Below are 112,041 nucleotides of genomic sequence, written 5' to 3'. Positions count from 1 at the left end.
TGGATGAGTCGCCAAGTGTGGCTCCCAATGGCAGCATGATCATTTATGCCACCATCTATCAGGGTCGTAAGAGTCTCGCGTTGGTGTCGACTGATGGTCGCTTCAAGGCTGTGCTTCCGACCAGTAGCGGTGAAATTCGTGCACCAGCTTGGTCGCCCTTCTTGAATTGATAAAAATCCAATTGTTTTTTGTTTTGTTATAAAGGTTTAAGGAAATAGCATGCAACTCAATAAACTGCTCAAGGGTTTGGCCATCGCACTGCCACTGTTCACCCTGGCCGCTTGTAGCTCTTCTTCTGATTCTGACGCTGCTGGCGCTGAGTCAGGTATGACCGACGGCATGGGCGGTGTACAAACCGGCGGCGCCAACGGCATGTTGTCCCCGGAAGAGCAGATGCGTCAGAAGTTCGAAGCGCTGCAACGTGACAACGTGATCTACTTCCCGTTCGACGGTTACGATATCCAGGGTCAGTACGCTGATCTGCTGGATGCCCACGCCAGCTACCTGCGCGAGCGCCCGAGCGTGAAAGTCCTGATCGAAGGTCACGCCGACGAGCGCGGTACTCCGGAGTACAACATCGCCCTGGGCGAGCGTCGTGCCAAGGCCGTTGCCAAGTATCTGCAAACCCTGGGTGTGCAGGCCGAGCAGCTCTCCATCGTCAGCTATGGCGAAGAGAAGCCGCTGGACATGTCCCACACCGAGGATGCCTTTGCCAAAAACCGCCGTGCGGTTCTGGTTTACTAAGGTTTAAACCGAACAAAGTTCGTTTATATGCAAGCGGCCATTTCGATGGCCGTTTTATTTGCACTAAACGCCAAGGTTTGATCCGAATGAAATCTGTATAAGCGAGCGACGATGGCGCTGGCCGTTTTATTTGCCCTAAACGCTAAGGTTTGATCCGAATGAAATCTGTGTACAAGCAAGCTGTTGTTGCGCTGGCCGTATTGGTTGCTCTGAATGCGCAGGCGGCGGCTCCCGTCAGCGATCTGAGCGGTGACTCGGGTGGCGGTGTTGTCCTTAGCGGCAACAACGGCGCCATCGTGCCCACTGGCAGCCTGGAAGACAGGGTTGCCTTGCTGGAGCGCACCCTCAATGCCCGTCTGAGGCTGCAAGCCGAATTGCAGCAGCAGGTCGACTCCCTGCAGGGTGAGGTCTCCGAGCTGCGTGGTCAGCTGGAACAGCAGACCTACCAGATGGAACAGTCGCAAGAGCGTCAGCGTCAGCTCTATCAGGAGCTCGACAAGGTGGCCAACAGCCAGCCTGCCGCTACGCCAGCAGCCCCGGCAGCTGCCGCTGCGAGCGCGACACCGGCTGCTGCGGCCAACTACTCGACCAACCTGAATGAGAACCAGGCCTACGATGCGGCCGTGAACATGGTGCTCAAGGAGAAGAACTACGACAAGGCCATCCCCGCCTTCGAAGGGTTTATCAAACAGTATCCAAGCTCGAGCTATGTCCCCAATGCCCATTACTGGCTGGGTCAGCTGTTGTTCAACAAGGGTGATCGGACCGGCGCTGCTGCCCAGTTCACCACGGTGGCAACCAAGTTCAGCAAGTCGCCCAAGCGAGCCGATGCGCTGTTGAAGCTGGGCATGCTGGCACAGCTTGACGGCAAGAAGGCGGAAGCGAAGAACTTCTATGAGCAGGTGATCAAGGGTTACCCGAACACCTCGCCGGCCCAACTGGCCAAGCAGAGTTTGAGCAAGCTGTAACATTGCTGCATGTCACTGTTTTCGTAACAGTCTTGTAAATACAGCCCCGCTTTGTATGCGCAATGAACAAACAGATTGAATTTAAGATTTTTCTATTGCGCCAGGATGATAAATCCGTAATATAGGCCGCCGTCAGAGCCGGTGCAGTATTGCAGTCGGTCCTGGTCGTGGTGAGGGTCGTTAGCTCAGTCGGTAGAGCAGTTGACTTTTAATCAATTGGTCGCTGGTTCGAATCCAGCACGACCCACCATTCTCTCCACCAGGTGGAGACAGCATTCCCAGGTCGCTTAGCTCAGCTGGGAGAGCACCTCCCTTACAAGGAGGGGGTCACTGGTTCGATCCCAGTAGCGACCACCAGTTTTAAACTGTTTGCCAAGGCAAGCAGTGTGCCAGGCAAGTCGGTGTGGGTCGTTAGCTCAGTCGGTAGAGCAGTTGACTCTTAATCAATTGGTCGTAGGTTCGATCCCTACACGACCCACCAATCTGGCCACAAGAATTCCCAGGTCGTTTAGCTCAGCTGGGAGAGCACCTCCCTTACAAGGAGGGGTCACTGGTTCGAGCCCAGTAACGACCACCAAGTTTGTAAAAAAATGATTTAGATGGGTCGTTAGCTCAGTCGGTAGAGCAGTTGACTTTTAATCAATTGGTCGCTGGTTCGAATCCAGCACGACCCACCATCATTTCAGAATCCCAGGTCGTTTAGCTCAGCTGGGAGAGCACCTCCCTTACAAGGAGGGGGTCACTGGTTCGATCCCAGTAACGACCACCAAGTTTGTAAAAAATGATTTAGATGGGTCGTTAGCTCAGTCGGTAGAGCAGTTGACTTTTAATCAATTGGTCGCTGGTTCGAATCCAGCACGACCCACCATCATTTCAAGAATCCCAGGTCGTTTAGCTCAGCTGGGAGAGCACCTCCCTTACAAGGAGGGGGTCACTGGTTCGATCCCAGTAACGACCACCAAGTTTGTAAAAAATGATTTAGATGGGTCGTTAGCTCAGTCGGTAGAGCAGTTGACTTTTAATCAATTGGTCGCTGGTTCGAATCCAGCACGACCCACCATCATTTCAAGAATCCCAGGTCGTTTAGCTCAGCTGGGAGAGCACCTCCCTTACAAGGAGGGGGTCACTGGTTCGATCCCAGTAACGACCACCAAGTTTGTAAAAAATGATTTAGATGGGTCGTTAGCTCAGTCGGTAGAGCAGTTGACTTTTAATCAATTGGTCGCTGGTTCGAATCCAGCACGACCCACCATCATTTCAGAATCCCAGGTCGTTTAGCTCAGCTGGGAGAGCACCTCCCTTACAAGGAGGGGGTCACTGGTTCGATCCCAGTAACGACCACCAAGTTTGTAAAAATGATTTAGATGGGTCGTTAGCTCAGTCGGTAGAGCAGTTGACTTTTAATCAATTGGTCGCTGGTTCGAATCCAGCACGACCCACCATCATTTCAAGAATCCCAGGTCGTTTAGCTCAGCTGGGAGAGCACCTCCCTTACAAGGAGGGGGTCACTGGTTCGATCCCAGTAACGACCACCAGATTGAAAAAGCCCGCAGCAATGCGGGCTTTTTTTATGGCCGTTCGGCGTCAGGTTCTCAGTCGCTCGAGCTGGGTGGCCAGTGCCGTGGCAGCCTGCTCCAGCTGCTCGCTCAGATGATGGCTGGCGTTGGCCTCCTGCCCCAGGGTTGTGGCGGCGTCGCCGATCCGCATCAGATTCTGGTTGATGGTGTCGCTGACGGCGCTCTGCTGCTCGGCCGCCGTGGCCACCTGGCTGATGTGATCGTGGATCTGCTGGATCTGGGTGACCACCTGATTGAGGGCCTCAAAGGCCTGCTCCGTCCCTTCCACCGTGCTGGCCGAGCGAGTGATGCCGGTACTCATCAACTGCTGGCTGCTGTTGACCTCGGTCTGCAGGCTGCCGATGAGCTGACCTATCTCGTCGGTGGACTCCCGGGTCTTGTTGGCCAGCGCCCGTACTTCATCCGCCACCACGGCAAAGCCGCGCCCCATGTCGCCCGCCCGCGCCGCCTCGATGGCCGCATTGAGCGCCAGCAGGTTGGTCTGCTCGGCAATGGCTCTGATCACGTCGAGAATGCGGCTGATGTTGGTGCTGCGCTGGGCCACCTGGGCGACGGCCTTGTCGGCGAGGTGCATGTCTTCAACCAGGGTGTGGATCTCGGTGCGGGCCCGGCTCAGGGTCTGCTGGGCCGTGCTGATGTGATGGGTGGCCGTTTCCGACTCCTGGGCTGCCTGCTCGGCATAGCCCGCCACGCTGACCGCCGTGGTGCTCATCTGATGCATGGCACTGACCACGCTCTCCAGCTCCAGACTCTGCTCGTCCAGACTGCTGCGCATGGTGTCGGCCGTCTGCTTCATGCCCTGGGCCTGCTGGTGCACCTGCTGGCCGATCTGCTTGCTGCCCTGCACCATGCCGCGCAACTTGCCGAGGAAGGCGTTGAGGTGGCCGCCCAGCTCGATCAGCTCCTGGTGGGTGTCTATCCTCATCTGCTGGGTCAGGTCACCCTCGTTGCTGGAGAGATGGGATACATGGCGACTGATGAGGGAGAGGGGGGCCGTGATGGTCTGGATGAACCAGATGAGCAGCGCCAGCGCCAGCAGGGTAATGACGACAATGGCAATCAGCTGTTGCTGCTGGGTGGCCTGCAGCAAGTCGCCAAGCTGGTTGCTGATGGTGTTGGCCTGGCTGAGTGCCAGCGCCTTGGGCACCTTGAGCATCAGCCACCACTGGGTGTCGGCGGCGTCGATCCTGACCGGTTGTTGCAGTATGAAATCGGTCTCGGTGTCCTGCTCCTGACCGGTGGGGGCGGTGAGGCCGGCTTCCGTCAGCGGCCGCCCCAGCTTGTCGGCGTGACGGTTGCTGCCGACGATGAGGCCCATCTTGCTGATCAGGGTGACCTCGGCCTGGTTGTCATACAGGCTCTTGCCGAGGTTCTCGGCCAGTTGCTGGAAGATGGGCAGGTTCATGTCGACGCCGGTGATGCCGACAAACTTGCCGGCTTTCAGAACGGGCACCGTCAGGCTGGTCATCAGCATCTTGTTGCCGGGGCTTATCTCGTAGAGGTAGGGCTCCATCAGACAGGGGCGCAGGGTGTCGCGGCCACACAGGTACCATTCGCTGTTGCGGATGCCGAACTCGTTGACCGAGGTGTCGTATTTGGCGGCACTGGTGGCGGCATCCACCGGCTGCTGGCTGATCTGGCCACCCTGGTCGCGGGTGAAATAAATCTCCAGGCTGCCCTTGCCGACGACGGAGTGGGAGGCGCCGGCTTGCCAGCTGGCATCCTGGCCGTCGTACCCGTCGGGTTCAAACTGGGCATAGATGGAACTGATGCCGCCCGCTTGCTGCAGTCGGCTGTGAAGCAGCGTCTCGACCTGGGGGCGGCTCAGCAGCCTGTCCGGCTGTGCCATGCTGCCCTCCAGCTGGGCCGCCATGCCCAGCGGCACCTGATAGGACTGCTGCAACAAGTCGGCGATCTGCACCGCATAGCGTTCGGCCTGGAACTGCAGGGTACGGGAGACTTCCTGCTCCAGCGCCTTGCGGGTCTGGCTGACGATGTTGCTGCGCAGGGTGTTCAGCGAGGAGGACTGCATCAGGGTCATGGCGAGGCCGCTGGCGAGAAACAGCCCCATGGTGAGCAACAGCAGCTTGGTTTTGAGGGAACGTTGTTTCATTCGACAACTCCTTTGGCAAGAATGACAACGAATTACTTGAGTATATTCGGACACTTGCGCAGCACCGGATTTGTTGATGGGTTTGTGCGCGGCTTCTGGTTATAATTTTTGCCTTTCCAAGCGTTGATGGAACAGTCGCAATGAGCAATGCACTGAACAATGTCCCGCCGGTAGTCGAGATGGACTATCCGTTTCCGGCCAAGCCCCTTCCCCTGAGCGCCGAGCAGAAGACGACCCTGATCGCAGACATCAAGGCACTGCTCAAGGAGCGCAAGGCGGTGCTGGTCGCCCACTACTACACGGATCCCGAGATCCAGGCGCTGGCGGAGGAGACCGGTGGTTTCGTCGGCGACTCCCTCGAGATGGCCCGCTTTGGCCGTGATCACGCCGCACAGACCCTGATCGTCGCCGGGGTGCGCTTCATGGGAGAGACCTCCAAGATCCTGAGCCCCCACAAGCGAGTCCTGATGCCGACGCTGGAGGCCGAGTGCTCGCTTGATCTGGGCTGCCCCATCGAGCAGTTCTCCGCCTTCTGTAACGCCCATCCCGACCATATCGTGGTGGTCTACGCCAACACCTCGGCGGCGGTCAAGGCACGGGCGGACTGGGTGGTCACCTCCAGCATCGCACTGGAGATCGTCGAACATCTGGACAGCCAGGGTCACAAGATCATCTGGGGCCCGGACCGTCACCTCGGTGCCTACATCGAAAAGAAGACTGGCGCCGAGATGTTGCGCTGGCAGGGCCACTGCATCGTCCACGACGAGTTCAAGGCCCGCGCCCTGCGTGAGCTGAAGGAGCAGAATCCGGATGCCGCCGTGCTGGTCCACCCGGAGTCCCCAGCCTCGGTGATCGAGCTGGCCGATGCGGTGGGCTCTACCAGCCAGCTGATCAAGGCGGCCAAGGAGCTGCCCCAGCAGAAGCTGATCGTGGCGACCGATCGCGGCATCTTCTACAAGATGCAGCAGGCCTGCCCGGAGAAAGATATGGTGGAGGCGCCGACCGGTGGCGATGGCGCGACCTGCCGCAGTTGTGCCCACTGCCCCTGGATGGCGATGAACGGCCTGGTGGCCATCAAGGAGGCCCTCACCGATGGCGCCGAGCGTCACGAGATCCTGGTGGACGAGGATCTGCGGGTGAAGGCCCTGATCCCGCTCGACCGCATGCTCAACTTCGCCGCCGAGCTCAGGCTCAAGACCCAGGGCAATGCCTGATCACCAAGACAAAGAGATGCAAAGAGGGCTCCCGCGGGAGCCCTCTTTATTTATCTGAACCTCATCCAGCTCAGATGATCACGGTGGAGAAGCTGTGCTCCTCATCCGGTGCAACGGTCACGCCTGCCTCGCTGGCGATGGCGGCTTCGACGCAGAGCATGGTGCGATAACCATCATCGCTCATGTCGGCCATGGCTGTAGCTCCTTCGATCCAGGGGGTCCAGACCACCACGCTGTCGTGGTTGCCGCTGACCACCCGGGTCTCGCGTTCGCCATCCTGGATGCTGACGTGGGCCGCAGGCTGCCAATAGACCCGATCCAGCGGTCCGTTCAGGGTCAGAGGGCCCTGCTGCTGGCCATTCTGGCCGGTCAGTTTGTCGGCATAGGGCTCGCCAAGGCCGCTGACGCTCACTGACTCCGGTGAACTTATCTGCAGGTAGGTGTGCAGGGCGCCGCTGTAGACGAGCGGCGCTTTGCCGGTGTTGCGGGTGGTCAGTACCAGGGCCAGCTCCTTGCCGACCAGCACGTCCAGCTCCAGCTCGAAGGCATGAGGCCAGAGCTGGCGGGTTGCCTCGTTGTCACGCAGAGAGAGGTGGACGAGTGTACCGTCACCGAGATCGGAGACACCGTCCAGCGTCCACAGGCTGGTGCGGGCAAAGCCGTGGGAGGGCTTGCCGCTGCCGACGCGGGCAGGAGCCGGGCCGAACCAGGGCCAGCAGAGGGGAATGCCGCCTCGGATGGGTTTGCTGCCATCCAGTACCGCCTTGTCGCTGAGCCAGATGGAGGCGGGTTCATCGTGACGCTGGTAGCTGAGCACGTGGGCGCCAAACAGACTGATTTCTGCCTTGGCGTAGCCGTTGTCGACGGTCAGCAGGGGTTGGCCAGCCGGGTGGTGGCTGAGGGTACAGTGGGCAGTCAGAGAGCGTGTCGGTTGCATGAGGACTCCTGTGCTCGCGCACATTCAGAAGAGAGGGTTGGAAAAATCCCGGTCCAGAATACAAAAAGGCGGCCCATGGCCGCCTTTTTCAAGCTACTTGATTGCGTATCCCAAATTACTTGGAGATGTGAGCGATCAGGTCCAGAACTTTGCTGGAGTAGCCCATTTCGTTGTCGTACCAGGATACAACTTTAACGAATTTGTCGTTCAGCTGGATACCAGCTTTGGCGTCGAATACGGAGGTCTGACGCTCACCCAGGAAGTCGGTAGAAACCACTTCGTCTTCGGTGTAGCCCAGAACGCCCTTCATGGCGCCTTCGGAAGCAGCTTTCATCGCTTCGCAGATTTCTGCGTAGGTGGCAGCTTTCTTCAGGTTGACGGTCAGGTCAACAACAGACACGTCCGGAGTCGGAACGCGGAAAGCCATACCGGTCAGCAGGCCTTTCAGTTCCGGGATAACCACGCCAACAGCCTTGGCAGCACCGGTAGAGGACGGGATGATGTTCTGAGCCGCACCGCGGCCACCGCGCCAGTCTTTGGCAGACGGACCATCAACGGTCTTCTGGGTAGCAGTGGTAGCGTGAACGGTGGTCATCAGGCCGGACTCGATACCGAAGGTATCGTTCAGAACCTTGGCGATCGGAGCCAGGCAGTTGGTGGTGCAGGAAGCGTTGGAAACGATGTCCTGGCCAGCATAGGTAGCGTCGTTAACGCCCATTACGAACATCGGGGTAGCGTCTTTGGACGGACCGGTCAGAACGACTTTCTTGGCGCCGGCAGCGATGTGCTTGCGAGCAGTCTCGTCGGTCAGGAACAGACCGGTAGCTTCGGCAACAACGTCAACACCGATTTCGCCCCATTTCAGGTTGGCCGGGTCACGCTCAGCGGTAACACGTACGGTTTTGCCGTTGACAACCAGGTTGCCGTCTTTGACTTCAACGGTGCCCTTGAAGCGGCCGTGAGTGGAGTCGTACTTCAGCATGTAGGCCATGTAGTCAACGTCGATCAGATCGTTGATACCAACCACTTCGATGTCAGAACGCTCAGCGGCCAGACGGAAGACGAAACGGCCGATGCGGCCAAAACCGTTAATACCTACTTTGATAGTCATAATTGGTTACCTAACTGTTCAGTAGTCAAAGAAAATTCCGTTTGTAAATTTACTAGAACTCCCCCGTGAGTCAACCAACAATCTGTCTGAAATTGCGCTATATCATGAAAAACTGTGAAATTTATTTTCTGTTTATGTAACTGACTACCAGCTTTTGTCGAAATAACTATCTATCTCCTGGCGGTGCGGTTATCAACAATAGTGCCTGCTCGGTCACACAACCAGCCAGGCAGATGTGTAAAAATGTGCGCGGTTTAGCATGGCCCATAGAGCCACTGTTCAAGTACCACCCATAAAAATTAATCAAAATAGTATAGATAGAATCCACAGCGGGAATTCTCAAACTATGACCACCCTGATTGAACAGCTGGCTGCCGCCAAAGGTATCGCCAGCGAGTATGTTGATGCCTGGGGCCACCCGGCTCAGGTATCCGAAGATAGCAAGGCCGCCATGCTGGGCGCCATGGGTTACCGCGTCGATGACGAGGCCGCCCTGACCGAGCAGCTTGAGCAGGAGCACCGCCAGCACTGGCTGCGTGCGCTGGATCCCGTGATGGTGGTCCGCAGCGGCGAACCCATTACCCTCGAAGTCCGTCTGCCCATCGAATTCGTCAACGACGCCCTCAGCTGGCAGCTCAAGCTGGAGCAGGGCGGCCTGTTGTCCGGTCAGCTCACCCCCATCGACGGCGAGCTGGTCGGCGTGGCCGAATTCGAAGAGATGGAATGCCAGGCCTATCGCGTGGCTCTGGCTGTGCAGCCCGAGCTGGGTTATCACGATCTGATCCTGCTGGAGGAGGGCAATGACGAGCCGCTCGCCAGCATGCGCCTCATCGTCGCGCCCAAGGCGTGCTACAAGCAGCCTCCCATCGCCAATGGCCGCAAGGTGTGGGGCCCGAGTGTGCAGCTCTACTGCCTGCGCAGCCGCCACAACTGGGGCATCGGCGATTTCAGCGATCTGGGTCAACTGGTCGAGAAGATGGCCGCCTGGGGCGCTCACTTCGTCGGTCTCAACCCGATTCATGCCCTCTATCCGGCCAACCCGGAGAGCGCCAGCCCCTACAGCCCCTCGTCCCGGCGCTGGCTCAACGTGGCCTACATCGATGTGGAAGCCGTGCCCGAATTTCTGGCCAATGCCCGGCTCAAGGCCGAGGTGGCGAACCCCGCTTTCCAGCAGCACCTGAGCGAGCTGCGTGCCAAGGGCAACGTGGATTACACCGGCGTCGTCGAGACCAAACTCGGCATGCTGCGTCAGGTGTTTGACCAGGCCAGCCTGAGCGCCGAGCGCCAGGCCGCCTTCGATGCATTCGTTGCCGCCGGCGGCGACAGCCTGCAGCAACAGGCCGCCTTCGATGCCCTGCAGGCCCACTTCTACGCCAAAGGCGAGAATGCCTGGGGCTGGCCGGTGTGGCCGGAGCCGTTCCGTGACTACCACAATCCCGAAGTGGCGGCCTGGATGGCCGAGCACCGCCAGGATGTGAATTTCTACCTCTATCTGCAGTTCCTGGCCGACGAGCAGCTGGCCCGGGCCGACGCCCGTGCCAAGGCGGCAGGCATGGTGATGGGGATCTACCGCGATCTGGCGGTGGGCGTCTCCGAAGGTTCCACCGAGATCTGGGCCAACCGGGATCTCTACTGCCCGAAAGCCTCGGTCGGTGCGCCGCCCGATATTCTGGGCCCGCTCGGCCAGAACTGGGGCCTGCCCCCCATGAACCCGAACCAGCTGTTCGAGGCGGCCTACCAGCCGATGGTGGACTTGTTCCGCGCCAACATGCGCTCCTGCGGCGCGCTGCGCATCGACCACGTGATGGCCTTGCTGCGCCTGTGGTGGGTGCCGCCCGGAGAGTCGGCCGCCAAAGGCGCCTACATCTATTACCCGGTCAACGACCTGCTCGGCATCCTGGCCCTCGAGTCCCACCGCAACCAGTGTCTGCTGATCGGCGAGGATCTGGGTACCGTGCCGGAGGGGATCGACGTGACCCTGAAAGAGAACGGCGTCCACTCCTACAAGGTGTTCTTCTTCGAGCGCTCCAAGGCCGATGGCGGCTTCATCTCTCCGGCTCACTACGCCGAGCAGGCGATGTCAGCGCTGACCACCCATGACATGCCGACCCTCAAGGGCTTCTGGCATTGTGACGATCTGGCGCTGGGGCGCGAGCTGGGCTTGTATCCGGATGAAGACGTACTCAAGACCCTGTATGCTGATCGCCACCAGGCCAAGCAGCGGATCCTCGACAGCCTGCACGGCCACGGGGTGATCTCCGGCAACATCAGCCACGACGTGAACTGGGTCGGCATGAACACCGAGCTCAACCACGGTCTGCAACTGCACATGTCTCGCGGCAGCTGCGCCCTGTTCAGCACCCAGCTGGAGGATTGGCTGGAGATGGACAAGCCGGTCAACGTGCCGGGCACCAGTTACGAGTACCCGAACTGGCGCCGCAAGCTGTCTACCGATCTGGAGGATATTTTTGCCAATGAGGCGCTCAAGGCGCTGGCAGGCAAGATGAGCCAGGCCCGTGACGAGGCCAGTCGTTGAGCCACTGCCGACAAAACGTGACTCACTTACATCCGCTTCGGCCCAGGCCGGAGCGGATGCTCAGCTATGAAAGGAAATCTCGATGCTCGTTGAACGTTTGGTTGCAGCCCGCTGTTCCGATCCCTTCTCCCACTTAGGCCTGCAGGCCAATCCGGATGGGCCCGGCCTCAAGCTGACCGTCTGGTTACCCGATGCCCAGGCCGTACGGGTCAGGGATCTCAAGTCGGGCAAGATTGTTGCCACCCTGGCGCCCACCGATGATTCGGGCCTCTTTGAAACTGTTTTCACCCGCCGTAAAAATCCCTTCCCCTACCAGTTGCTTGCCGACTACCCAGATGTCACCGTCGAGGTCATCGATCCCTACCAGTTCCAGGATGCGGGTTGGGCCGGGTTGGCGGAACTCACCTACCAGCCGGAAAACCTCTACCACACGCTCGGTGCTCAGCTGCGCACCGTGGCGCATCTGGACCAGCAAGTGGAGGGGGTGCGCTTTGCGGTCTATGCGCCGAGCGCCACCGCGGTGAGCCTCATCGGCGATTTCAACTTCTGGGATGGCCGTCGCCACCCGATGCAGCGCAGCCAGTGCGGTCACTGGGTGCTGTTCGTGCCGGGCCTCAAGGCCGGGGATCGCTACAAGTTCGAACTCAAAGACCCGGCGGGCAACCGGCTGCCGCACAAGAGCGACCCGGTAGGCTTCTACTGCGAGCAGTACCCCTCGTTCGCCTCCGTGGTCTATGACCACGACCAGTACCAGTGGCAGGATGCCGCCTGGCGCGAGAGCCAGCTCAACGACAAACGCGAGCAGCCGCTCTCCATCTACGAGCTGCACGTCGGCTCCTGGAAACGCCATCCCAACGGCGACAGCCTGAGCTGGCGCGAACTGGCGGTGGAACTGGTGGATTACGTCAAGCGGATGGAGTACACCCACATCGAGCTGCTGCCGGTCTCCGAGCACCCATTCAGCGGCTCCTGGGGCTACCAGCCGGTGGGCATGTTCTCGCCCACCAGCCGCTACGGCACGGCTGATGATTTCAAATACTTCGTCGATCAGTGCCACCAGGCCGGCATTGGCGTCATCCTCGACTGGGTGCCTGCCCATTTCCCGTCCGATGCCCACGGGCTGGCCCGCTTCGACGGCACCCCGCTCTACGAGTACGAGGATCCGCGCCGCGGCTGGCACCCGGACTGGAACTCCTACATCTATGACTTCGGCCGCAATACGGTGCGCCAGTTCCTGGTGGCCAGCGTCTTGTTCTGGCTCGACAAGTTTCACGTCGACGGTCTGCGGGTGGATGCGGTCGCCTCCATGCTCTATCTGGACTATTCGCGCAACGCCGGCGAGTGGGTGCCCAACGTCGATGGCGGCAACCACAACTACGAGGCGATCAGCCTGCTCAAGTGGACCAACGAGGAGGTGTACGGCAAGTACCCCCACGCCATGACCATCGCCGAGGAGTCCACCGCCTTCGCCGGGGTCTCCCGTCCCACCTTCCTGGGTGGCCTGGGCTTTGGCTTCAAGTGGAATATGGGCTGGATGCACGACACCCTCACCTACATGCAGAAAGAGCCCATTCACCGTCGCTACCACCACAACGACATGACCTTCTCCATGGTGTACCACTATGACGAGAACTTCATTCTGTCGCTCTCCCACGACGAGGTGGTGCACGGCAAGCACTCCATGCTCTACAAGATGCCGGGGGACGAGTGGCAGCAGGCGGCCAACCTGCGCGCCTACATGGGCTTCATGTATGCCCATCCCGGCAAGAAGCTCAACTTCATGGGCACCGAGATCGCCCAGAGCAACGAGTGGAATCACGATGCCCAGCTGCCCTGGCACCTGCTGCAGTATCCCAAGCACGGCGGCCAGCAGCGGCTGATCCACGATCTCAACCACCTCTACCGTCATGAAGCTGCCTTGTATCAGGCGGATTATGAGCAGAATGGCTTCCGCTGGCTGGATCACAACGACGCCGACAACAGCATCTTTGCCTGGCTGCGGGCCGACAAGCAGGGGGCCAACCCGCTGGTGGTGGCCTGCAACTTCACGCCGGTGCCGCGGCTTGCCTATCGGCTCGGGGTGCCGGCGGCCGGTCACTACCGGGTGGTGCTCAACACCGACAGCGAGCATTACTGGGGCAGCAACTATGATGTGGGTCTGGTCTTTGTCGCCGAGTCGACCCCCTGGCAGGGGATGGCGCACAGCATAGTGCTGGATCTGCCGCCGCTCGCGACCTTGTTCATCAAACAGGAGTCTTGATGTTCGCAATGGAAAAGGGGCAGGACCATCCGCTGGGGGCCCTGCTCGACGAGACAGGTTGTCACTTCTGCGTCTGGGCGCCGCAATCGGACAAGGTGGAGCTCTGCCTGTTTGACGAGCAGGAGCGGGAGCTGGCCCGCCTCGAGCTGCCCGGCCGGCGCGGCCAGTACCGCTTCGGCCATGTGCGCGGGGTCAAGGCCGGTCAGCGCTACGGCTACCGGGTGCACGGCACGTTGCAGGAGGGGATGCTGTTCGACCCTGACAAGCTGCTGATCGATCCCTACGCCAAGGCGCTCAGTCGCCCGACCCACTGGGATGATGCCCTCTATCAGGGGGACAGTGCGGCCATGGTGGCCAAATCCGTGGTGGTGGACGATGCCTTCGACTGGCAGGGAGTGGGCAAGCCCGCCATCGAGCCGGCCCGCACCGTTATCTATGAAACCCACGTCAAGGGCTTTACCCGCCAGCATCAGGGGGTGCCGAGCGAGCTGCGCGGCACCTATCTGGGCATCTGCCACCCGCTCATCATCGAACACTTGAAGTCCCTCGGCATCACCTCGGTGCAGTTGATGCCGGTGGCGGCCTTCATGTCCGAGCCCAGGCTCGAGCAGCTGGGGCTGACCAACTACTGGGGCTACAACCCCATCGCCTTCTTCGCCCCCGAACCGCGCTATGCGGCGCAGGAGGCGGTGACCGAGTTCAAGACCATGGTGCGCGAGCTGCACAGGGCCGGGCTCGAGGTGATCCTGGATGTGGTCTACAACCACACCGCGGAGTCGGGCTTCGACGGCCCCATGCTCTCCTTCAAGGGCTTTGACAACGCCGGTTACTACGCCTTCGAGGCGGGCGCCCACGGCCCCGATTACACTCGCCACGCCAACGTCACCGGCTGCGGCAACAGCGTCAATCTGGATCACCCCAACAGCCTGCGGCTGGTGCTCGACGCCCTGCGCTACTGGGTCACCGAGATGCAGGTGGACGGCTTTCGCTTCGATCTGGCGGTCACCCTGGCACGGGAGGCGGGCGAGTTCGACCCCATGGGGGCCTTCTTCAAGGCCATGATGGCGGATCCCGTGCTGGCACGGGTCAAGCTCATCGCCGAGCCCTGGGATATCGGCCCGTTCGGCTACCGGCTCGGCCAGTTCCCGAGCCAGTGGCTGGAGATCAACGACCGCTACCGCGACACGGTGCGCGCCTTCTGGCGCGGCGATGCGGGCAAGATGGGGGACTTTGCCACCCGGCTGGTCGGCTCACGGGATCTGTTCCCGAAGAACTGGCGCTCCCCCCATACCAGCGTCAACTACCTCTGCTATCACGACGGTTTCACCCTGGAGGATCTGGTCTCCTACAACCAGCGTCACAACCAGGCCAACGGCGAGGACAACCGGGATGGCCACGGCAACAACCTCTCCAACAACCATGGGGTGGAGGGGCCGACGCTCGATCCCAGAGTGAACAACCTGCGCCAGCAGCAGAAGCGCAACCTGATCGCCACCCTGCTGCTGTCGCAAGGCACCCCGCACTTCCTCGCCGGCGACGAGATGGGCCGCAGCCAGCTCGGCAACAACAACGCCTACTGCCAGGACAACCAGATCAGCTGGGTCAACTGGCAGTGGCGGCCGGAGGATGAGCGGCTGCTCGCCTTCACCCAGCAGATGCTGGCGCTGCGGGCGGAGTCCACCGTCTTCTCCAACCTGCAGCTGAGCGACGACAGCTGGAACGGCGCCCCCAGCAGCTGCCACCAGGTCAACTGGTATCACCCGGACGGCCATCAGCTCACCGATCAGGACTGGCACGCCCCCATGGGGCAGGCATTTGCCATGGACATCGGCATGATCGGCTGCGGCGGGGAGCGCTGGTACGTGCTGTTCAACGCCAGCGACTACGACATCCAGTTCCGTCTGCCGCCGCCGGGGGAGGGGCTGGAGTGGATCCAGACCATCGACACCGCCACCAACGACGGGCTGCCGTTCCTGCCCGACGACATCAAGCGGCAGGTGGCGGTGGGCCGGGCCCACTCCCTCAAACTGCTGGAGCGGGTCGCCCTGAGTGCGGTGGCGCTGGCCGAGGAGGGGGTGGTCGCCACCCCGGATGTTGCCGTCGTGTTGCCAAGCGGATCACAGTTCCCGCTGGCGGGGTAGAGCGCGGCGCCCTGACTGGGTATGCTGGGCACCGATATTCACGGCAAGGAGTCAGTATGAGCGGCAACACCCCCAACCCCGAGCAGTGGCGCCGGCAGTTGAGCGCCGAGCAGTATCACGTCTGCTGGGAGAAGGGCACGGAGCGTCCCTACAGCGGCGCCCTGCTCCACAACCGCAAGAGCGGCGACTACCTGTGCGTCTGCTGCAAGCAGGTGCTGTTCCACTCGGATGCCAAGTTTGACTCGGGCTGCGGCTGGCCCTCGTTCGATCGGGCCATCGAGGGGACCGTGACCTACACCGAGGATGGCAGCCACGGCATGAAGCGGGTGGAGATCACCTGCAGCCAGTGCGGCTCCCACCTCGGCCACGTCTTCCCGGACGGACCGACCGAAACCGGTCAGCGCTACTGCGTCAACAGCCTGAGTCTGGATTTCGATCCCGAGCCCTGAGTCTGCGCCCGGCATGCATGCAAAAACGGCCCCCTGCCTTGGCAGGGGGCCGTTTCTTTGTGGCCGCAGCCTGGGCCTATCAGGCCAGCAGCAGGGTGGCGACCACCAGCAGGGTGGCCAGCGCCAGAATGGGCAGCTTGAGTCCCCGCAGCAGGTAGAAGCCGACGGCGGCCAGTGCCTGGTCGGTGGGGGCCAGCACGGCGCTCTGCCAGACCGGCTGATAGAGCGCCGCCAGCAGCAGACCCACCACGGCGGCGTTGATGCCGGCCACGGCGCCGGCGAGGCGAGGGCGGGCCAGCCAGCTCTGCCAGCAGGGGCCCATGGCCCACAGCAGCAGAAAGCCGGGCAAGAACAGCGCCAGGGTCGCCAGCAGGGCGCCGCCCACCGGGGTGGCCGGCAGCAACTGGGCACCGAGATAGGTCGCCAGGGTAAACATGGGGCCGGGCACCAGCTGGGCCAGGCTGTAGCCGGTCAGAAACTGCTGCTGGTTGAGGCTGTGGCCCACGCTCTCCGCCAGCAGGGGCAGCACCACGTGGCCGCCGCCAAACACCAGGCTGCCGGCCCGATAGAAGTCGGCGACCAGCTGGCCGACGGGGCCTCCCAGCAGTGGCAGGCCGACAAACAGCAGGGCAAACAGCAGCAGGGTGGGCCAGTGGGGTTGGTGCACAGGGATGGACTGAGCGGGTGAGGGCTGTGGGCCTGGTGTTTGCGGCTCCCCGACGCGGGCACAGAGCAGGGCGGCGCCCGCCAGCATGACGAGCTGGGTGAGCAAGCCAGGTTGCCACCAGAGGGCAGCCGCGGTGGCGACCATGATCCCCTGATTGCGCGTGGTCTTGCAGAACTGGCGGCTCATGGTGAGTACCGCATCGGCGACCACCACCAGCGCCAGCAGCTTGAGGCCGTGCAGGGTGGCATCGAGCCAGACGTTGTTGCCGAGCTGGCCCAGACCGATCGCGGCGGCCAGCAACAGCAGGAAGGAGGGGAGGGTGAAACCGGCAAAGGCGGCCAGTGCCCCACCAAGCCCGGCCCGCTGGCGGCCGATGGCAAAGCCGAGCTGGCTGGAGGCGGGGCCCGGCAGCAGCTGGCAGAGGGCCAGCAACTGGGCGAATTCGGCCTGGGTCAGCCAGCCCAGCCGCTCGACGAAGGTGCGCTGGAAGTAGCCGATATGGGCGGCGGGTCCGCCGAAGCTGACACAGCCCAACCATAAAAACTGAATAAACACCTGCCCCACGTCCTCACTCCCTCGTTGTCATCATCGACCCCGATGATATGACAAAGCGGTGACTTTTTTATGACAAATCAGGGGCTGCTGGCAGGTAGTCGGGCCTTGTCAGCCGCAGGTCAATCCATCGGCTGGCAGATAGCAATGGCCAGCAAGCCAGCAGGCGATGGCTTATGGTGCCGGCTGGCTCGAGGTTGGTAGGTAGCAACGATTCGCCAGCCAGCAGGTGATGGTCTATGAGGTGGGCTGGTGTGGCGTCGGCAGATAGCAACGACCGGCGAGCCAGCAGGCTATCGATTGGCGGCTGGCATCGAAGTGGGGCTCCGGCAGATTGCGCGGATCGCACCAGACCCAGCCTTCGCACTTCTCCGGCTCCAGCAGCTGGGGCTCTCCCTCTACCTCGGCCAGCAGGGTGACCGAGACATAGTGCAGGCCGCTCTCACGCCAGGTCTCCAGGTTGTTGGTGACGGCGATGACGCTGGGGTTGCTGATCTGAAAGCCGGTCTCTTCGGCCACCTCCCGGATCGCTGCCGATTCGAACGTCTCTCCCAGCTCCAGATGGCCGCCGGCGATGGACCAGTAGGGGGCGTGGCTGCCCTTGCGTTTGCCAAGCAGCACCTGGCCCTGGCGGTTGGTGAGGATTACGCCGACACCGACGCGGGGATAGGGAGTAGACATAAGAAGAGCTCCTTGCTGAGGGGGTAATGGGTTGGTCAGGATCACTCTGTCATCGACCGCCGACGTGGGGATAGGGAGTAGACATATGAGCTCCTTGCAAAGACGAGACAGACCATAAAAAACGGGCCCACCTTAGGGCGGATGGGCCCGTCATGCAAGCAGTCTGCGGCGTCAGGCGCCAGTGCTGCGGATCACGCCAGCTTGACCAGCATCTTGCCGGTGTTGCGCCCTTCGAACAGCCCGATGAAGGCCTGCGGCATGCTGGCGAGCCCCTGATAGACGGTCTCTTCGGCCTGCAGGGTGCCGGCGTCGAAGGCCGGGGTCACCTCGGCCAGAAACTCCCCGTAGTGCTGCCAGTGATCGAACACGATCAGCCCCTGCATGGTGAGGCGCTTGCGGATCACCTGGGAGAGGTTGCGCGGGCCGCTCGCCTCGCTCTGGCCGTTGTACTGCTCGATGAGGCCGCACATCACGATGCGACCGTGCACCACCATGTGGTTGAGGGCGGCGTCCAGCATGGCGCCCCCCACGTTCTCGAAGTAGACGTGGATCCCGTCCGGTGCCAGCCGGGCCAGCTCGGCATCGAGATCCGGGGTCTCACGGTAGTTGATCACCTCGTCGGCCCCCAGGCTCTTGAGGTAGGCCACCTTGTCGGGCGACCCGGTGGAGCCAATGACGCGGGCCCCCGCCCGTTTGGCAAGCTGCACCACCATGGAGCCGACGGCGCCGGAGGCGGCCGACACCAGCACGGTTTCCCCGGCCTGCAGTTTGGCGATGCGGTTGAGCCCGGTCCAGGCGGTCATGCCCGGCATGCCGAGGGCGCCGAGAAAGAGCTGGGGCGGCAAGCGAGTGTCGGGCAGGCGGGTCAGCTGGGCGCCATTGGCGACGAAGCGATCGCGCCAGCCCAGCATGCTGCTCACCCGGTCGCCCACCGCGAAGTCCGGGTGACGGGAGGCTTCCACCACGCCGATGGCGCCGCCATCGAGGGGGCCGTTGAGGGGGAAGGGGGGCACATAGCTCTTGGCTTCGCTCATGCGACCGCGCATGTAGGGATCCACCGACAGCCACTGGTTGGCGACCCGCACCTCTCCTTCTTGCAGCTCGGGCAGAGCCACCTCGGTCAGGGTGAAATCGGCCAGGCTGGGCAGGCCGACCGGGCGACGCAGCAGCTGGATCTGATGGCTGGACTGATTCATGGTTTTTTCTCCAGGGTGAGGGGGGTTGGCAACCTGCGAGTCGCCAGCATGGCTATTTCCAAGGGGTTGAGGCTGAACGGGTTCACGCCGTCTCATCCAGCGGGGCGCCGTTGAGCAGCAGCCGGGTGACCACATTGCCCCGCATGGCGTTGGAGAAGGGGCAGGTCTGGTGGGCCAGCCGCACTATCTGCTCGGCCTGCGCCGCCTGTTCAGGTTGGGTCGCGGCGAGCGCGACGTCCAGCGTGATGGCGAAGTTGAAGCGGCCACCGTCCAGCGCCAGCAACTCGACTCCGGCGGTGACGGGAGCACTGGAGAGGGGCGCTCCCAGTTTGTGGGCCACGTGGATTAGCGCATTGGAGAAGCAGGCGGCATAACCGGCGGCCAGCAGCTGCTCCGGGTTGTTGCCCTTGCCGTTGCCACCGAGGGCGGTCGGCAGGGCCAGTGCCAGCTGCAGGCTGTTGTCCAGGGTGTGAACCTCACCGTTGCGGCCGGCCTGGGCGATGGCTTGAGTGCGATAGAGCGTCTTCATGTCAGGGTCTCTGATTTTATTTGTGTGCAAAGTAAATCCAGACTAATCCCGAAAATACGGGCTGACAACTATTTTGTGTGCAAATTATTCGACCCCCGATTTTCCTGGGGTATACTGGCCCCAGTCGTCAGCGAGGTGCCCCATGAGTGAATTGAAAAAGCAGGTCTGTTTTGCCCTCTACAGCGCCTCCAACGCGGTGATGCGGGCCTATCGGCCGCTGCTGGACAAGCTGGATCTCACCTACACCCAGTATCTGGTAATGCTGTCGCTGTGGGCGCGGGACGAGGTCAGCCTCAAGGAGATAGGTCAGGAAACCGGGCTGGATGCGGGCACCCTGACTCCCATCGTCAAGCGGCTGGAGAGCAAGGGCTGGTTGACCCGCACCGTCTCCCGCGAGGATGAGCGGCAAAAATGCATCGGCCTGACCGAGGCGGGGCGTCAGCTGCAGCAGGAGGTGAGGGAGTGCTGTCTGGCGGACAACTTGCGCAATCAGGTGGATCTGGCCGATGCTGAACTGGCCCAGCTCAAGCAGCTCTGCGATCGCATCTCGGCGCAACTGGGGCGCTGAGTGCGGCCCATCCATCCGCCTGAGGATCCACCCATGAAACTCCTGTTGCCCCTGTTTGCCCTGTTGCTGACCGCCTGCAGTTCTGGCTCCCATGCCCCTTCGATGGCCATCGACGATGCCGATGCCTGGCAGGCTATCTGCAAGGACGGAACCCGGGTGCGGGCCGTGGTGGAGGAGGGGATCTGCGCGGATCATCGCGGTGTTGCCATGTGGACGAATAAGCCAAGAGCCGCACGGATGGCAGAGGAAGCCGCCAAATAGTGTGATCCAGGCGCCATAAAATGACACAACCGGCCGACTGGCCGGTTTTTTTCGCGATCCCGTCGGCACTTTGCCATCTTGTTCATGGTGCGCTCAGTTTTCTCTTCCCATACTGGCCCTACAGTTCCAAAAGAGGAGAGACGAGATGCAATCATCGTTGGTTGGGCTCTCCATTCTGTGGGGGCTGGCCAGTTTTGGTGTTCAGGGGGATTTCATCGAGAGCCGTGATTCCGTTGCGCCATCCTGGCAAGCCGAGTCCAGAGTGGAGATGGAAGGTTATCTGATCGAGTCGCTGGGTGAAGATCGCTGGCTGTTCGACAACGGCAGCGAGAGCCTGCTGGTCTCCCTGCCCCAGGGGCAGTGGGTGCCGACCGGCGAGCGGCTGCGGGTCAGCGGCGAGCCCCAGCAGGAGCAGGCCGGCTGGCTGTTGCAGGTGCAGGATGTCAGCCAGGTAGCGGTCTGAGTGCAGGCTGCTGACTGAAGATAAAGAAGAGGAGGCCAGTGGCCTCCTCTTCTTTTATCCAGTCTGGCCCGCCGAGCAGGGCTGGCGGTCAGCCCAGATGGTTGAGTGGCAGCGCCGTCTTGTGCTTGATCCGGCGCAGCACGAAGCTGGAGCGCACCCCGGTCACCCCCGGAATGTGGGTCAGCTTGTCCAGCAGGAAGTGCTGGTAGTGCTCCATGTCCCGCACCACCACCTTGAGCTGGTAGTCGGCATCGTTGCCGGTGATGAGGTCACACTCGAGCACTTCGGGCAGCTCACTGATGGCGCGGTCAAAATTTTCGAACCGCTCCGGGGTGTGCCGGTCCATGGAGATGTGAATGTAGGCGGTGAGGGTCAGCCCCAGCTGGCGGGCGTTGAGCAGGGTGACGTGGGTGTCGATGAGACCGGCATCCTCCAGCGCCTTGACCCGGCGGGAGCAGGGGGAGGGGGAGAGCCCGACCAGCTCGGCCAGCTCCAGGTTGCTGATGCGGCCATTCTCCTGCATCAACTCCAGAATATGCCTGTCTATGCGATCAAGTTTCAGCATTCTCCGTTCCTCGTTGCAATTACTAATTCACTTTTCCTAGATTAAGGGTGAACTATTGCAAAAACAACTGAAAATACATGCTACTTCGCAACCACTCACCGGGCCGGCAGGGATACCATGGTTACATCTTCCGGTGGCAAGACAGAAACCCAACCCGGTCTCTGTGGTGAAGGACCTTACCGGGTCAACAACCCCATCAGCCGTCTCACCTTATCGGGCAACGACGGGCTGGAACGAGAGCATCCCCTCCCCGAAGGCAACAAAGCAGGCATCCCGGCGCCTGCTTTGTTGTTTCTGGCGTTTGCGGATCAGGGCTGCGGCCTGATGCGATAGAGGCAGCGGTGATCCCCCTCCAGCAGATACTGCTCCCGCTCCACCCCGGCCGGCGCCAGCAAGCGGCGAAACATCTCCAGTTCGCTGCGACAAAAACCCCGGCAGGCCCGCGCCGCCGCGCAGATGGGGCAGTGACTTTCCCACAGCAGCCAGCTGCCATCCTCCTCCTGGCGAAAATCCGCCATATAGCCCTCTCGCGTGCGCTGCGCCGTCAGTGCCGCCAGCCTGTCGGCCAGCGCCGGCTGGGTCAGCTCGGCCTGATAGCGGGCCAGCTGCTGCTGCTCCCGCTGGGCGATCAGCCGCTCCATGCCCACTTCGCCAAACAGCTGCTGGATGTTGTCGATAAGCTGCAGCGTCAGTTCGCTGTGGCTGTCGGGGAAGCGTTGCCAGGCCTGCTCGGTCAGGTGCCACAACCGTACCGGTCGACCGCGCCCGCGTGCCTCGTCGTTGAAACTCACCCAGCCGTCGGCCTCCAGCGTCATCAGGTGCTGGCGAGCCCCCATGGAGGTCATCTGCAACTGCTCTCCCAGCTCGGCGGCGCTCTGTGGCCCGTGGCTCTTGAGCAGAAACAGTATCTTGTCGGTGCTGGCATTCATGGCAAGGCTCTCATCGTCGGCAGGTGCGGTCGCTTGCGCGGCCGCGGTTCTGGCATGGATAAGAGCATTATGGGGAGGGGGATTTTTTAAATCAACAATTCGCTTTACTTAATCTGGTTTGATTGCCAACATAAATAAACCAATAACTTTATTTAATGGGGCGGACATGGAAGGGATCAAGGGGCAGGCCAGCCTGTGGGTATTGGTGATGACGGTGACGCTGGCGGTGGCAGGCTTCAGTCTGCCGTCTCCGGTGCTGGCGCCGCTGTTGCTGGATCCGGCCCAGGGCATGCTGACGCCGGCAGCGTCGGACTGGAGCCGCAAGGTATGGCTGGGGGTCATCATGGGGCTCTATCCACTGTTTCAACTGGTAGGGGCTCCCTGGCTCGGCAAGCTCTCCGATCGCCATGGCCGCAAGCCGGTGCTGACCCTGTGTCTGGTGGGCGTGCTGGTGGGCTACGCCCTGATGGCGCTGGGGATCGCCTGGCGATCCTTGCCGCTGCTGTTGCTGAGCCGGGTGGTAGAGGGCTTCTTCAACGGTGACATCGCCATCGTGCAGGCGATGGCGGCCGACATGAGCACCGCCAAAACCAAGGCGCGCAGCTTCGCCTGGATCAACATCGGCATGAACCTGGGCTGGGTGGTGGGCCCCATGATCGGTGGCTATGCCGCCGTGGTGTCCGGCGATTACAGCCTGGCGGCCTGGCTGGCGGTGGCCATGACCCTGGTCAACCTGCTGCTGGTGCTCTGGCTGCTGCCCAATCGGCCGGCAGCGACCCGCAGTGAGCAGCCGGCACCGGCCCTCTCTTCCCGCCAGCTGCTGCTGCAACCGGCGCTGCTGCCCTACTTCGTGCTGACCCTGCTCAGCTACGGTGCGGTGCAGCTCTACTTCACCTATTTCAACGTCTGGCTGGTGGAGCGGCTGGCCTGGGATCCGGTGCAGCTGGCGCAGGCCGCCGTGCTGGTGAGCGTGCCCATGATCCTGGGATCCTGGCTGGGCTCACGCCTGGCTCGTCATTGGCGTGGCAGCAGTCTGGGGGTGGTCGGCCATCTGGTGATGGCGGCGGGCATGCTGATGTTCGTGCTGCCCGGCCACTGGTGGGGGCTGGCTCTCACCTTCATTCCCACCGGCATCGGCATGAGCCTGGGAGAGCTGGCGACCTCGGTGGCGGTCTCCAACCGCAGCCATGCCGAGCAGCAGGGGCAGGCGATGGGGCTCTATCGCGGGCTGGCGGTGGGCAGCGAGATCCTGGCGGTGGTGGTCGGCAGTCTGGTGCTGCTGGCGGGCACCGAGTGGCCCTTCTATCTGGCGGCGCTGTGCAGCCTGCTCTGTGCCGTTGGCTTCTATGGCCTGCGCCGGGCGGCGGATCGGCGACAGCGGCTCGACGTCCAGGTCGAAGCCGGCTGACGGGATCACAGAACGACGCGAAGGGGGCAACCGGCGCTTGCATCGTGGCGCCGACTCTGGGACGGTATGGCTCTTTGCCTTGCTTGCCCGATCGCCCGGTGCTCCCCGCTATGCTCAGCCTTTGGCGGTGGCATGAATCGTTATTTGAACGCGGGTTGGTATGGCGCCGCATTCGTTTCGACATGTTGGTGGTGACATGAGTCGTTATCAGGCATGGCGTTGAAAGCGGGTTGGTAAGGTGCCGCATTCGTTTCGACATTTTGGAGGTGATATGAGTCGTTTTCAGGCCATTGCGTTGGATATGGACGGTACCTTGCTGACCCGGGATCACAAGATCTCGTCCGCCACCCGGGCCGCACTGGCCCAGGCCCGCGCCCACGGTATCAAGGTGCTGTTGGTGACGGGGCGCCACTTCATGACGGCCCGTCCTTTTCATCACGAGCTGGCCCTCGACACCCCCATCATCTGCAGCAATGGCGCCTACCTCTATGATCCGGTGCAGGAGCAGATCCTGACCGGGGATCCGCTGGCGGTGGCTCCCCTCAGCCGGCTGCTGGCGGAGGTGCAGGCGCACCAGATGGGGGCGCTGTTCCACCTCGACGAGGGGATCGGCTACCTCGGCTGCGAGGAGCATGTGACCCGGATGCGCCATTGGTCGGCGACCCAGCCGGATCATCTCAAGATCTCCCTGCTGCCGGCGGAGGATCTGGCGAGCTGGCTCAGCCGGCCGGTCTGGAAGCTGGAGCTGTTCAACCAGGATCCCGCCCTGCTCCATCACTTCATGGCAGAGGTGGTTGAACAGTTGCCCTTTACCCGTGACTGGGCGGCACCCTATGCGGTGGAGCTGGTGCAACCCGGCTGCAGCAAGGGCAACCGGCTGGCCCAGTGGGCAGCGAGCGAGGGGATCGCGATGGAGAACGTGGTGGCGTTTGGCGACAACAACAACGACATCAGCATGTTCGAGCAGGTGGGGCTGGCGGTGGCCATGGGCAACGCGGCGTCACAGATCCAGGCGCTGGCGGATCGGGTCACCGCCGATCACAACGAAGATGGCATCGCGCTGGCGCTGCAGCGCTGGGTTCTGCCCGCCTGAGGGACAGAAACAGCAACAGAAAGGGGCCATGTCGGCCCCTTTTTTGTTTGTCAGTTCCCGAAGGAGAACTGGATCACCCGATCCGGGAAGCGGATCCGGTTGTAGTCACGGCGCAGCCCCTCGTAGTGACGGATGGCGCGCTCGCGCTGGGCGCGGTAGTAGTCGCGCTGCTTGCTGTCGTTCTCGTTGCGGATCTGGCGCTCCAGTGTCTCGATGTCGCGCTCGGTTCGCTCCATGTCACTCTTGAGGTCGCTGAGCTGTTTCTCCACCAGGTACTCCTGGCGGCCGCGATCGTACTGGGTCAGGAAGCTGGCATCGTTGGGGCAGACCCCCTGATACTCGGCGCCGGACTTGCCCTTGCTGTAGGCGAGCTCCGGAATGCAGTAGAGCTCCAGCCCCTTGGCATAACCCCGTTTCCACTCTGCTTCGTCCACCTTGAGGCCGTATTCGCCGCAGGTCGAGACGTAGTCGCGGGTGGCGGCTCGGGTCTTGCCCTGCTCGCCGTCCTGATAACCCAGGTTGTACCAGCTCATGGTGCGGCACTCTTCTTCCGACAGCGAGCTGCAACCGGCGAGCAGGAAAGGCAGGGTCAGCAACAGGATCTTGGGGGACATGGACGACGGGCTCCGAGAGGGATGATGGGGGCATTCTAGAGAGGATGCCGGGGCAGGACAAGGGATGAAAAACGGTGCTGGCCGGCGCCGTTTTTTGAGCGGTTTGTCACTATTTGCGCGGGCTGGCGGCGTGGCGGCCCGCGCCCTTTCCTTGTGGCCGGCCACGGGGTAAACTGCGCCATCTTTTAACTGGCGCGTAACAAAAATAATGAAAGTCCTGACCGTCGATTACCGCTCGCCCGATGCGGCGCAGCGCTTCACCGAATCCCTGCGGACCACCGGCTTCGGGGTGCTGACCAATCACCCCATCCCGAAAGAGCTGGTGCAGTCCATCTATGACAACTGGTACCGCTTCTTCATGAGCGAGCAGAAGCAGGATTTCCTGTTCAATCGCGAGACCCAGGACGGCTACTTCCCGCCGTCGGTGTCCGAGGTGGCCAAGGGCCACAGCCAGAAGGACATCAAGGAGTACTTCCACCTCTACCCCTGGGGCCAGATGCCGGCCGAGCTGAAAGAGCAGGCGATGGAGTACTACCGGCTCGCCAACAACCTGGCGGCCGAGCTGCTGGGCTGGGTCGAGCAGTACACCCCGAGCGACATCGCCGCTCATTACAGCTGCCCGCTCTCCTCCATGATCGAAGAGAGCCAGAAGACCCTGCTGCGGGTGCTGCACTACCCGCCGTTCGACGGCACCGAGGAGCCGGGTGCCATCCGCGCCGCCGCCCATGAAGACATCAACCTGCTGACCATACTGCCCGCCGCCAACGAGCCGGGCCTGCAGGTGAAGGGTTCCGATGGCGAGTGGATGGACGTACCGTGCGATTTTGGCACCCTCATCATCAACATCGGTGACATGTTGCAGGAGGCCTCCCACGGCTATTACCCCTCCACCACCCACCGCGTCATCAACCCGACCGGCGGCAGCGCCGCTAAGTCCCGCATCTCCCTGCCGCTGTTTCTCCATCCGCGCCCGGACGTGGTGCTCTCCGAGCGTCACACCGCACACAGCTACCTGATGGAACGGCTGCGGGAGTTGGGGGTGATCTAGTCCCCGAAGCGGGTTCACCACCCTGTAAAACCGGAGCAAAATTGCTCCGGTTTTTATTTGTTGGCAGGATTGCGCGTTAAATAGAATTTAATTAGGTAATGATGCCAATAATGCGCGTTTTATCCAGATAAGCGGCGTTGTGATTGCGCAGCCCCCCCCGTACTCTGAGCGTCATTCTGGGCCCCTTGTGGCGGGCCCCACGGTTGGAGTTCTTATGAAGCAGTCCCAATGGTCATCCCGGCTCGGTTATATCCTGGCCGCCGCCGGTTCCGCAGTCGGTCTCGGCGCTATCTGGAAGTTCCCCTATGTGACGGCCGCCAACGGCGGTGGCGCCTTCCTGCTGGTGTTTCTGCTGTTCAGCTTCACCCTGGGGGTGGCGGTGCTGATGGGGGAGACCTTGCTCGGCAGCCTGAGCCGGCGCGGGGTGGTAGGGGCCTTCGGTGCACTGATGGGCAAGCGCTGGCGCTGGGTCGGCGCCATGGGGCTGCTCAGCAGCCTGCTCATCTACAGCTTCTACAGCGTGGTGGGCGGCTGGACCCTGGGTTATACCGGCATGGCGTTGGCGGGCAGTCTGCAGCACGGCGATGGTGCGGCCCTCACCGCCCGCTTCAACGACTATGTGGGTGATCCGCTCTGGCCGGTGCTGACCCACCTGCTGTTTGCCGGGCTCACCTGGTGGTTCGTGCAAGGAGGCGTGCAGAAGGGGGTGGAGCGTACCCTGCGCTGGATGATGCCGGCCCTGTTCATCATGATCCTGATGCTGGTGGCCTTCGGCCTTACCCTGCCCAACGCCATGGCCGGGGTGCGTCACTTCCTGATGCCGGATTTCAGCAAGCTCGGCATGTCCGGCGTGCTCGACGCCATGGGGCTGGCGTTCTTCTCCCTCTCCATCGGCCTTGGCATTCACACCACCTATGGCGCCTACCTGCCCTCCAGTGACGGGGTCGGCCGCTCCAGCCTCTGGGTGGTGCTGCTGGCAAGCCTCATCGCCGTGCTGGCGGGCTTGATGATCTTCCCGGTGCTGGCGGCGACCGGCATCGATCCTGCCTCCGGTCCGGGGCTCACCTTCATGACCATGCCGGCGGTATTCCAGCAGCTGCCGTTCGGCCAGGGGCTGGCGGTGGTGTTCTTCGCCTTGCTGGTGGTGGCGGCGCTGTCGTCGGCCATCTCGCTGCTGGAACACCTGCAGTGCTTCGTCAGCGAGAGCCTGGGCTGGTCACGGCGGGCCGCCTGCGGCCTCATCACCGCGCTGGTGATGGCGGGCGGCATTCCGGTCAGCCTGTCGTTCGGACCCTGGGCGCAGGTGACCCTGTTTGGCAAGAACATCTTCGAGCTGCTCGACTTCGTCACCTCCAACCTGATGATGCCCATGTTCGGCTTGGCGCTCACCCTGCTGCTGGGTTGGAAACTGGGTCGCCAGGCCTTGCCCACCGGGCTGGCGCTGCACTGGCGTACTCTGGTGATGGGCTGCTGGCGCTGGCTGGCGCCGCTGCTGATCGGCGGCATCCTGGTGCGCGGGCTGGTGTAATCAGGGTTGGCGGATGGGCTGCTGAGCCTGCTGGTGACGGTCCCTGACCTTGTCGATGGCCGCCTGCCAGCGGGCGATCACGGCGTCATCCTCGCTCTTCGAGAAGACGATGTAGAGCCAGTTCTCCTGCAGCAGTAGCCCGGAGTTCACCACGCTGCGGGGGGAGAACTTCATCTTGGCCAGGATGGCCGGCATGATCTGCTCCCCCATGGGGAAGGCGTCTATCTTGCCGAGCATCAGTCGTTCGATGGCGTCTTCGATGGTCTGGCAGCGCACCAGATTGGTGTAGCCCTCGCGGGTGAGCAGCTCGTCATCGGCGTTGCCGAGCAGCACGCCGACCCGCGCCAGCTGGCGCAGCTGGGCCAGATCGGTCAGCGGTTGGCTGCCTCTGGCCTGGTAGATCACCACCCGGTTCAGAAACAGCGGCCCTACCCACTTGAACTGGGGCTCCCGCTGGGGCGTGCGCAGAATGACGAACAGGGCAAAGCCGGGCTCGACCCTGGTCAGCGCCAGCGCCCGCTTGAGGGGGTAAATCTTGATGGGATAGTCGACCCCCATCTCCTGCTGGGCCTCCTGCACCAGTTGCACCGCCAGCCCGCCGAGCTTGCCGTCGCTGGTGTGGGTAAAGGGGGGCAGCTCGTGGCTGAGCAGGGTCAGCGGGGGTTGCGTGGCCTGCGCCAGGGTGGGCAACAGTAGCCAGGGCAGCAGCCATTTCATCCAGTATCCGGTCAGGTGCGTCACGTCGGTACATCCATGTTGCGCAAGGGAGTGGCAGGGCAGGTCGGTCCCATCGGTCATGTCGACCTCGTCCAAGCTAAGACTATTATCGTTCAAGGCCGTGGGCGGGGAGGCAGCGGCGCTGATTTTTGGCGCCGGCCGGGTGAAAACAAGATTTTTTTGGCCACATGAAAAAAAGTTTGGCCATGTTGTGTCAATTTTTCTTTCCATGGTTTAGGCTGTGATCCCTTTTCAGCATTCAGATCAGATTATTCATGTCACGTCGCGTTGTCCTGTTCGGTCGATTTTTTAGCTCGCAAGAGAGGTGACCTTGCACGCGCAGCTTGTCTGAATGTTCATTGCAAAGGTCGCCACCAGGCGGCCTTTTTTGTTGCCCCGCCCAGGCGGTTACCCATGGAGTATCGATGTGATGTTGTCTTGCCCGGAGGTTGTATGAGCCAGGTTCAGTGGTCTTCCCGTATCGGTCATGTGCTGGCAGCCGCCGGTTCGGCGATCGGCCTTGGCGCCATCTGGAAGTTTCCCTATGTGACGGCCACCAACGGCGGCGGTGCCTTCCTGCTGATGTTTCTGCTGTTCAGCTTCACCCTGGGGGTGGCCGTGCTGGTGGGTGAGACCCTGCTCGGCAGTCGCAGCCAGCGCGGGGTGCTCGGTGCCTTCCACAAGCTGGTGGGGCCGAACTGGCGCTGGATGGGGTACATGGGAATCCTGTGCGGCTTCTTCATCTACAGCTTCTACAGCGTGGTGGGCGGCTGGACCGTGGGTTACGCGGCGCTGGCGGTGAGCGGGCAGCTCAACCTGAGCGAGGGGGCGGCGCTGACCGCCTTGTTCAATGGCTATGTCAGCCACCCCTGGTGGCCGGTGCTGACCCATCTGGTGTTTGCCGGGCTCACCTGGTGGTTCGTGCAGGGGGGCCTGCAGAAGGGGGTGGAGCGGGCGCTGCGCTGGATGATGCCAGCCCTGTTCGTGATGATGATGCTGCTGGTGGTGACTGGTCTCTCCATGCCCGGCGCCATGGCCGGGGTGCGCCAGTTCCTGCTGCCGGACTTCTCCATGCTGACCGGCCAGGGCGTGCTGGACGCGCTGGGGCTGGCCTTCTTCTCCCTCTCCATCGGTCTTGGCGTGCACACCACTTATGGCGCCTATCTGCCCAGCAGCGAGGGCGTGCTGCGATCCGGCGTCTGGGTCGTGACCCTGGCGAGCCTCATCTCGGTGCTGGCTGGGTTGATGATCTTCCCGGTGCTGGCCTCCACCGGTATTGACCCGACTGCCGGCCCAGGGCTCACCTTTATGACCATGCCGGCGGTGTTCAACCATCTGCCGTTCGGCCAGGGGCTGGCGGTGGTGTTCTTCCTGCTGCTCTTGGTGGCGGCGCTCTCCTCCTCCATCTCCATGCTGGAGCACCTGGTGCGCTTCACCACCGAGGAGTGGGGCTGGTCGCGCCGTGGCGCCTGCCGAGTGCTGACCCTGCTGATCATGGCCTCCGGCATTCCGGTCAGCCTGTCGTTTGGGCCCTGGAGCGAGCTGACCCTGTTCGGCAAGACCATCTTCGATCTGCTGGACTATCTCACCTCCAACCTGATGATGCCGCTGTTCGGTCTGGTGCTGACCCTGCTGCTGGGCTGGCGACTGGGTGAATCCGTGCTGCCAGCCGGCCTGTCGCCGCTGCTGCGCGGCTGCCTGCTCTGGTGCTGGCGGCTGGTGGCGCCGCTGCTGATCGCCGGCATCCTGGTGCGCGGGCTGCTGTAACCGCGGCCCGGCTGACCGGGCCTAGTTGGGGGGCGTGGTGGGTAGGCGGGGATTGAGGTGGGAGCGGATCTGCAGCAGGGTCTTGTGGTACTCCTCGGCGTGGTGCTCCATGAAGGAGGCGCTGTGGTTGAGGCGCCGCTCCAGCCGATCCACCAGCAGGGCCACCCTGGGAGCGGCCATGCCGGCCGGCCAGCACAGTTGCAGCAGCTCCAGCAGTTGCCAGGCATCGCCGGGCAGGGCGGGGAACTCCTCCTGCAGGGTCAGCGCATACTGCACGGCCAGTTGGTGCTGACCCGCCGCGCTGGCCCGTTGCCGCTCCTGGCGCAGGTAGGTCAGCCGCAGCTCGCGCCGCTCCAGCTGTTTCATGAAATCGCCGATGACCTGCTTGAACAGCTGCTGTACCAGCGGGGCCGGGGCAACCCTGGCCTGATACTGGCTGAGCTGGCTCAGGTAGCGCTGGGCGTGGTGGGGCAGGCCACAGAACTGGCTGACGGCAAAGCCGAGCAGCTGGTTGAGGTGGTGATCCCGTGCGCTCTCCGGCGGGTGCTTGGCGAGCAGCAACAGGGCCTCGTCGAAGCGATAGTCCAGGCTCAGCATCAGCGCCTTGAGCAGGGCCTCCTCGTGGGCCCGCAGGGTCACCGCCTGGCTGAGGTAGCGATACTCCTGCTGCAAGGCACTGATCCGGGCGGCGCTCGGGTAGTGCCAGAGCACCGCCAGGCTGGCATTGAGGATGAAGTTATCGATGGACACCCGGAATTTGTGATCGCCGAAGAAGCGCAGGCTGAGGGCGTTGGCCTGCTCCAGCGCCTTGCCCTCGTCCTTGAGCAGCAGCGCCAGCAGAATGGCCGCCTGGCGCCACTCCGGTTGCCAGGCCTGCTTTTGCAGCAGCAGGGTGAGCACGTCCCAGGCTCCTTCCCACTGCCGCTCGTGCAGCAGACAGGCCAGCGCCAGTTCCAGTTGCAGGGGTGCTGGCAGCCGTTCCCGGTTGCGGGCCAGATCCTTGCGCGCACTTTCCAGTTTGTTCAGCCCCAGCAGAGCGTGGATCAACCCCTTGCGCGGCCACCAGGCATCGTGCTCCGTGGTGCAGACCGCGTAGTGCTGGGCGGCGTGAAAGTGATCCTGATGCTGCAGCAGCATGTAGCCCTTGATCCTGTCCAGCAGCGGCCCCAGCTCCCGGTACTTCTGCTGTTGATAGAGCAGGTCCTCGCACAGGGCGCAGCTGACCTGCCACTCCCTGAGCTTCATCGGGGCGGGCAGGGTGCGGGTCAGCCCGGTCAGCTGCACCAGTTCGCGCAGACTGGCGGTGAGCTGATCGGCGGTGAACGGCATGGGCAGCAGCAACGGAAAGTAGAGGTCGGATGGGGGAAACTGCAGCTGATCGTGATCCTCGTCCAGCAGCAGCAGCACGCAGCCCGGTTCGAGCAGACCCAGATAGTGTGCCTCCTGCAGCAAGCGCACCCCCTCACGGGCCTGATGGTGGTACTGGCGGCAGATGACCACATCGAACGACTGCTGGCGCAGCAGGGTGGGCAGGGTCGCCAGCTCCTTGCAGTGGGTCAGCTGGGCGGGGGTGATCCCCTGCTCATTCAGCCCTCGGGAGAGGGCCGTGCTGAGCATGGCATCATCTTCGATCAGGAGGATCTGCATCCTTGGCGCTCCTTGGCTGGTTCAGGGTACGGACAAGTATGGCATGTCGCTGGAGTCAAAGAGCTACCACGCTCGACGCCAGCCTGGGGGCGGTCAATTCCTCCCCGCCGTCAGGCACCTGGCGGGTTGATGAGAAACACCACAGCGCCGCGATAGGCCGCCGAATCGGCCAGCCTGCTCTCCCACGTTGGATCCCACTCGCCTCCCTGCACCAGCCCCACCTTGAAGGGCAGGGTCAGCCGCGTCAGCGCCTGCAGGTAGCGGGCGTAGCCAGGCTCGGTGCGGCGGCCGCGATAGGTCTGTACCACCAGCTCGTCGACCACGCCGGCGAGGGCGTTGAGGGTGGCGACGTCGCCGGTGCGGGTCCAGTCCAGCAGGCCGGTGATGCTGATGGCGCAGTCGGCGGGCAGCTGGCGACGGAGCTGGCGCAGGAAGTCGCCATAGTCCGCCAGCCGGTGGGTGCGGGCATCAAAATCGATCTGGACGCCGCGCACCTCATTGCCCTTGCGCTGCCAGGCCGCCAGCTGGTTGGTCAGGTTCTTGAGCAGGGCCTCATCCCAGTCGAGCCGCTCCACCCGATAGGCGAGCCAGAGCTCCTTTACCGGCAGCTTGCTCGGCGCTATGCCCTGCCCCTGAAAGCGCACGGGCTGGCGCGCATCGAGCGGGCCTATCTCCCCCTGATGCAGATAGAGCCGCTCCGCCTGTTGCAGCACCGGCTGGGGCCTGACCCCGGCCCACAGCCAGAACTGGCGGTAGTGGCTCGCCTCGACGGCGGCGCTGGTCTCGGCACCCAGCAGCGCCAGCATCACCAGTAATATTTGAGCTGCTTGGCCCACTGGCTCGTTCCGTACTGGCGTTTGAGGGTGTTGAACCAGCCCTTGCGCTGGCTGAGGGGGATCTCCTGGCTGCCGCAGCTGTTGTTGCCGCTCGGGGCGTAACAGTTGATGGCGCGGTAGAGGGCGTAGGCCTTCTCCTCCTTGGCGGCCTTGGGGTTGGCGATCACCTGTTGATACCAGTCGAGCCGGCTGCGCTGCTGGCCGGCAAACAGATCCCGGCTGCCCGCCAGGGTGTCGGCCCCCGGCCGCTGCAGAAGCGGATCCCAGTCCAGCCCCTGGCTCAGGAAAAACTCGCCGAGGCAGTTGAGCGCCTTGGGGGAGTTGGGGTTGTCCGCCAGGGTGGTGACCACCGCCGTGAGGGCCTGGCACTGATACTCCTGGCTTCCTTGCCAGTCGAACGGGGCGGCCAGCGGGGCCAGCGCCAGATCCTGCAGGAAGCCCTGGTAGTCGCCGTGGGTCAACTGCTTGTAGCGCAGGGTGTGGCCGGCGCGCTGGCGCAGGGTGTCGGAGGCCTGCTCATCCTGCACCATGCGGCGCAGCAGCGGGGCCGGCGCCACGTACTCCAGCAGGGGAATGCGGTAGTGATCGCTCTGGATGGGGCTCTCCTTGGCGAACACCTGCTCCAGCCGACCGGCCCGCTCCAGGGTCATGGCCAGCGCCAGCTGCAGCAGCTGATCCTGCAAGGGGGTGGGCTGGCTGGCGAGCAGGGCGCGCCACTGCTGCTCCGCCTCGGGCAGCGCCTGACTGGCCGCCAGCGCCATGCCTTTGAGCACCTGCTGGCTGAAGGCCAGGTTGTCGAGTGGCCCCTTGCCGAGGGCGGGAGCGGCGGCGATGACGGCGGCATAATCCTTGGCGAGATAGTAGCGCTCGGCCTGCTGCAGATAGGCGAGCCAGGCCGGGTTGCTGGCAAACTGAGCGGTCTGTTGCGCGAGCTCGCCGCTTTGCAGCGGTTGCCACTCGTCCCAGCTCTCGTGCAACCGCAGCCGGCGCAGATCCTGCACCAGGGTCAGCTGCGGCATGGCGGCTGAGCCGGTGAAGCCGGGCTGCATCAGCAGCTTGAGGTCTATTTCGTTGAGCAGCACCGGGTTGCCCGGCTGGCGGCTCGCCTGCTGGAACAGGCTGGCCAGCGCCGCCTCATCCCCCTTGAACCAGGCGAGCCGGCGCAGCAGCCCGTTGGCGGAGTCGAGATAGCGCCCCTCTGGGTAGCGACTGCGATAGTCGGCGATGAACTGCTCGGCGCGCTGCACGGCGGCCTGGTCAATCTGGTTGCGATCCAGGGTGCCCCAGTCATCGAAGGCGCTTTGCTGGGACTGGTTGAGGGCGACCCGGATCCGCATGTAATCCGCCGTCTCTTTCAGCCAGGGCTGATCCTGTCCGGCGAGGGCGGCAAACAGCGCATCGGCCTGGGCGAACTCCCCCTGATAGAAGAGTCGGCTGGCGGCCAGGTAGTCGGCAAAGCCCTGGCCGGCGGCTGACAGCGGTGTGGACTTGTCCTCCGGCGTCGTGGCCGTTTCGACCTGCTGGGCGCACTGGCCCAGCATGGCCAACCGCTGGCGGGCCAGCTGGCTGCGCTCGTCGGCGCCAAGGGCCGGGGTGTCGACCAGCGCCTGCAGGAAGGCTTCGGCCGCGATGGGATTGTTGCTGATGCAGCGCCCCTCGCTCCAGCCGGCGGCCCGCTCCAGGGCGGCCTGGGTGGTGCTCTGCTCGATGCCGAGACCGGCGGCCAGCGCCAGCAGGGGATCCGGCACGGCGGGGGCCGGCTCGGCCTGGGTCGGGTTGAGCAGGGCCGGGTTGAGCAGATCCTCGATGGCGAAGGGCAGCGGCAGCGGCGCCTTGGGCAGCGAGAAGGCCTGCTCATCGGCCAGCAGCAGCGCCAGGTTGGTGCGGGTGTCGTTGTCGGGGGAGAGGAACGGCAGCCCGTTCAGATGGCACTGGGCGGCGGTCAGTTGCAGGGTGAGCGGCGTCTCGCAGCCATCCGGGCCGCAGGCCAGGGCGGGCAGGCTGCACAGGGCCAGCCACAGGGGAGTCAGTTTCATGGGCGCTTCCAGCAGGAGTCGGGATGCTGGCACGCTACAAGATGCCTTCACCCCTTTCAACTGACCATAGGGGCAGGTCGGCCGGCGGCGGGCCTACTGCAGGCCGGGCCCGTTGGCCGAGAAGGGGCAGTCGCGCTGCTGGATCAGTTGCTCCCCCGAGCCTGCCGCCCCCTGCCAGTGCAGGGCCAGCTGGCCGAGGCGGCCCAGGTGGCGCAGCTCGAATTCGTAGCGCAGGCAGGGCTCGGCGAGGGGCAGGCTGGCCATGCCGGCCGGCAGCCGGTAGTCGTAGCGCAGCAGGGGGCCGTCTGTCAGCGTGCTGCGGCTGGGCAGCAGTCCTTCCGCCGTGGGGACGGGGGCGCTCAGCCGGCGGCGCAGGCTGAGGGGGGCGTCGATCGCCTTCTGGTAGTGCAGGCCGTTCATGGCCGCCAGCTCCTCCTCCAGCCGTTGCAACTCCCCCTCCAGCCCGCTCAGCGCGGCCCCCAGCTGTTGATGAACGGGGGCGGCGCAGCCCCCCAGCAGCAGGGTGAGAAGCAACAAGGGGGCGCGGGTCGGGTGCATGGGCTCTCCTTTGAGCGCACGGATGGGCTGGGCCGGGGCTGACTATAGCAGGGTATTGGTGGGCGGCGCGGCGCGCAGCAGGCTGGCGAGCCGCTCCAGCCCCTCGGCGACGCGGGCGTCGGTGGCCGGCTGGCTCAGGCTCAGCCGCACGCCCTGCGGGGCGGCGAACTGGCCGGCGGCGAAGTGTTCCCCGCTGGCCACGCCGACGTCAAGGGCGTTGGCGGCTTCGGCGAACTCCTGGCTGCGCCAGGGTTCCGGCAGCGGCAGCCAGGCGTGCATGGAGCCCGCTTGCCAGCAGGCCCCCGGCAGCAGGTGGCGCAGCAGCTCGCCGCGACGTGCCAGGATCTGCCGCTGCTGCTCTACAAGAGGCATGATCTGGCGCTGGCTCACCAGCTTGCAGGCCAGTTCGATGAGCAGCGGGCTCACCATCCAGCTCGACAGTCGCATCGCCTGGGCGAAGGCGCCGCGCAGGGCCGGCGGGGTCAGCACGAAGCCGACCCGCAGGCCGCCACAGGCGATTTTGGCCAGGCTGCCCAGATAGATGACCCGCTCCGGCGCCAGATTGACCAGCGGTGTCACCGGTTGCTGGGGCAGCAGGCCGTTGACGTCATCCTCGATGATCAGCAGGTCGTGGTGACGGGCGATGGCGACGATGGCCTCGCGCCGCGCCAGGCTCATGGTGGCGGTGGTGGGATTTTGCAGGGTGGGGGTGAGGTAGAGCAGCTTGGCGCGGCGGGTGCGGCAGGCCGCCTCCAGCGCGTCGGGCAGCAGCCCCTCTGCGTCCATCGCCAGCCCCACCACCTGATTTTTCAGCTGACGGGCGTTGCCCAGCATGCCGGGGTAGCTGAGCCCTTCGCAGAACAGGGTCTCCCCCACGCAGCTGGTGGCCAGCAAGGAGAGCATGATGCCGTGCTGGGCGCCGTGGCTGAACAGCAGATACTCCTCGCTGCCCGCCACCCCCTGCTCGGCCAGCCAGTCGATGAACAGCTGGCGCTGGCTCGGCTGGCCCGCCTCCTTGTCATAACCGAGCAGGGCGTTGAGATCCCCGTCCGCCACTTCCGCCAGCATGGGGCGGATGATGGCGGCCCGATCCAGCTGCACCGGCAGGTTCTGCCACAATTCGATGCGGTGTCCCTCCTCCTTGCGGATCACCCAGGCGTTGGCCGGATCCTCATGATCCCCTTTGACCCAGGTGCCGTGCCCCACCCGGGCGGCCAGCAGCCCGCGCCGCTCCGCCTCGCCATACGCGCGGGTGACGGTGCCGACGGTGACCCCCAGTTTGTCCGCCAGCGCCCTGTGGGTGGGCAGCCGGGTCTCGGGCGGCAGGGAGCCGTCCTGAATGGCCTGCTCGATGGCCTTCACCAGTTTGAGGTAGAGGGGGCCGGCGAAGGGGGTGAGGTCCGGGGTCCAGATTGTCATGGTGACAATAAATCCATTGATCGAAATGTATCGGCAATATAGCGTGATTTTGAACCCGATAACAACCAAAAGTGGCACATTGTATCGATACAATGTGCGCAGTTCAGGAGTACAAAGATGACGATCGAATGGTATGCCACTCTGTTTGGCTTTGCGTTGCTCACCTGTGGCACGCCGGGTCCCAACAACCTCATGCTGACCGCCTCCGGCGCCAACTTCGGGGTGCGTCGCACCCTGCCCCATCTGATCGGTGTCGTGGTGGGGCAACCCGTCCTGCAACTGGTGCTGGCGCTGGGGCTCTACCCCCTGTTCGAGCGTTGGCCGCTGCTCAAGCTGAGCTTGCAGGTGCTGGGCAGCCTCTATTTGTTGTGGCTGGCGTGGCGCATCGCGGTGGCCGGTGCCCCCGGTGATCCGGAACGACGTTCACGCCCGCTGACCCTGCTGGAGGGGCTGGGCTTTCAGTTTCTCAACCCCAAGGCCTGGATGATGGGGATCTCCGCCATCAGTCTGTTCAGTCTGCCGGGCAGTGCTTACTGGCCGAGTCTGTGGGGCATCATGGCCGTCTTCCCCATGGCGGGATTGCCAGTCTGCTTTGCCTGGGTGCTGTTCGGTCATCAGCTCAGCCGCTGGATCAACTCTGACAGAGGCTGGCGCCGGCTCAACGGCAGCCTGGGGGCGCTGACCGCGCTCTGCGTGGTGATGCTCTGGTACTGAGTGCTGCCAGAGGCCGCATAAAGATGCGAAGAAAGTGCATCTGCGGCCTTGTCTGACGGGCACCGGCTCTGCATATTAGAAGGCTTGTCGCCGAGTCGGCGCCCTGCATCATCAAGAGGTTGAGATGGATCTGAACTGGTTGCTTCCCCTGGCGGGCTTTGCCCTCATCACTTGCGGCACGCCGGGCCCCAACAACATGCTGCTCACCAGCGCCGGTGCGGCCCAGGGCTTTCGCCGCAGCGTGCCCCTGCTGGTGGGCGTGGTGGGGGGGATCAACCTGATGATCCTGGCCACGGCGCTGGGGCTGGGGGTGATGTTCGAGCAGCTGCCACTGCTGCACGACGGGCTCAAGCTCATCGGTTCGGCCTACCTGCTCTGGCTGGCCTGGAAGGTGGCGACCGCCAGCGGCCCGGCCGAGGGCAACCGGCCGCTGATCCCGGCCCATCAGGGGGCCATGCTGCAACTGCTCAACCCCAAGGCGTGGATGATGGCGCTCTCCGCCATCAGCGGCTTCACCCTGGCGGGGGAGGCCTACTGGCCCTCCGCCATCTGGGTGCTCGGCATCTTCTTCGTGACCGGCCTCTATACCGGGGCCTTCTGGGTGCTGTTCGGTGCCCAGGTGCGCCGCCTCATCCGCACCGCCAGAGGCTGGCGTCGTTTCAATCTCGGCATGGGGGTCGCCACGGCGGCCTGCGTGCTGATGATCTGGATTTAGTCCGGGCCTGCGCCCGGGCCTTTACCGGCTGTCTTGTTGGCCCTGCGGGGCCTTTTTTATTCACAGGGCGGCGCGATGACGCGCGCCGCTCCCTGTTCGGTGTACACAATCCGTTTACACAAGGAGGTCCCATGAAATGTATCGGTCTGCTGGGTGGCATGAGCTGGGAGTCCACCGTCAGTTACTATCAGGCGCTCAACCGGGGCGTGCGCGAGCGGCTCGGAGGCCTGCACTCGGCGCGGGTGCTGCTGAGCAGCGTCGACTTTGCCGAGATAGAGCGGCTGCAGCACATCGGGGACTGGCCCGCCACCGCCCGTCTGCTGGCGGCCGAGGCGCGGGCCATCCAGGCCGGCGGCGCCGACTTTCTGCTGATCGGTACCAACACCATGCACAAGGTGGCGCCCGAGATCGAGGCCGCCATCGACATCCCGCTGCTCCATATCGCCGATGCCACCGCGCGTCAGCTGCAAGCGGACGGGATCCAAAGGGTCGGCCTGCTCGGCACCCGCTTCACCATGGAGCAGGATTTCTACAAGGGGCGCTTGCAGGAGAAGTTCGGGCTGGAGGTGCTGGTGCCTGATACGGCTCAGCGGGAGCGGGTGCACCGCATCATCTATGACGAGCTGTGCCTCGGCGACATTCGCGAGGCATCGCGGGCCGAGTACCTGGCCATCATCAGCGCGCTGGCCGACGCGGGAGCCCAGGCGGTGATCCTCGGCTGCACCGAGATAGCCCTGCTGGTGGGGGAGGCCGAGGCCGCGGTGCCGCTGTACGATACCACCACGATCCACGCCGAGGCGGCAGTCACTCTGGCGCTGGCTTGACGACAGGGGCCTGCTGGCAAGCGGATAAGCCAGAAATTGTCCGGCTGCCGGCTCGGCAGGGCTTGACCTTGCCGCAGGGTTGCTGCTTAGGCTGAAGGTCCGCTTTGGCCAACGAGGAACGACTCATGCAGCGCCGCGATTTTCTCAAATTCTCCACCGCCGTCGGTATCGCCGGCGCCCTGCCCTGGTGGGGGCGGGCGGTTGCCGCCGAGCGGCCAGCCCTGCCGATTCCTGCGCTGCTGGAAGCGGACGCCAGCGGCGTGTTCCAGCTCAGAGCCCAGCCAGGCCAGATGCAGTGGCGACGCCAGCCGACTCATAGCTGGGGCTACAACGGCAACCTGCTCGGCCCCACTTTGCGTGCCCGTCAGGGGCAGGCGGTGCGAGTCCGGGTCGCCAACCAGCTGGCGGAGACCACTACTGTGCACTGGCACGGGCTGGAGGTGCCCGGCACTGCCGATGGCGGCCCGCAGGCCAGCATTCCTTCCGGCAAAGAGTGGCAGGCGGCGTTTCGCATCGAGCAGCCGGCGGCTACCTGCTGGTATCACCCCCATACCCACGGTCAGACCGGCCATCAGGTGGCCATGGGGCTGGCCGGGCTCTTCATCCTCGACGACGAGGAGAGCCTGCGGCTGCCGCTGCCCCAGCGCTGGGGGTGGACGACATCCCGCTGGTGCTGCAGGACAAGCGGCTCGATGGGCGGGGTCAGGTGGACTACCAGCTGGACGTGATGAGCGCGGCGGTCGGCTGGTTCGGCGATCTGATGCTGACCAACGGCGCCGTTTATCCGACCCACGACGCTCCCCGTGGCTGGCTGCGGTTGCGGCTGCTCAACGGCTGCAATGCCCGCTCTCTCAAGTTGGCGGCCAGTGACGGCCGCCCCTTGTATGTGATCGGCAGCGATGGCGGCCTGCTGGCGGAGCCGGTGGCGCTGAGCGAGCTGGCGCTGCTGCCGGGGGAGCGCTTCGAGGTGATGGTGGATGCCCGCAATGGCAAGGCGCTCGACCTGCTCACCCTGCCGGTACGCCAGATGGGGATGACCCTGGCGCCGTTCGATGCGGCCCTGCCGCTGCTGCGGATCCGGCCCTCCCTGATTGAGGGCAAGGGACGCTTGCCGGACAGCCTGGCCCGGCTGCCGGCGCTGCCCGCCACTCAAGGCTTGCCGAGCCGCACCCTGACCCTGTCGATGGATCCCGAGCTGGATCGGCAGGGGATGCAGGCGCTGATGAGCCGCTACGGCCACGGCGCCATGGCGGGCATGAGCATGGCCCACGGCGATACGGGCGCCATGGCCGGGATGAAGATGGACGGGCAGGGCGACGGGATGGCGGGGATGGATCATGGCGACATGGCCATGCCAGCGGGCGAGATGCAGCACGACACCATGGCGGGGATGCAGGAGGACAAGGGCAGTGCCAAGCCGCTGGATCTGCACGGCGGCAACCGCATCAACGGCCAGGCCTTCGCCATGAACGACCCGCAGTTTGCGGTCAAGCGCGGCCGTACCGAGCGCTGGATCATCTCGGGGGAGGGGGACATGATGCTGCACCCCTTCCATATTCACGGCACCCGCTTCCGGATCCTGAGCGAGAACGGTCAGCCGGTGGCCCCGCATCGCGCCGGCTGGAAGGACATCGTCAAGGTGGAGGGCGGGCGCAGCGAGGTGCTGGTGCGTTTCGATCACGCGGCGCCCAAGGAGCGGGCCTACATGGCCCACTGCCATCTGCTGGAGCACGAGGATACCGGCATGATGCTTTCGTTCACGGTGGAAGAGTAAAAAGAATGGCCCGAACGGGGCCATTTGTTCATTTCACTGGTCAGATCTCACTATCTACGCACGCCACATACCCCTCGGCATAAAAGCGTGTAAAATTGCGCCCTGAATTTTCCGGCCAGCGCGCGCTGGCCGCGACTCCTTACCTGCAAGGCTGACACTGTGACTGAAGTAGATAGATTCGCGGACATTCGCCCCTACCGCGATGAGGAAGTGCCGGCAGCCATCGAACGGCTGATCCGGGATGATGAATTTGTCGGCGCCATCGCCAAGTATCGTTTCGGCTCCCTGATGAGCTGGCTGGGCTGGGCCATCCGCCCGCTGATCCGCCAGTTCCTGCGCTACAAGTGGTCCAAGGTGACCACCATCCATCAGGTGCAGATGGGGGTGACCCGCTACATGAGCCGGATGATCGCCACCTCCACCCAGGGGGTGACCTTCTCCGGGCTCGAGCATCTGAAGAAGGAGCAGGGCTACCTGTTCGTCTCCAACCACAGGGACATCGCCATGGATCCGGCGTTCGTCAACTGGGGGCTGCACACCCACGGTTTCGATACCGTGCGCATTGCCATCGGCGACAACCTGCTGCGCAAACCCTGCGCCACCGAGCTGATGAAGCTCAACAAGAGCTTCATCGTCAAGCGCTCCGCCAAGGGGCCGCGGGAGATGATGAAGGCGCTCGGCGAGCTGTCGGCCTACATCGGCCAGTCGGTGCACGAAGGCCACTCCATCTGGATCGCCCAGAAGGAAGGGCGCGCCAAGAACGGCGATGACAAGACAGATCCGGCCATCCTCAAGATGTTCTACGTGGACGGCAAGAAGCAGAAGATCGAGTTCGTCGACTACATGCGCAGCCTCAATATCGTGCCGGTCAGCATCAGCTACGAGCTGGATCCTACCGACAAGGCCAAGGCGCGCGAGCTGTACGAGAAGTCGGTCAACGGCAGCTACGAGAAGGGCGAGTTCGAGGACATCGAGAGCATCGTCGCCGGCATCGTCGGCCAGAAGGGGCGGGTTCATGTCTCCTTCGGCGCCCCCATCACCGAGGGCTTCAGCGATCCGGATGAGCTGGCCGCGCTCATCGACAAGGCGATCTGGGGCAACTACCGCCTCTTCCCGGGCAACTACCTGGCTGCAGATGTGGCAGGCCACGCCAACACCATCGAGCAGGCTGCCTTCCTGAGCCGTCAGTCGGAGGTGCCGGAAGAGCACAAGGCCATCTGGCGCGCCATGTACGCCAAGCCGGTGGAGAACGCCGGCAAGGCTTGAATGAAACCGGTTGCGTGAAAAAAACGGGAGCAGATGCTCCCGTTTTTGCGTCTGGTCAAAGTCGACGGTGCTGGAGTAGTGAATAATATTGTTTCAGCTGGTACGATCACTGGGCGAACGCGCTTGCGCCTCTTGGCAAGCCGCGGATGAGTGTGTAACAGTGCACTCATCCCGCTTGATACGAGCAAATGCTCTATCTCTGTCTGCACGGATTGCAGGCGGTGTGACACAAGGACCTCAACAGGGTCCTTTTTCATTTTGCGGCTAAGATGTCGCCTGAATACACCTAAGGAAGCGCCATGATCACCGGCAGTCTGAACACCCTGCAGCGCACGCCGCTGCCCGCCCCGCTGGACCGCATCATGGTCGAGGTGGTGCAAAGCGTCGAACAGTGGCTGCAGGCGCCGCTCGGCAAGCAGGAGATCGACGGCCTCACGCTGTTCTGCCTGGTGAGCGAAGAGCTGACCGAGCCGGCCGCGGATCGCCGTGGCGAGTTCCATCAGCAGTATCTGGACATCCAGCTGCTGCTGCGTGGTGAAGAGTGGATCGGGGTCGGGCCCCATGGCTATGTTGCCGAAGGCGCCGATCATCCCCATCCCGACCTCTGGTTCGTCGAGGACGAACAGACCAGTTATCTGGCGTTGCAGCCCGGCGACTTCGCCATCTTCTGGCCGGGAGAACTGCATCGCCCCCTCTGCACCCCCAACCAGCCGGCTCAGGTGAAGAAGCTGGTGGTCAAGGTGCACCGGGATCTGCTGGCCGGCCTGTGACCGATGGCGCAGCCTGGCTGAGACGAGTGCCCGGAATCATCCGGATTTGCACTTAACATATTGAAAAATTGGGCGCACTTTCCTGCGACCATAAGCCCCCGGCAGGGGAATCCCATCCACTTTGGATGACACGACACTGTCGGCATAAAGCCGAAGCACAGGAAGATGTAGAACATGAGCAAGTTGGTATTGATCCTTAACTGCGGTAGCTCTTCCCTGAAATTTGCCGTAATGGACGCCGAAACAGGTGAGGACATGCTGTCCGGCCTGGCCGAATGCTTCAATCTGGATGATGCACGTATCAAATGGAAACTCCACGGGGTCAAGGGCGAAGCCATGCTGGGCGCGGGCGCTGCGCACCAGGAGGCCCTCGACCACATCGTGGGTCACATCTTGCCGCAGGATCCGACCCTGGCCGAGCAGCTGGTGGCCATCGGTCACCGCATCGTGCACGGTGGCGAGCAGTTCTCCCGTTCCGTTCGCATCGATGACGGCGTGATTGCCGGCATCGAAGCCGCCATTCCGTTCGCCCCCCTGCACAACCCGGCGCACCTGATCGGCATCCGTGCCGCGCTGAAGGTGTTCCCGGCGCTGGCTGAGAAGAACGTGGCCGTGTTCGACACCGCCTTCCATCAGACCCTGCCACAGGAAGCCTACCTCTACGCGCTGCCCTACAAGCTCTACAAAGAGAACGGCATCCGTCGTTACGGCGCTCACGGCACCTCCCACCGCTTCATCGCGGAAGAGACCGCCAAGGCGCTGGGCAAGCCGCTCTCCGAGCTCAACATCATCAACTGCCACCTGGGTAACGGCGCCTCCGTCTGCGCCATCCGTGGCGGCGAATCCGTCGACACCTCCATGGGCCTGACCCCGCTGGAAGGGCTGGCGATGGGCACCCGCTCCGGCGACATAGACCCCGCTGTAGTCTTCTTCATGCACGACCAGCTCGGTTACAGCGTGGAGCAGATCAATCACACCCTGACCCGCGAGTCCGGCCTGCTGGGCATGACCGAGGCGAGCAGCGACTGCCGTTACGTCACCACCAACTACGCCACCGACGCCGGTGCCAAGCGTGCGCTGGACGTGTTCACCTACCGGGTGGCCAAGTATGTCGGTGCCTACGCTGCCGCCATGGATGGTCGTCTGGACGCCCTGGTGTTCACCGGTGGTATCGGTGAAAACGCCGCCATGGTGCGCGAGATGGTGCTGGCCCGTCTGGCCCTGTTCGGCTTCAAGATCGACAAGGAAGCCAACAACGCCGCGGTGCTGGGCGGTGAAGGCCCCATCACGGCCGAAGGCAGCCGCCTGGCGCTGGTGATGCCCACCAACGAAGAGCTGGTCATCGCCCGCGATGCCCTGAGCCTGGTCGGCTAACGTCCCTCGCTCCCAGACAACGCCCGGCCCCTGCCGGGCGTTGTCGTTTGTGGCGGCCGTGGCGCCGGCTGTCATTTGACATGGGGTGGCAGATACGTACCCTGACCGCAGTTTCACGCACAGGAGGATGGGATGAAGGAGATGTTTTTTCGCTGGCTGGCCGGGCTCGGGCTGGAGGTAACCGGCATGATGGGGCTGGTGATCGCTCTGGGCTTTATCGTGCTCACCTCGCTGTTGCTGCACATGCTGCTGCACCGGGTACTGCTGGTGCGGCTGGTGGGGGTGCTGGGCAAGACCAAGCAGGTGTGGCTGCCGCCCCAGCTGCAACAGCGGCTGTTCTACCGGCTAGCCTTCGTGCTGCAGGGGGCCGTGCTGCTCGGCCAGGCCGAGATCTGGCTGCCGCGCAACTCCGACAGCCTGCAACTGATCGAGATGGTGGCCCAGCTCTGGATCCTGCTGTTCTTGCTGCTCTCCCTGTTTGCCCTGCTCGACTGCATGCTGTCGGTGAGCCGCTACACCCGGCTCGGGCGGGATCTGCCCCTGCGCGGCATCTTCCAGGGGGTGAAGCTGGTGGGCAGCATCCTGGTGGGGATCCTGATGATCGCCCTGCTGCTCGGCAAGTCGCCGCTGTTCCTGTTCAGCGGTCTGGGTGCCATGACCGCGGTGTTGATGTTGGTGTTCAAGGATCCCATCCTCGGGCTGGTGGCCGGCATTCAGCTCTCCGCCAACCGGATGCTGAGCGTCGGTGACTGGCTGCAGATGGACAAGTACGGCGCCGATGGCGAGGTGACCGACATCGGTCTCACCACGGTCAAGGTGTCGAACTGGGACAAGACCATCACCACCATCCCCACCTATGCCCTCATCTCGGACTCCTTCAAGAACTGGCAGGGGATGACAGAATCGGGTGGTCGGCGCATCAAGCGCAGCGTCAACATCGACATGACCAGCGTGCGCTTCCTGACGGCGGACGAGCAGCTGCAGCTCAAGCAGGCCCAGCTGCTGGCGCCCTATCTGAGCCGCAAGGAGCAGGAGCTGAGCGCCTACAACCAGCAGCTGAGCGACGCCATCAGCTGCCCCATCAACGGTCGTCACCTCACCAACCTCGGCACCCTGCGCGCCTATCTGGACGCCTACCTGCGCGCCCACCCCGGCATTCGCAAGGACATGACCCTGATGGTGCGCCAGCTGGCACCGACCTCGGACGGCCTGCCGCTGGAGATCTACTGCTTCACGGCGACCACCGCCTGGGCCGATTACGAAGGGATCCAGGCCGACATTTTCGACCACATATTTGCCATCATTGAGCAATTTCATCTGCGGTTGCACCAATCTCCCACAGGTTACGATATGCGCGCCTGGCAAAAGGGATAAACCACTGACTGGCAGGGGCTGGCGGCGGATAAAAAAAGCGATATTAATCGCCGACCCGCCGCCACTTGTCAGTTGAAATTTGCCCGGCAGAGGAGAAAAATGGCGGCCTTCTCTTCGCCCCCCGGATCGCCCGCCGCTCCCGGGTCAGCCCAGAGTCTTGAACCACGTCATCCATTACAGGAAAGTTATGAAGCTCCTCCACACTACTGCGGCCGCGCTGTGCTGCAGCCTCCTCTTGGGCGCCGCGCCTGCGCTCGCTGTTGAATACGCCCTGCCTGCGGCCAACAGCCGCCTGGTGGGTGAAAATCTGGAATACGTGGTCCCGGCCGAAGAAAACGGCCAGCCGCTGGAGGCCGCCGCCGCCAAATTCCAGCTGGGGCTGACCAACATGCTGGAGGCCAACCCCAAGGCGGATCCCCTGCTGCTGCAGACCGGCGAGAAGCTGATCGTGCCGCACCAGCTGATCCTGCCGGATGCGCCCCGTGAAGGCATCGTGCTGAACGTGGCCGAGATGCGCCTCTACTACTACCCGAAAGGCAAGAAGGTGGTGGAAGTGCTGCCCATCGGCATCGGCCAGCTCGGTACCGACACCCCGGAAAACTGGGTGACCAGCGTGCAGCGCAAGAAGGCGGGCCCGACCTGGACCCCGACCGCCAAGATGCATGCCGAATATGCCGCCCGTGGCGAGAGCCTGCCGGCAGTGTGGCCGGCTGGCCCGGACAACCCCATGGGGCTGTTCGCGCTCTACATCGGCAAGATGTACGCCATCCACGGCACCAACGCCCAGTTCGGCATCGGCCTGCGGGTGAGCCACGGCTGCGTGCGCCTGCGCAACGACGACATCGAGTACCTGTTCAAGAAGGTACCGGTCGGTACCCGCGTGCAGTTCGTCAACCAGCCGATCAAGGCCAGTGTCGAGCCGGATGGCCGCCGCTACCTGGAAGTGCATCAGCCGCTCTCCCGCAATCAGGAGGAGTTCAACTCCAGCCTGCCTGCGCCGCTGCCGATGACCCCGGCGGTGACCCGCTTCATTGCCCACGCCGACAGCGACTCCCAGCTGGTCAAGCAGGCGCTGGAGCAGCGCAGCGGCATGCCGATCGCGATCAATCGCTGATTGGTGCTTGCCGACATGGCCCCGACCTCTGGTCGGGGCTTTTTTTTTTGCGGCCGTGGCGGGGCTCTGCCACTGATCGTGCCCGGCGGATAAGCAGTTGCTGCGTCAGGATAAAATCTGGCGGAACGGGGCAACGCTGGTCTGTTGGTTAAAGATGAAACGTTTATATTGTGTTTTCTGTTTGTTAAAAAAGGTTGAGGTCATGGGATCTGCTGATTAAGCTAGGGCGGTTTTTTAAGGAAGAGCCCGTCGTCAGAACGGGTACACACGTCACATAACGGAGTTTTGAATGACAGCCAGCACACCCATGCTCATCACCTTTCTGGTGTACATCCTCGGGATGGTCCTGATCGGCTTTATCGCCTATCGCGCCACCCGCAACTTTGACGACTACATTCTCGGCGGCCGCCGGATGGGGAGCTGGGTGACCGCCCTCTCCGCCGGTGCCTCCGACATGAGCGGCTGGCTCCTGATGGGCCTGCCGGGCGCCGTCTTCATTGGCGGCATCTCCGAGAGCTGGATCGCCATCGGCCTCACCCTGGGTGCCTACCTCAACTGGCGCTGGGTCGCCGGCCGGCTGCGGGTGCATACCGAGAAGAACCGCAACGCCCTGACCCTGCCGGACTACTTCACCTACCGCTTCGAGGACAAGAGCCGGGTGCTGCGCATCCTCTCCGCCCTGGTGATCTTGCTGTTCTTCACCATCTACTGCGCCTCCGGCGTGGTGGCCGGTGCCCGCCTGTTCGAGAGCACCTTCGGCATGAACTATGACACCGCCCTCTGGGTCGGCGCCGCAGCCACCATCACCTATACCTTCTTCGGCGGCTTCCTCGCGGTGAGCTGGACCGATACGGTGCAGGCCACCCTGATGATCTTCGCCCTGATCCTCACCCCGGTGTTCGTCATCATCGCGGTGGGCGGCATCGACACCGCCATGGTGCAGGTGGCGGCGCAGAACGCCAGCAACCTCGACATGTTCAAGAACCTGGACTTCATCGCCATCATCTCGCTGATGGCCTGGGGCCTGGGCTACTTCGGCCAGCCCCACATTTTGGCGCGCTTCATGGCGGCGGACTCCCACCACTCCATGGCCAATGCCCGCCGCATCAGCATGACCTGGATGGTGCTGTGCCTGGGCGGCGCCGTGGCCATCGGCTTCTTCGGCCTGGCCTACTTCTCCACCTTCACCGAACAGGCCGCCGGCGTCACCGGCAACCCGGAGCGGGTCTTCATCGAGCTCTCCAAGATCCTGTTCAACCCCTGGATCGCCGGCGTGCTGCTCTCCGCCATCCTGGCGGCGGTGATGAGTACCCTCAGTTGCCAGCTGCTGGTCTGCTCCAGCGCCATCACCGAGGATCTCTACAAGCCGTTCCTGCGCAAGAACGCCTCCCAGCAGGAACTGGTGTGGGTCGGGCGTGCCATGGTGCTGGTGATCGCACTCATCGCCATCGCCGTCGCCATGAACCCGGAGAACCGGGTACTGGGGCTGGTGAGCTACGCCTGGGCCGGCTTTGGCGCCGCCTTCGGCCCCGTGGTACTGCTCTCCGTGCTCTGGTCGCGGATGACCCGCAACGGCGCTCTGGCGGGCATGCTGGTGGGTGCCCTGACCGTCATCGTCTGGAAGCAGTTCGGCTGGCTGGGGCTCTATGAAATCATCCCGGGCTTCCTCCTCTCCGGACTCGCCATCGTGGTGTTCAGCCTGCTGGACAAGGCCCCCTCCAAGGCCATGCTGGAGCGCTTTGACGACGCCGAGCGCGAGTTCCAGACCCCGCCGGATGCGCTGGGTCAGCCGGTTGCCGTCAACTGAGTTGGCTACTGCCGATAACAAAAAGCCCCGCGATGCGGGGCTTTTAAATACAGTATTGGAAAGGGTGGGGCCCAGACCTCTGTAAATGAAAATAGACCTAGCCGAGAGCTTGGATTGAGCACCGTCGTATTAGTTAAAACAAGGCACCGGCTCAAGGCCGGTGTCAGGTGATAACGAGATCTGTACATTCAATGCATGGTGAAAATATTACGCGTTGCGAATCTATCTTAAACAATTTGCTAGATGCTAGTCCTCAACATCATCCCAATTACGCTGTCTGTTATAGTAGCAACCAAACTCGGACAAAGAACAAACTCTGAATGCTAGCTCACGATCTAGTTCTAAGAACATTGCTATATCTGATAAGTGTCCATAATTTAGCTCAAACCACTCACCTCTAATACAAAATTCAGAATAGTTGTTGTGCAAAAAACTTTCTAAGTAGGAAATTTCTTTGCCCAAGTAGTCATCTAAATCTGCTTCGAAGTAGCAAATAAGCTTAAGTTTATATGGACACCCTGTCTGGTGAGTGGCAAGACGCTTTTCAAGATCGTTAGTAACACCAATTTTATAGTACTTACTTCTTCCGCAACGGATAATATACAAGTACCTTGGAGCATTGTCATTTTTCAAATAATTATTATATTTTTTGTACGCAAGCTTCAAATCATCTTCTGTTGCTTGCGAATAATCAAACAGAGCTGCGATCTTTAGAGCATGTGCCTTTGTGAAACGAATTGAACTATACCAACGGCTCAATCTTTCCTCCTGCTATTTAACACCCTGTTAAGGGGCTAGCAACGAATACAGATGTCGCTACATACCACCTTAAGCATTAAACGCAACGCATGATAAAAATGCCATGCGTTGCGAGTCACTCTTAAAAAGTTTGTAATGCTATTTTTTGTCTGTAATAGCTTCAACACCTCGGATAGAGAAACGTTTGCTGTAATGAGGCGATTTGTATAGAGCTTTAGTTTTTTTCTCAGCGGTTGTAATTAAAAGTTCCATTGCTTCGGCTAAACCTTTTTCCTTGTATGCTGTAGACAGATCATTACTAAAACTCATATCTGGATTTGCCGTTATGCACGGCACTTTAGGATGACCAATTTGCTCCAAGTACGCATAAAAAGCATCTTTTGAAATGACAAGGCCAAACTCGCGCCACGCATATTTCTTACCCCAGTAATAACCATCTGTGGCTTTGTGTGTGACCCTTTCGTCATTTTTTTGTTTGTTAACTTTATGTCTATCTTTAGAAAACTCTTTTGCATACATGTAGGATAGCATCGGGCTTACACTGTCTGATTTTGAAATACACGACAGGTCGACGATCTTACGGCCATCTTTATCCTCGCGGAATCCGATATTATACCTTTCGCCTTCTTCCATTTCGGCAACTCCATTTGCCTCGAACTGATACAAGGTATTAGTTGTTTTTGGTTTAAATGTGTGCAAAAAACGACCTTCATCGATATAAGTCGTTGTGTACTCAGTGACAATAACGTCATAGATTGTTTTTAAATCTCTTGATTTCATAAATACCTAACCATTTCTACCGACATGTTTAAAATTACATAACGTGGATTTTCATGGGGGACGCTTAGCTGCGACCCAGGCCCACTTTCGGGCTGAATGGCACGCCTGGTTAGGCTACCACTAAGCCCACCATGGAACATAAAATAGACCTGTCGCACCAGGAGAACATGACTTTTTCAGATTACATTGCTTGCAAAGCAATTGGAAATTTGACGGATCATTTGTTCCCCAACGAGCTAATGGAATAATGTGGTCAAAATGTAATTTTCTATCCGTTGCCAGTAACCCACTTAAATCTGCTAAACAAAAGACACAACGCCCATGATCCCGGTAAAATACTGCTTTCTTTAGCCAGATAGGAAGTCTATTACATCTTTTTATTTTCCTGCCTTTATCGAAGACCTTCTCATTGATATAACTCTTGTTATATTCAACATACTCAGCCAGTGATTGCGAAAATTGAAGCAAAAACCTGCGATTTGAAAATACTATGTGAAATACATCTTCAGTTACCTTTTCCCAATACTCCATAAATATATCTTCGTTCGATAAAAACCATCGATAAAACATATCTCCATCATCAACCTCTTCAGACGATATTTCATATTCTTCTAGGGGTATGAGTGATAGTCCATACTCACTGAAGACTTGTATTAAGTGATCTATATCTTCTTTATCGTATAGTTCAGAATTTTTTCTGTAATCACGAGATATATAAGTTCTTATCATTGCGAATATGTATTCGTGAAGAATGCTTATCTTATCTGGCTTCTGGAGCCGATTGGCGATTTCATTATACTCCTCCATTCTTACCTCAAGAAAGGAGCCAGAGTCAGAAATACATGACTCAACAATCGAAACGTAATTATAAATGTCACGTTGTACAAGTTGTCGTACGGATGAATTCATTGGTCCCCCGCGTCTAATCGTGATTGGATGGAAGGCGGTGCTAACACATTAATACCGCCTTCCATCTAACTCCACTTAAGTCTGATACAGGCTGCGATAAATGATTTTTAAAATCATTTTGTTATCATCACCCGTATGAAACTGGTCGTATTCGCTTGCTCTCTTCTTTGTGTACAACCATTACGACTGCATAGAAAAGTCGTGTGACCTTGGGCATGGCAAGTACCAGGATGGCTACCGCCCTGAATTTCAGCCCTCAGTCTGCTGCGCGTACCTGCGGGTGGATTGGCATGGCTCATGGGGAGACTCCGACGAAGCGTATGTTGCCAATTGGCTATATTAACGACCTATCAGCGAAGGGAAAGGGGAAAATGGTGAATTGCCGAGCAAGATCAATAAATTAATAGATATGGCGAGAGCAGAGGGGGCGGGCAGGAGAAGGCGGCGTGGATGCCGCCGCCTCAAGTGATCGGCTTCTGGATTAGCGCTGCGTGCAGGTGAGAGTTGGCTGGCTGACACGCTCCAGCCTGGCTTCGCTCCCCTTGGTAAAGAGGGTGAGGTTTTGCCCTTCATAACGAGCGCCGCTGGCGCTGGGGGTTTCATAGGCGAGCACCTGTTGCTGGCTATCCCCTTCGCTCAGGTTGATCACGGCGGCGGGCAGCTTGGCATCGTGATAGAAGTAGGTGGAGAGGGTGACCTTGTTGCCGCACTGGTAGTCGACCGGCGTCGGCACCATCAACTGGCCGCCTTTTATCTGCAACTCGGTGATCCGCTGCTGGTAGTTCTCCTCCACGCATTGGCGCAGATCCTTGGCCTTCCAGCAGTCGTTGCGACCCTTGATCCAGCCGCGCTGCATGGCCTTCTCGGTTTTGAGCTGTTCGGGGGAGAGGTTGGCGAGCTCCTTGGGATAGAGGGTGGCCAGCTCGTTATCCAGCGCTGCCAGCGCGGCATCCTTGCAGATCAGGGTTTCGGCCGCGCCGGCTGCCTTGGCACAATCAAAGGAAGGGGTGGCGGCACAGGCCAGCAGAGGGGTAAAGAGCAGAGGGCCAAGCAGCAGCTTGTTCATCGGAAAGACTCCAGCAAAAAGAGTGGGATACCCGGCTACTAGAGCACAATGAGACGGGGCCGCCGAGCGCTTTTTCACACTGGCGGCCCCGGTTGGCGGAGCGGATCCGATGCCGGCCCGGACTCAGGCCAGCGCCAGTGGCTGGCTGCGAGCACGCCACAGCCGCTCGTGGAAGAAGAACACGACGGTGTTGATGGCAGGCTCGATCATCGCCATCACGCCGCCGGTGAGCAGCTCGCCGCTCAGCAGATAGGCGACGCCGAAGGCCACCGAGAAGTGCACCAGGGCGAAGCTGCTGGTCTTGGCCTGCAGGCTGTGGTGGGGCTTGAGTTTGTGCCAGCCGAGATCGTGGAAGTAGAAGGCGACTGTGTTGACGGCGGGCTCTATCAGGGCGATCAGGCTGGCGGTGAGCAGTTCACCGGTCAGCAGGTAAGCCACGGTGAAGGCCACGGTGAAGTGCAAAACGGCAAAGCTGATGGTCTTTTTCATGATGGCGGCTCCCTCTGGTGATGAACAGAGTATCCCCCGAAACTACATTAAATGAAAACCATTCTCATCTAATGGTTGGATAGGGACGACCTATCAAGTGAGAACGCCCTCACCGGATTGGGAGTTGCCTGGGGCCACAGCGGCGCTAGAGTGAGCCTTTGCCATGAAAAAGGAGCTTTCATGCATATGAATATCAACGCCACCCTGATGGGGCAGTTCATCCTGTTGCTGATGATCATCGTCGGCGTCGTGGCCTGGCGACTGGCCCGCCGCAAGAGCGAACATCCGGTGCTGATCACAGTGCTGTGCATGCTGCTCAGTCTGGCCCCGCCTTTCGCCCTGCTGGCGCTGCTTATTCTGGCGCTCTGGCGGGATCTCCCGGGCAAAACGTGAGGTTGGCCGGCATGCTAAAAGCCCCGTGACGGGGCTTTTTTATTTGGGCGTCTTCCGCGCAGTTGCCGGTTGTGGCGGCAAGAGGCGGGGGAGGGGCTCACCGGCTGAGAGCGGCGATCCGCTCATGGGCCTGGCGCATGCCCTGCTCCGCCCCGTGGGGGCGCAGGTCCATCCCTTCTGCGTAGACGAACTCCACCTGCGTGATGCCCATCAGGCCGAGCACGGACTCGAGGTAGGGGGTGACCGCATCCGTCGCCTGGCCCTGATGCACGCCGCCGCGGCTGCTGAACACCAGGGCTTTTACCCCCTCCACCAGCCCCATGGGGTAGCTGTCGGTGTAGCGAAAGGTGACCCTGGCCCGTGCCACCAGATCGAACCAGTTCTTGAGCGGGGTTGGCACGTTGAGGTTGTACATGGGGGCGCCGATCAGCAGCAGGTCGGCGGCCTTGAGCTCGGCAATCAGTTGGTCCGACAGCGCCACCGCCTGGCGGATGGCCTCGTTGGCCGGTTCGGCCCCCCGCAGGGCGTGAAACAGTGCGCTGTCCAGTGGCGGCAGGGCGAGGGCGGGCAGGTCGCGTACCACCACCTGGTCCTGGTGGCCCTGCTCCCGGCGCGCTTGCAGAAAGCGCTCCATCAACTGGTTGGTGCGGGACGCGGGGCCGTTGAGGCTGGATTGCAGCAGCAGGATCTGACTCATGAGGTGAACTCCATCTGATAAAGTGTGGGGATGGAGGGAGCTTATCAGTCATTTTTTTCCGCAGTGCTGATACTATTTCGCCATATTGGTTCCAAAAGGTATTCAATAGATGGCAAACAGCCTCAATGGCCTCGATCTGTTCGCCAGCGTGGTGGAGGCGGGCAGTTTCGCCCAGGCCGCCGAGCGGCTCCACCTCACCCGCTCGGCAGTGGGCAAGGGGATTGCCCGGCTCGAGCAGCGTCTCGGCATCCAGCTGTTTCACCGCACTACCCGCAGTCAGAGCCTGACCGAGGAGGGGGCGCTGTTCCATCGTCACTGCCTGCGGGCGCTGGAGGAGGTGCGCCTCGGCGAGGCGGCGCTGGCCAGCAACAAGTTGACCCTCAACGGCAGCCTCAAGGTCTCCATGCCGGTACTGTTCGGCCAGCTGTGCGTGGCACCCCTGCTGCTGGAGCTGGCGCAGGCCCATCCCGGGCTGGCACTGTCGCTGTCGTTCAGCGATCGCAAGGTGGATCTGGTGGAGGAGGGGCTCGACCTGGTGATCCGCAACGGGGAGCCGCCGGACAGCCTGGATCTGGCTGCGCGCAGGCTTGGCGAGCACGGCATGACGCTCTGCGCCGCGCCCAGCTATCTGGCCGAGCGGGGCGAACCGATGACGCTGGCGGATCTGGCCGAGCACGAGGGCATCGCCTATCTGCGGCAGGGGCGGGTGCTGGCGTGGCAGTGGCAACTGGATGGCCAGTGGCAATCGGTGCGGCCGACGGGGCGCCTGCAGCTGGACGATCTGCACGCCATCACCCAGGCGGCCATCGCGGGCTTTGGTCTTGCCTGGTTGCCGAGCTGGTTGGCGCGCCCGCACCTTGAGCGGGGCGAGCTGCGCGAAGTGCTGGGCTCGCTCAAGGGTCGGTGCTACCCCATCAATGCCCTCTGCCCCCACAGCCCGCACCTGCCGCTCAAGACCAGAATGGCCATCGACTGGCTGGCGAGCCGGCTGCCGGAGCGGCTTGCCAGCGTGGCAGGGGCGGGCAGTCATGAGCAATAAAAAGGGCCTGCAGTGGCAGGCCCTTGGCGGTGTGCGAGTGATGCAAGGCGTTACGCTTCAACCTTGTTGAGCCACTCGACCTTGTACTGGGCGCCGGCACCCTGCGCCAGCTTGGCGCAGAGGGGTTTGAGGAAGGCTTCAATCTGCTCGTCCAGCAGCCAGGGCGGGCTCACTATCAGCATACCTGAGCCGTTCATGCCCCAGTCGGCAGTCTGACCGGCCACTTCCAGCTCGGCCACCAGGACGTTGCCGAAGTTCTCGCGCTTGATGGCGCGCAGCATGTCGCGAGACTTGTCCGCCTCTTCCCCCAGAATGGGATACCAGAGGGCATAGATGCCGGTGGCCCAGCGTTTTTGCGCCTTTTTCAGGGTATCGACCACCGCGAAGTAATCTTCCTTGAGCTCATAGGGCGGGTCGATCAGTACCAGGCCGCGGCGCGGGGTGGGCGGCAGCAGGGCCACCAGCCCCTCGAAGCCGTCACGGTGGTGGACGGCGACGCGGGGGTCGTAACCCATGTTGGCGCGCAGGTCTTCCACCTCGTTGTTGTGCAGCTCCATCAGCGCCAGCTTGTCCTGCTCGCGGGCGAGGCGGCGCGACAGCTCCGGCGAGCCGGGGTAGCAGTGCAGCTGGCCATCGCTGTTCATCTCCTCGATGACGCCGAGATAGGGGGCCATGGTGGACCACTGGGCCCGCTCGTCCCACAGCCGGCCAATGCCGTCGGCATATTCCGCCTTCTTCTGCGACCAGTCGCCGCGCAGGTCGTAGAGACCGCCGCCGGCATGGGTGTCCAGCACGATGAAGGGTTTCTCCTTCTTCTTGAGGGACTCGATGATCAGGGCCTGAACGGCGTGTTTCAGCACGTCGGCGTGGTTGCCGGCGTGAAAGGCGTGGCGATAACTCAGCATATTAGGTCTCTGAGGGGGCCCTGCTGGGCCCCCAGTAACAATAGATAGTTCAACAGGTTGCGGCTGTTGCCGCGAAACAGGGTGAGGCTGCGCAGGGTCTGCAGCAGCACTCCTTGTTGCAGCCGTTCCAGCTCCAGCTCGTGGGCCAGCATGGCCTGATACTCCTGCTCGCCGAGCCGCGCCTTGGCGCTCGAACGCAGGGTGCGCCAGGGGCCGAGCACCGCCTCGGTCTGCACCAGCGCTGGTTGCAGGTCGGTCAGATCGACCGGGATCCCGCACAGATCCAGCCGGTGCAGCAACAGGGCCAGATTGACGTTGCCCCCCTGCGCCTGCACGCTGAGCCAGTCCTGGCTGCGCGCGCCGTACACCTCGCCGCTCCACTGCCAGAAGTCGAGCGGGCCCGGCAGTTCGTGGGCGGCGATCCGCTCGCTCGCCATCAGCTGTTCGTCACGCAAGGAAGGCCTGCTCCATGGTTTCCAGCTCCTCACTGAGGCTCATCCACTCCAGCTCCACCCCTTCCAGCACCTCCTTGATGGGGCCCTGGGACTTGAGCAGTTCGGAGAGCTTCTGCTTGGCGCTCTCTTCATAGATGGCGGGATCGGCCAGCTGCTCTTCCACCGCGGCCAGCTTGGCCTGCAGTTTCTCCATGCTGGTTTCGAGCTTCTCCAGCTTCTGGCGCAGCGGCCGGGTCGCTTGCCGGAATTCCGCCTCGCGCCGCTTCTGATCCTTGCGCGCCACCGCCGAGTTGGCGGAGACAGGGCCGTCGTCCGGTTTGGCGTTGGCCTCTTTCTCCTGTTCGCCAAGCCACTTGTGGTAGTCGTCCAGATCGCCGTCGAACGGCTCGACCCGGCCACCGTGCACCAGATAGAAGTCATCGGTGGTGGTACGCAGCAGGTGCCGGTCGTGGGAGACCACCACCATGGCGCCCTCGAAGCCTTGCAGCGCCATGGTCAGGGCGTGGCGCATCTCCAGATCCAGGTGGTTGGTCGGTTCATCCAGCAGCAAGAGGTTGGGCTTTTGCCAGGTGATGAGGGCCAGCACCAGCCGCGCCTTCTCGCCGCCGGAGAAGGGGGCTACCTTGTCGAGCGCCTTGTCACCGTGAAAGCCAAAGCTGCCAAGGTAGTTGCGCAGCTCCTGCTCGGTCTTGTCCGGCGCGAGGCGCACCAGGTGATCGAGGGGCGAGTCGTCCAGGCGCAGGGTCTCCAGCTGATGCTGGGCGAAGTAGCCGATGCTGACCCCGGCGCTCACCTCGAGCTTGCCGGAGAGCGGCGGGTTGGAGCCAGACAGCATCTTGATGAAGGTGGATTTGCCGGCGCCGTTGCGACCGAGCAGGCCGATGCGCGAACCCGGCACCAGGTTGAGTTTGATCTTCTCCAGGATCACCTTGTCGCCGTAACCGGCAGAGAGGTTCTCCATGGCAATCAGCGGGGTCGGCAGGGCCGACGGCTCGCGAAACTCGAAGCTGAACTCGGAATCGGCGTGGGCGGGCAGGATCTTCTCCATCCGCTCCATCGCTTTGAGCCGGCTCTGGGCTTGACGGGCCTTGGAGGCCTTGTAGCGGAAGCGGTCCACATACGCCTGCATGTGGGACATCTCGCGCTGCTGCTTCTCGTACATGGATTGCTGCTGGGCCAGGTGTTCGGCGCGCTGCAGTTCGAAGTCGGAGTAACCGCCGGTGTATTCGTTGAGCTTGCCGTTCTCGATGTGGATGATGCGGCTGATGACCGAATCGAGGAAGTCGCGGTCGTGGGAGATCAGCACCAGCGTGCCCTGATAGGCCTTGAGCCACTTCTCCAGCCAGATGACGGCGTCGAGATCCAGGTGGTTGGTTGGTTCATCCAGCAGCAGCAGATCGGAGCGGCAGAGCAGCGCCTGGGCGAGGTTCAGGCGCATGCGCCAGCCACCGGAGAAGCTGCGTACCGGCGAACTCAGCTGCTCGTCGCTGAAACCGAGGCCGTGCAGCAGTTCGGCGGCGCGAGCACGAATGCTGTAGGCGCCGATGGTATCGAGCTTGCCGTGCAGCTCGGCCACCAGCAGGCCGTTGTCATCCTGCTCGGCCTGGGCCAGCTGGGCCTCCAGCGCGCGGAACTCCTTGTCGCCGTCGATCACGTAGTCGAGGGCGGAGCAGTCCAGCGCCGGGGTCTCCTGCGCCACGCCGGCAATCTGCCAGCCAGCGGGCAGGCTGAAGGTGCCGCTGTCGATGGCCAGCTCGCCCCGTACCAGTGCAAAAAAGGTGGACTTGCCACAGCCGTTCTTGCCCACCAGACCCACCTTGTGGCCGGGATGAATGGTGGCGGATGCGTTGTCCAGCAGCTTGCGGCCGCCGCGGATCAGTTCGATTTGACTGGCAACTATCATGGATTGGTCTGCTTGGCTCAAATGGAGGAGAAAAACTGGCGCGGATCTTACGTGAAACGGCGCAGATTTGCACTTGAGGCGGGGAGCAACCACTGGCTGGGGGGGCAAAAACATGCCATAACAGAGCAATCAGTCAGGGTTGGGGAGGTTAGCATGCTTATCAGGGACATCATGACGACCCGGGTCGCCACCGTTTCCATGGATGACCGGCTCAATGTCATCAAGGAGATCTTCGAGCAGGCTCACTTTCGCCACCTGCTGGTGCTGGAAGAGGAGGAGCTGGTGGGGGTCATTTCAGACCGGGATCTGTTCCGCGCCATCAGCCCCTATCTGGACTCCGAGGCCGAGATGAGCCGCGACACCGAGACCCTCAACCGGCGCGCCCACCAGATCATGAGCCGCCATCCCATCACCATCGCCCCCCAGCTCACGGTGCGGGACGGGGTCAAGATGATGCTGGAGAAGAACGTCTCCTGCCTGCCGGTGCTGGAAAACGGCGCCCTGGTCGGCATCATCAGCTGGAAGGATCTGCTGCGCGCCGCCCTCGACAGCGACGCCTTCTAGCCCCGTCGGCACAGTTTGCAAGACAGCGAAAAGGGCTCCGAGGAGCCCTTTGTCGTTGGCGGTCATGGCGCCCTACCCCTGTGTCAGGGCAGCGGCTCTACCAGCAGGATATGGGAGTCATGCCCCGTTACCCGCACCTTGCTGCCGGCGCTCAGCGGCTGGTTGCAGCGCACCGTCCAGGCGGTGTCGTCCAGGTGTACCCGGCTCATCCCCTGAGTCACGTCATCCAGCAGCACCAGTTCGCGCCCCAGATACCCCTGCATCCGTTCGTTGATCGGAGCGGCGGCATCCCGGCTGGAGCGATCCCGGCGGTGCTGCCAGCGCCACCAGGCCCAGGTGGTGAGCAGGGATTGCAGGCCAAACAGCAGCAGCTGTGCCTGCCAGCCGAAGGGCCAGATCAGCAGCAGCAGGCCCACTTCCAGCGCGGCGATGCCGGTCCAGAGCAGAAAGCCCACCGAGCCCAGCACCTCGATGGCCAGCAGCGCGAAGCCGAGTCCCAGCCAGTGCCAGTGGGTCAGCCCCTCGAACAGGGCTGTCATGACTTGCCGCCCTTGCCATCCTTGAACAGCTCGGCCATGCCGGCGACGGCGCCGATCAGGCTGCCCGCCTCCAGCGGCATCATCACCACCTTGCTGTTGGGGCCTTCGCCGATGCGGGCCAGCGCCTCGGTGTATTTCTGGGCCACGAAGTAGTTGATGGCCTGCAGATCCCCTTCGGCGATGGCCTTGGAGACCATGTGGGTCGCCTTGGCTTCTGCCTCGGCGGCCCGCTCGCGCGCTTCGGCGGCGAGGAAGGCGGCCTGACGCTCACCCTCGGCCTTGAGGATCTGGGACTGCTTCTCCCCCTCCGCTTTCAGGATCTTGGATTGGCGCACCCCTTCGGCTTCCAGTACCTCGGCCCGTTTCTGGCGCTCGGCCTTCATCTGGGCGTTCATGGCTTCAACCAGAGCCAGCGGCGGACGTACATCCTTGATCTCGATGCGGGTCACCTTGATGCCCCAGGGCGCGGTGGCGGCATCCATGGTGCGCAGCAGCTTCTCGTTGATGGTGTCGCGCTGGGAGAGCATCTCGTCCAGCTCCATGGCGCCGAGCACGGTCCGCATGTTGGTCATGGTCAGATTGCGGATGGCGCTGGTGAGATCATTGACCTCATAGCCGGCCTTGCGGGCGTCTACCACCTGCACGAAGCTGATGGCGTCGATGGTGACGTTGGCGTTGTCGCGGGAGATCACCTCCTGCGCCGGGATGTCCAGCACCTGCTCCATCATGATGATCTTGTGGCCGACCCTGTCCACATAAGGGATGAGCAGGTTGAGGCCCGGCACCAGGGTGCGGGTGTAGCGGCCGAAGCGCTCCACGGTCCAGTTGTAGCCCTGCGGCACTATCTTGATGCCGGCGCTCAGGGTAGCGAGCACCAGAAACACGAAGATCCCCAGCACAATCAATGACTCATTCATTATTAAGCTCCTTATGAAACACTTTCACTAGCCTATGGCCTTGCGCCTGGCACCACAAGCGCCTTGCTTCGCCTTTGTCATCATACGGCTTTGTTAATTACTAAAACGCATTAAAAAGCATTTTTTATTATTTTGAGGGATAAGCAGCCCTGCCTATAGTCGCCCCATATTAGTCGTGTTCCGAGGGATGGGCCGAAATGGATTATTTGCCGATGTTTGCCAAATTGGACGGTCGCCCGGTGCTGCTGGTGGGAGGGGGCGAAGTGGCCCTGCGCAAGGCGCGCCTGCTGCTGGCGGCCGGTGCCAGGCTGACCCTGGTCTCCCCCGAGCTGGAACCCGAATTCACGGAATTTTCCGGTCGCTTCACCCATCTGGCGGAGCGCTTCACCCCGGCCCACCTGGCTGGCCAGATCCTGGTGGTGGCCGCCACCGACGATCTCGAGGTGAACGCCCTGGTCTATCAGAGCGCCAACCGGCTCGGTCTGTTCGTCAACGTGGTGGACGACCCCAAGCGCTCCAGCTTCATCTTCCCTTCCATCATCGATCGCAGCCCCATCATGGTGGCCGTCTCCAGCGGCGGCAAGGCGCCGGTGCTGGTGCGCCTGTTGCGCGAGCGGCTGGAGAGCCTGCTGCCCCGCCATCTCGGCGGGTTGGCCGAGCTCTCCGGCCGGGTCCGTGACCGGGCCAAGCGGGTGCTCTCCTCGATTTCCGATCGCCGTCGCTTCTGGGAGCGCGCCTTTGCCTCCAACACCCTGGCCGGTCTGATTGAGAAAGAAGATTGGCAAGGGGCCGAGCAGTGGCTGAACGATGGCCTCGATCAGGCGAAAAGCGAAGTGGGCGAGGTGGTGCTGGTGGGAGCGGGCCCCGGCGATCCGGGCCTGTTGACCCTCAAGGCGCTGCAACAAATTCAGCAGGCCGAAGTGGTGCTCTACGACCAGCTGGTCTCTGCCGAGATCCTGGATCTGGTGCGCCGCGACGCCACCCTGGTGTCGGTCGGCAAGAAGGCCGGCGCCCACAGCGTGCCGCAGGAGGAGACCAATCGCCTGCTGGTGGAATACGCCAGGGCGGGCAACCGGGTGGTGCGGCTCAAGGGGGGCGATCCCTTCATGTTCGGCCGTGGCGGCGAAGAGCTGGAAGTGCTGGCCGAGGAAGGCATCCCCTTCTCGGTGGTGCCTGGCATCACGGCCGCCGCCGGTGCTACCGCTTATGCAGGTATCCCGCTTACTCACCGCGACCATGCCCAGAGCGCCGTCTTTATCACCGGCCACTGCCAGATCGATGGCAAGGAGCCCGACTGGCATCAGCTCGCCGCTACCAGCCAGACCCTGGTCATCTACATGGGGCTGATGCGCTCCGAGCATATCCGCCAGCAGCTGGTGAGCCATGGCCGAAGTGCCGCCACCCCCATCGCCATTATCGAGCGCGGCACCACCGCCCGCCAGCGGGTGCTGACCGGCACCTTGGCGGAGCTGGCCGAACTGGCCGCCCAGGCGGTGAGCCCGTCCCTTATCGTCATCGGCGAAGTGGTGGCCCTGCGTGAGCGGCTCGCCTGGTTTGGCGAGGGGCAGCAGCAGGGCGCCTGCGACCTCAAGCTGGTGAGTCTGGCCTGAGGGTCGGCGGCGACATCCATCGATTTGACGGTGCGGCCATGGCGGCACCGACCTGAACCAACACCGCGCCCTGACCAGGCGCGTTAGCAATGAACCGAGGACCCAGACATGGACCGTGAAAGACTGACCCACTTGCAGCAGCTGGAAGCCGAGAGCATCCACATCATCCGCGAGGTGGCTGCCGAATTTGAAAACCCGGTGATGATGTACTCCATCGGCAAGGACTCCTCCGTCATGCTGCACCTAGCCCGCAAGGCCTTCTATCCGGGCAAGATCCCGTTCCCCTTGCTGCACGTCGACACCGACTGGAAGTTCAAGGAGATGATCACGTTCCGTGACGAGACTGCCAAGAAGTACGGGCTGGATCTCATCGTCCACAAGAACCCGGACGGCCTCGCCATGGGCATCAACCCCTTCGTGCACGGCAGCGGCAAGCACACCGACATCATGAAGACCGAGGGGCTCAAGCAGGCGCTCAACAAATACGGCTTCGACGCCGCCTTCGGTGGTGCCCGCCGCGACGAGGAGAAATCCCGCGCCAAGGAGCGGGTCTACTCTTTCCGCGACAAGTCCCACCGCTGGGATCCCAAGAACCAGCGCCCGGAGCTGTGGCGCGTCTACAACAGCCAGGTCAACAAGGGGGAGAGCATACGGGTGTTCCCGCTCTCCAACTGGACCGAGCTCGACATCTGGCAATACATCTATCTCGAGAACATCGACATAGTGCCCCTCTACTTCGCGGCGGTGCGCCCGGTCGTTGAGCGCAACGGCATCAAGATCATGGTGGATGACGAGCGCATGCCCATCGGCCCGGAAGATGAAGTGAAGCAGGAGCTGGTGCGTTTTCGCACCCTGGGTTGCTACCCGCTGACCGGCGCCATCGAATCCGATGCCACCACGCTGCCGGAGATCATCGAAGAGATGCTGCTTACCACCTCGAGCGAGCGGCAAGGGCGGCTGATTGACCACGATCAGGCAGGCTCCATGGAGCAGAAGAAGCGTCAGGGCTATTTCTAAAAAAATGTTCTAAGGAATCGCAAATGAACAACCATATTCAGACCGCCATCAGCGAACAGGGCATTGAAGCCTACCTGCACGCCCAGCAACACAAGAGCCTGCTGCGCTTTCTCACCTGCGGCAGCGTGGACGACGGCAAGAGCACTCTCATAGGCCGATTGCTGCACGACTCCCAACAGATCTATGAAGATCAGCTCAAGGCGCTGGAGTCCGACAGCCAGAAGCTTGGCACCACGGGTGAGAAACTCGATCTGGCGCTCTTGGTGGACGGCCTGCAGGCCGAGCGCGAGCAGGGCATCACCATCGACGTGGCCTACCGCTATTTTTCCACCGCCAAGCGCAAATTTATCATCTCGGATACCCCGGGCCACGAGCAGTACACCCGCAACATGGCCACCGGCGCCTCCACCTGCGATCTCGCCATCATATTGATCGATGCCCGCAAGGGCGTGCTGGATCAGACCCGTCGTCACAGCTTTATTGCCAGCCTGCTCGGCATCAAGCAGTTCGTGGTCGCGGTCAACAAGATGGATCTGGTGGAGTTCAGCCAGGAGGTGTTCGAGCGCATCAGCTTGGAGTATCGCGAATTTGCCAAGAAGCTCAGCGTCGACAACATCCAGATAGTGCCTGTCTCGGCGCTGGACGGCGACAACGTGGTCAACCCAAGCGACAAGCTGGCCTGGTATCAGGGCGAAACCCTGCTCTCCCTGCTGGAAAATGCCGAGGTGGAGCGCGAGCTGGAGCGTCATCCGGTGCGCCTGCCGGTGCAGTACGTCAATCGCCCCAACCTCGATTTTCGCGGCTTCGCGGGGACGCTCGCCTCCGGCATTCTGCGGGTCGGTGACAAGCTGGCGGTGCTGCCGTCCGGCAAAGAGAGCACGGTGACCCGCATCGTCACCTTCGACGGGGATCTCGACTACGCCCTGCCGGGTCAGGCCATCACGGTCACCTTTGCCGACGAAATCGACATCAGCCGTGGCGACCTGCTGGTGGATGCCGCCAGAAAGCCGCTGGTGACCCAGAACCTGCTGGCCCACATCGTCTGGATGGGGGAGGAGTCCCTGCAACCGGGCCGAGTCTACGACGTCAAGCTGGCCACCAAGAAGAGTCGCGGCCAGGTGGAGGCCATCCGTCACCGCATCGAGATCAACAAGCTCGATGAGCTGGAGGCGAGCGAACTCAAGCTCAACGAGATCGGCCTGTGCGAGCTGAGCCTGACCGACCCGGTGGCGTTCGACCCGTATCAGGAGATCCGCGATACCGGCAGCTTCATCCTCATTGACCGGCTGACCAACGTCACCGTCGGTGCCGGCATGATAGTGGAGGGCTTGGCCGCTAAAGTGGCAACAGGGCACTACAGCGAGTTCGAAGTGGAGCTCAACGCCCTGGTGCGCAAGCACTTCCCCCACTGGCAGGCGCTGACCATCAGCAACGACGCAAGCAAGGAATAAGCCCATGACCTGGCAACAATCCCTGGTGCTGGGTCTGCTGGCTGCCCTCGTCGCCCTGCTGATCCAGGGCAAACTCCGGCCGGCGCTGCTCTTCTCGGGCGCCGTGCTCATCACCTACCTGAGCGGCCTGGCGGACATCAACGCCGTGGTGGCGGGCTACACCAACAGCGCCCTGCTGACCCTGGTGCTGTTGTTGCTGGTCTCGCTCGCGGTGGAAAAGACCCGGGTCATGAGCTGGTTCGCGAATCTGGTGGGCACCGGCTCCTTCAACAAGGTGCTGGTGAAGGTGTGGTTCTCCACCGCCTTCCTGTCGGCCTTCGTCAACAACACCGCGGTGGTGGCCTCCATGCTGGGGGCGGTCAAACGCAACCCCAACCATGCGCCGTCCCGGCTGCTGCTGCCCATGTGCTTCGCGGCGACCTTTGGTGGCGTGCTGACCCTGATCGGCACCTCCACCAACCTCATCGTCAACAGCTTCCTCATCAAGATGGGGGCCAAGCCGCTCGGCATGTTCGACTTCTTTATGGTGGGGGCGGGGACCTTGCTGACCGGCCTGGTGGCCGTGTTGCTGTTTGCCCGCCACCTGCCGGAGCAGGACACCGAGATGAGCCGGGAATCCGGCTACTTTCTCGAGGCCAAGGTGGGCCCCGGCTCGCCCATGGCCGGGCGCAGCGTCAAGGAGAACGGCCTGCGCAGCCTGAAAAGCCTCTATCTTGCCGAGATCATCCGTGGCAATCAGGTGATCTGCCCGGTGCAGCCGGAACACGAGCTGCACGAGGGGGACATGCTGCTGTTTTGTGGCGACGTGGAGAGCGTCGGCGTGTTGCAGGAGCTCAAGGGGCTGGATCTCTACGGCCAGCACCGGCTCAACGGCCAGCACCTGGTGGAGGTGATCGTCAGCCACAGCTCGCGGCTGGTGGGTCAGACCATCAAGGACGCGGAGTTTCGCACCCACTTCGATGCGGTAGTGCTGGCGGTGCGCCGGGGCGAGACCCAGCTCACCGGCGGCCTCGGCCAGATTGAACTGCATGCAGGGGACACTCTGCTGCTGGCCCCCGGCCCCAAGTTTGCCGGCAACAAGTCCCTCTCCCGCGAGTTCGTGGTGGTGAGCGGGCTGGAGGCCTCCACCCGGCTCGATGCCACGCGCAGCGCCGCCGTGGTGGGTGGTTTTCTCGGGGTGCTGGCGCTGTCGGTGTTCGACCTGGTGCCGCTGTTCAAGGGGTTGCTGGTGATGCTGGTGGTGCTGTTGTTCTCCCGCATCCTGACCCTGGACGAGATCCGCCGCCGTTTTCCGCTGGATATCTGGCTGGTGGTGGGCGGGGCGCTGGCCATCGCCGATCAGCTGGAAAAAAGCGGGCTGGCCCGAGTTATCGCCGACTGGCTGATGGGGGAGTTCAACGGCGCCAGCCCCATCATCGCCTTTATCGGCATCTACCTGTTCACCCTGGTGTTGACCGAGCTGATGAGCAACAACGCCGCTGCGGCGCTGGCCTTCCCCATGGGTTACCAGCTGGCGCTCAGCATGGACGTCTCCACCATGCCGTTCATTCTGGCGGTGCTGTTCGGGGCGAGTTCCAGCTTTATCCTGCCCTACGGCTACCAGACCAACCTGATGGTCTATGCGGCGGGCAACTACAAGATGCCGGATTACCTTAAATTAGCCCTGCCAGTCTCCCTGGCCTACAGCCTCGGGGTGATCGTCATGGTGCCCCTGTTGTTTCCGTTTTAAGGCGGCGCAACTGGGGGCTTGGTGCCTTGCAGGGAATAGGAATACACGACGACCATGGCCCCGTCAGTGACGAGTGGCCAGAGGCTGAGCTCCAGGGAGCCAGACCGTTTCAGCATTGAGGCGCGAGCGCCAAGCAAGGAGTGTGAATGAGCAATATCGTGTGGCATCAGCATGCCGTCGACAAACAGAGCCGGGCCGAGCTTAAAGGACAAAAGCCGCTGGTGATCTGGTTCACCGGCCTCTCCGGGGCGGGCAAATCCACCCTGGCGGGAGCCTTGGAGCAGGCGCTGGTGGCCTCGGGCAAGCACACCTATCTGCTGGATGGGGACAATGTGCGTCACGGCCTCTGCGGCGATTTGGGCTTCGATGATGCCGCCCGCCAGGAGAATATCCGCCGGGTCGGCGAGGTGGCAAAACTCATGGTGGATGCGGGCCTGATTGTGCTCACCGCCTTTATCTCGCCATTCCGTGCCGAGCGGGAGCTGGTGCGCAAGCTCGTGGGTGAAGGGGAGTTTGTCGAGGTGTTCGTCGATGCGCCGCTCGCCATCTGCGAAGAGCGCGACCCGAAAGGGCTCTACAAGAAGGCGCGGGCGGGGGAGATCCGCAACTTCACCGGCATCGACTCCGCTTATGAGGCCCCCGAGCAGCCGGAAATCCACCTGCTCAACGCCGGTAAACCGGTGGAAGTGCTGGTGGATGAGTTGCTGACCGCCTTGCGGCAGCGGGACTACCTGTAGTTGCTGAGTAGCACCGTCTGCATAGTCAGATAAAGGAAGCCGGATTATTATTCCGGCAACCGGCCAGTTGGCCACCACAGGCGCTGCTGGGCTGGCGGTAGCCACTATAAGCAAAAGTTGGGTCATTATCGGAAAACCCATAAATCCAACTTATAGTTAGTGGCACCGACGAGCCTTGAGCTGCGCCAAGGCAGCCTAGAGCAACCCGCAAGAGGATCTTCCGATCCTTGCTTATTTATCGCGGCGGGGTTATTTGCGATTGCCAGAATACGCTGCTCTATTCGAACCTGCGAGTAGATGCAGTGGCTTCATCTCGGCGAATCAGAGGGGGCCAAATTTCACCCATGATATACATCGTTTATTACAAAAGTGGTAGGCTGAGGTCGAGTGAGTCAAAGACAGAGGGGTGGGGTGGTGACTGCAGGCAAGAATGACATTTCCAATGACGTTGATTTTTCTGAGGTGTTCAGTGGCATCGATACTAATGAAATAGTTAAACCTTTTCAGGAGTATACTCAGGCCTTAAATTCATTTTTTACAACTTACACGCCTAAAACTAGCAAGGCTCTCATTCGTATATATGGTGATTTCGATCCTGAGTGGTTTGTGCCGGAAGAGGCTGCTTTTGCAAACGAAGCTTTAAAATTTGCAAACTATGATGAAAGCGCCCTTCAAGGTGAATTAGTTGTGTTGTTTTCTACTCCGGTTATTGTCTCAGATCTTTCTTGTGAGAATGTATCTAAATCTGAAAATTAAGGTGCAGTTAGGCTTATTTCATATCACGGTACGGATAAGCGATTTGCAACCAAAAGAACAACCAGAAATTCTATCAATAGCGCATCTGTCTCCACATATAAAATACATGATGTTGCGTTAGGGCTCATCTTGCCAAAAAATAGTACATTTTCCGCTGTGCGTGTTGCGAGTACCTCTGCGCTGCTTACTGAATTGGAAAAGTTTAATATGGCTAAAGATGCTCTAAACAGGGCAAGAGAAATACCACTTATCGAAATGCAAATGATTAAAGCTAAGCTTGATAACATTAATAGTGTCATTGATGTTAAGCGAGGCTTGTTTGATTCTATATCTAGTGATATCAGCATATTAGAACAAGAGCGATCCCACGCAGAAAACAGTCTGGCTCACAGTCAGAATACTTTGGATAAAGTCAGAAATGACATCGAAAAATCAAGTCGGGAGTATGAAAAGATTTCAAAAACTATTGCTGATGAGTCTGAAAGTCTAATCGCGATAGAGAAAAGAATCGAAGCCGAGATGGATTTGTACAAGAAAGAAGAAAATAAGCTTAAGTTGTTAGTTGTTGATACTGAGAAAGTGAGCGATGCCCTAAAGGCGGTACAGCAAGAGTTAGCTATTGCGAATCGGCAAAAAAATCTTACCACCCTCGATATGGTGGGGCACTCTAATGAAACGTCTAAACAGTTAAAGCCATATTATTTTTTGGCTGTTTCTACATTTATCGCGTTAGCTTTTATGGCAAGGTACATATACGGAAATGGTGAGAGCTTTATGTATATGGTGCCATTTTTGGGTAATGTTAGTGCTTGGGATATTCTTCTCAGTAGATTGCCGCTGATTACAGCCACCACCCTGATTATTGGCGGTTTATCGGGTGTTTTATTTTTCTTGGTTAAGCATATCGTCTCTCTTAATAATGAGAAAATGGCAATGCTTAAGGCCGCCATTTTGGCAGAACAAATAACTAACTCCATTGAATGTGAGCATATGACTGAGCGGGAGAAACTAGAGTTCAAGCGTGACACTAAAATCAGGCTCATAACTCAAGTTTTCTCTAGGGGTGAGCCAGAGATAGACAAGGCTAGCTTTATCATGGATGTTCTAAAAGCACTCAGTGATAAAAAATAGTTCAATAAAGCCACCGTATAAACGGTGGCTTTATTAACATGACTCATCATCTCGTATGTTGAGCTAAAAATGGTAGGTCGGTGCTGAACGAAGTGAAGCCCAACGTTTACCGGAAATGTATCTGCAAATTTTTTACCGATCGGCCCAATTCATCTTTATCCCGCTCTGGTTGAGGTGATCATGTTCGTCTGTTGGGCTTTGCTACGCTCTGCGCCAGCCTGTAAGAAGATTATGCTACCGACCCTAAATTCCAGCTTCCAACCTGCTGTTCTTTCCCTGTGGTGTGGCTCTGGTCTGACTCATAGCTGACTCCGGCGAGAGTGAATTAATAAACTGTTATCGCAGTATAAATAGGGCATTTACCAGCCAGTCTAGCTTCAATCAGCTATCGCTGGGTTTATGGGTTGCCTAGCTTGGACTGTAACCATATATTCATATCCGTTACTACCTCTTTGCGTTGACTTTTCCCGTCACTGTCCTTGAATCCATGATCGAGTTTTTCGTAACGCCGATATTCAATATTGTTTTTTCCTAGGTCTTTAAGGCGCCGCAACAATTCATCTGTTTTCTGAGGTGATACCGAAGTATCTATTCCACCCTGAATGATCAGCAAAGGAGAATTTACTTTTTTAAGGGTATCAAGCTGATCGATGGAGAGCATCTGCTGCCACCAATGATAGCCATGCCCGCTCACCTCAAGCTCAAAGGGTTTGCTGTTAAGAACATGTTCGGCAAACCCTTTGAAACCGTCGATATCTTTTCTCGCTGCTTCGATATTTTTATGCTCTGCAGCGATGCTGTGTGAGACGTCATCGATAAACCAGCGGCCACCACCATTAAAGGCGATGGTGGCATCGATAGAGTCAATATCTGCGCTCACCAGGTTGGCGATAACGGCCCCTTCACTCCCGCCCAGGAGAATTAATTTCTTGTATTGACCGTCTTTTCGAACGGTATCGAGCACAACCTTGATATCTGCTACCCGCTGCGCAGGGTTGTCCTTTTCAAGGTACTGAGCGGGACAATCCTTGCGTGCCGGATCGGTACTGTATTTTAATTTACGATTGATGCCGTATTTTTCCACTAGAAGAATATCAGCTTCTGGCCAAACATCTTTATAGTCGGAAAGTATCGAATCTATGTTAAGCACACTGTTGCAATCAGAGCCTTGCAGAATCAACAGCAAGGTATCTGCATCATGGGTATGCTGGACTAGATAATAGGAGATAGGCGAACCATCATCCCTGCTGGCTGTACGAGTGGTGATATCTTCAGCATTACTAGTGAATGTCAAAAAGAGCAAAAGTAAAAATATCGCTCGGATTTCCATTTTGGCCCCTGACAGTGATGAGATTAAGGGTGCTACTTATCCGATAATTCGACCGTTTAAATAATTTTTATCACTTTTATGGCGAGGTCTGAGAACTCCCGCTCTCTGGTATCAGAATATATTTGTGTTGCCACTCGTTTATCTATTTCATCGGGCAAGGCTACCGCCCCTGAATTTCAGCCTCCAGTCTGCTGTGCTTTCCCTGCGGTGTTGCTCTGGTCTGGTTCATGGCGGACTCCGACAAGAGGGGATCTGCTGGCCATGTTACCGAACGGAGCCGGTTAGGGAAGGGGGAGTGGATGATTTCTCGGGCAAGATCAATAAATTGAGCTGCCATGGGGTGGTGGTCGGGCGATGTGAGGACCTCCGCGCCCTTGTTTGCTCAGTGCTCGCTGCGCATTTGGGCGGGGGAATGAACTGCGGGGCCGTGACGCTGTTGAGTGAGGCGCAGCACAGATGCCAGGGTGAGGGCATCAAGGTTGGGGCAGTGATGGTATGAGCGTACCCATACGGCCAGAACCACACTTTCCACCAGAGATAAATGGGCCCGCTGCCGGTGACGACAGGGGCCTTTTTTGTTGTTAGCGCACGCTCTTGGGGTCAGCGGGCCAGCACTACCTGGCCGCTGGGTCTGGGGTTGTCGAATTGATGGGGGACGGGTTGCTGCTGGAACTGGCGTACCAGCCGGTCCAGTTCGCTCAGTTGCCGCACCAGCTGGTTGATGCCCTGTACGGCATGCTGACTGCCCTGGCTGGAGTCATCGGCCAGGGTCTTGATGCTGAGCACGTTGCGATCGATATCGGCGGTGACCTGGGATTGCTCCTGCACGGCCTGGGCTATCTGGCTGCTGCCGGAGGCGACCTGCTGCAACATGCTGTTGATCTGCTGCAGTATGGTGCCGGTGGCGGAGGCCTTCTGCTGGCAGCTGGCGGAGAGCGCGCCCCCTTTCTCCATCGCCAGTTCGGCATTGCCTGCACTGGCCTGCAGCAGGGTGATCATCTTCTGGATTTCGCCGGTGGAGGACTGGGTCTTGATGGCCAAGGATCTGATCTCGTCCGCCACCACCGAGAAGCCGCGGCCCGCCTCGCCGGCCCGGGCTGCCTCGATGGCTGCATTGAGGGCGAGCAGATTGGTCTGGTTGGCGATGTTGTTGATGACATCGAGAATGCCGTCGATGTCCCGGCACTGTGCCGCCAGAGTGTGGATCACCGTTTTTGAGGTGGTGAGCTCGCTGTGCATCCCCTCGACCGCCCCTATGGTCTCCTGCACGCTGCGGTTGCCCTCCAGGAACAGCTCGGCGGTTTCATCGAGCAGGCCGGAGGCGGCGGTGGAGCTGTGGGAGACCTCGTGGATCGACTCGGCCATCTGGGTGATGGCGGTGGCGACCTGATTGGTCTCTGCCTGTTGTTGCTGCAGGTTGCTGGTGATGGACTCGGCATTGCGCAGATCGCCTTCGGCCGAGCGCAGGATCCGGCTGCAGGTCTGCTGGGTGCGCGCCAGCACCGCGTTGAACTCGGCCTGATTCATCAGCATGGCGAGCTCGATGGCGGCGATGTTGTCGACCTTGTTGGTGTAGAGCAGCTGCATCAGCGGGTTGTCGAAACGGCTGCGGGCCATCTTGTCGAGCTTGCCGAGGCGACGGGCCAGGGCATGGGTGATCATGGCTGCCAGCAGCAGCGGTACGGCCGCCAGGGCCAACTGCCAGAGCGCAGCCTGTTGATACCCCAGCGCAACCATGGTCATCAGGCTCAGCAGCAGGCAGAGCCCGATCGCCAGGGTGTGGGAGAAAGTCGGCAGCCTGAGCGCCAGCGGGGTCTTGTCAGCGCGCAGCCCGGCATAGATGCGCTCGGCCCGCTGCTTGATCTCCTCACTGGGGGCGGTACGCACCGATTGATACTCCACCACCTTGCCGTAGGCATCCTTGATCGGCGTGACGAAGGCGCTGACCCAGTAGTGATCGCCGTTCTTGCAGCGATTCTTTACCGGCCCCATCCAGCTTTTGCCGGCCCGAATATGGTGCCAGAGATCGGCGAAGGCCTGCTTGGGCATATCTGGGTGGCGCACCAGGTTGTGGTGCTCCCCTTGCAGCTCCTCCAGATTGAAGCCGGCGATATGGCAAAACTCGTCGTTGGCATAGGTGATGCGGCTCTCCAGATCCGTGGTGGAGATCAGGCTCTGGTGCTCCGGATAGAGGCGCTCGCGCTGGGTAACGGGTTGATTGATTCTCATGGTGGCTCCGGAACAGGGTTGCTGGAAAGATGCATGGCAAATGCAAGTCATGAGCCAGCACGCAGAGATTGATGATTATTTTGTGAATAGCGGGTGATGAAGGTGAAACGAGTCAGCCTGGTTCAGCCAGGAGGGCCATCATCGGTAGCGGTATGGAGAAGAATTCGCATTTCGAGAACCGTTTTGGCAACGGCTGGTCGATATTTCGCAAGATGCTGCGGCGGTGTGCGAAACGACGGAGCCCGGGGGCGGGCTCCAGGGGATCAGGGGGCTGGATCGGCCGGGGCAGGCTCAGGCCCGGCGGGTGGGGCCAGCATCATGGTCTCGATCTGCAGCCCTTGCACCAGCACGGTTTTCAGATCCTGCAGGTACTCCTCCAGTGGCGGCTCCTGCAGCAGCTGGGCGAGCTCGTTGCCGACCGGGGTCAGCCGGTAGTAGAGCAGGGTGATGTTGGCCTGCTTGCGCTGCAGGCGCCAGCGCTGATCGCCGAACTCCAGCTCCACCCCGTCGGCGGGCAGCGGGCCGGATTCCAGCTCGCCCCGGTGCAGCAGGCCGAGCTCGAACAGCTGCAGCAGGGCGTTGTAGGGGATGCGGTACTTGCCAAGGCCGAGCCGGGTCACCCGGGCGCGGCTGAGCAGGCTGGCTCCCTTGTGCAGCCCCAGCAGCAGCCGCTGCTCGTCGCTGCCCACATAGTGGCAGGAGAGGGAGCAGATGCGCTGGAACAGCTGGGCCTCGCGCTGGGTCATCTCCTTGAGGGTGGAGAGCGCGCGGATGGAGAAGCGGCCCGGGGTGGCGATCTCGATGGCGAAGATGCGGCCCCACAGCTGCTGCATGGGCACCATGCTGATGTCTTCCGCCAGTTGCAGGAAACGGGTCAGCCAGTCGCTGTCCATCTCGCCGCCGGCGGCCGTCTCCTCGCAGTGGCGGGAGGCCATCACCATGATGGCTTCCAGGTTGCGCTGGCGGGCGGCCTGATCCGCCAGCTGGCGAAAGGTGGCGCGCTGCTCGAAGGTGCTGTCGCTGTTGCGGGTGAGCATGCCGTCGATACCGCGGCTGCGGGCCAGGCGCAGGGTCTGCTCCTGGCTGCTCAGGATGGAACTCTCTTTCTTGGGCGGGGGCAGGTCAGCCATGCTGGCTCCGTGATCGCAAGGTCTAGCCTTGAATGTTACTCCAACCGGGATGGTGGGCAATCCCTCAGGCAGGGGCTGGCTGGGATCCGGTCGTTGCGGATAACAAAACGGCCTCCCGCGGGAGGCCGTTTGTGCCTGGTTACTGCTCTTCGTAGACGCTCACCTCGACCGCCTCCATGGAGTAGGAGGCAGTGGCCATCTCGTGGCTGGAGCTGACCGTGCGCATCTTGCCCTTCACCCAGATGGCGTCCCACAGATCGTCCACCGGCGCCCCCTTGGGGTAGCTCACGTAGACTACCTGGTTGGTGGGCGGGGGCGGCACATGGATGCAGGCGCCGAAGTAGGGCACCAGCAGGAAGGCGGTGATCTTCTTGGCATCCCCCTCCAGCGGCACTACGAAGCCCGGGATGCGCACCTCTTGGTTGTCCAGCTTCTGGTTGACCCCGCCCACCGGCTGCGGCACCGAGGCAAGATTGCCGTCGTGGCTCACCTGGGGGGCGGCAGCAGTTTTTCACCGGCGGGAATGAGCACATCCCAGTCGATGGTCTTGTACTCCACGGCCATGGCCGGCAGCGCCAGCATGGCGGCCAGCAGCGCCACAATTTTCCACTTCATCATCTGTCCTTCTCGTTTTTATGGGCGTCTGGCTAGACGCGAATGCTCATGCCGTCGCTCAGGCTGTAGCGATAAGCGCGGGCCGCGGGCAACAGGCCGATCACCATGCCGGCCAGCCAGACCAGCCCCAGCAGCAGCCACTCGTGGGCGCTCGGCAGCCCCAGGCTCAATTGCAGGCCATAGTGGCTGAGCAGCCAGGGGGTGGCAAGCCCCTGCCCCAGGTAGAGCACCGCCACCCCGAGCGCGATGCCGGCGGTGGTGAGGGCCATCGCCTCCAGTGCCAGCAGCAGGAACAGGTGGGCAGGGCCGGCGCCGAGGGATCGCAGGATGGCGAGTTCCCGGCGCCGCTCGTTGAGGCCGGCCAGCAGGGTGGTCAGCATGCCGATGAGGCCCGCCACCACCACGAAGCCGGCGATCACCGACAGTGCCGTCTCCGCCACGCTCATCAGGCTCCACAGCTCTTGCAGGGCGGCCCCCGGCAGGATCGCCATCAGCGGCTCACCCCGGTAGGTGTTGACGCTGCGCTGCAGCTGGAACGCCAATATCCGGTTGCTGAGCCCCACCATGAAGGCGGTGATGGTCTTGGGGGTGAGATCCTGGGCCAGCGCCTGCTCGGCAGTCACGTTCTTGCTGTGACGGCCGGTGTCCCAGCCCAGGTGGATCGCCTCGATGCCGGCCAGCGGCACGTGGATGGTGCGATCGATGGGAGTGCCGGTCGGTGCCAGGATCCCCACCACCTTGAATGGCAGGTTGTCGTGCTGGCTGAACGAGGTATTGCCGGCGCCGTGGGCAATGACGATGGACTGCCCCAGGTGATAACCGAGCTTCTCGGCCACCTGGGCGCCGAGCACCGCCTCGAATGGCGTGTCGAACGCTCGCCCTTCACGCAGCGCCAGCGCCTGCTGCTGGCCGTACTTCAGGTGGGTGAAGTAGTCGCCATTGGTACCGAGCACGCGAAACCCCTTGTGGGAGTCGCCAAGGGAAAGCGGGATGGTCCAGGCGATGCCGCGCTGGTTCTTGATGGCCTGATAGGCATCCCAGCCCACGTTGTTGGTGGGATTGCCGATGCGAAACACCGAGTAGAGCAGCAGGTTCACCTGGCCGGAGCGGGCGCCGACGATGAGATCCGTGCCCGACACCGTATTGGCGAAGCTTTCGCGGGCCTGGTTGCGCACCCGCTCCACCCCGAGCAGCAGGGTGACGCTGATGGCGACGGCCAGCAGGGTGAGCCCGGCGGTGAGACGGCGGGCCCAGAGGCTTTGCAGGGCGAGTTTTAGCACGTGACCCTCCGGTTTTGTGGTCGTACCGCGTGGGTGCGAATGGCATTCATCAGGGAGATGCAGTGTTGAACGGTGCTCAGCATGATGCCCTCCTGTTCAGTTGTTGCAGGTTTTCCACCCGCGGGAAGAGCGGTTCGAGGTAGGGGTCGTGGCTGACGAAGACCAGGGTCGAGCCCTGCTTGTCGCACTCCTCGAACAACAGCTTGATGAAGGCAGCCCGGTTGTCGGTATCGAGGGCCGAGGTGGGCTCGTCGGCGATCACCAGCGGCGGTGAGCCGATCAGCGCGCGGGCGGCAGCCACCCGCTGCTGCTGGCCGATGCTGAGGGCATGGACGGGCCTGTGTAGCGCCTCCTCGGGTAGCTGCAACTCCCGTAGCAGGCGGCGTGCCTCCTCGGCCGGGCTGCCCTGCAGCCGGGCTCGCTTCTCGGGGGAGAAGGTGAGGGCGCTGGTGACGTTGTCCTGCACGGATAAAAACGGCAGCAGGTTGAACTGCTGGAAGATGTAACCCAGATTGGCCGCCCGGAAGTGGTCGCGGGCACGGCCAGAGAGTCGGGCCAGCGGCTGGCCCAATACCTCCAGGGTGCCGTGGTTGGCGGTCTGGATCCCGGCCAGCAGGCCGAGCAGGGTCGACTTGCCGGAGCCCGACGGTCCCTTGATGAACACCCGCTCCCCCTCGCTGATGGTGAGGGCGGGCAGATCGAGTACAACCTCGTGACCCGGCCAGGCAAAGGCCAGATCGCGGATCTCAACCACGGCGTTTTTCATGGCGTTACCAGCTCAGTTTGTTGGCGGAGGGGGTCAGCTCGGCCGCAGTCTGGCCGCTGGGCAGGATACCCTGCACACTCAGCTTCTCCAGGCTCGGATAGACGCTGAACAGGGTGGCCTCCAGCCCGGTCAGTTTGGCCGGGGTGGCGCAGGTGTAGGTGTACATGGCGCCCATGTCGGCGTGACCGGCGTCGTCGTGATGGTGTTCGTCGTGCTTGCCGTCAGATTGCTGGTGGTCATGGTCATGGTCATGGTCATGGTCATGGTCATGGTCATGGTCATGGTCATGATCATGATCTTCCTTGGCGGCCTGCAGCTCCTGCTGGGTCAGCTTGCAGCCAGCGGCCGGGTCGAAGCGAAACAGGGCATCGGGTTGCTTGAGTTGAGCGATGGCCTTGGCGTATTGCGCCTTTTCCTCGTCGCTCTTGGCGGCGTGCTCGAAGCCCACCAGATCGGCGGCGGGGGCCTGCAGCTCGATCATCAGCTGGTTGCCATCGAGCACCAGATTGAGGTGACCGTGGCCGTGCTCATGGGCGCCGTGGCCGTGACTGTCGTGTTCATCGTGGTTTGCCTGCACGCCAAATGCGGCGGCCGCCAGTAACAGGGTGACTGCTTTCATCGTTAATCCTTTGAAAAATTTATTGAAAAATGGATTTAGCCGGATAAGCGATGAAGCAGTGGTGGCGCGCGAATGCGGCACTGGCCTGACGGGGTGACATGAGGTTTGGGCAGGGTGGCATCAACGAGCTTGCCGATGACCACTTGTGAAGACGGGATGACCAGGGTTGGGATAAGTGCCAGCTTGCCATCCAGATGCAGGGCGCAGAGGACACAGGCGTGGTTGTGGCCGGGCAGGTCGGCTTCCAGCGGATGTTGTGCCAGCACCGGTTGCAACCACAACCAGCCCAGCAGCAGCAACCAGATTTTCAGCTTGGTACGACCCATAGACCCTTATCAAAGGGGCGCCATCAGCGCCCCTTCTCTCTGACTTAGAGATGGGACTTGATGAGCCCCATCACGGTAGCGATATTGTTGGCATCGAGCTGGCCATCTTTGGCAAACAGCACCTTGCCCTCTTTGTCCAGCAGGATGATGGCCGAGCTTTCCGGCGCCAGATCCCAGGCGTTGCGGGCCATGCCCTTGGCATCCAGCACCATGGCGGACCAGGGGAATTCCTTCTTGCTGTCCTCGGCACTGCTCTTCACAAAGCCGGAGGTGCCCCAGATGGCGTCATTGCTGTTGATGATGGTGACGGTCTGGTACTTGTCGTGGGGCAGCTTGGCCGCCTTGATCGCTTCGATCATGGGGGCGTTGAGCTCCTTGGCGCTGGAACGACCGGCGATGTGCTGGATCAGAAAGACCTTGCCGGCCAGCACCTTGCTTTGCCAGGGCTGATAGCTGATCTCTTTCTCTTTCAGAACCAGTTCACCCTTGTCGCTGATGTTGACCAGCGGCACCTGAGCCGACTCCTTGATGTTGTGAGCCAGGGCCAGGGTTGGCAGCAGCGCCAGAGTAAGTACGAGATGTTTCATCCTGATGACACTCCTTTTGTTATGTTATAACGATTTTTGCATTGAGGGAATGGGGCAGTACTCATCCTAAACTGATCGGATCTGTTTAAGAAGTGTTAAATAAACGTGTGATTGGCCCGCTTGCCTGCCCGCCAGCACGGGGCCTAGCTGGCAAAGGCGGCTAGGATGGCACGCAGTCGATAAAAATCAATTGCTTATCAACTGGTTTGAGGAGTCTGGCTGCGGCCTGCAGCCAGACGGGAGGTGAGGGGGAGGGCTCAGTAGAGCGGTTCGCTCACCAGCGGGATCTTGGCCATGGTCATCTGTTGGGCCAGCAGGGGCGAGCCGGTCAGCAGAACGTGGCGCTGGTTGCCGATCACCACGGTATCCCCTTTCAGGCCGCTGTCGGCGGTAATGGCCAGCCAGGCCGGCGAGACGCTGCCGATGCTGATGTTCGGGTAGATGATGCTGAGCATGTACTGGGGGGCCAGCTCGGCCAGCAGGCTGGCCATCAGCAGCGCCTTCTCGTCACTGTCTGCCTTGTTGCTCTGCAAGGCTTGCAGTGGCGGCGCGAAGTGGTCCATCTGCTCGGGTGGGGTGGGAATGCCGCTCAGCCACTCCTGCAGCAGGCCGACGCTGGTGGCCAGATCCTTGGCCAGGAACTGTTTTGCCAGGGGCCTCAGGTCGCCCTTGAACTGGTAGAACAGCTGCGAATAGTTGGGACGCACGCAGGGCAGCTTGCGATTGGCGGGATGCACGCAGGGCACCACCCGCATCTGATAAAAGGCATCGTCCTGATATTGCTGATAGGCCTGCCAGAACAGGGTCGACTCCATGCTGTCGTCGTGCAGGGTGAAGGCCTGCTCCAGATTGCGAAACTTGGTGGCGGTCTCCGGGCTGGTCTGATTGATCAGATTGATGCTGTTGTAGAGCCGCGGACTGATATAGGAGTAGAGGGTCTCCAGCGGATAGTTGAGGGAGGCATCGAGCAGGCTCATCTCGTGGCGGCTGGCGGAGATGACCCGCTCATCCGTGTTCAGCAGCAGATGCTTCTGCTGGCCGTCGGCCGATTGCCATTGCCAGCTCAGGGTGACCTCGTTGGCCCCGGCCATGGACGCGAACACTAGACTCAACAACAGACCTTGTGCCAGTTTCATGATGTGCATCCTGCTAGGGGTGATAATAAACAACTAGGTGAGCCGGCCGATTTTGGATGAGTCTGGCATTTGTGATTTTGATAACAGATTGATCGGGCTTTTAATTTAATTCTGGAAATAAGTCATGCAGGAAACCGTCATGAAGCGAATCACACCGTTGTTGCTGCTGTTGGCCGCCTTGCCGGCCTCGGCGGGGCCGGTCATCGTCAACCAGGGGATGTCCAGCGCGGATACCTTTGCCCTGCGGGACAAGCTGGCGCGGGAACATGAATGGCAGGAGTGGCTGCGTTTCCAGCAGGCCATCAAGTGGCTGGAGGTGCTGCCGGTGAACTGCGAGCTGATGAGCGATCAGGATGGCAGCTATCACTGCGGGGGAGACTACTATCGGTCCTATCGACAGGATGGGCGCGACATCTATATCCAGGGGGATCCTGCCGGTGTGACGCCGGGTCAGCGCCCGCAACAACCCATAAAAAAGGCGCCCTGAGGCGCCTTTTTCACGAGAGATACGCTTACTTGGCAGCGTAACGCTCGGCAGAGCTGATGATCTCGGCTTCGGCGGCGGCCTTGTCGCCCCAGCCTTCAACCTTGACCCACTTGCCTGCTTCCAGCTCTTTGTAGCGCTCGAAGAAGTGCTGGATCTGGGCGCGCAGCAGCTCGGGCAGATCGTTCACATCCTTGATGTGATCGTACTGCTTGGTCAGCTTGGAGTGCGGAACGGCCACGATCTTGGCATCTTCACCGGATTCGTCGGTCATCTTCAGCACGCCAACCGGGCGGCAGCGAATGACGGAGCCGGCCAGCAGCGGGTAGGGAGTCGGCACCAGCACGTCGACCGGATCACCATCCAGAGACAGGGTGGCGTTCACGTAACCGTAGTTGCACGGGTAGAACATCGGGGTAGACATGAAGCGATCAACGAAGATGGCACCGCTGTCCTTGTCGACTTCGTATTTGATCGGGTCGGCATTCTGCGGGATTTCGATGATGACGTAGATGTCGTCGGGCAGGCTCTTGCCAGCCGGGACCAGGTTCAGGCTCATGACGTTTCCTTTGAGTGTTGGAGTCAAGTTTGCAGGCCGATATTATAGCGATGTCGCGTCAAATGACCATATTTCAGGGCCACTGCGACAGAGTCGGTGGATACCGCACAGCTTGGGTCTGCCAAATTGCCGTCACCTTGCTAGAATGCGCACTCCCTTTACTGGAAAAGGCAGCGGTATGCACATTCACATCCTCGGGATCTGCGGCACCTTCATGGGTGGTCTGGCGGTGTTGGCAAAACAGCTTGGTTACCGGGTGACCGGTTCGGATGCCAACGTCTATCCCCCCATGAGTACTCAACTCGAGCAACAGGGCATCGAACTGACCGAGGGCTATGACCCCTCCCAGCTCGATCCGGCGCCGGATCTGGTGGTGGTCGGCAATGCCATGAGCCGCGGCAACCCCTGTGTGGAGTATGTGCTGGACCGCAATCTGCCCTACATCTCCGGCCCCCAGTGGCTGCTGGAGCACGTGCTGCAGGATCGCTGGGTACTGGCCGTAGCCGGTACCCACGGCAAGACCACCACCGCCAGCATGCTGGCCTGGGTGCTCGAATACGCCAAGCTGGAGCCCGGCTTTCTCATCGGCGGCGTGCCCGGCAATTTCCCGGTTTCCGCCCGTCTCGGCTCCGCCCCCTTCTTCGTCATCGAGGCGGACGAGTATGACTGCGCCTTCTTCGACAAGCGCTCCAAGTTCGTCCACTACCACCCGCGCACTCTGGTGATGAACAACCTGGAGTTTGACCACGCGGATATTTTCCCGGATCTCGCCGCCATCCAGCGCCAGTTCCACCACCTGATGCGCACCGTGCCGAGCAACGGCCGGGTGCTCTTCCCCAAGGGGGACGAGAACCTGGCTGCCGTGCGCAAGATGGGCTGCTGGAGCGAAGTGGAGCTGGTGGGTCAGGACGACGCCCAGTGGAAGGCGGTCAAGCTGGCCGACGACGGCTCCGCCTTCGAGGTGTGGCTGGACGGCGTGAAGCAGGGCGAAGTGCACTGGGAGTGCATCGGCGAGCACAACGTCAACAACGGCCTGATGGCCATCGCCGCCGCCCGCCATGCCGGTGTCATGGTGGAGCACGGCATTGCAGCCCTCTGCCAGTTCAAGTCCCCCAAGCGACGGATGGAGCTCAAAGGCGAGGTAGCCGGCATCAGCGTCTATGACGACTTCGCCCATCACCCCACTGCCATCGAGACCACCCTCGGCGGACTGCGCGCCAAGGTGGGCAAGGCCCGCATCCTGGCGGTGCTGGAGCCCCGCTCCAACACCATGAAGCTGGGGGTCCACAAGGAGGAGCTGGCCGGCTGCTTCGATGGCGCCGACGAGGTGTTCTTCTTCCAGCCGCCCAACATCGGCTGGGATCTTGGCGAGGTGACCGCCCACATGACCCGACCGGCCAAGGTGTTCAACGATCTGGAGACTCTGATCAACCGGCTGGTGGCCGAGTGCCGCGATGGCGATCATATTCTGATCATGAGCAACGGTGGCTTCGGCGGCATTCATGACAAGCTGATCGCCCGCCTCAAGGACTATCACGGCCAGCTATGAACAAAGCGATCACTCTGGCGCTGACCGGCGCCTCTGGCGCCCCTTATGCCCTGCGCCTGCTGGAATGCCTGGTGCAGGCGGATTATCGGGTCTACCTGCTCGCCTCCTCGGCGGCTCGTGTGGTGCTCAAGACCGAGCAGCAGCAGGAGTGGCCGGGCTCGCCCAAAGAGCTCTCTGCCTATCTCTGTCGTCAATATGGCGCCAGCGAGGGGCAGATAGTGGCCTGCGGCAAGGAGGAGTGGTTCTCGCCGGTGGCTTCCGGCTCGGCGGCGCCCAGGCAGATGGTGGTCTGTCCCTGCTCCATGGGGACCGTGTCGGCCATTGCCAACGGCACCTCCGACAACCTGCTGGAGCGGGCGGCGGACGTGGTGATCAAGGAGCGCGGCCAGCTCATTCTGGTACCCCGCGAGAGCCCCTTCTCGGCTATCCACCTGGAGAACATGCTGAAACTGGCGCGGCTCGGGGTGACCATCATGCCGGCGGCGCCGGGCTTCTATCATGAGCCAAAAAGCATCGCGGACCTGGTGGACTTCATGGTGGCGAGGATCCTCGACCATCTGGGGATCGAGCACGATCTGACCCGCCGCTGGGGCTACGCCAAAGGGTGAGCTGAGAGATAGCGGACAAACAAAAGCGGCGCCGACCTGAACAGTTCGGCGCCGCTTTATTTTGACGGAGCGGGTTAGGCTGCCTGGATCGGGGCCGTCACGTACTTGAACAGAAAATCGGCCACTTCTTCCCGGTCCGGGCGTTGTGGCTGATTGATCATCTGCATCATGACGTAACCAAAACCGGTCAGGGAGCGAGCCAGGTCCTGGGCGGACAGCACGCTCTGGATCTCGCCGGCATCCATGGCGCGTTGCAGGTGGGGTGCAATGCGCTCCAGTGCCTTGTCCAGCAGCTTGGCGTAACGGGGCCAGACCTCTTCCCGCACCGATGAGCTCCACTCCAGCCAGATGCTGGCGTGGTCAGGCTGATCGTAGGCGGCGTCGACAAACAGCTTCACGTGGCGGCGAATGCTGTCGCTGACCGGGCCCTGGCCGGTGTAGGCCTGTTCCAGCATCTGGTGCACGAAACGTTCGATCTCGGCCAACACTTCATCCACCAGCTCTTCACGGGTGTTGAAATAGTTGAACACGGTAGCAACCGAGACCTTGGCCTGTTCTGCGATTTCGGCGTGACCCGCACGGCCAATGCCGCGACGGGAGAACACCTCGATGGCACATTCCATCAATTGATTGCGTCGGGCCTCCGGCGAAAGCCGGGTTCGACGTCTTATTTCTGCGCGTGGTTCCATAGTTTTTTCATCTAATAGTTATTGATTATGGTGTTTATAGTATTGTCACCGATAATGCCCGAGGGCCTGCTAACTCTATCAATTAAAATAAGCCGATAAAAGCATCACGTATGCCTGACGCCCTTCGGCTTGAATGGTAGAATCATCGGTTTTGACGTTAATGAACGGCCAAATTCGCTTTGGCCATTATGGAGTAAGTGATGAAACACACTGTCGAGGTGATGATCTCCGAGGCTGAAGTTGCCGCCCGGATCGCCAAATTGGGTGAAGAGATCACCGCCCGTTATCAGGGCTCTGACGAAGTGGTCATGATCGGCCTGCTGCGTGGTTCCTGCATCTTCCTGGCCGACCTGTGCCGCCAGTCCCAGCTGCCCATCACCCTGGATTTTATGACCGCCTCCAGCTATGGCTCCGGCATGCACAGCACCCGTGACGTGCGCATCCTCAAAGATCTGGATGACGACATCAAAGGGAAGGACGTGGTGATCGTCGAAGACATCATCGATACCGGCTACACCCTCAACAAGGTGCGCGAGATCCTCTCTCTGCGCGAGCCAAAATCCCTGGCCATCTGCACCCTGCTGGACAAGCCGTCCCGCCGCGAAGTGCAGGTGCCGGTAGACTGGATCGGTTTCTCCATTCCCGATGAATTCGTGGTGGGCTGCGGCATCGACTATGCCCAGAAGTACCGCAATCTGAAGTTCATCGGCAAGGTTGTACCGCAAGAGTAAGCAAGGTTCAGGAATATCACGGGCGAGGTGGCAGAGCGCCATTTTCTGTCTGCAGGCGGCCTTGGCCGCCTTTTCTGTCTCGAGATGGGATGCGCCATCACAGGGGTTGCAATGAACGCACTGGAAATCAGCGGCCTGAAAAAGACCTATCAGGGGGGCGTCGAAGCCCTTAAAGGCATCGATCTTACCGTCAAGCAGGGGGATTTCTTCGCGCTGCTCGGCCCCAACGGGGCGGGCAAGTCCACCACCATCGGCATCATCAGCTCGCTGGTGAACAAGAGCGCCGGCAAGGTGAAGGTGTTCGGCTACGACATCGACACTCATCTGGAAGAGGCCAAGGCCCAGCTCGGTCTGGTGCCGCAGGAGTTCAACTTCAGCCAGTTCGAGAAGGTGATCCAGATAGTCACCCATCAGGCCGGCTTCTATGGCGTGCCGCGGGCCGAGGCCAAGATCCGCGCCGAGAAATATCTGCGCCAGCTCGACCTGTGGGACAAGCGCGACATGCCGGCCCGCACCCTCTCCGGTGGCATGAAGCGCCGGCTGATGATCGCCCGCGCCCTGATGCACGAACCCAGGCTGTTGATCCTCGACGAACCGACCGCCGGGGTGGACATCGAGATCCGCCGTTCCATGTGGAGTTTCCTCAAGGATCTCAACGAGCAGGGCGTCACCATCATCCTCACCACCCACTATCTGGAAGAGGCCGAGATGCTGTGCCGCAACATCGGCATCATCGACAAGGGCCGCCTGATCGAGAACACCAGCATGAAGAATCTGCTGGGCAAGCTGGGCCGCGAGACCTTCATGCTGGATCTGGCGCCGGGCTCTGCCGTGCCGAACGTGCCCGAGTTCAACGGCCGCATGCAGGACGAACGCACCCTGGAGGTGGATCTGGACAAGAGCCAGTCCCTCAACAGCCTGTTCGAGCAGCTGTCGAGCCAGCAGGTGCAGGTATTGAGCATGCGCAACAAGGCCAACCGGCTGGAAGAGCTGTTCGTCACCCTGGTCGAGGAAGGGAGAAAAGCATGAACCTGACCACTTACTACATCGCCTTCAAGAGCATTCTGGCCAAGGAGATCAGCCGCTTCACCCGGATCTGGATCCAGACCCTGGTGCCGCCCGCCATCACCATGAGCCTCTACTTCGTCATCTTCGGCAACCTCATCGGCGGCCGCATCGGTGACATGGGGGGCTTCAGCTACATGGAGTTCATCGTGCCCGGCCTCATCATGATGTCGGTGATCACCAACTCCTACTCCAACGTCGCCTCCTCCTTCTTCAGCGCCAAGTTCCAGCGTAACGTGGAGGAGCTGCTGGTGGCGCCGGTGCCCAATTACGTCATCATCGCCGGCTACGTCGGCGGTGGTGTAGCGCGCGGCCTCTGCGTTGGCCTCATCGTCACCCTGGTGTCGCTGTTCTTCGTGCCGCTGCAGATCCACCACCTGTTCAGCGTCTGCTTCACCGTGCTGCTGACCGCCATCCTCTTCTCGCTGGGCGGCCTCATCAACGCGGTGTTTGCCAAGACCTTCGACGACATCAGCATCATCCCCACCTTCGTGCTGACGCCGCTCACCTACCTGGGCGGGGTGTTCTACTCCATCAGCCTGCTGCCACCCTTCTGGCAGGGGGTCTCCCAGGTGAACCCGATCATCTACATGGTGAACGCGTTCCGTTACGGCTTCCTCGGGATCTCCGACGTGCCGCTCGGCACCGCCTACCTCATCATCATCGGCTTCATCGTGGCGCTCTACGGCCTGGCCTGGTGGCTCATCTCCCGCGGCACCGGGTTGCGTCACTGATGCAATGTAACGGGCACCCTGGGGTGCCCGTTTTTTTGTCGCCTCTTTTACTTCTCCTGCGCTGGCCCATCTCGCACAGGGTCAATAACCACCCTTTTATCAAGGTTTTATCTGGCACCTTGTGATCCACCGCAATTTTCAGATTACCCCCAAAGGTATAATTCCCGCGGTTGGAAGGTCTGCACTATGGAGGCCTTCCGTCTCTTCTTTTTCTCACCAGGGCAGGATCGCCTATGTCACTGATCACCGAGTTGCCAGCCATTTTTGACAGTTTTTCAGATGCCCGCCGTCAGGGCTTTCTGGCCGTGATGGCACTCAAGGAGCGACAGATCCCCCTGGTCGGCACCTACTGCACCTTTATGCCGCAGGAAGTGGCCATGGCCGCCGGCGCCGTGGTGGTATCACTCTGCTCCACCAGCGACGAGACCATCGAGGAGGCCGAGAAAGACTTGCCCCGCAACCTCTGCCCGCTGATCAAGAGCAGCTACGGCTTCGGCAAGACCGACAAGTGCCCCTACTTCTACTTCTCCGATCTGGTGGTGGGGGAAACCACCTGCGACGGCAAGAAGAAGATGTACGAGTACATGGCCGAGTTCAAACCGGTGCACGTGATGCAGCTGCCCAACCGCGCCGATGACGAGGCCTCCCGCACCCTGTGGCGCAGCGAAATCGTCCGCTTCAAGGCGTTGCTGGAGCAGCAGTTTGGCAAGCCCATCAGCGAGCAGGCGCTGCGCGACGCCATCGTGCTGAAAAACCGCGAGCGCCGCGCGCTGGCCGACTTCTACCGGCTGGGTCAGCTCAACCCGCCGGCGCTGAGCGGCACCGACCTGCTCAAGGTGGTCTATGGCGCCACCTTCCGCTTCGACAAGGAGCAGCTCATCAGCGAGCTGCAGGAGATGACCCGCCGCATCAAGGCCGAGTATGCCGAAGGCAAGCGGCTTGATGCCCGTCCGCGCATCCTCATCACCGGCTGTCCCATCGGCGGCGCGGCCGACAAGGTGGTGCGCCTCATCGAGGAGCACGGCGGCTGGGTGGTGGGCTACGAGAACTGCACCGGCGCCAAGGCGACCGAGCAGTGCGTCAGCGAGGAGGGTGACCTGTTCGATGCGCTGACCGACAAGTATCTGGCCATCGGCTGCTCCTGCATCTCCCCCAACCACCAGCGCATGAATCTGCTGAGCCAGATGGTGGAGGAGTATCAGGCAGACGGGGTGATCGACGTGATCCTGCAGGCCTGCCACACCTATGCGGTAGAGTCGCTCGCCATCAAGCGCCATGTGCGCGATCGCCACGGCATCCCCTACATGGCGGTGGAGACCGACTACTCCAGCGCCGACAAGGGACAGCTGGCGACCCGGCTGGCCGCCTTTATCGAAATGCTGTAAGGAGGCGCCGTGTCACTCTCCATCGGGATTGACTCGGGCTCCACCGCGACCAAGGGGATCCTGTTCGACCACAAGGATGGAGGGCGTATCGTCCGCCGCTTTCTGGTGCCGACCCCCTTTCGTCCGCTGGCTGCCATCGAGCAAGGCTGGGAGACGCTCTCGGCCGCGCTGCCAGAGCGCCCCCATCTGACCCTGACCGGTTATGGCCGCGATCTGGCGTCGTTTGCCGATCGGCGGGTCACCGAGATCTCCTGCCACGGGCTGGGGGCGCGCCTGCTCTGCCCGTCGGTACACACCGTCATCGACATCGGCGGCCAGGACAGCAAGGTGATCCAGCTCGATGGCGAGGGCAACCTCACCGACTTTCTGATGAACGACAAGTGCGCCGCCGGTACCGGCCGCTTTCTCGAGGTGATCACCCGCACCCTGGGGGCGCGGGTCGAACAGCTCGACGAGCTGCTGGAAGGGGCCGAACCTCATGACATCAGCAGCATGTGCACCGTGTTTGCCGAGTCGGAGGCGATCAGCCTGCGCTCGGCGGGCATTCCGGCCGAGTCGATCCTGGCCGGCATCGTCCGCGCCATGGCCCGGCGCAGTGCCAACTTCATCGGCCGCCTCGGTGCCAGACCGACCGTGCTCTTTACCGGTGGCGTCAGCCACTGCGCCACCTTCCGCCACTATCTGGCGCAAGGATTGGGCTGTGACGTGGCCACCCACCCGGACGCCCAGTTTGCCGGTGCGCTGGGGGCGGCCCTGTTTGGTACGCGTGCCCGCACGGGAGGCAAGTCATGAACGCAGAGTTCCTCTATCTGTTCCACTCCACCCTCGGTACGGTCAGGCTGCGCAAGCGGCTGGAGCAGCAGCCCCACCTGTTTCGGGTATGCGACGTCCCGCGCCGGCTCAGTGCCGGCTGCGGCCTCGCCATCCGCCTGCACTGCCCGCCCGAGGAGTGGCAGCAGTGGTGCCAGCGCGGCGAAACCGCCGCCGTCTTTCGTTGTGACGAAGACGGTGAGTATTGCGAACTGGCCCGCTATCCGGCCGCCGACTAGGGCATGGTGACGCCTGGTCGGGGAGTTGGCAGTGGGGGGCATGGATGATAAAGAGCTATCCCATGGCTGTTTATCTGCGGGTGCTGGCCAGGTTGGCGCTGGGGGGATTCTTCGTCGCCTCCGCCGGGTTCAAGCTGGTGGCGCCGGAGCTGTTCGCCGAGCAGATCGGCGCCTTCGGCCTGCTCTGGTCGCCGTTCATTCCCCTTGCCGTCTGGGGGCTTGTCGGGCTGGAGTTCTGTGCCGGGCTCGCGGTGATCGCCAACCGGCGCTGGGGGCTCTGGTTGGTGGTGGCCCTCTTGGCCCTGTTTATTCCGGTGTTGGGCTATGGCATCGCCATCGGGCTCGACATCTCTTGCGGCTGTCTTGGCAGGGCTGATCTCAGCTCGCTGCCACAGGCGCTCGTGCGGGATCTGCTGCTGTTGACGCTTGCGGGCGCCTTGCTGCGCCACTCCCGCCCCGTTTTTACCGTTCCAAAGGAGCAGTGACATGATGAGATTGCAATCCCGCACCCTGATGGCCTCGCTGATTGCGGCCAGCTTTGCCCTCGGTGGCTGTGGCGACAACCAGTTCGAGCAGGAGACCAAGCTGGAGCAGGCGGCGGTACAGCTCTCCCAGGAGACCCAGCAGGGGGGCTATCAGCTGCTGAGCGTGGCGGAGCTGAAGACCCGGATGGATAAAGGCGAGGCGCTGGTGATCATCGACACCATGCCGTTCGAGGACTCCTACAAGAAGGAGCACATCCAGGGGGCCAAGAATTTTGCCTTCGTGAAGGAGGCCAAGTCCGGCGATGACTGGAGCCAGATCGTCGAGGGGAGCGGCACGCCCGAGCAGCTGCTGGCCCTGCTGGGAGACGACAAGACCCGTCCGGTGGTGTTCTACTGCGGCTTCGTCAAGTGTGGCCGCAGCCACAACGGGGCCGCCTGGGCGGTCACCCAGGGCTATCAGCAGGTCTATCGGGTGCCGGGCGGCATCTTCGCCTGGAAAGGGGCGGGTTACCCGGTCACCGCCGAGTAGGCAGGACACGCTCAGAAACAACAAAGCCCGCACATGCGGGCTTTGTTGTCAGTGGCGCTGCGGCTCAGGAGCGGGCCAGCGTCACCACCCGGTTGTCGATGAGGCGGGCCTTGCCGAGATACGCCGCCATCAGGATCACCAGCTGCTCGCTCTGGTCGGTGGCCGCTTCCAGGGTGGCGGCATCGACGATGTCGATGGCGTCGGTCCGAAAACCGGCCTTGTCCAGGCGCTGGCTGGCCTGGGCCACCAGGGAGGGCAGGTGATGGTCACCCGCTTCAATCTGCTCGGCGATCCAGTTCATGGTGCGCGCGAGCTCGGGGGCCAAGGCCCGCTCGGCGGCGGTCAGGTAGCCGTTGCGCGAGGAGAGCGCCAGCCCGTCCTCGGCTCGCACGGTGGACACGCCGACGATCTGGATGGGCATCGCCATGTCGGCCACCATCTTGCGAATGAGCGCCAGCTGCTGGAAATCCTTCTGGCCGAAGCAGGCCACATCGGGCTGCACCAGATTGAACAGCTTGGTCACCACGGTGCTGACGCCGCGGAAGTGACCCGGACGCAGCGCCCCTTCCAGCAGACCGGAGAGGCCCGGCACCTCGACGAAGGTGTGGCTGGCGAGCCCCTGCGGATACATGATCTCCGGCGTCGGCGTGAACACCATGTCCACCCCGGCCGTTTCCAGCGCGGCGCAGTCCTGCTCCAGGGTGCGCGGGTAGTTGGCGAGATCCTCGGCCTTGTCGAACTGCATCGGGTTGACGAAGATGCTGGTCACCACCTTATCGGCGTGATGGTGTGCCTCTTTCACCAGGGTCAGATGGCCCTGATGCAGGTTGCCCATGGTGGGCACGAATGCGATTGTGAGCCCTTCACGGCGCCATTGGCCGATCTGTTCACGCAGAGCGGCGGGATTGTTAACGACCAACATCAGCAGTTTACCTTCGAAAAGATCAAAGAGAGGCGGGCGGTATGGGCCCGCATGGATAAGAGGGGGTGTCAACGGGCAGCATCATCGGCAGGTCACCTTGGGATGGATCATCAAGAGACGGGTTGCTCAGTCAGCACCAGGGGGCGAAGCGGGGGCGCAGGCCCCCGCTCTCGTCACGCTATCGGATCAGTTGAAGCAGTGTTCCGGGCCTGGGAAGGTGCCTTCGCTCACCTGCTTCACATAGAGCCGGATGGCGGCGCGCATGTCGCCGGTCTCGGCCAGGAAGTTCTTGGTGAACTTGGGCACATAGCCGGAGGTGATGCCGAAGGCATCGTGCATCACCAGGATCTGGCCGTCGGTGGCGGGGCCGGCACCGATGCCGATCACCGGAATGCGCAGCGCCTTGCTGATGCGCTCGGCCAGCGAAGTGGGCACGCACTCGAGCACCAGCAACTGGATGCCGGCAGCCTGCAGTTCGAGGGCCTGACGGTAGATCTCCTGGGCCTGGAACTCGTCGCGTCCCTGTACCTTGAAGCCGCCGAATACGTGCACGGATTGCGGGGTGAGGCCGAGGTGGCCGCACACCGGCACGCCGTTGCGGGTCAGGTGGCGAATGGAGTCGCACAGCCAGTCGCCCCCTTCCATCTTCACCATGCGGGCACCGGCCGCCATCAGCCGGGCGGCGTTCTGATAGGTCTGCTCCGGAGTGGCATAGCTCATGAACGGCATGTCGGTCACCACCAGTGCATTGGTGGTGCCGCGCACCACGCAACGGGTGTGATAGACCATCTCATCCATGCTGACGCCCAGGGTATCCTGACCCCCCTGCAGCACCATGCCCAGCGAGTCGCCGATGAGCAGCACGTGGGCGCCCTCGTCGTCGAACAGCTTGGCAAAGGTGGCATCATAGGCGGTGATGGCGGTGATTCGTTGGCCTTCCTGCTTCATCTTCAACAGGTTGGTGGTGGTGATCTTGCTCATAGAGGCTCCTGTTCGTCTGCACCGGGGGCAATGATGGCAAGATCATTGTGCGGGCAGCGGGCAACCAGTTCTGCGAGTGGGGTGCCGCAAGGCAGTACCAGAGCGGGCGCAATCTCGGCCAGGGGCAGCAGCACGAACTCCCGCTCCTTCATGCCGTAGTGGGGAACGATTAGGCGTTCATGCCTGATGATCTGATCGCCAAACAGCAGCAGATCGAGATCCAGGGTTCTCGGCCCCCATCGCTCATCCTTGCGCACACGTCCTTGTTCCAGCTCGATGCTTTGTAGTTGATCCAGCAGCGCCAGCGGCGTCAGCTGGGTGTTGAGCCGGGCCACGGCATTGACGTAGTCCGGCTGGTCAGCAGGGCCCATGGGGCGGCTGCTGTAAAACGACGAGGCCAGCACCAGCACGGATTCCGGCAACCTTGCCAGAGCGGCGACGGCGCGACGAGCCTGACCGAGCGGGTCAGACAGGTTGGAACCAATGGCGATGAAGACCTCGGTCATCACGTCAGTTGTCACTCGGCCGCTTTCGGTTTGCGGCGACGGGGGCGACGACGGTTGCGGCTGTTGCTGCTGCGCTTCTCGCCATCATTGCTGCGGGCCTCACCGGCCTGACCGCGCTCACCGCTGGCCGGGCGGCGGGTCGCCTCCCGTTGCAGCTGCGGGCGCACGTCCGGATTGGACTCCACGTAGCGTTCCCACCAGCTGGCCAGCTCGCCCAGACCGCGTTCGACCCGGTTGCGCAGCAACAGGAAATCAAACGCCGCGCGGAACTTGGGATGCTCCATGGCCCGCTCGGGGTGGCGACCCTGACGGCGGGTCAGCCGCTGCTGCAGGGCCCAGATGTCGCGCACATCGGTGGTGAAGCGGCGCGGGACGGCGATGATCCGCACCTGGTTGTCCAGCACCTCGTTGATCGCCAGCATGAAGGCGTCATACCAGGGCAGGCCGCTCTCGTTCTCCAGCACCCGGCCGCGGGCCTCGACACAGCCCCACAGCAGGGTGGCGTAGAGGAAGGCGGGGGTGACGCGCTTGTCTTCCCGTACCCGGGTGTCGGTATCGATCAGCGCCTGCTCGATGAACTGCTCGTAGGGCGAGTTGCCGTGCGGGGTAAACAGCGCCGCCACCTGTGGGAACAGCTGTTGGAACAGGCCGTATTCGCGCAGCAGCTTGTAGGTGGCCAGGCCATCGCCAGCCAGGAACAGCTTGAGCGTCTCCTCGAACAGGCGGGCCGCCGGAATATCCTGCAGCAGCGGCGCCAGCTCCTTGATGGGGGCGGCGGTGCGCGGGCTGATGGTCATGTCCAGCTTGGCGGCGAAGCGCACGGCGCGCAGCATCCGTACCGGATCTTCGCGGTAGCGGGTCTCGGGATCGCCAATCAGCTCCAGCTTGCGCTCGGCCAAGTCTTCCAGTCCACCCTCAAAGTCGTGCAGGGTGAAATCCTTGGCACTGTAATAGAGGGCGTTAACGGTAAAGTCGCGACGCTCGGCATCCTCTTCGATGGTGCCGTAGACGTTGTCGCGCAGCAGCATGCCTTCATCGGATTGGGCCGACACATGTTTGCTGGTATTGACCTGATGGTGGTGACCGCGGAAGGTGGCCACTTCGATCACGTCACGACCAAAGACGATGTGGGCCAGCCGGAAACGGCGGCCGATCAGGCGGCAGTTGCTGAACAGTGACTTGATCTGCTCCGGCGTCGCATCGGTGGCGATGTCGAAATCCTTGGGCGTCTTCCCGAGCAGCAGATCCCGGACTCCGCCGCCGACCAGGTAGGCTTCGTAGCCGCCCTTGTTCAGGCGATAGAGCACCTTGAGGGCATTCTCGCTGATCTCTTTGCGCGAAATCGGGTGCTGGTCACGGCTCAAGGTACGACGTTGACCGGCGACACGGGCCGGAATGGGGGACTCCGCCGACTGCTCGCCGTCTTCCTTGCCGAGCACTTTGCGGCAAAAGTTTGCGATCTGGGAAAAAATGGTACACCTCGTTATGACTTCAAATTGACGGGAGGCCAAAAAAATAGCGGCCTATCATAGCTCACGCCTAACCAAATGAAAAACCGTGCTGGCAATTGATCTCGTTTGACTCGGATTATCCCGGCTAAATCATCGCAAACCGCGCTGATTCACACCCAAATCCCCCCTGAACTGCCTATTCGTTTACGCCTGTTGTCAGCGCAATCTTCTCGCTGGCAGGCACCCGCGCCAGCTGCCAGTGGGCGATGCCCCAGTCGACGATCTCGTCCACCCGGCTCGCCATCAGCTCGGGGGGCGGGCACTGGCCGAGAAAGTGCAGCGCCTGCCACAGGGCCGGGCGCACCTCATCCTGTGCCAGCGCTGGTGCGTGATTCTGCTTGGAGAGCTTGTTGCCGTCGGCCTGCACCGCCAGCGGCAGATGCACCCAGGCGGGCACGGGGGCGCCCAGGGTCTGGTAGAGGGCAATTTGGCGCACCGTCGGCTCCAGCAGATCGGCACCGCGCACTATCTCGGTGATGCCGCAATCCATGTCGTCCACCACTACCGCCAGGTTGTAGGCATAGAGGCCATCGCGCCGACGCACGATGAAATCTTCCTCGGCCAGCGCCGCCGGCACCGCAATGCGGCCCTGCAGCCCATCCTCGAAATCGTACACCGGATGGTGCTGGCGCACGCGGGCGGCACAACCCTCTGCCGTGAGGCCAAGGGTGCGGCAGTGGCCGTTGTAAAAGCCGCCGCTCGCCATGATTTCGCGCCGGGTACAGCGACACCAGTAGAGATCGCCGGCCCGGTAGAGCTGGTCGATGATCTCGTCATAGCGGCCGTGGCGCCGGCTCTGGTACATCACCTCGCCATCCCACTGCAAACCATGGGCCTCCAGGGTCTGCAAAATGAGCGGGGCGGCCCCCGCCATCTCCCGCGGCGGATCGATATCTTCGATGCGCACCAGCCAGCGCCCCTGTCGTGCCCTGGCCTGCAGGAAACTGCCGAGCGCCGCGATCAGGGAGCCGAAGTGAAGCGGGCCTGAGGGGGAGGGGGCAAAGCGGCCGATATAAGGGCGGGTCTGGGACGAGGGGATGGTATTCACGGGCATGCGGATTCGGGCAAACGGGACATTGAGGCTGCATTCTGGGACGGCCCGGCCAAAAGCTCAATAAAAAAGGGAGCCCGCGAGCTCCCTTTTTTCTGTTATGCCAGAGGTCGGTATCAACCGGCCATCTGTTTTTCCTTGATTTCAGCCAGGGTCTTGCAGTCGACACAGAGGTCGGCGGTGGGTCTGGCTTCCAGACGGCGGATACCGATCTCGATACCGCAGTGTTCGCAGTAACCGAAGTCATCGTCTTCGAGCAGCAGCAAGGTTTTCTCGATCTTCTTGATCAGCTTGCGCTCACGGTCGCGGGTACGCAGTTCAAGAGCGAACTCTTCTTCTTGCGCGGCGCGATCCACGGGATCCGGAAAGTTGGCAGCCTCATCCTTCATATGGTCAACGGTGCGGTCAACTTCCTGCATCAGTTGGTTGCGCCAGGCTCCCAGGATCTTGCGAAAATGTGCCTTTTGTTGGTCATTCATGTACTCCTCACCCGGTTTTTCCTGGTAAGGCGCCACACCCGCAATGGCCAGGGGGCCCAGAGATTTCCTGTTTTCGCCTGTTGGCATGCCCTGTCTCCTAATTCAGCACGCTACCCGTGCCATCCATAAATTGAGGGCGACATCTATAGCAGAAGGGTAACTTGGAGGCAAACAAGCCGTACCAATAATGTTACCCACTCCAACATTTATTCGCTGCCCTCGGGTAGCAGGTGACAAGATTCAAACGGGATAAAATCTTGGGCCACCATGCTCTGCACCCCAACATGGGGTCGATAGCATAAAATTTCAACCCCTGCCGTAATTGCTTGCTCAATAAGCAGACTATAGTGCGGATCTATATGCGCTGCCGGGCGCATTCTCACGATTCCGGAGTGCAAAACCATAAATAACAGCACGGCTCTGTGGCCGGCCGCTTTCATGGCCATTAATTCACGCAAGTGCTTGGCGCCACGGGTGGTGACTGCATCGGGGAAGTAGCCCATGCCGGCTTGCTCCCGCTCGTCGAGCAGGGTCACCGATTTCACCTCGATATAACAGGCCGGCCGGTGGTCATCTTCCAGCAGCAGATCGATGCGACTGTTCTCTTCGCCGTATTTCACCTCGGTGCGCAGCCTGGCATAGCCGCGCAGCGGGGCGAGGGCATCCTGCTCGATCAGCTCCCGGGCTAGCTGGTTGGCGCGCGCCGTGTTGACGCAGATGAAGTGACCGGCCGGGCTCTCGGCGATCTCCCAGCTGTGGGGCAGCTTGCGCTTGGGGTTGCTTGAGGTGGAGTACCAGACCCGGGTGCCCGGCTCGGCGCAGCCGGTCATGGCGCCGGTATTGGCGCAGTGGATGGTGATCACCTCGCCGTTGTCGAGCTGCACATCGGTTAGGAAGCGCTTGTAACGGGAGACAAGCTGCCCGGATTGCAGGGGGGGATCGAAGATCATGGTATGGCTCTCTTAAACGATGAGTCTGGGCATGGCCGCCGGTCAGGATGCCATTTTCTCTCTGGCCCGCAGCGGCCAGCAGGCGAGGGGCTCGTAGCGCACCCCGTCCGGGGTGGAAAGGGATTGATAGAGGCAGAAGCGGTCGGCCTGCAGCACGAAATCGGGGGCGGGCAGCAGCGCCGGCGGTTCGCTCGCCTTGCGCGACAAGGTGACGTGGGGGCGATAGCCCTGCTCGCCGTTGCCAAGCCCCAGCTTCTCGCCGTGGCGACGCAGCGCCCTGGCCAGCACGGTGAGCTCGTTGGGCCACTCCGTCGGGCCAACCCAGGCGGCCTTGGCGCGGCCGAACCAGCCGGTTTCGTTGAGCGCTATGGTGAGCGGCGGGCAGTGCTGGCGCTCGACGGCGGCCATCAGGCGGGTGGTGGTGAGCGGATCCGCTTCGCCGAGGAAGGCCAGCGTCAGGTGGAGATTGGCGGCGGGCACCGGTTGACCCGGCCAGGGCAGCTGGTCGCGCCAGGCGACGAGATCGGGTGCCAGCGCCTCGGCGGGCAGGGCAAAGAAGAGTTTGGCCATTCGGGTGAGCATGCCTCTTTCATGCAGACAGGGTGGCCCATTCTAGGGCAGCCACTGCATCCTGTCTCGCCGGCCGACATCCGCTCACGGTGGCCGGCCAGGCTGTGGCAGAATAGGCGCCGCTTTACGACTTGCAACAAGAAGGTGCAGATCCCTTTGTCTTCCCTCCCCATAGTGTCGGTGCTGCCCGCACTCTTTGCCGCCATCGACAACCATGCCAGCGTGATCCTGCAGGCGCCCCCCGGCGCGGGCAAATCGACCCTGCTACCGCTGGAGCTGGTGCGCCAGAACCGGCTGCCCGGTCGGATCATCATGCTGGAGCCCAGACGTCTGGCGGCGCGCAACATCGCCGGCTTTCTGGCGCGCCAGCTCGGGGAGAAGGTGGGCGAGCGCATCGGTCTGCGGGTGCGCGGCGAAAGCCGCACCAGCGCAGCCACCCGGCTCGAGATCGTTACCGAAGGGGTGCTGACCCGGATGCTGCAGCAGGATCCCGAGCTCACCGGCGTCTCCCTGGTCATCTTCGATGAGTTCCACGAGCGCAGCCTGCACGCCGATACCGCGCTGGCCTTCGCCATCGAGAGCCAGCAGGGATTGCGCGATGATCTCAAGCTCTTGGTGATGTCCGCCACCCTGGATGGCATGGCGCTGGAGCGGCTTTTGCCGGAGGCCCCGGTGGTTCGCTCCGAGGGGCGCGGTTTTCCCATCGACTACCACTATCGCCCCGCCAATCGCCAGCAGTGGCTGGAGCCCCAGGTCGGCGCCGTGGTGCTGGAGGCGCTGGCCGCCCACGCCGGCAGCCTGCTGGTGTTCCTGCCGGGCCAGGGGGAGATCGAGCGGCTGGCGCAGTGGCTGGAAGGGCGGCTGCCGGACGAGGTGACCCTCGCCCCCCTCTACGGCCGCCTCGACATGGCGGCCCAGCAGGCGGCCATCGAGCCGGCACCTGCGGGGCGCCGTAAGCTGGTGCTCACCACCAATGTGGCGGAGACCTCGCTCACCATCGAGGGGATCTCAGTGGTGGTCGACAGCGGGCTGGAGCGGCGCGCCTCCTTCGACATCAAGAGCGGCGTCACCCGGCTGGAGACCCGCCCCATCGCCAAAGCCTCCGCCACCCAGCGGGCGGGTCGTGCCGGTCGTCTCGGCCCCGGTGTCTGCTACCGGCTCTGGAGCAGCGAGGTGCAGGAGCGCCTCGCCGAGCAGAGCCCGCCGGACATCCTCACCCAGGAGCTGACCGGTCTGTTGCTGGACGCCGCCCAGTGGGGGGCCAAGGTCGAAGAGCTGCCGCTGCTGGACATGCCGCCGGCCGCCGCCGTGGCCAGCGCCCAGCGGCTGCTGGTGGCCCTCGGTGCCATGAAGCCGGAGGGTGAGCAACAACTTACCCCGGCCGGCCGCGCCATGGCGGCCTTCGGTACCCATCCCCGGCTTGCCCGCATGCTGCTGCGTGCGCGCGAGCTGGAGACGGAGGGTCTGACAGGGATTGTCGCCGATGCGGCTTTCCTGGTGGCGCTGCTGGAAGAAGATCTGCGAGGATCGGAGCGCCTCTCCGTGTTGTTCCACCGCCGCCAGGGGGCCCTGCGCCAGAGTGCGGCGCGCTGGTTCGAGCGGCTCGGCGCCCGCCCCGCCAGTGCGCAGGGGCAATGGTTGGGGCTGCTGTGCGCCCTCGCCTGGCCCGATCGCATCGGTAAACTGCGCAGCGGCAGCCGCTATCAGCTCAGTGGCGGGGTGAGCTGCGATCTGGTAGAAGGTCACCCTTGTCAGGGGCAGGGGGCGCTCATTGCCATCGAGATGGGCCAGAACGAGCGCGGCAGCCGCATCTTCATCGCCGAACCGATAGAGCTGGATGAGCTGGTGCGCCAGCTGCCCGAGCTGGTGAGCGAGCGCCAGTGGTTCGACTGGGACGAGCGTGAGGAGCGGGTACGGGCTGAACGCCAGCAGGTGCTCGGCGAGCTGGTGCTGAGCCAGCGGCCGCTGACCGATCTCTCCGATGAACAGAAGGGGCGCTGCCTGCTGCAGGGCATTCGGCGCAAGGGGCTGCATGTGCTGCCCTGGGATGACGCCAGCGAGGGGCTGCTGGCCCGATTGCGCTGTGCCCGCGACTGGTTGCCCGACGAAGGGTGGCCGGCCATGGACGAGGCGAGCCTGCTGGCCGACCTGGAGCAGTGGCTGCTGCCGGCGGTGAGCGGCATGACCCGGCTGGAGCAGTTGAAAAAGCTCGATATGAGCGACATCCTGCGCCAGTCGCTGCCCTGGCCATTGCCCAAACGGCTGGACGAGGCGCTGCCCGGCCACTTTAGCGCGCCGACCGGCAGCCGGGTGCGGATCCGCTATCAGCCGGGTCAGGCGCCGGTGATCCCGGTGCGCATTCAGGAGATGTTCGGCCAGGCCGCGACCCCGTGCGTGGCCGATGGCCGGGTGGCGCTGGTGGTGGAGCTGCTCTCCCCGGCTCAGCGGCCGCTGCAGATCACCGCCGATCTGGCCGCTTTCTGGGCCGGCTCCTACGAGCTGGTGAAAAAAGAGATGAAGGGACGCTACCCCCGCCACTACTGGCCGGACAATCCGCTGGAGGCGATGCCGACCAGGGTCACCAAGAAGAAGATGGGGTTGTAGGTTCGATTGGCCAAGTCAGATCGGACGTTCGCGAATGCGACATAACAAGTAGAAAGGAAAGCAAAGAGGATTTATGGCAACGCAACGACGCAAGCGCACCCCCAAGAAGGCCGCGCCCAAACGCACCATCTGGCGCACGCTGTTCTGGCTGGGCTTCAAGCTCTCCCTGGTGGGAGCGGCCTTCATGGTGGTGTTTGGCATCTACCTCGATACCAAGGTGCGTGAACGCTTCGACGGCGAGAAGTGGCAGTTGCCGGTGATGGTCTACAGCCGGCCGCTGGAACTCTATCCCAGCCAGCGCCTCTCCCAGGCCCAGATGCTGCGCGAGCTCAACATGCTGAGCTACAAGCAGGTGCGCCAGCCCCATACCCCGGGCGAGTATGCAGTGAGCGGCAACCGCATCGAGCTTATCCGCCGGCCATTCGAATTCCATGACGGGGCCGATGCCGCCCGCGGCCTGCGCCTCACCTTCAACGGTGCGCGGCTGGAGGGGATCCAGTCGCTGGAGAACCAGCGTCAGCTCGGCTACGCCCAGATGGACCCGGTGTTGCTCGATCGCCTCAACACTGAGGATCGGGAAGACCGCCTGCTGGTGCGCATCGCCGAGGTGCCGGACAGCCTGCTGATCACCCTGCTCACCACCGAGGATCGCGACTTCTACCAGCACGGCGGCGTCTCGCCGGTGGCCATCATGCGCGCCATGGCGGCCAACCTGCTGGCGGGTCGCACCGTGCAGGGCGGCAGTACCCTGACCCAGCAGCTGGCCAAGAACTTCTTCCTGACCCGGGAGCGCAGCCTGTGGCGCAAGGCGCAGGAAGCCTACATGGCGGTGCTGATCGACTATCGCTACAGCAAGGACGAGATCCTGGAGGCCTATCTCAACGAGGTCTATCTGGGGCAGAACTTCTCCCAGGGGGTCTATGGCTTCGGGCTCGCCTCCTACTTCTACTTCGGCATTCCGGTCAACGAGCTGGACATCGATCAGGTGGCCCTGCTGGTGGGCATGGTGAAGGGGCCCTCCTATTACGATCCCTGGCGCTTCCCGGAGCGGGCCAAGGCGCGCCGTGACCTGGTGCTCAAGCTGCTGATGGATCACGGCAGCCTGCAACCAGCCGAGTATGAACTGGCCAGCAAGCAGCCGCTCGGCATCATTACCCGCGGCCAGATGAGCTATGGCCGCACCCCGGCCTTCATGGGCCTGCTCAAGCGGGAGATCCAGAGCCGCTTCGGTCCGGATCTGCTCAAGCAGTCCGGCCTCAAGATCTTCACCAGTCTGGATCCCATCGCCCAGCACGCCGCCGAGCAGGCGGTGGAGTCGGGTCTGGCCCAGATCGAGAAGCTGCGCGGCAAGAAGAAGCTGGAGGCGGCCATGGTGGTCTCCGACTGGCACAAGGGCGAGGTGGTGGCCATGGTGGGGGCCGGGATCCGCGCTATGCCGGCTTCAACCGGGCGCTGGATGCCCGTCGCCAGATAGGCTCGCTGGTCAAGCCCGCGGTCTACCTGACCGGTCTCTCCAACGGCCTGACCCTGGGCACGCCGCTCAAGGACCAGCCGATCCGCATTCGCGGCAAGGATGGCCAGATCTGGACCCCGCAAAACTACGATCGCAAGTTCCGCCAGAGCGTGCCGCTGATGGATGCGCTGGCCAGCTCCCTCAACGTGCCGACCGTCAATCTGGGGCTGCAGGTGGGGCTGGACAAGGTGGTGGACACCCTGCACAAGCTGGGGGTGGAGCAGGAGATCCAGCCCTATCCCTCGCTGGTGCTGGGGGCGGTGGCGCTCTCGCCGATGGAGGTGAACCAGATGTACCTGCCCATCGCCAACCAGGGGCTGACCCAGCCGCTGTCGGCGATCCGGGCGGTGGTCAACAGCGACGGCAGCAAGCTCTATCAGCATGACGAAGCAGCCAAGCGGGTGACCGATGAGCAGGCCAGCTGGCTGACCCTGTTCGCCATGACCAAGACGGTGAGCCAGGGCACGGCGCGGGCGCTCGGTGCCAAGTTCCCCGGCGCCACCATGGCGGCCAAGACAGGCACCACCAACGAGCTGCGCGACTCCTGGTTCACCGGGCTCGACAACAACGAGCTGGTCAGCATCTGGGTCGGTCGCGACGACAACACCCCGGCCGGGCTGACCGGCGCCAGCGGTGCCCTGCAGCTGTTCAGCGGCTACATGAGCCAGCGCGGGGTCAACAGCCTGGCCATGAACATGCCGCAAGGGGTGAGCTGGGCCAGCTTCTCCCGTGCCAGCGGCACCCGGGTCACCAGCGACTGCCCCGGCAGTCTGCAGGTGCCGGCCAAGCTGGCCGGGCTGGCCGAGCCCATGGGCTGCGCCAGCCCGGTGTCCAGCCCGGCCAATGCGCTGGACAACTGGTTCAACGGTTTCTTCAACTGACCGCGGCGGGCAGCCTTGGCTGCCCGCTTGCCCGGAGTGCTCATGTCACATCCTCTGTTCGATGCCATCCACCACGTGGCCATCATCGCCAGCGACTATGCGCGCTCGCGCCACTTCTACCACCAGGTGCTGGGGCTGCCCATCATTGCCGAGACGCTGCGCGAGGAGCGCCAGTCGTGGAAGCTGGATCTGGCGCTGCCGGACGGCAGCCAGCTGGAGTTGTTCAGCTTCCCGGCACCGCCCCTGCGCCCCTCCCGGCCGGAGGCGTGCGGCTTGCGCCACCTGGCCTTTCGGGTCGCTGAGCTCGACCGGGTCATCGCCCATCTGCAGGGCCATGGTGTCGAGGTGGAGCCGGTGCGGGTGGATGAGCTGACCGGCAAGCGCTTTACCTTCTTCGCCGACCCCGACGGCCTGCCGCTGGAGCTCTACGAAGCGAGCCGCTGAGGCAGACCTGCCGCGAGCCCCATCACCCCATAAAGAGCAGAAGCCGCCCGGTTAGCCGGGCGGCTTCTTTCATGGTGTGCAGTGCGTGAGGGGCGATCAGGCGGTGGTGAGCAGGGTCACCGCGACGGCCATCACCAGCATGCCGACCCAGCCGATGGGCTTGAGCCGCTCGCCAAACAGCAGCAAGCCACCGAGGGCGGTGCCCAGGATGCCGATGGCACCCCAGGTGGCATAAGCCACGGCCAGATCGATCTTGCCGGTGCTCACCGCTTCCGACAGCAGGGTGAAGGCACACAGCACCAGCAGGATGCCGAGAAATCCCCAGCCTTTGTGACGAAAACCCACCGAGCGGTTGATCGCCATGTTGGCGCCGATATCCAGCAGGGCTGCCCCCAGTACGATGATCAATGGGTGCATACGGCCTCCTTGGCAGCGCCAAGGCTGCGAGCACTGCCAGTACCTGCAGCTGGTTTGTCATGGGCAGTGCCAAGACGGCGGATGCTGCCGGTGCCTGTGGTCGGTTCGTCATGGGTTTCACCCATTGTCACCAGAACAATACCCACTATGGCCAGCGCCAGTCCGATCAACTCCTGAGCATTCAGGTGGTAGTCGAGGAACAGCACGGAGACGACGGTGATCAGCGCGATCCCCAGCCCCTCCCAGAGCGCGAAGGCAATACCAATGGAGATTGTTTTGGCGGCTTTGGCCAACAACAGATAGGAGAAGGAGATGAGTAGCCACATCGGCAGATAGTTGAGCCAGCCGGCCTCGTTCTCCGGGATCATGGCCATGCTGGAGGTCCCGGCGACCTCGGTCAGAATGGCGCCCGTCAGAAAGATGCGGGCCAGGAGCATGCGATTGAATAACATAAAATGTCCTTTTGTTGCTGCGACGGGGCCATGATAGCCGCAGCCCGCTCAGGCGGCAGAATCGCTGAGCGTCGACAATTCAGACGCTGACGGTTTGCCTTGCTAGAAGGGGGCAAGGTAAGGTGAATATCGGATACCCTGCTCACGACCCAGATCATGAAGCTCTACCAGATACAACTCTTTGTGGAATCAGCCAGCAGTGGCTCCATTGCCAATACAGCGCGCCGGCTTGGCAAGAGTCGCAGCGCAGTCAGCACGGCGATAGCGGCGCTTGAGGTTGAGCTTGGCGTCGAACTTTTTGAACGAGGCGCCAACCAGAGCCGATTGACCGAGATCGGCGAGCAGGTGCTGGACGACTGCAAGCGGCTGCTGCAGGCCGCCAACAGCCTCAAACTCAAGTGCGAACACTACGCCTCCGGCGCTGAGGTAGCGCTGCGGGTGGCGCGAGATGACGCCATTCCCGAGGCGGTGTGGCGGGAGATGCTGGGGGCGCTGCGCCACCAGTTTCCCGGCACCAGCATCTCGCTGGTGCTGGCCTCGCCGCCGGAGCTACCCGCGCTGGTGGAGGAGGGGTTTGTCGACGCCGCCTTCGGCCTCATCACAGAGGAGCAGGAGCGCAGCGGCCTCAACATCGAGGTGCTCAACCCGATCCGCACCCTGATGGTGGTGGCCCCGAGCCACCCGCTGGCCAGCCTGAAGCGGGTATTGCAGCAGGATCTGACCGGTCATACCCAGGTCACTCTTTCCTATGTGGACGAATTTTCGGTCAAGAGCCTGTTGCCCATCGGCGGCCACCACATCGGGTTGTCGAGCTTCGAGCTGATGCGCGATGCGGTGCTTGATGGCCTCGGCTGGGCCGTGCTGCCGTCGCCGCTGATCCAGAGCCAGTTGCGGCAAGGGGAGCTGCTGACCTTGAAGCACAAGTTCAGCCTGCAGTGGCGCGACTACGGTGTCTATCTGTCGGAAAATGCTTATCACGGCAAGGTGTTGGCGTGGCTGAGGAAGGCAATCCAGGCCTATCTCGAACCGTTCGAATAAGCCAGTTGGCGCTGGGCGGGCACGAGGGGGCAAGTGCAGGGGCTTGTGATCCATCACTGCCTGATGGTACATACTGTCAGTACCCTCATGCAGCGCCTGGAGGCGTGAACGATATGAGCAGTGCCCAAGACAAGGACGAGCTCTGGCTGGATGACGACATCATCGAGCTGGATGACGATGAGGCCGTGGTGACCAAGGCGATCAACCCCTGGCAGGTGTTGATCGTCGATGATGAGCCGGACATTCATCATGCCACCCGGCTGGCACTTTCCAACATTCAGTACAAATCCCGCCCGCTTGAACTGCTCAATGCCTACAGCGGCGCCGAAGCGGCCCGCATGCTGCTGGCCAACCCGCGCATCGCCCTGATCCTGCTCGACGTGGTGATGGAGACCGAGGATGCCGGCCTGCGGCTGGTGCACCAGATCCGCAACGAGATGCACAACAGCCTGGTGCGCATCGTGCTGCGCACCGGCCAGCCGGGGCAGGCCCCGGAGCAGCGGGTGATCCTCGACTACGACATCAACGACTACAAGACCAAGACCGAACTGACGGTGCAGAAGCTCTACACCACCGTCATCGCCTCCCTGCGCTCCTACGAGACCCTCTGCGCCATCGACAAGAGCCGGCAGGGGCTCGGCAAGATCCTGGAGGGGGCGGGGGATCTCTATCATCTGCACTCGCTGCGGGAATTTGCCTCCGGCGTGCTCAAGCAGATCAGCGCCATTCTCGACGTGGGCACCGAAGGCGCCATCTGTGCCGAACGCCGCCCCGGCTCGCAGGAGCTGGAGATCCTGGCGGCCACCGGCGACTATGAATCCCTGCTGAGCGATGTGCCGCTCAGTGCCTTCCCGGCCCTGCACGACTCGGTGATGAGTGCGCTCGCCAACCGCTGCAACCGCTTCGAGCATCCTCAGGATGCGCTCTATATCGCGGCCCAGAACGGGCGCGAGTTCGTGCTCAATTTCACCCCCACCCAGCCACTCGATCCGCTCGAGTGCGATCTGCTGGACGTGTTCTGCCAGCGCATCTCGGCGGCATACGACAACCTCTATCTCTACAACCAGCTGCTGCGCGCCCAGGAGGCGACCGTGGTGGCGTTGGCGGCGCTGGCGGAGTTTCGCGACTCGGATACCGGCGATCACGTGCTGCGGGTGCAGAAGCTCTCCGATGCCATCGTGGCCGAGCTGCAGCAGGCGGGGGCCTATCCCGACGAGCTGACGCCGGGCTTCGTCGACATGATCGGCATGGCCAGCATACTGCACGACGTGGGCAAGGTGGGCACGCCGGACCACATCCTGCACAAGCCGGGTCGGTTCGAGCCGGATGAGCGGCTCATCATGGAGCAGCACGCGGACATTGGCGCCAGCATCTTGCACAAGGCGGGGGAGATGGTGGAGGGCACCAGCTATCTGTCGCTGGGGGCCGAGATTGCTCGCGGTCACCATGAACACTTCGATGGCAAGGGTTACCCGGAGCAGCTGGCCGGCCAGCAGATCCCGCTGTCGGCCCGCATCGTGGCCGTGGTCGACGTGTTCGATGCCCTGCTCAGCAAGCGTCCCTACAAGGAGCCCTGGTCGCTGGCCCAGACCATGGAATATATCCTGTCACGCTCCGGCAGTCAGTTCGACCCCCAGGTAGTGCAGGCGCTCCAGCGTTTGGTCAGCCAGTCGCGGCTGCCATACGAGCTGTGACACCGGATGGAAACAACAAAGGGGCCATTGGCCCCTTTGTTGTTTTGCGCCACCGGGTCGATCCGGTCAGCGCGGCGCGTAGCGTGTGCGGGGCTGCTGCCGGCGAAACGGCAGCAATACCAGGCTGAGCAGCAGATCGCCAAGCAGAGCTGCGAGCAGGCCTGCCGCCATGCCGCAGACGATGGCGGCCTGCTTGAGCGGCACCACGTAGCTGTAGTTTTGCAGGGTATCCTGCCAGAGCTGGGGCTCGGCGCGCAGCAGCAGGTGGGAGAGTTGCCGGTACCAGGGATGGTGCTTGTAGACGCTCTCCTGCTGCAGGGTCTGGCGCTGGCTGACCAGCAGCTGCAGGCTGGCGGCATCCTTGGCGAATACCGGATCCGGGTTGGTGCGGTAGTGGTTGACCAGGGCCGTCAGATCGCCGTTGAAATGCTGATCCGCCGTCTCCTGAAAAGGGGCCAGGCTGAGGCTGGCCTGTTGCAGGCGGGCATCCAGCCGCTGGTAGTAGAGGTCGATCAGACCCGGGATCTGCACGCCGGCCAGCAGGCCCAGGGCAAACAGCATCATCCGAAGGTAGCTGCGCATAGCACTCGTCATCTCGCGAAATAGAGGGACTCCATACTAGCCGCAAGGCTGCAACAGGCCAAGCCGGCAGGGGACGCGCCGGCTTTCCGGATAGGAGGCATGACCCTTTTCTCCCTCGTTTGTGTGATTCACGTCACGCTTTTTATGCTTTAAAATACGGCCCCATTTTTCGGGGAGGAGAGTTCGTATGCGCAAATTTATACCCTGTTATCTGTTGGGTGGTCTCATCGCCATCAGTTGGGCCGCACTGCCCGATCACGGCCCCTGGGATCAGTGGGATCTCGCCGTCTTCCATCTGGTCAATGGCTGGCTGGGTCAGGCCCAGTGGTGGGTCGATCTGGTGGCCGTGACCAACAACCGGCTGTTCGATCTGGCGGTACTCTCCTGCATGGGGCTGATCCTCTCTCGCTGCTTCTGGCGTGCGGACGAGCAGGGACGCCGCCGGCTGGTGGCCATGGGGATCGTCATGCTGCTGGGGGCCCTGGTGATCAACCAGTTCGGTCATCTGCTGCCGGTCAGCCGGCCCAGCCCGACCCTGACGGTGACGGATGCACTGCGGGTCACCCAGCTCAGCGGGATCCCGACCAAGGATTCGTCCAGCGACAGCTTCCCCGGCGATCATGCCCTGTTCCTGATGATCTTCGCCGGTTTTGCCCTGCGCTATCTGCCACGCTGGGCCGGGGTGACGGCGCTGCTGATGGTGCCGCTGTTCTCGGCGCCTCGCATCCTCTCCGGTGCCCACTGGCTGACGGATGTCTATGTCGGCGCCCTCTCCTTGACCCTGCTCTGTCTGCCGCTGTTGCTGTCGACCGGGCTGTCGGATGCGCTGATCGGCTGGATCGCCCAGCGGCTGCCACGCCTGCCGGGCTGGCAGTGGCTGGCGGGCAAAACATCGGCGAGTCAGCAATAAAAAAGAAGGTCGGTGCATACCGGCCTTCTTTTTGTCTACTTCCCGCCGGTGACTGTGGTCGTCGCGAAATGACCATGACTACCACCGGCGGCCCCAGGCCTGCTGGCCCTCATAGACAAGTATTAGCAGATTCGTTCGGGCGTGCTCGTCATGACTTTCTCCAGATAATCGTTTGCATGGGCTGAATGCTTGATCCTGACCAAGATTTTTTATTTTTGCTGCCTTAGAATCGCCGCCCGTTGCTGGAGAACTCTGTATGTTAATTAATCTTTTGCGCCTGATATTCATCATCTGCGCCCTGGTGTTCATCTTCATGCTGGTACGGGCCTGGTGGCACAAACGGCAACAGGGGGAGCTGGAATCGACCCCCTTCTGGCCGGTGGCGGCCATCGGTTTTGTCGCCAATTTTCTCGATACCCTGGGGGTTGGCAGCTTCGCGGTGAAGACCGCCTGCTACAAGCAGTTCAAGCTGATCGACGATCGGCTGCTGCCGGGCACCCTCAACGGTCAGTGCGTGTTGCCGACGGTCACCCAGTCGCTGATCTTCATCGGCGCCGTGCAGGTGGATCCGCTCACTCTCATCGGCATGATGGTGGCCGCCGCTGCCGGGGCGGCTTGGGGGGCGCGCCACGTTGCCTCGTTCGATCGCCAGACCATCCGGCTGGTGATGGCGGTTTCCCTGCTGGTGGTGGCCGGCCTCATCTTTGCGGGCCTGCTGGGGCTGTTCCCCCTCGGTGGCGATGCCATGGGGCTGACCGGTTACAAGCTCGGGATCGCGCTGCTCGGCAACTTCATCTTCGGCGTGTTGATGAACGTGGGCATCGGCCTGTTCGCCCCCTGCATGACCCTGGTCTATCTGCTCGGCATGAATCCGCTGGCGGCGTTTCCCATCATGATGGGCTCCACCGCCGTGCTCAGCGTCTTCTCGGCGGGCACCTTCATCCGCAAGGGGGCCTTCGATGCCAAGGCGGTGCTGGCGGTGGCCATCTTTGGCCCTGTCGGCGTGGTGCTGGCGGCCATGCTGGTCAAGTCGATGGACATGGCGATGCTCAAATGGCTGGTGGCCTTCATCGTCATCTATACCTCCTGGACCATGTACGCCTCCTGGCGGGCGGCGCGGCGGGAACTGCAACCCCGGCTGGCAGGCGTCACTGGTTAGCCAGTACGGCGCGTGTCGGTGCTGGCCGTGGAGTATTGATGTGATTGCAGGCCTTTGGCGTTATCTATACCTCCTGGACCTGGTACGCTTCTTGGCGGGCGGCGCGGTGGGTGCCACAACCCCGGCTGGCAGAGGTCGCAGGCTGGCCTGCACCAGCGCCGCTTCAGCCCTGGCCCCCAGAAACACATAGAGGCCGAGGGCCAGCAGCAGCCCCACGGCGCACCCCATCACACCCACCGCCGGCCAGAGCAGTTCGCTCTGGCCGAGTGACCCCTTGAACAGCAACAGCAGCCCCTCGATGGAGACCGCGATCAAGATGGCGGCGATGAAGCGGGTAATGGTGCGGCGAATGGCGCTGTGGCGAAAGATGTCCTTATGCAGCAGCACCTCCTCTTCCAGAATGGTTTTGCCCAAGTCGAACACCGCCAGCGCCAGGGTCAGGAAGATGATGGCACTGAAGGCCCCCAGCCGGTTCTGCTGCGCCCCGCACAGCAGCAGATAGAGCTGCTCCAGCCCGTGCCAGATGAGCGTCGCGACGATCAGAAACAACGCCAGACTCAGTACCACATAAACCCCCTTGAACCAGGGCATGGCCCGACGTCGTTCCCTGTCCCCCATCAGCCAGGCGATGAGCTGGTTCAGACAGAGGGTCAGCTCACGGCCCTGGCCTCTCACGATTAGATGCAAACGGGCTTGCGGCGCCGGTACCGGCGGCAGGATCCCGAGTGGTTCCCGGCTGGGTGCCTGGTTCAGAATAAAGGGATAACTGCTGAGTGAATCGGGCGATGCCGTGAGCAGTCCCAGCAGCAGGGGGGCCAGTTCGGCTTCGTACTCCTGATAGCGTCGCAGCACATCGATGGGGCTCATTTCCGCCATATACACCTCGCTCAAACGGGCTTGCATTCAACTTGCAGGGTGCAAATTGTGGGCCTGTTTTATGACGAGCAGAGGGGCGGGATATGCACCGTTTGGTGACAGAGCCGCACCGCTTGCACAAATGCTGCACCAACATCGGGCGTACCGGGGGAGGCCGAAAGGCGCCGAAGCGGCAATGAAAAAGGGCCCGTGAAGGGCCCTTTTGCGACAAGCGGCGGCTTAGCCGGCCAGCTTGGCGAAGCTGCGTTCGGCGGCGGCTAGAGTGTGTTCAATCTCCTTGTCGCCGTGGGCCAGCGACAGGAACCCGGCCTCGTAGGCGCTCGGTGCCAGATAGACGCCCTCTTCCAGCATCAGGTGATAGAAGCGCTTGAAGCGTTCCATGTCGCAGCGAGTGACCTGCTCGTAGCGGGTGATCTCGGGCTCGTCGGTGAAGAAGAAGCCGAACATGCCGCCCACGTAGTTGATGGCAAGCGGGATGCCATGCTTGGCGGCGGCGGCTTTCAGCCCTTCGGCAACCCGGGCGGTCTTGGCGCTCAGCTGCTCATAGAGGCCCGGCTCCAGCAGCAGATCCAGCATGGTCAGACCGGCAGCCATGGCCACCGGGTTGCCGGAGAGGGTGCCGGCCTGATAGACCGGGCCGGTCGGGGCGATGTGCTGCATCACTTTCTTCTTGCCGCCGAAGGCGCCGACCGGCATGCCGGCACCGATGATCTTGCCGAGGGTGGTGAGATCCGGGTCGATGTTGTAGTGGCCCTGGGCGCCGCGCAGGGAGACGCGAAAGCCAGTCATCACCTCGTCCAGGATCAGCAGGGCGCCAAACTCGTCACAGATGGCGCGCAGCCCTTCCAGGAAGCCGGTTACCGGCGGGATGCAGTTCATGTTGCCGGCCACCGGCTCGACGATGATGCAGGCGATCTCGCTGCCGTATTGGGTGAAGGCTTCGCGCACCGAGTCCAGATCGTTGAACACGCAGGTGAGGGTGTGCTTGGCGAAATCAGCCGGTACGCCCGGGCTGTTGGGCTGACCCAGGGTCAGCGCGCCGGAGCCGGCCTTGACCAGCAGGGAGTCGGCGTGGCCGTGGTAGCAGCCTTCGAATTTGACGATCTTGTCGCGGCCGGTATAACCGCGGGCCAGCCGGATGGCGCTCATGGTTGCCTCGGTGCCGGAGTTGACCATCCGCACCTGCTCCATGGAGGGGACGATCTGGTGCACCTTCTCGGCCATCAGCACTTCGATCTCGGTCGGCGCGCCGTAGCTCAGTCCCTTCTCCACCGCCTTGATGACGGCGGCCTTGATGGCCGGGTGGTTGTGACCCAGCAGCATGGGGCCCCAGGAACCGATGTAATCCACATAGGCCTGGCCATCCACGTCATAGAGGTAGGCGCCATCGGCGTGATCGATGAAGCGGGGTGTGCCGCCGACCCCATTGAAGGCGCGGACCGGTGAGTTGACGCCGCCCGGAATGGTCTGGCGGGCCTGTTCAAACAGCTGATCTGATTTTGACATGGATCATCCTTAATGGGATTTTGGTCGTCACACAGGCGCAGGTGGCCGATTGCGGCTCGGCAGTCGGGGGGAGCTGGAGTATGCTTGCGCTCTTGACTCCCTGGCCAAGGACTGCCCCGTGTTAAATGAAACGGGCCGACTATAGCAGAAAGGCCCGGTGCTGGGCAGCCGGGCAGCAGGCTGGATGTCGTCACCTCCGTCAGCAAACGAATGTGGTTTTTTTCATGTCGCAACAAGCTTTCTCCTCTGCCGAACCGCTCTCGCCTCCCCGTGGCCCCGTCCTGCGGCGGATCATTCATCAAGACAAGATGCCCCTGCTGGTGCTGCTGTTGGCTGCGCTGGTCGGCACCCTGGCCGGGTTGGTCTGCGGACTGTTCGAGTCCGGCGTGCACTGGCTGGCACAGCAGCGTGTCGACCTGCTGGCCGATCGCTCCTGGTGGCAGCTCGGCCTGCTCGGCTTTGGTTTCAGCGCCTTGCTGGGTTGCATTGGCTATTTCCTGACCCATGCCTTTGCGCCGGAGGCGGGTGGCTCCGGCATTCCCGAGATTGAGGGGGCCATGGACGAGCTGCGCCCGGTACGCTGGTGGCGGGTGTTGCCGGTCAAGTTCTTCGGCGGTATCTGCACCCTGAGCTCCGGCATGGTGCTGGGGCGGGAAGGCCCGTCGGTACAGATCGGCGGCAACCTCGGCAAGATGGTGGCAGATATCTTCCGGCTGCCGAAGGAGCATGGCCACGCCCTGCTGGCAGCCGGGGCGGCGGGCGGTCTGGCCGCGGCCTTCAATGCACCGCTGGCGGGGATCCTGTTCGTGATGGAGGAGATGCGCCCGCAGTTTCGCTACTCCTTTCTGGCCATCAAGGCGGTGGGCATCTCCGCCATCATGGCGACCCTGATGCTGCAGAACATGAAGGGGCAGGGGGCGGTGATCAGCTTGCCTCACTACGATGCGCCGGCCCTGAGGACGCTCTGGCTGTTCCTCTTTATGGGGGCCGCTTTCGGCGTGCTGGGTTTCGTCTTCAACAAGCTGGTGCTGGCCTGTCAGGATGGTTATCTGGCGCTGCATCAAAACAAGCGCCATCGCTTCGTGGCCATCGGGACGCTGGTGGCGGGGACCTTCGGCGTGCTGTCGCTGGTTGCCCCGGCGGTGACCGGCGGCGGTACCGAGCTCATCCCCCATCTGATGGGCGGGGAGTATGCGATGGCCACCCTGTTCCTCATCTTCTCCATCCGGCTGGTGGCCACCTTGGTCTGTTTCTGCTCCGGCGCACCGGGCGGGGTGTTTGCCCCGACCCTGGCGCTAGGCACCCTGTTCGGGGTGGTGTTCGGCCACCTGTTCCATGCGGCCTTCCCGGAGCTTGGCATTGAACCCGGCGCCTTTGCCATTGCCGGTATGGGCGCGTTGTTTGCCGCTACCGTGCGTGCCCCCATCACGGGGATCGTGCTGGTCACCGAGATGACCGACAACTATCAGCTGATCTTGCCCATGATGATCACCACGGTCGGTGCGACCCTGGTGGCGCAGTGGTTGGGGGCCGCCCGATTTATTCCCAGATCCTGGAGCGAACTTTACGGCTTGCTGCGCGTCAAAAGCGGGGAGAAAGCGGCGTCACCGCCGGTTAACCCTTTGTCTGCCGGCCTGAATCTGCTTGAGTCGCGTATAGTGAAGGGAGTGTGGCCGCAGTATGCGCAGTAACAAAAGAGGCCTTATGTCCCAGATAGTGAAGTGGTTGGCAGTGCTGATGGTGGGGGCGCTCATCGGCTATTTCGTCGGTAATCGCCAGGAGCTGGCTCAGAGCAGCCTGTTGACGGTTCAGCAGGAGACGCTGGAGCGCCAGGCCAAGGCCATTGGCCAGCTCAAGGGCGAGCTCGGCATCAAGGAGACCCTGCTGGCTACCCAGAAGGCAGCATTCGAGCAGTTGCAACAGGCGCTCAAGGATCAGGAAGCCCAGGTGCAGGAGCAGAAGCGCCAGCTGGCTTTCTTCGAGCGGATCATGCGTCCCACCGGCGAGCAGGTGGGGGTGGTGATCGACAACCTTACCCTGCAGGAGACCAGTATTCCCGGCCGTTATCACTATCGGCTGGCGCTGACCCAGCCCGCCAAGAAGCGCGAGCTGTTTCGTGGTCAGGTACAGATAAAGGTGGAAGGCAGTCAGGGCGACAAGCCCAGAACCCTCGGCAGCCGCGAGCTGGGTATGAAGGTGGGGGAGGGGCGCTATGCGCTGCGTTACTTCCAGCTGCTGGAAGGCAACTGGCAGTTGCCGGAAGGCTTTGTACCGGATCGGGTACGGGTCACCATCGGTAAGGATGGTCGGCAACCGGCCCAGGAGCTGCTGGCTGAATGGCGCGAGGTAATCAAGCCGCTGGTGGTCGCTCCACCGGCTCCCGTACCGGCCGCACAGTAA

The 112,041-nt window shown here is 62.1% G+C and carries 105 protein-coding genes, 14 tRNA genes and 4 pseudogenes (1 of these 123 only partly in view); 71 read left to right on the top strand and 52 right to left on the bottom strand.

Going from position 1 to position 112,041, the window contains the following annotated elements:
* The 17 genes from tolB to E5E97_RS00530 all read left to right on the top strand — a co-directional run.
* On the top strand, positions 1–170 hold the 3' portion of the coding sequence (gene tolB / locus E5E97_RS00610; RefSeq protein WP_011707363.1) for a Tol-Pal system beta propeller repeat protein TolB. Its footprint begins 1,156 nt before the window's first position; 170 of the gene's 1,326 nt are visible here — the last part of the coding sequence; its start codon lies off the left edge, out of view; it ends in the stop codon at positions 168–170.
* Positions 171–219: 49 nt separating this feature from the next.
* Positions 220–744, top strand: coding sequence for a peptidoglycan-associated lipoprotein Pal (gene pal / locus E5E97_RS00605; RefSeq protein WP_005304908.1), 525 nt, complete (start codon positions 220–222; stop codon positions 742–744).
* Positions 745–902: 158 nt separating this feature from the next.
* On the top strand, positions 903–1,712 hold the full coding sequence (ybgF, locus tag E5E97_RS00600; RefSeq protein WP_024945827.1) for a tol-pal system protein YbgF: 810 nt from the start codon (positions 903–905) through the stop codon (positions 1,710–1,712).
* Between the two features lie 174 nt (positions 1,713–1,886).
* A tRNA-Lys gene (locus E5E97_RS00595) sits at positions 1,887–1,962 on the top strand.
* Between the two features lie 31 nt (positions 1,963–1,993).
* Positions 1,994–2,069, top strand: a tRNA-Val gene (locus E5E97_RS00590).
* Positions 2,070–2,117: 48 nt separating this feature from the next.
* Positions 2,118–2,193: transfer RNA gene (locus tag E5E97_RS00585), tRNA-Lys, on the top strand.
* A gap of 21 nt (positions 2,194–2,214) precedes the next feature.
* Positions 2,215–2,289 (top strand) — tRNA-Val (locus E5E97_RS00580).
* A 24-nt stretch (positions 2,290–2,313) separates the two neighbouring features.
* Positions 2,314–2,389 (top strand) — tRNA-Lys (locus E5E97_RS00575).
* A 16-nt stretch (positions 2,390–2,405) separates the two neighbouring features.
* Positions 2,406–2,481, top strand: a tRNA-Val gene (locus tag E5E97_RS00570).
* 23 nt (positions 2,482–2,504) lie between these two features.
* A tRNA-Lys gene (locus E5E97_RS00565) sits at positions 2,505–2,580 on the top strand.
* A gap of 17 nt (positions 2,581–2,597) precedes the next feature.
* Positions 2,598–2,673, top strand: a tRNA-Val gene (locus E5E97_RS00560).
* A gap of 23 nt (positions 2,674–2,696) precedes the next feature.
* A tRNA-Lys gene (locus E5E97_RS00555) sits at positions 2,697–2,772 on the top strand.
* A 17-nt stretch (positions 2,773–2,789) separates the two neighbouring features.
* Positions 2,790–2,865, top strand: a tRNA-Val gene (locus tag E5E97_RS00550).
* 23 nt (positions 2,866–2,888) lie between these two features.
* A tRNA-Lys gene (locus E5E97_RS00545) sits at positions 2,889–2,964 on the top strand.
* Between the two features lie 16 nt (positions 2,965–2,980).
* Positions 2,981–3,056, top strand: a tRNA-Val gene (locus E5E97_RS00540).
* Between the two features lie 22 nt (positions 3,057–3,078).
* Positions 3,079–3,154: transfer RNA gene (locus E5E97_RS00535), tRNA-Lys, on the top strand.
* Between the two features lie 17 nt (positions 3,155–3,171).
* A tRNA-Val gene (locus tag E5E97_RS00530) sits at positions 3,172–3,247 on the top strand.
* 49 nt (positions 3,248–3,296) lie between these two features.
* On the opposite strand, the gene E5E97_RS00525 is transcribed toward E5E97_RS00530, so the two are convergent.
* Entirely contained in the window at positions 3,297–5,402 is a 2,106-nt protein-coding gene (locus E5E97_RS00525; RefSeq protein WP_139750004.1) for a methyl-accepting chemotaxis protein, read from the bottom strand.
* 140 nt (positions 5,403–5,542) lie between these two features.
* On the opposite strand from E5E97_RS00525, the gene nadA reads away from it, so the two are divergent.
* On the top strand, positions 5,543–6,616 hold the full coding sequence (gene nadA, locus E5E97_RS00520) for a quinolinate synthase NadA (protein WP_171279704.1): 1,074 nt from the start codon (positions 5,543–5,545) through the stop codon (positions 6,614–6,616).
* Positions 6,617–6,686: 70 nt separating this feature from the next.
* Here the strand turns inward: nadA and E5E97_RS00515 are convergent, their stop codons facing one another.
* Together E5E97_RS00515 and gap are read right to left on the bottom strand one after the other, a co-directional pair.
* Complete coding sequence (locus tag E5E97_RS00515) at positions 6,687–7,553, bottom strand: D-hexose-6-phosphate mutarotase (RefSeq protein ID WP_171279703.1); 867 nt, start codon at positions 7,551–7,553, stop codon at positions 6,687–6,689.
* Positions 7,554–7,668: 115 nt separating this feature from the next.
* Positions 7,669–8,664: a type I glyceraldehyde-3-phosphate dehydrogenase gene (gap, locus tag E5E97_RS00510; protein ID WP_011707358.1), complete on the bottom strand. Its 996-nt coding sequence runs from the start codon at positions 8,662–8,664 to the stop codon at positions 7,669–7,671.
* A gap of 346 nt (positions 8,665–9,010) precedes the next feature.
* Here gap and malQ point away from each other — a divergent pair, with 346 nt between their 5' ends.
* The 4 genes from malQ to msrB all read left to right on the top strand — a co-directional run bounded on the left by malQ (position 9,011) and on the right by msrB (position 16,050).
* Positions 9,011–11,200: a 4-alpha-glucanotransferase gene (gene malQ, locus E5E97_RS00505; RefSeq protein ID WP_171279702.1), complete on the top strand. Its 2,190-nt coding sequence runs from the start codon at positions 9,011–9,013 to the stop codon at positions 11,198–11,200.
* An 82-nt stretch (positions 11,201–11,282) separates the two neighbouring features.
* On the top strand, positions 11,283–13,460 hold the full coding sequence (glgB, locus tag E5E97_RS00500; RefSeq protein ID WP_171279701.1) for a 1,4-alpha-glucan branching protein GlgB: 2,178 nt from the start codon (positions 11,283–11,285) through the stop codon (positions 13,458–13,460).
* Positions 13,460–15,601, top strand: coding sequence for a glycogen debranching protein GlgX (gene glgX / locus E5E97_RS00495; protein WP_171279700.1), 2,142 nt, complete (start codon positions 13,460–13,462; stop codon positions 15,599–15,601). The genes glgB and glgX overlap by 1 nt, the downstream gene beginning before the upstream one ends.
* 56 nt (positions 15,602–15,657) lie before the next feature.
* Entirely contained in the window at positions 15,658–16,050 is a 393-nt protein-coding gene (gene msrB, locus E5E97_RS00490; RefSeq protein WP_017411114.1) for a peptide-methionine (R)-S-oxide reductase MsrB, read from the top strand.
* Between the two features lie 79 nt (positions 16,051–16,129).
* On the opposite strand, the gene chrA is transcribed toward msrB, so the two are convergent.
* The 4 genes from chrA to E5E97_RS00470 form a co-directional block, all read right to left on the bottom strand.
* Positions 16,130–17,281 carry a chromate efflux transporter gene (gene chrA, locus E5E97_RS00485; RefSeq protein ID WP_171279699.1) on the bottom strand — a complete coding sequence of 384 codons (1,152 nt, stop codon included), beginning with the start codon at positions 17,279–17,281 and terminating at the stop codon, positions 16,130–16,132.
* 225 nt (positions 17,282–17,506) lie between these two features.
* Positions 17,507–17,950, bottom strand: coding sequence for an NUDIX hydrolase (locus tag E5E97_RS00480; RefSeq protein ID WP_171279698.1), 444 nt, complete (start codon positions 17,948–17,950; stop codon positions 17,507–17,509).
* A gap of 191 nt (positions 17,951–18,141) precedes the next feature.
* Entirely contained in the window at positions 18,142–19,146 is a 1,005-nt protein-coding gene (locus tag E5E97_RS00475; protein ID WP_171279697.1) for an NADP-dependent oxidoreductase, read from the bottom strand.
* An 82-nt stretch (positions 19,147–19,228) separates the two neighbouring features.
* Entirely contained in the window at positions 19,229–19,675 is a 447-nt protein-coding gene (locus tag E5E97_RS00470) for an organic hydroperoxide resistance protein (protein WP_171279696.1), read from the bottom strand.
* A 142-nt stretch (positions 19,676–19,817) separates the two neighbouring features.
* Here E5E97_RS00470 and E5E97_RS00465 point away from each other — a divergent pair, with 142 nt between their 5' ends.
* The 3 genes from E5E97_RS00465 (at position 19,818) to E5E97_RS00455 (ending at position 20,967) form a co-directional block, all read left to right on the top strand.
* Complete coding sequence (locus E5E97_RS00465) at positions 19,818–20,243, top strand: MarR family winged helix-turn-helix transcriptional regulator (protein WP_171279695.1); 426 nt, start codon at positions 19,818–19,820, stop codon at positions 20,241–20,243.
* A gap of 33 nt (positions 20,244–20,276) precedes the next feature.
* Entirely contained in the window at positions 20,277–20,504 is a 228-nt protein-coding gene (locus E5E97_RS00460; protein ID WP_171279694.1) for a hypothetical protein, read from the top strand.
* A gap of 145 nt (positions 20,505–20,649) precedes the next feature.
* Positions 20,650–20,967: a hypothetical protein gene (locus tag E5E97_RS00455; protein ID WP_005304873.1), complete on the top strand. Its 318-nt coding sequence runs from the start codon at positions 20,650–20,652 to the stop codon at positions 20,965–20,967.
* An 88-nt stretch (positions 20,968–21,055) separates the two neighbouring features.
* Here the strand turns inward: E5E97_RS00455 and E5E97_RS00450 are convergent, their stop codons facing one another.
* Positions 21,056–21,532: an Lrp/AsnC family transcriptional regulator gene (locus E5E97_RS00450; RefSeq protein ID WP_005304871.1), complete on the bottom strand. Its 477-nt coding sequence runs from the start codon at positions 21,530–21,532 to the stop codon at positions 21,056–21,058.
* Between the two features lie 117 nt (positions 21,533–21,649).
* Here E5E97_RS00450 and E5E97_RS00445 point away from each other — a divergent pair, with 117 nt between their 5' ends.
* Positions 21,650–21,865, top strand: a complete 216-nt coding sequence (locus E5E97_RS00445) for a hypothetical protein (protein WP_123785047.1) — start codon at positions 21,650–21,652, stop codon at positions 21,863–21,865.
* Here E5E97_RS00445 and E5E97_RS00440 read toward each other — a convergent pair.
* Entirely contained in the window at positions 21,841–22,461 is a 621-nt protein-coding gene (locus tag E5E97_RS00440) for a metalloregulator ArsR/SmtB family transcription factor (RefSeq protein WP_011707347.1), read from the bottom strand. The genes E5E97_RS00445 and E5E97_RS00440 overlap by 25 nt on opposite strands.
* 166 nt (positions 22,462–22,627) lie before the next feature.
* Between E5E97_RS00440 and E5E97_RS00435 the strand changes: the two genes are divergently transcribed.
* Positions 22,628–23,869 (top strand): MFS transporter, encoded by a 1,242-nt coding sequence (locus E5E97_RS00435; RefSeq protein ID WP_171279693.1) that lies wholly within the window; start codon positions 22,628–22,630, stop codon positions 23,867–23,869.
* Positions 23,870–24,140: 271 nt separating this feature from the next.
* Complete coding sequence (locus tag E5E97_RS00430; protein WP_043166132.1) at positions 24,141–24,962, top strand: Cof-type HAD-IIB family hydrolase; 822 nt, start codon at positions 24,141–24,143, stop codon at positions 24,960–24,962.
* Positions 24,963–25,012: 50 nt separating this feature from the next.
* Here the strand turns inward: E5E97_RS00430 and E5E97_RS00425 are convergent, their stop codons facing one another.
* The gene (locus tag E5E97_RS00425) at positions 25,013–25,576 is read right to left on the bottom strand and encodes a DUF2799 domain-containing protein (protein ID WP_011707344.1); all 564 of its coding nucleotides are present in this window, start codon (positions 25,574–25,576) and stop codon (positions 25,013–25,015) included.
* 208 nt (positions 25,577–25,784) lie between these two features.
* On the opposite strand from E5E97_RS00425, the gene E5E97_RS00420 reads away from it, so the two are divergent.
* Both E5E97_RS00420 and E5E97_RS00415 read left to right on the top strand, forming a co-directional pair.
* Complete coding sequence (locus E5E97_RS00420) at positions 25,785–26,624, top strand: isopenicillin N synthase family oxygenase (protein ID WP_011707343.1); 840 nt, start codon at positions 25,785–25,787, stop codon at positions 26,622–26,624.
* 214 nt (positions 26,625–26,838) lie between these two features.
* Positions 26,839–28,152, top strand: a complete 1,314-nt coding sequence (locus E5E97_RS00415; RefSeq protein WP_102987980.1) for a sodium-dependent transporter — start codon at positions 26,839–26,841, stop codon at positions 28,150–28,152.
* Here the strand turns inward: E5E97_RS00415 and E5E97_RS00410 are convergent, their stop codons facing one another.
* Complete coding sequence (locus E5E97_RS00410) at positions 28,153–28,869, bottom strand: ABC transporter substrate-binding protein (protein WP_171281186.1); 717 nt, start codon at positions 28,867–28,869, stop codon at positions 28,153–28,155.
* Between the two features lie 453 nt (positions 28,870–29,322).
* On the opposite strand from E5E97_RS00410, the gene E5E97_RS00405 reads away from it, so the two are divergent.
* Complete coding sequence (locus E5E97_RS00405) at positions 29,323–30,636, top strand: sodium-dependent transporter (protein WP_017411099.1); 1,314 nt, start codon at positions 29,323–29,325, stop codon at positions 30,634–30,636.
* Between the two features lie 21 nt (positions 30,637–30,657).
* Here E5E97_RS00405 and E5E97_RS00400 read toward each other — a convergent pair whose 3' ends face one another.
* The 5 genes from E5E97_RS00400 to E5E97_RS00380 all read right to left on the bottom strand — a co-directional run bounded on the left by E5E97_RS00400 (position 30,658) and on the right by E5E97_RS00380 (position 37,132).
* Positions 30,658–32,283, bottom strand: a complete 1,626-nt coding sequence (locus E5E97_RS00400) for a hypothetical protein (protein ID WP_101150572.1) — start codon at positions 32,281–32,283, stop codon at positions 30,658–30,660.
* A gap of 110 nt (positions 32,284–32,393) precedes the next feature.
* Positions 32,394–33,119 carry a DUF3142 domain-containing protein gene (locus tag E5E97_RS00395; RefSeq protein ID WP_171279692.1) on the bottom strand — a complete coding sequence of 242 codons (726 nt, stop codon included), beginning with the start codon at positions 33,117–33,119 and terminating at the stop codon, positions 32,394–32,396.
* Positions 33,089–35,155 (bottom strand): hypothetical protein, encoded by a 2,067-nt coding sequence (locus tag E5E97_RS00390; RefSeq protein ID WP_171279691.1) that lies wholly within the window; start codon positions 35,153–35,155, stop codon positions 33,089–33,091. The genes E5E97_RS00395 and E5E97_RS00390 overlap by 31 nt, the downstream gene beginning before the upstream one ends.
* Positions 35,156–35,248: 93 nt before the next feature.
* Entirely contained in the window at positions 35,249–35,713 is a 465-nt protein-coding gene (locus tag E5E97_RS00385) for a hypothetical protein (protein WP_171279690.1), read from the bottom strand.
* A gap of 42 nt (positions 35,714–35,755) precedes the next feature.
* Complete coding sequence (locus tag E5E97_RS00380; protein WP_171279689.1) at positions 35,756–37,132, bottom strand: PLP-dependent aminotransferase family protein; 1,377 nt, start codon at positions 37,130–37,132, stop codon at positions 35,756–35,758.
* Positions 37,133–37,249: 117 nt separating this feature from the next.
* On the opposite strand from E5E97_RS00380, the gene E5E97_RS00375 reads away from it, so the two are divergent.
* The 10 genes and pseudogenes from E5E97_RS00375 (at position 37,250) to putP (ending at position 48,864) form a co-directional block, all read left to right on the top strand.
* Entirely contained in the window at positions 37,250–37,846 is a 597-nt protein-coding gene (locus E5E97_RS00375) for a LysE family translocator (protein ID WP_016351932.1), read from the top strand.
* Between the two features lie 124 nt (positions 37,847–37,970).
* Positions 37,971–38,561 (top strand): LysE family translocator, encoded by a 591-nt coding sequence (locus E5E97_RS00370; RefSeq protein WP_017411093.1) that lies wholly within the window; start codon positions 37,971–37,973, stop codon positions 38,559–38,561.
* 131 nt (positions 38,562–38,692) lie between these two features.
* On the top strand, positions 38,693–39,385 hold the full coding sequence (locus E5E97_RS00365; RefSeq protein WP_171279688.1) for an aspartate/glutamate racemase family protein: 693 nt from the start codon (positions 38,693–38,695) through the stop codon (positions 39,383–39,385).
* A gap of 125 nt (positions 39,386–39,510) precedes the next feature.
* Positions 39,511–41,159, top strand: a pseudogene (cueO, locus tag E5E97_RS00360) (multicopper oxidase CueO).
* 159 nt (positions 41,160–41,318) lie between these two features.
* Positions 41,319–42,425: a 1-acyl-sn-glycerol-3-phosphate acyltransferase gene (locus E5E97_RS00355; protein ID WP_171279687.1), complete on the top strand. Its 1,107-nt coding sequence runs from the start codon at positions 41,319–41,321 to the stop codon at positions 42,423–42,425.
* Between the two features lie 299 nt (positions 42,426–42,724).
* A complete protein-coding gene (locus E5E97_RS00350) occupies positions 42,725–43,195 on the top strand; it encodes a YhcH/YjgK/YiaL family protein (RefSeq protein ID WP_011707329.1) in 471 nt (156 codons plus the stop codon).
* 174 nt (positions 43,196–43,369) lie between these two features.
* A complete protein-coding gene (locus E5E97_RS00345) occupies positions 43,370–44,569 on the top strand; it encodes an acetate kinase (protein WP_024945799.1) in 1,200 nt (399 codons plus the stop codon).
* 132 nt (positions 44,570–44,701) lie between these two features.
* Complete coding sequence (locus tag E5E97_RS00340) at positions 44,702–45,943, top strand: mechanosensitive ion channel family protein (RefSeq protein WP_011707327.1); 1,242 nt, start codon at positions 44,702–44,704, stop codon at positions 45,941–45,943.
* A 187-nt stretch (positions 45,944–46,130) separates the two neighbouring features.
* Positions 46,131–47,057 (top strand): L,D-transpeptidase family protein, encoded by a 927-nt coding sequence (locus E5E97_RS00335; RefSeq protein ID WP_016351926.1) that lies wholly within the window; start codon positions 46,131–46,133, stop codon positions 47,055–47,057.
* A 289-nt stretch (positions 47,058–47,346) separates the two neighbouring features.
* Entirely contained in the window at positions 47,347–48,864 is a 1,518-nt protein-coding gene (gene putP, locus E5E97_RS00330; RefSeq protein ID WP_171279686.1) for a sodium/proline symporter PutP, read from the top strand.
* A gap of 246 nt (positions 48,865–49,110) precedes the next feature.
* Here the strand turns inward: putP and E5E97_RS00325 are convergent, their stop codons facing one another.
* From E5E97_RS00325 to E5E97_RS00305, 5 genes are all read right to left on the bottom strand, one after another.
* The gene (locus tag E5E97_RS00325; protein WP_171279685.1) at positions 49,111–49,623 is read right to left on the bottom strand and encodes a GIY-YIG nuclease family protein; all 513 of its coding nucleotides are present in this window, start codon (positions 49,621–49,623) and stop codon (positions 49,111–49,113) included.
* A gap of 138 nt (positions 49,624–49,761) precedes the next feature.
* A complete protein-coding gene (locus tag E5E97_RS00320; protein ID WP_171279684.1) occupies positions 49,762–50,403 on the bottom strand; it encodes a hypothetical protein in 642 nt (213 codons plus the stop codon).
* Between the two features lie 120 nt (positions 50,404–50,523).
* The gene (locus E5E97_RS00315; protein WP_171279683.1) at positions 50,524–51,210 is read right to left on the bottom strand and encodes an HNH endonuclease; all 687 of its coding nucleotides are present in this window, start codon (positions 51,208–51,210) and stop codon (positions 50,524–50,526) included.
* 583 nt (positions 51,211–51,793) lie between these two features.
* The gene (locus E5E97_RS00310; protein WP_171279682.1) at positions 51,794–52,378 is read right to left on the bottom strand and encodes an MliC family protein; all 585 of its coding nucleotides are present in this window, start codon (positions 52,376–52,378) and stop codon (positions 51,794–51,796) included.
* Between the two features lie 123 nt (positions 52,379–52,501).
* On the bottom strand, positions 52,502–52,867 hold the full coding sequence (locus E5E97_RS00305; protein ID WP_171279681.1) for a DUF2061 domain-containing protein: 366 nt from the start codon (positions 52,865–52,867) through the stop codon (positions 52,502–52,504).
* A gap of 186 nt (positions 52,868–53,053) precedes the next feature.
* Between E5E97_RS00305 and E5E97_RS00300 the strand changes: the two genes are divergently transcribed.
* Positions 53,054–53,260 carry a hypothetical protein gene (locus tag E5E97_RS00300; protein WP_016351920.1) on the top strand — a complete coding sequence of 69 codons (207 nt, stop codon included), beginning with the start codon at positions 53,054–53,056 and terminating at the stop codon, positions 53,258–53,260.
* Between the two features lie 97 nt (positions 53,261–53,357).
* Here the strand turns inward: E5E97_RS00300 and E5E97_RS00295 are convergent, their stop codons facing one another.
* Positions 53,358–53,957, bottom strand: a complete 600-nt coding sequence (locus E5E97_RS00295) for an FMN-dependent NADH-azoreductase (protein ID WP_171279680.1) — start codon at positions 53,955–53,957, stop codon at positions 53,358–53,360.
* A 109-nt stretch (positions 53,958–54,066) separates the two neighbouring features.
* Here E5E97_RS00295 and E5E97_RS00290 point away from each other — a divergent pair, with 109 nt between their 5' ends.
* Positions 54,067–54,996 (top strand): LysR family transcriptional regulator, encoded by a 930-nt coding sequence (locus E5E97_RS00290; protein ID WP_171279679.1) that lies wholly within the window; start codon positions 54,067–54,069, stop codon positions 54,994–54,996.
* A gap of 50 nt (positions 54,997–55,046) precedes the next feature.
* On the opposite strand, the gene E5E97_RS00285 is transcribed toward E5E97_RS00290, so the two are convergent.
* From E5E97_RS00285 to E5E97_RS00275, 3 genes are read right to left on the bottom strand one after another with little or no spacing between them, the layout of a single operon-like run.
* Positions 55,047–55,901 carry a 23S rRNA (adenine(2030)-N(6))-methyltransferase RlmJ gene (locus tag E5E97_RS00285; RefSeq protein WP_171279678.1) on the bottom strand — a complete coding sequence of 285 codons (855 nt, stop codon included), beginning with the start codon at positions 55,899–55,901 and terminating at the stop codon, positions 55,047–55,049.
* Complete coding sequence (locus tag E5E97_RS00280) at positions 55,895–56,356, bottom strand: DUF2390 domain-containing protein (protein WP_024946401.1); 462 nt, start codon at positions 56,354–56,356, stop codon at positions 55,895–55,897. The genes E5E97_RS00285 and E5E97_RS00280 overlap by 7 nt, the downstream gene beginning before the upstream one ends.
* Positions 56,349–58,259, bottom strand: coding sequence for an ABC transporter ATP-binding protein (locus E5E97_RS00275; RefSeq protein ID WP_171279677.1), 1,911 nt, complete (start codon positions 58,257–58,259; stop codon positions 56,349–56,351). The genes E5E97_RS00280 and E5E97_RS00275 overlap by 8 nt, the downstream gene beginning before the upstream one ends.
* Positions 58,260–58,412: 153 nt before the next feature.
* Between E5E97_RS00275 and E5E97_RS00270 the strand changes: the two genes are divergently transcribed.
* A complete protein-coding gene (locus E5E97_RS00270) occupies positions 58,413–58,823 on the top strand; it encodes a CBS domain-containing protein (RefSeq protein ID WP_011707313.1) in 411 nt (136 codons plus the stop codon).
* 83 nt (positions 58,824–58,906) lie between these two features.
* On the opposite strand, the gene E5E97_RS00265 is transcribed toward E5E97_RS00270, so the two are convergent.
* A complete protein-coding gene (locus tag E5E97_RS00265; protein WP_171279676.1) occupies positions 58,907–59,362 on the bottom strand; it encodes an NfeD family protein in 456 nt (151 codons plus the stop codon).
* Entirely contained in the window at positions 59,359–60,279 is a 921-nt protein-coding gene (locus E5E97_RS00260; RefSeq protein WP_011707311.1) for an SPFH domain-containing protein, read from the bottom strand. The genes E5E97_RS00265 and E5E97_RS00260 overlap by 4 nt, the downstream gene beginning before the upstream one ends.
* A 197-nt stretch (positions 60,280–60,476) precedes the next feature.
* On the opposite strand from E5E97_RS00260, the gene cysG reads away from it, so the two are divergent.
* The 7 genes from cysG to E5E97_RS23395 all read left to right on the top strand — a co-directional run bounded on the left by cysG (position 60,477) and on the right by E5E97_RS23395 (position 68,710).
* Positions 60,477–61,889: a siroheme synthase CysG gene (gene cysG / locus E5E97_RS00255; RefSeq protein ID WP_171279675.1), complete on the top strand. Its 1,413-nt coding sequence runs from the start codon at positions 60,477–60,479 to the stop codon at positions 61,887–61,889.
* Positions 61,890–61,997: 108 nt separating this feature from the next.
* Positions 61,998–62,906, top strand: a complete 909-nt coding sequence (cysD, locus tag E5E97_RS00250) for a sulfate adenylyltransferase subunit CysD (RefSeq protein WP_171279674.1) — start codon at positions 61,998–62,000, stop codon at positions 62,904–62,906.
* A 23-nt stretch (positions 62,907–62,929) separates the two neighbouring features.
* Positions 62,930–64,357, top strand: coding sequence for a sulfate adenylyltransferase subunit CysN (gene cysN / locus E5E97_RS00245; protein WP_171279673.1), 1,428 nt, complete (start codon positions 62,930–62,932; stop codon positions 64,355–64,357).
* A gap of 4 nt (positions 64,358–64,361) precedes the next feature.
* Entirely contained in the window at positions 64,362–66,086 is a 1,725-nt protein-coding gene (locus E5E97_RS00240) for an SLC13 family permease (RefSeq protein ID WP_171279672.1), read from the top strand.
* Between the two features lie 146 nt (positions 66,087–66,232).
* Entirely contained in the window at positions 66,233–66,823 is a 591-nt protein-coding gene (cysC, locus tag E5E97_RS00235; protein ID WP_171279671.1) for an adenylyl-sulfate kinase, read from the top strand.
* Positions 66,824–67,210: 387 nt separating this feature from the next.
* Positions 67,211–67,579: a hypothetical protein gene (locus tag E5E97_RS23400; protein ID WP_216368132.1), complete on the top strand. Its 369-nt coding sequence runs from the start codon at positions 67,211–67,213 to the stop codon at positions 67,577–67,579.
* Positions 67,580–67,786: 207 nt separating this feature from the next.
* On the top strand, positions 67,787–68,710 hold the full coding sequence (locus E5E97_RS23395) for a hypothetical protein (RefSeq protein WP_216368131.1): 924 nt from the start codon (positions 67,787–67,789) through the stop codon (positions 68,708–68,710).
* 397 nt (positions 68,711–69,107) lie between these two features.
* On the opposite strand, the gene E5E97_RS00225 is transcribed toward E5E97_RS23395, so the two are convergent.
* From E5E97_RS00225 to E5E97_RS00180, 10 genes and pseudogenes are all read right to left on the bottom strand, one after another.
* Positions 69,108–70,040 (bottom strand): S9 family peptidase, encoded by a 933-nt coding sequence (locus E5E97_RS00225; protein WP_171279670.1) that lies wholly within the window; start codon positions 70,038–70,040, stop codon positions 69,108–69,110.
* 600 nt (positions 70,041–70,640) lie between these two features.
* A complete protein-coding gene (locus E5E97_RS00220) occupies positions 70,641–72,269 on the bottom strand; it encodes a PAS domain-containing methyl-accepting chemotaxis protein (protein ID WP_171279669.1) in 1,629 nt (542 codons plus the stop codon).
* Positions 72,270–72,532: 263 nt separating this feature from the next.
* Positions 72,533–73,399 carry a TIGR03899 family protein gene (locus E5E97_RS00215; protein WP_130631707.1) on the bottom strand — a complete coding sequence of 289 codons (867 nt, stop codon included), beginning with the start codon at positions 73,397–73,399 and terminating at the stop codon, positions 72,533–72,535.
* Positions 73,400–73,538: 139 nt separating this feature from the next.
* Positions 73,539–74,017 (bottom strand): annotated as a pseudogene (locus tag E5E97_RS00210) (DUF3299 domain-containing protein).
* A 29-nt stretch (positions 74,018–74,046) separates the two neighbouring features.
* Positions 74,047–75,294: an ABC transporter permease gene (locus E5E97_RS00205; protein ID WP_041218358.1), complete on the bottom strand. Its 1,248-nt coding sequence runs from the start codon at positions 75,292–75,294 to the stop codon at positions 74,047–74,049.
* A gap of 76 nt (positions 75,295–75,370) precedes the next feature.
* Positions 75,371–76,060 (bottom strand): ABC transporter ATP-binding protein, encoded by a 690-nt coding sequence (locus E5E97_RS00200; RefSeq protein WP_171279668.1) that lies wholly within the window; start codon positions 76,058–76,060, stop codon positions 75,371–75,373.
* A gap of 4 nt (positions 76,061–76,064) precedes the next feature.
* Positions 76,065–76,679 carry a DUF2796 domain-containing protein gene (locus E5E97_RS00195; protein ID WP_171279667.1) on the bottom strand — a complete coding sequence of 205 codons (615 nt, stop codon included), beginning with the start codon at positions 76,677–76,679 and terminating at the stop codon, positions 76,065–76,067.
* 35 nt (positions 76,680–76,714) lie between these two features.
* Entirely contained in the window at positions 76,715–77,005 is a 291-nt protein-coding gene (locus E5E97_RS00190; RefSeq protein WP_171279666.1) for a hypothetical protein, read from the bottom strand.
* A gap of 44 nt (positions 77,006–77,049) precedes the next feature.
* Positions 77,050–77,592: a YtfJ family protein gene (locus tag E5E97_RS00185; protein ID WP_011707296.1), complete on the bottom strand. Its 543-nt coding sequence runs from the start codon at positions 77,590–77,592 to the stop codon at positions 77,050–77,052.
* 257 nt (positions 77,593–77,849) lie between these two features.
* Positions 77,850–78,728 carry a hypothetical protein gene (locus tag E5E97_RS00180; protein WP_029302247.1) on the bottom strand — a complete coding sequence of 293 codons (879 nt, stop codon included), beginning with the start codon at positions 78,726–78,728 and terminating at the stop codon, positions 77,850–77,852.
* A gap of 124 nt (positions 78,729–78,852) precedes the next feature.
* Here E5E97_RS00180 and E5E97_RS00175 point away from each other — a divergent pair, with 124 nt between their 5' ends.
* Entirely contained in the window at positions 78,853–79,215 is a 363-nt protein-coding gene (locus E5E97_RS00175; RefSeq protein ID WP_171279665.1) for a hypothetical protein, read from the top strand.
* 25 nt (positions 79,216–79,240) lie between these two features.
* Here E5E97_RS00175 and ppa read toward each other — a convergent pair whose 3' ends face one another.
* Positions 79,241–79,771, bottom strand: coding sequence for an inorganic diphosphatase (gene ppa, locus E5E97_RS00170; RefSeq protein WP_011707292.1), 531 nt, complete (start codon positions 79,769–79,771; stop codon positions 79,241–79,243).
* Positions 79,772–79,949: 178 nt separating this feature from the next.
* On the opposite strand from ppa, the gene mpl reads away from it, so the two are divergent.
* Complete coding sequence (mpl, locus tag E5E97_RS00165; protein ID WP_011707291.1) at positions 79,950–81,320, top strand: UDP-N-acetylmuramate:L-alanyl-gamma-D-glutamyl-meso-diaminopimelate ligase; 1,371 nt, start codon at positions 79,950–79,952, stop codon at positions 81,318–81,320.
* On the top strand, positions 81,317–81,928 hold the full coding sequence (locus E5E97_RS00160) for a flavin prenyltransferase UbiX (protein WP_011707290.1): 612 nt from the start codon (positions 81,317–81,319) through the stop codon (positions 81,926–81,928). The genes mpl and E5E97_RS00160 overlap by 4 nt, the downstream gene beginning before the upstream one ends.
* A 74-nt stretch (positions 81,929–82,002) precedes the next feature.
* Here the strand turns inward: E5E97_RS00160 and E5E97_RS00155 are convergent, their stop codons facing one another.
* Positions 82,003–82,617, bottom strand: coding sequence for a TetR/AcrR family transcriptional regulator (locus E5E97_RS00155; protein ID WP_171279664.1), 615 nt, complete (start codon positions 82,615–82,617; stop codon positions 82,003–82,005).
* Positions 82,618–82,817: 200 nt separating this feature from the next.
* Between E5E97_RS00155 and hpt the strand changes: the two genes are divergently transcribed.
* From hpt to E5E97_RS00115, 8 genes are all read left to right on the top strand, one after another.
* Positions 82,818–83,348, top strand: a complete 531-nt coding sequence (gene hpt, locus E5E97_RS00150) for a hypoxanthine phosphoribosyltransferase (RefSeq protein ID WP_024945753.1) — start codon at positions 82,818–82,820, stop codon at positions 83,346–83,348.
* A gap of 111 nt (positions 83,349–83,459) precedes the next feature.
* Positions 83,460–84,377 (top strand): ABC transporter ATP-binding protein, encoded by a 918-nt coding sequence (locus E5E97_RS00145; protein ID WP_016351893.1) that lies wholly within the window; start codon positions 83,460–83,462, stop codon positions 84,375–84,377.
* Positions 84,374–85,147 (top strand): ABC transporter permease, encoded by a 774-nt coding sequence (locus tag E5E97_RS00140; protein ID WP_005304632.1) that lies wholly within the window; start codon positions 84,374–84,376, stop codon positions 85,145–85,147. The genes E5E97_RS00145 and E5E97_RS00140 overlap by 4 nt, the downstream gene beginning before the upstream one ends.
* A 233-nt stretch (positions 85,148–85,380) precedes the next feature.
* On the top strand, positions 85,381–86,532 hold the full coding sequence (locus tag E5E97_RS00135) for a double-cubane-cluster-containing anaerobic reductase (protein ID WP_171279663.1): 1,152 nt from the start codon (positions 85,381–85,383) through the stop codon (positions 86,530–86,532).
* A 9-nt stretch (positions 86,533–86,541) separates the two neighbouring features.
* Positions 86,542–87,324: an acyl-CoA dehydratase activase gene (locus E5E97_RS00130; protein WP_171279662.1), complete on the top strand. Its 783-nt coding sequence runs from the start codon at positions 86,542–86,544 to the stop codon at positions 87,322–87,324.
* A complete protein-coding gene (locus E5E97_RS00125; RefSeq protein ID WP_171279661.1) occupies positions 87,321–87,581 on the top strand; it encodes a DUF3343 domain-containing protein in 261 nt (86 codons plus the stop codon). The genes E5E97_RS00130 and E5E97_RS00125 overlap by 4 nt, the downstream gene beginning before the upstream one ends.
* 62 nt (positions 87,582–87,643) lie before the next feature.
* Positions 87,644–88,066, top strand: coding sequence for a MauE/DoxX family redox-associated membrane protein (locus E5E97_RS00120; protein ID WP_238427586.1), 423 nt, complete (start codon positions 87,644–87,646; stop codon positions 88,064–88,066).
* A gap of 1 nt (position 88,067) precedes the next feature.
* On the top strand, positions 88,068–88,595 hold the full coding sequence (locus tag E5E97_RS00115; RefSeq protein WP_171279659.1) for a rhodanese-like domain-containing protein: 528 nt from the start codon (positions 88,068–88,070) through the stop codon (positions 88,593–88,595).
* 64 nt (positions 88,596–88,659) lie between these two features.
* Here E5E97_RS00115 and panC read toward each other — a convergent pair whose 3' ends face one another.
* From panC to thpR, 8 genes are all read right to left on the bottom strand, one after another.
* Positions 88,660–89,517, bottom strand: coding sequence for a pantoate--beta-alanine ligase (panC, locus tag E5E97_RS00110; protein WP_171279658.1), 858 nt, complete (start codon positions 89,515–89,517; stop codon positions 88,660–88,662).
* Between the two features lie 186 nt (positions 89,518–89,703).
* Positions 89,704–90,498 carry a 3-methyl-2-oxobutanoate hydroxymethyltransferase gene (gene panB / locus E5E97_RS00105; protein WP_011707281.1) on the bottom strand — a complete coding sequence of 265 codons (795 nt, stop codon included), beginning with the start codon at positions 90,496–90,498 and terminating at the stop codon, positions 89,704–89,706.
* The gene (folK, locus tag E5E97_RS00100; RefSeq protein ID WP_171281185.1) at positions 90,495–91,004 is read right to left on the bottom strand and encodes a 2-amino-4-hydroxy-6-hydroxymethyldihydropteridine diphosphokinase; all 510 of its coding nucleotides are present in this window, start codon (positions 91,002–91,004) and stop codon (positions 90,495–90,497) included. Before folK ends, panB begins: the two co-directional genes overlap by 4 nt.
* A gap of 11 nt (positions 91,005–91,015) precedes the next feature.
* Complete coding sequence (gene pcnB / locus E5E97_RS00095) at positions 91,016–92,515, bottom strand: polynucleotide adenylyltransferase PcnB (RefSeq protein ID WP_017411017.1); 1,500 nt, start codon at positions 92,513–92,515, stop codon at positions 91,016–91,018.
* A 136-nt stretch (positions 92,516–92,651) separates the two neighbouring features.
* A complete protein-coding gene (gluQRS, locus tag E5E97_RS00090; protein ID WP_171279657.1) occupies positions 92,652–93,569 on the bottom strand; it encodes a tRNA glutamyl-Q(34) synthetase GluQRS in 918 nt (305 codons plus the stop codon).
* A 113-nt stretch (positions 93,570–93,682) separates the two neighbouring features.
* Entirely contained in the window at positions 93,683–94,132 is a 450-nt protein-coding gene (gene dksA, locus E5E97_RS00085) for an RNA polymerase-binding protein DksA (protein ID WP_005304459.1), read from the bottom strand.
* A gap of 119 nt (positions 94,133–94,251) precedes the next feature.
* Entirely contained in the window at positions 94,252–94,995 is a 744-nt protein-coding gene (sfsA, locus tag E5E97_RS00080; RefSeq protein WP_011707277.1) for a DNA/RNA nuclease SfsA, read from the bottom strand.
* A gap of 42 nt (positions 94,996–95,037) precedes the next feature.
* On the bottom strand, positions 95,038–95,565 hold the full coding sequence (thpR, locus tag E5E97_RS00075) for an RNA 2',3'-cyclic phosphodiesterase (RefSeq protein ID WP_162517982.1): 528 nt from the start codon (positions 95,563–95,565) through the stop codon (positions 95,038–95,040).
* Positions 95,566–95,721: 156 nt separating this feature from the next.
* On the opposite strand from thpR, the gene hrpB reads away from it, so the two are divergent.
* The 3 genes and pseudogenes from hrpB to E5E97_RS00060 all read left to right on the top strand — a co-directional run bounded on the left by hrpB (position 95,722) and on the right by E5E97_RS00060 (position 101,007).
* On the top strand, positions 95,722–98,169 hold the full coding sequence (hrpB, locus tag E5E97_RS00070; RefSeq protein ID WP_171279656.1) for an ATP-dependent helicase HrpB: 2,448 nt from the start codon (positions 95,722–95,724) through the stop codon (positions 98,167–98,169).
* A gap of 73 nt (positions 98,170–98,242) precedes the next feature.
* Positions 98,243–100,563 (top strand): annotated as a pseudogene (mrcB, locus tag E5E97_RS00065) (penicillin-binding protein 1B).
* A 42-nt stretch (positions 100,564–100,605) separates the two neighbouring features.
* A complete protein-coding gene (locus E5E97_RS00060; RefSeq protein WP_039214513.1) occupies positions 100,606–101,007 on the top strand; it encodes a VOC family protein in 402 nt (133 codons plus the stop codon).
* 96 nt (positions 101,008–101,103) lie between these two features.
* Here E5E97_RS00060 and E5E97_RS00055 read toward each other — a convergent pair whose 3' ends face one another.
* Positions 101,104–101,424, bottom strand: coding sequence for an SMR family transporter (locus tag E5E97_RS00055; protein ID WP_011707272.1), 321 nt, complete (start codon positions 101,422–101,424; stop codon positions 101,104–101,106).
* Entirely contained in the window at positions 101,412–101,876 is a 465-nt protein-coding gene (locus E5E97_RS00050; protein ID WP_171279655.1) for an SMR family transporter, read from the bottom strand. The genes E5E97_RS00055 and E5E97_RS00050 overlap by 13 nt, the downstream gene beginning before the upstream one ends.
* Positions 101,877–102,032: 156 nt before the next feature.
* Here E5E97_RS00050 and E5E97_RS00045 point away from each other — a divergent pair, with 156 nt between their 5' ends.
* Both E5E97_RS00045 and E5E97_RS00040 read left to right on the top strand, forming a co-directional pair.
* The gene (locus E5E97_RS00045; RefSeq protein WP_011707270.1) at positions 102,033–102,914 is read left to right on the top strand and encodes a LysR family transcriptional regulator; all 882 of its coding nucleotides are present in this window, start codon (positions 102,033–102,035) and stop codon (positions 102,912–102,914) included.
* 113 nt (positions 102,915–103,027) lie between these two features.
* Positions 103,028–104,608 carry a response regulator gene (locus E5E97_RS00040; RefSeq protein WP_045789066.1) on the top strand — a complete coding sequence of 527 codons (1,581 nt, stop codon included), beginning with the start codon at positions 103,028–103,030 and terminating at the stop codon, positions 104,606–104,608.
* A gap of 66 nt (positions 104,609–104,674) precedes the next feature.
* Here E5E97_RS00040 and E5E97_RS00035 read toward each other — a convergent pair whose 3' ends face one another.
* On the bottom strand, positions 104,675–105,202 hold the full coding sequence (locus tag E5E97_RS00035; RefSeq protein WP_045526141.1) for a DUF2937 family protein: 528 nt from the start codon (positions 105,200–105,202) through the stop codon (positions 104,675–104,677).
* Between the two features lie 175 nt (positions 105,203–105,377).
* Here E5E97_RS00035 and E5E97_RS00030 point away from each other — a divergent pair, with 175 nt between their 5' ends.
* Both E5E97_RS00030 and E5E97_RS00025 read left to right on the top strand, forming a co-directional pair.
* Positions 105,378–106,100: a phosphatase PAP2 family protein gene (locus tag E5E97_RS00030; protein ID WP_171279654.1), complete on the top strand. Its 723-nt coding sequence runs from the start codon at positions 105,378–105,380 to the stop codon at positions 106,098–106,100.
* Between the two features lie 256 nt (positions 106,101–106,356).
* The gene (locus E5E97_RS00025; protein WP_029304893.1) at positions 106,357–107,259 is read left to right on the top strand and encodes a sulfite exporter TauE/SafE family protein; all 903 of its coding nucleotides are present in this window, start codon (positions 106,357–106,359) and stop codon (positions 107,257–107,259) included.
* Between the two features lie 60 nt (positions 107,260–107,319).
* On the opposite strand, the gene E5E97_RS00020 is transcribed toward E5E97_RS00025, so the two are convergent.
* Both E5E97_RS00020 and hemL read right to left on the bottom strand, forming a co-directional pair.
* Positions 107,320–108,135: a hypothetical protein gene (locus E5E97_RS00020; protein ID WP_171279653.1), complete on the bottom strand. Its 816-nt coding sequence runs from the start codon at positions 108,133–108,135 to the stop codon at positions 107,320–107,322.
* A 219-nt stretch (positions 108,136–108,354) separates the two neighbouring features.
* On the bottom strand, positions 108,355–109,641 hold the full coding sequence (hemL, locus tag E5E97_RS00015) for a glutamate-1-semialdehyde 2,1-aminomutase (RefSeq protein WP_171279652.1): 1,287 nt from the start codon (positions 109,639–109,641) through the stop codon (positions 108,355–108,357).
* A gap of 224 nt (positions 109,642–109,865) precedes the next feature.
* On the opposite strand from hemL, the pseudogene clcA reads away from it, so the two are divergent.
* A pseudogene (gene clcA / locus E5E97_RS00010) lies at positions 109,866–111,259 on the top strand (H(+)/Cl(-) exchange transporter ClcA).
* 86 nt (positions 111,260–111,345) lie between these two features.
* Complete coding sequence (locus E5E97_RS00005; protein ID WP_171279650.1) at positions 111,346–112,041, top strand: DUF6776 family protein; 696 nt, start codon at positions 111,346–111,348, stop codon at positions 112,039–112,041.

Source organism: Aeromonas sp. 2692-1, from assembly GCF_013085505.1.
GTDB lineage: Bacteria > Pseudomonadota > Gammaproteobacteria > Enterobacterales > Aeromonadaceae > Aeromonas > Aeromonas hydrophila.
This window is presented reverse-complemented; position numbering and strand designations above follow the sequence as displayed.

Bases quoted from the DNA above. Each gene is read 5' to 3' on its own strand.
- pal (WP_005304908.1), top strand. From the start codon at position 220: ATGCAACTCAATAAACTGCTCAAGGGTTTGGCCATCGCACTGCCACTG.
- ybgF (WP_024945827.1), top strand. From the start codon at position 903: ATGAAATCTGTGTACAAGCAAGCTGTTGTTGCGCTGGCCGTATTGGTT.
- E5E97_RS00525 (WP_139750004.1), bottom strand. From the start codon at position 5,402: ATGAAACAACGTTCCCTCAAAACCAAGCTGCTGTTGCTCACCATGGGG.
- nadA (WP_171279704.1), top strand. From the start codon at position 5,543: ATGAGCAATGCACTGAACAATGTCCCGCCGGTAGTCGAGATGGACTAT.
- E5E97_RS00515 (WP_171279703.1), bottom strand. From the start codon at position 7,553: ATGCAACCGACACGCTCTCTGACTGCCCACTGTACCCTCAGCCACCAC.
- gap (WP_011707358.1), bottom strand. From the start codon at position 8,664: ATGACTATCAAAGTAGGTATTAACGGTTTTGGCCGCATCGGCCGTTTC.
- malQ (WP_171279702.1), top strand. From the start codon at position 9,011: ATGACCACCCTGATTGAACAGCTGGCTGCCGCCAAAGGTATCGCCAGC.
- glgB (WP_171279701.1), top strand. From the start codon at position 11,283: ATGCTCGTTGAACGTTTGGTTGCAGCCCGCTGTTCCGATCCCTTCTCC.
- glgX (WP_171279700.1), top strand. From the start codon at position 13,460: ATGTTCGCAATGGAAAAGGGGCAGGACCATCCGCTGGGGGCCCTGCTC.
- msrB (WP_017411114.1), top strand. From the start codon at position 15,658: ATGAGCGGCAACACCCCCAACCCCGAGCAGTGGCGCCGGCAGTTGAGC.
- E5E97_RS00480 (WP_171279698.1), bottom strand. From the start codon at position 17,950: ATGTCTACTCCCTATCCCCGCGTCGGTGTCGGCGTAATCCTCACCAAC.
- E5E97_RS00475 (WP_171279697.1), bottom strand. From the start codon at position 19,146: ATGAATCAGTCCAGCCATCAGATCCAGCTGCTGCGTCGCCCGGTCGGC.
- E5E97_RS00470 (WP_171279696.1), bottom strand. From the start codon at position 19,675: ATGAAGACGCTCTATCGCACTCAAGCCATCGCCCAGGCCGGCCGCAAC.
- E5E97_RS00465 (WP_171279695.1), top strand. From the start codon at position 19,818: ATGAGTGAATTGAAAAAGCAGGTCTGTTTTGCCCTCTACAGCGCCTCC.
- E5E97_RS00460 (WP_171279694.1), top strand. From the start codon at position 20,277: ATGAAACTCCTGTTGCCCCTGTTTGCCCTGTTGCTGACCGCCTGCAGT.
- E5E97_RS00455 (WP_005304873.1), top strand. From the start codon at position 20,650: ATGCAATCATCGTTGGTTGGGCTCTCCATTCTGTGGGGGCTGGCCAGT.
- E5E97_RS00450 (WP_005304871.1), bottom strand. From the start codon at position 21,532: ATGCTGAAACTTGATCGCATAGACAGGCATATTCTGGAGTTGATGCAG.
- E5E97_RS00445 (WP_123785047.1), top strand. From the start codon at position 21,650: ATGGTTACATCTTCCGGTGGCAAGACAGAAACCCAACCCGGTCTCTGT.
- E5E97_RS00440 (WP_011707347.1), bottom strand. From the start codon at position 22,461: ATGAATGCCAGCACCGACAAGATACTGTTTCTGCTCAAGAGCCACGGG.
- E5E97_RS00435 (WP_171279693.1), top strand. From the start codon at position 22,628: ATGGAAGGGATCAAGGGGCAGGCCAGCCTGTGGGTATTGGTGATGACG.
- E5E97_RS00430 (WP_043166132.1), top strand. From the start codon at position 24,141: ATGAGTCGTTTTCAGGCCATTGCGTTGGATATGGACGGTACCTTGCTG.
- E5E97_RS00425 (WP_011707344.1), bottom strand. From the start codon at position 25,576: ATGTCCCCCAAGATCCTGTTGCTGACCCTGCCTTTCCTGCTCGCCGGT.
- E5E97_RS00420 (WP_011707343.1), top strand. From the start codon at position 25,785: ATGAAAGTCCTGACCGTCGATTACCGCTCGCCCGATGCGGCGCAGCGC.
- E5E97_RS00415 (WP_102987980.1), top strand. From the start codon at position 26,839: ATGAAGCAGTCCCAATGGTCATCCCGGCTCGGTTATATCCTGGCCGCC.
- E5E97_RS00410 (WP_171281186.1), bottom strand. From the start codon at position 28,869: ATGAAATGGCTGCTGCCCTGGCTACTGTTGCCCACCCTGGCGCAGGCC.
- E5E97_RS00405 (WP_017411099.1), top strand. From the start codon at position 29,323: ATGAGCCAGGTTCAGTGGTCTTCCCGTATCGGTCATGTGCTGGCAGCC.
- E5E97_RS00400 (WP_101150572.1), bottom strand. From the start codon at position 32,283: ATGCAGATCCTCCTGATCGAAGATGATGCCATGCTCAGCACGGCCCTC.
- E5E97_RS00390 (WP_171279691.1), bottom strand. From the start codon at position 35,155: ATGAAACTGACTCCCCTGTGGCTGGCCCTGTGCAGCCTGCCCGCCCTG.
- E5E97_RS00385 (WP_171279690.1), bottom strand. From the start codon at position 35,713: ATGCACCCGACCCGCGCCCCCTTGTTGCTTCTCACCCTGCTGCTGGGG.
- E5E97_RS00380 (WP_171279689.1), bottom strand. From the start codon at position 37,132: ATGACAATCTGGACCCCGGACCTCACCCCCTTCGCCGGCCCCCTCTAC.
- E5E97_RS00375 (WP_016351932.1), top strand. From the start codon at position 37,250: ATGACGATCGAATGGTATGCCACTCTGTTTGGCTTTGCGTTGCTCACC.
- E5E97_RS00370 (WP_017411093.1), top strand. From the start codon at position 37,971: ATGGATCTGAACTGGTTGCTTCCCCTGGCGGGCTTTGCCCTCATCACT.
- E5E97_RS00365 (WP_171279688.1), top strand. From the start codon at position 38,693: ATGAAATGTATCGGTCTGCTGGGTGGCATGAGCTGGGAGTCCACCGTC.
- E5E97_RS00350 (WP_011707329.1), top strand. From the start codon at position 42,725: ATGATCACCGGCAGTCTGAACACCCTGCAGCGCACGCCGCTGCCCGCC.
- E5E97_RS00345 (WP_024945799.1), top strand. From the start codon at position 43,370: ATGAGCAAGTTGGTATTGATCCTTAACTGCGGTAGCTCTTCCCTGAAA.
- E5E97_RS00340 (WP_011707327.1), top strand. From the start codon at position 44,702: ATGAAGGAGATGTTTTTTCGCTGGCTGGCCGGGCTCGGGCTGGAGGTA.
- E5E97_RS00335 (WP_016351926.1), top strand. From the start codon at position 46,131: ATGAAGCTCCTCCACACTACTGCGGCCGCGCTGTGCTGCAGCCTCCTC.
- putP (WP_171279686.1), top strand. From the start codon at position 47,347: ATGACAGCCAGCACACCCATGCTCATCACCTTTCTGGTGTACATCCTC.
- E5E97_RS00320 (WP_171279684.1), bottom strand. From the start codon at position 50,403: ATGAAATCAAGAGATTTAAAAACAATCTATGACGTTATTGTCACTGAG.
- E5E97_RS00315 (WP_171279683.1), bottom strand. From the start codon at position 51,210: ATGGAGGAGTATAATGAAATCGCCAATCGGCTCCAGAAGCCAGATAAG.
- E5E97_RS00310 (WP_171279682.1), bottom strand. From the start codon at position 52,378: ATGAACAAGCTGCTGCTTGGCCCTCTGCTCTTTACCCCTCTGCTGGCC.
- E5E97_RS00305 (WP_171279681.1), bottom strand. From the start codon at position 52,867: ATGAAAAAGACCATCAGCTTTGCCGTTTTGCACTTCACCGTGGCCTTC.
- E5E97_RS00300 (WP_016351920.1), top strand. From the start codon at position 53,054: ATGAATATCAACGCCACCCTGATGGGGCAGTTCATCCTGTTGCTGATG.
- E5E97_RS00295 (WP_171279680.1), bottom strand. From the start codon at position 53,957: ATGAGTCAGATCCTGCTGCTGCAATCCAGCCTCAACGGCCCCGCGTCC.
- E5E97_RS00290 (WP_171279679.1), top strand. From the start codon at position 54,067: ATGGCAAACAGCCTCAATGGCCTCGATCTGTTCGCCAGCGTGGTGGAG.
- E5E97_RS00285 (WP_171279678.1), bottom strand. From the start codon at position 55,901: ATGCTGAGTTATCGCCACGCCTTTCACGCCGGCAACCACGCCGACGTG.
- E5E97_RS00275 (WP_171279677.1), bottom strand. From the start codon at position 58,259: ATGATAGTTGCCAGTCAAATCGAACTGATCCGCGGCGGCCGCAAGCTG.
- E5E97_RS00270 (WP_011707313.1), top strand. From the start codon at position 58,413: ATGCTTATCAGGGACATCATGACGACCCGGGTCGCCACCGTTTCCATG.
- E5E97_RS00265 (WP_171279676.1), bottom strand. From the start codon at position 59,362: ATGACAGCCCTGTTCGAGGGGCTGACCCACTGGCACTGGCTGGGACTC.
- E5E97_RS00260 (WP_011707311.1), bottom strand. From the start codon at position 60,279: ATGAATGAGTCATTGATTGTGCTGGGGATCTTCGTGTTTCTGGTGCTC.
- cysG (WP_171279675.1), top strand. From the start codon at position 60,477: ATGGATTATTTGCCGATGTTTGCCAAATTGGACGGTCGCCCGGTGCTG.
- cysD (WP_171279674.1), top strand. From the start codon at position 61,998: ATGGACCGTGAAAGACTGACCCACTTGCAGCAGCTGGAAGCCGAGAGC.
- cysN (WP_171279673.1), top strand. From the start codon at position 62,930: ATGAACAACCATATTCAGACCGCCATCAGCGAACAGGGCATTGAAGCC.
- E5E97_RS00240 (WP_171279672.1), top strand. From the start codon at position 64,362: ATGACCTGGCAACAATCCCTGGTGCTGGGTCTGCTGGCTGCCCTCGTC.
- cysC (WP_171279671.1), top strand. From the start codon at position 66,233: ATGAGCAATATCGTGTGGCATCAGCATGCCGTCGACAAACAGAGCCGG.
- E5E97_RS23395 (WP_216368131.1), top strand. From the start codon at position 67,787: ATGGCTAAAGATGCTCTAAACAGGGCAAGAGAAATACCACTTATCGAA.
- E5E97_RS00225 (WP_171279670.1), bottom strand. From the start codon at position 70,040: ATGGAAATCCGAGCGATATTTTTACTTTTGCTCTTTTTGACATTCACT.
- E5E97_RS00220 (WP_171279669.1), bottom strand. From the start codon at position 72,269: ATGAGAATCAATCAACCCGTTACCCAGCGCGAGCGCCTCTATCCGGAG.
- E5E97_RS00215 (WP_130631707.1), bottom strand. From the start codon at position 73,399: ATGGCTGACCTGCCCCCGCCCAAGAAAGAGAGTTCCATCCTGAGCAGC.
- E5E97_RS00200 (WP_171279668.1), bottom strand. From the start codon at position 76,060: ATGAAAAACGCCGTGGTTGAGATCCGCGATCTGGCCTTTGCCTGGCCG.
- E5E97_RS00195 (WP_171279667.1), bottom strand. From the start codon at position 76,679: ATGAAAGCAGTCACCCTGTTACTGGCGGCCGCCGCATTTGGCGTGCAG.
- E5E97_RS00190 (WP_171279666.1), bottom strand. From the start codon at position 77,005: ATGGGTCGTACCAAGCTGAAAATCTGGTTGCTGCTGCTGGGCTGGTTG.
- E5E97_RS00185 (WP_011707296.1), bottom strand. From the start codon at position 77,592: ATGAAACATCTCGTACTTACTCTGGCGCTGCTGCCAACCCTGGCCCTG.
- E5E97_RS00180 (WP_029302247.1), bottom strand. From the start codon at position 78,728: ATGAAACTGGCACAAGGTCTGTTGTTGAGTCTAGTGTTCGCGTCCATG.
- E5E97_RS00175 (WP_171279665.1), top strand. From the start codon at position 78,853: ATGCAGGAAACCGTCATGAAGCGAATCACACCGTTGTTGCTGCTGTTG.
- ppa (WP_011707292.1), bottom strand. From the start codon at position 79,771: ATGAGCCTGAACCTGGTCCCGGCTGGCAAGAGCCTGCCCGACGACATC.
- mpl (WP_011707291.1), top strand. From the start codon at position 79,950: ATGCACATTCACATCCTCGGGATCTGCGGCACCTTCATGGGTGGTCTG.
- E5E97_RS00160 (WP_011707290.1), top strand. From the start codon at position 81,317: ATGAACAAAGCGATCACTCTGGCGCTGACCGGCGCCTCTGGCGCCCCT.
- E5E97_RS00155 (WP_171279664.1), bottom strand. From the start codon at position 82,617: ATGGAACCACGCGCAGAAATAAGACGTCGAACCCGGCTTTCGCCGGAG.
- hpt (WP_024945753.1), top strand. From the start codon at position 82,818: ATGAAACACACTGTCGAGGTGATGATCTCCGAGGCTGAAGTTGCCGCC.
- E5E97_RS00145 (WP_016351893.1), top strand. From the start codon at position 83,460: ATGAACGCACTGGAAATCAGCGGCCTGAAAAAGACCTATCAGGGGGGC.
- E5E97_RS00140 (WP_005304632.1), top strand. From the start codon at position 84,374: ATGAACCTGACCACTTACTACATCGCCTTCAAGAGCATTCTGGCCAAG.
- E5E97_RS00135 (WP_171279663.1), top strand. From the start codon at position 85,381: ATGTCACTGATCACCGAGTTGCCAGCCATTTTTGACAGTTTTTCAGAT.
- E5E97_RS00125 (WP_171279661.1), top strand. From the start codon at position 87,321: ATGAACGCAGAGTTCCTCTATCTGTTCCACTCCACCCTCGGTACGGTC.
- E5E97_RS00120 (WP_238427586.1), top strand. From the start codon at position 87,644: ATGGCTGTTTATCTGCGGGTGCTGGCCAGGTTGGCGCTGGGGGGATTC.
- E5E97_RS00115 (WP_171279659.1), top strand. From the start codon at position 88,068: ATGATGAGATTGCAATCCCGCACCCTGATGGCCTCGCTGATTGCGGCC.
- panC (WP_171279658.1), bottom strand. From the start codon at position 89,517: ATGTTGGTCGTTAACAATCCCGCCGCTCTGCGTGAACAGATCGGCCAA.
- panB (WP_011707281.1), bottom strand. From the start codon at position 90,498: ATGAGCAAGATCACCACCACCAACCTGTTGAAGATGAAGCAGGAAGGC.
- folK (WP_171281185.1), bottom strand. From the start codon at position 91,004: ATGACCGAGGTCTTCATCGCCATTGGTTCCAACCTGTCTGACCCGCTC.
- gluQRS (WP_171279657.1), bottom strand. From the start codon at position 93,569: ATGCCCGTGAATACCATCCCCTCGTCCCAGACCCGCCCTTATATCGGC.
- dksA (WP_005304459.1), bottom strand. From the start codon at position 94,132: ATGCCAACAGGCGAAAACAGGAAATCTCTGGGCCCCCTGGCCATTGCG.
- sfsA (WP_011707277.1), bottom strand. From the start codon at position 94,995: ATGATCTTCGATCCCCCCCTGCAATCCGGGCAGCTTGTCTCCCGTTAC.
- thpR (WP_162517982.1), bottom strand. From the start codon at position 95,565: ATGGCCAAACTCTTCTTTGCCCTGCCCGCCGAGGCGCTGGCACCCGAT.
- E5E97_RS00060 (WP_039214513.1), top strand. From the start codon at position 100,606: ATGTCACATCCTCTGTTCGATGCCATCCACCACGTGGCCATCATCGCC.
- E5E97_RS00055 (WP_011707272.1), bottom strand. From the start codon at position 101,424: ATGCACCCATTGATCATCGTACTGGGGGCAGCCCTGCTGGATATCGGC.
- E5E97_RS00050 (WP_171279655.1), bottom strand. From the start codon at position 101,876: ATGTTATTCAATCGCATGCTCCTGGCCCGCATCTTTCTGACGGGCGCC.
- E5E97_RS00045 (WP_011707270.1), top strand. From the start codon at position 102,033: ATGAAGCTCTACCAGATACAACTCTTTGTGGAATCAGCCAGCAGTGGC.
- E5E97_RS00040 (WP_045789066.1), top strand. From the start codon at position 103,028: ATGAGCAGTGCCCAAGACAAGGACGAGCTCTGGCTGGATGACGACATC.
- E5E97_RS00035 (WP_045526141.1), bottom strand. From the start codon at position 105,202: ATGACGAGTGCTATGCGCAGCTACCTTCGGATGATGCTGTTTGCCCTG.
- E5E97_RS00030 (WP_171279654.1), top strand. From the start codon at position 105,378: ATGCGCAAATTTATACCCTGTTATCTGTTGGGTGGTCTCATCGCCATC.
- E5E97_RS00025 (WP_029304893.1), top strand. From the start codon at position 106,357: ATGTTAATTAATCTTTTGCGCCTGATATTCATCATCTGCGCCCTGGTG.
- E5E97_RS00020 (WP_171279653.1), bottom strand. From the start codon at position 108,135: ATGGCGGAAATGAGCCCCATCGATGTGCTGCGACGCTATCAGGAGTAC.
- hemL (WP_171279652.1), bottom strand. From the start codon at position 109,641: ATGTCAAAATCAGATCAGCTGTTTGAACAGGCCCGCCAGACCATTCCG.
- E5E97_RS00005 (WP_171279650.1), top strand. From the start codon at position 111,346: ATGTCCCAGATAGTGAAGTGGTTGGCAGTGCTGATGGTGGGGGCGCTC.